Genomic DNA, 115,343 nt, shown 5'->3' on the forward strand with positions numbered 1-115,343 from the left:
TCGTCGTTGCTGCGCGCAATGGCGTCGACCAGAGCATGGGGTGCGCTGGTGGGCCACTCACTTTGGATTTGCTGCACGTCTTTGGGCAGGCAATAGCCGCCAAAGCCGAAAGATGGGTTGTTGTAGTGGCTGCCAATGCGCGGGTCCAGCCCCAGGCCCTCAATCAGCATACGGGCGTCCAGATGGCGGCTCCAGGCCAGGTTGTCCACCTCGTTGAAGAACGCCACCCGCATGGCCAGGTAGGTGTTGGACAGCAGTTTGACGGCTTCTGCCTCTTGCGCGCCCATCAGCAAGACGGGCACATCACGGGCCTGCGCTGCTTGCAACAGCAACTGCGCCAATGCCTGCGCGCCAGCACCCGCAGCGCCACCCACCACCACGCGCGAAGGGTGCAAACTGTCGTGCAGCGCCTGCCCCTCGCGCAGGAATTCAGGCACAAAGTACAAACGCGCAATACCGTGGCGCACGGCAGCAGATGCGGTAAAGCCCATCGGCACCGTGGAACGGATGGCAACAATCGCATCGGCATTCACCGCCCCAATGCGCGCCAGCACATCGTCCAGCCCCGAGGTGTCCAGCTGGCCTGTAGCGCTGTTCAGATTGGTGGGTACGGCGACAAAAACGTAAGCTGCACCTTGGAGCACCCACTCTGCATCGCCGCTGGCGCACAGGTTGAGTGGCGCTGTATCCAGACACGCTTGCAAATGGGCATCGGCAAATGGCGAGACGCGGGCATTCACCGCCGTGACGCGGGCCGCATCTGTGTCCAGAACCACCACCTCGTGGTGCCGTGCCAGCATGACCGCATTGGACAGCCCCACATACCCCGCCCCCACCACAGCGATCTTCAACGCAGCACCCGCCGAAAGTACGCAATCGTTTCCTTCAGCCCATCTTCCAGGCTGACCTGCGGCGTCCAGTCCAGTGCCGATTGGGCCTTGGCAATGTCGGGCCTGCGCTGGGTGGGGTCGTCGGCAGGCAAAGGCCGCCACGCCAACGCGCTGCGCGAGCCCGTTAACCGCAGCACCCATTCGGCCAGCTCGCGGATGGTGAACTCGCCCGGATTTCCCAAGTTCACCGGCCCCGCCTCGTGGTCTTGCCGCACCATTCGCACCATGCCTTCGATCAGATCGTCCACGTAGCAAAAAGAGCGTGTCTGCAAACCATCGCCATACAGCGTCAGGGGTTCGCCGCGCAAGGCTTGCACAATGAAGTTGCTGACCACCCGGCCATCGTCCGGGCGCATGCGGGGGCCATAGGTGTTGAAGATGCGCACCACCCGCACATCCACACCCCGGTGGCGCTGGTAGTCAAAAAACAGGGTTTCGGCGCAGCGTTTGCCCTCGTCGTAACAGGCCCTGGGGCCGATCGGGTTGACGTGGCCCCAATAGCCCTCGTGCTGCGGGTGAACCAAAGGGTTGCCATACACCTCGCTGGTGGACGCCTGCAACACCCGCGCGCCGTGGCGCTGGGCCAGTTCCAGCACATTCATCGCACCCAGCACCAGCGTTTGGGTGGTGTGGATGGGGTCGCGCTGGTACTGCGGCGGGCTGGCCGCGCAGGCCAGGTTAAAAATCTGGTGTACCGGAAATGCCACCGGCTGGGCCACATCCTGGCGCAGCAGTGCAAACCGTGGATGGGTGTGCATTGCCTCAATGTTGGCCTCTTGCCCCGTCAAAAAGCTGTCAAGGCACACCACTGCATGGCCATCGGCCAGCAAGCGGTCGCACAAATGGCTGCCCAAAAAACCGGCGCCGCCGGTGACCAGAATCGGGTTCATGGATGCACCCCTGCACCGGCCCGTACTGGCTGGGCCAGTCCAGCGCTGTTGTGCTGCCATTGGCGCCACATGGCCCAGAACATGGCCTCCATTTGCGCGGCGTAGCGCTGGGAGTCCATCAGCGGCGACGCCTCCAGCTGTGCCCGCAGGCTGTGGCGCAAGCGGTGCAGGTGCTCGCGGTTGTGTGCTTGCGCCACGGCAATGCGCACATAGTCGTCTGGCGTGTCGGCCACCCAATCGGGCAAACCGGCGCAGGTCAGCAAACTCACGCCCATGCGCGACATGAAGCGGTTGCCCCGCAGCGTCAGCACCGGCACACCCATCCACAGGGCCTCCAGCGTGGTGGTTCCCCCTGTGTACGGAAAAGGGTCTAGCGCTATATCCACCCGGTTGTAGGCGGCCAGAAACTCCGCCCGGCTTGCAGGCCCTTCCAGCGTGAGGCGATGGGCCTCTATGCCGTGGGCGGCAAAGCGCGCGCGGGTGCGCTCTGCGGCATGGGCATCCTGGAGCTGCGGGCACTTGAGCAGCAAGCGCGCCTGCGGCAGCGCGTGCAGCAGACGCGACCACAGCGCCACCACCGCATCCGTCATCTTGGCCAGGTTGTTGAAGCAGCCCAACGTGACCGGCCCACCTGCCAGCGCGCCGGCCAGCGCGCCGGCCAGCGGCGCACACGGCACTTCTCCCTCGGGGCGCGACAGGTGCATAAAGCCCCCGGGCATATGCCACACGCGCTCGGTCAACTCGGCCTGCGTGCCGGGTGGGGCCATCAGTGCATCGGTAATCAGCCAATCTATTTGTGGTACCCCCGTGGTGCCCAGATAACCCAGCCAGGTGGCCTGAACCGGGGCCGGTTTGTAGGCAAAAACGCCCAGCCGGTGCCCCTTGGTGTGGCCCGACAAATCCACCAGCACCTGCACGCCATCTTCATGGATGGACTGCGCTGCCTGGGCATCGTCCAGCCCAACCAACGGGCGCCATTGCGCAAAATGCGGCCGCATGCGCTGCGTGAGCGCATCTTGCTGGTGCAGCGTGGGGTAGGCCACTAACTCGATGCTGCTGCCCCGCAGCTGGGGCACCACGGCTTCCAGAAAATAACCCACCGGGTGGTTCCGAAAATCGCCCGACACCAGGCCCACGCGCAATCGCTTTGGCTGCTGGGGCACATGCCAGTTGGCATAAGGTGCATCGCCTCGTGCCGCTTGCCGTGCCTGCAATATCGCCCCGTAGCGGCGGGCCTGGGCCAGCAGCTCGGCTGCATCGGCCTCCTCGGCGTAATTGAGGCTGAACACCAAACTGCTCTGCACCGCCTCCAGGTGGGGGTCTGCCGCCAGCAACTCCCGCATCAGCCGCACTTGCTCGTCCACGCGGCCCAGGCTGCCCAGCACCATGGACAGCAGCAGGCGCAAGCGGTGGTTGTGCGGCTGGTGTGCCAACAACTGGCGCACCAGCGCCTCGGCTTCTGTCTGTTGCCCCTCAGCCTGCAACAGCGCAGCATGGGCCTGCAGTAACTCCATGCCCCGGTGGCCTTGCTGCAGCAAGGCCGTTACCACCACCCGCGCCTCGGCCATGCGGTCTTGCCCAATCAGGGCGCAGGCCAGGTTGGTTTGCACGTCTGCTGCGTTGGCATCCAGCGCCACACCCTGGCGCAGCCAATGCTCGGCTTCTACAAAGCGTTCTGCCTTGTTCCAGTTGGCACCGATGTTGGCCAACAAGGCCGGTACACGGGGGCCCCGGTGCAGCGCTTGCAGATAAGCCTGGTGTGCTTCAGCGTGGCGCAGCAAACGGCTCAGTGCCAGTGCGCGTTGGTTCCAGGCGTCCAGGTCATCGGGGTGCGCGGCGCATGCCTCCTCCAGCCAGGGCAATGCCTCGGCGTGGCGCCCCAGGCGCAGCAAAATCTCTCCCATGGGGCGCAGCAGCTCGGGAGCTTTGCCGCAGCGCCCCATTTCGGTTTGGGCAAAAAGCAAGGCGCCCGCCAAGTCCCCAGCACGCACCAGCGCCCGAAGTGCCGCCCGGTCTGGTGTGGTGTGTGGTTGGGAGTGCAGAGCATTGGGTGGTTGCATGAATTACTTTTATTTTGATAGCTGACTACCCCCGACCAGTAAGCGATAGAGGCTGAAAAGAGGCTTGGTTCCTCAGCTGCAGACCTTGGCAAAGTCGTGGCTCAGACCGTGCTCAAACGCAGGATGAAATCCTGATTGATCAGGCCATCCAGTGCGTGCCGTGCCGTGGGGTTGAGGAAAATGTACGCAGCCTTCAGTTCACCGTAGCTTGGGGCCCAATTTTCTTTGTAGCTGTGGGTGCCAGCCCCAAAACAAAACACCCCTTTGTCTGCAAACGTTTGCTGGATGAGACGGTGCAAGAGAATCTTGCCAGGCGAGCGCACGGCGTGCGCACGGTCGTAGTGGGTCAGGTAAAAATACCGGCGGCCCTTGTGCCAGAAGCTCAAGCCACTGGCGATGATGGCGCCGTTGAGCCGCAGCGTGGACACTTGTGCAACACCCTGGTCGAGTAGTGCATTGACCATCTCGCCCACCAGCTCCTTCCAGCGGGGTTTGTTGCGATAAACAAACTCTTCTCCAAACTGTTCCCCTGAGCCCGCACACAAGTCTGCCACGATGCCGCTGGCCAACGATGGTGGTTCGCTCAGTGTGAAACACACCTCACCGTCTTTCTGCAATCGCCTTTCGCGGTAACGCGCGTTGGCGAAGGTTGTCCCCCACTTGCCCCGACAGTAGCTTTCGTAGTCTTGGCTGCGCGTCTCAATTTCACGCAAGTTGCCTGGGTAGCGAAATATTTTTAATACCTCACTGCCGCGCAGATCTTCTACCAGGCTGCTGTACAGCCGCGACGTCTCATGCAAAGGCCACAGACACACCACGTCAATATGGATTTGCTGTGCCAGCACCGTATTGAGCAGCACCTGCAAGGCGGCCCGCAGCCGCATCGGTGACACCGTGAATTCCATATAAGGGACAAGGCTTGCACCCAGCGGCTGTACAGCACGGTAAGTGGCATCGCCTGCATTCAGCTGGATCAGCTCCCAAGGGAAAACTGCCAGCAGTTCCTTGCTCTCAGGGTCTCTGAGAGTCACCACAAACCATTTTTGCGGTTTGGTCGTATGGATGTAGGGCCATGCAAAATCCCAGCCGCCAAAAAAGCCAATGGATTGGGGTACCGATGCGCTTAGCACTTGCCATTCATTTTTGATAGCCAGAAGCGCTGGCTCACTCTGGATGACTTCGCTCAGCATTTGTCCGTTCATCACGAATCGAATTTCCTTTTACCTTGGTGGCTACCAAAAATATCTGTTGTCGCGTAGCCCGCCAAAGGTCAGAGGGCGACGGAGGGTTTCAGTACGCCTTGTAAGACTTTTCTTCTACCAGCGCGCTGCCCAGCAAGTCGTTGATTTGCCGCTTGATGGCCGCGCGCTGGTCATTGCCGAAATACACCTTGCGGGCCAGCTCTACAAACTCTGGGCCAAACGTTTGGCAGCGTTCACAGTGGCGCTTGCCGTCTTCCACGTCCCACAAAAGCGCGTTGATCTCCTTCAGCGCCTGAACCAGCACAGACAACTGGGCAGGAAAGCGGGCCATATCGCCGATCACTTTCTCTATCTCCTGGCGCTCTCTGGTCACGTTGGCCAGCTGGGCAACAGCTTGTAGCTTGTCGGCCTTGATTTGCAAGATGGTCAGCTTGTCGAATACCTCGCCCCAGGACACCGGCAATTGCGGCATCGCAGGCCAAGCAGCATCCCTATTTTTTGTATCCGTCACTCACGCTACCTCCACTTTGAAGAAACCGTCGATTTTGACCTGTCGCTCCTGGGGGACACCAAGCAGCAGCATGGTGTTCAAGTCGCCCCCTGGCGTGGCAGGCTCTGCCCAAAATACATAACCTGCATTCAGCGCCGCTTTGTGAATGGCGCCAGTCTCTTTGCGGCTGGCAGGAGATATGAGTACATAAGGTCGGCAACGCTTGAGCGTCTCTAGGGCCCCTGCGATCATTTTTGCGTAAGGCATGGGTGACTGGGCCAGCAAAAGATGGCACGTTTTCAGCGCCATGTCATCCACGCTGCGATGGGGCACTGCAACCACTTGATGGGTATTGCCCCATTCACTGGAGTAGCTTTCCGACCACGGATCCAACGCGCTGATTCTGGCTTGGTGGGGACCTGCCACTGCCATGGTTTGCTGCACCTGTGCGGCAAAGGCCCCTGCGCTGAACAGGCTGCTTTCCACGCTGCGCGCCAGCAAAGTGCGCGGCTCCAGAACAATCAATTCCCCGTGGGGGGCCACACGGTGGGCCAACGCCACCGACAGATTGGCGTCTGGCGCGCAGACCTGCACACAGACGCTGCCGGGCTTGAGCAGGTTCTGGGTCAGGTGGACAAAACGTGTGCTGGCATGGGTGTGTTCGGGGGGCAGCCGTTGCCGTACCAGGCGCGGTGTGGTCGAGGTAGTCTCCACGCAAGTAGATGCCTTTTTTGCGCCCACCAAAGTAAGCCCTTGGGGCTCGTTGGCTGCTGCCCGGCGCTGCGTCAGCTTTTCGCGCAACAAGGCCAGCACCTGGGCTGGTGCAATGTTTTCCCAGGCAGTGTGGTAGAGCGGGCTGATTTTTTCCCATTCCACTTGCCCGACTTTGGATTTTCTGAAGGCTGGCAACTGCTCATAGCCTGGTAGATTGATTGCCGCAGAAAAAGGGTAATAAGGGTAGTGGTTGGCCGGAATCGCTGAACACAAATGCACCGCTGGGGTAGAACACAGGTCTGCCGCATGGGAGGCAAAGCTGTTCACGGTAATCAGGCCATCGACCTGGGCGCACAGGGCCTTGAACTTTTCTGGCGTATTGATCTGGCTGGAAAAGTCAATCAAGCGCTCGTGTTGCAGCTCCATGGGTTGGTCTATCACCAACTTCATTTCGGGGGCCAGCTCCAGCAGGCGCTGGGCAAACTGGGCTGCCACCTGCGCTGGCATGGTACGCAGGGGCGTCGATGCTTTGGGGTTGAACAAAATCTTCTGGCCCGGCGTGTCTTTGAGCAGGCTGCGCACTGCATTCCAGGCGTCCCAGCGGATCTGGCCCCGGTTGCGCTTTTGCCCCGGTGGCACCGTTTGCGGGTCGAGGCCGCACCACCACAAATACCAGTCCACCGTTGGCAAGGTGTCGTATTTCGGCATTTTGATCAGACCAGAGAAATCAAAATAACCGTCGTATTGGGCCAATTCACATACCGTGGGTGCTTGGAACAGCACGCGTTCTATGGATGGTTCGCCTGCCACGGTATCTGCTATGGCCGCCCCTGCACCCGCGCCAAACAACATATCGCAGGAAACACTGGGCAGATGCCGTGCCAGGTATTTTTGTACCTGGCGAAACGCCGTGACCCCCATGGTGCCGTCGCCCAGGTTGCTGCCAAAACCGTTAATGAAAGCAATACGAAAATGTTGTTTGTCGGGTTTGCTGGTGCGCAAGGCCTGTAACTGTGCAGGGAGCACCTCGGCCTCTGTGTGGAGATGCAACTTCTCTCCGACCAGGTGCGAAGACACCCGGCCCAGCTGCCTTGGAAAGAATGGCCAAGACAGCAAGGAACTCTCGGTGGCAATTTGCAGGCCCAAATCACTGGGTTTGAGGTTTTTCTTGGCTGTCCCATCCATTCCCGGGTGAGCCTGGGCGTACTCGTCTTGTAACTTTTCAATGACCAGGCGCAGCTCTTGGCCGATGTCGAGATAAAGCCTGTCCACTTGGGCTGATTTCGGATTGGTGGCAGCCAGATAGCGGCGAAAAAACGCGCTGGTGTTGAGCGTGACCTCCTGGGCCACAGAAAAAATGCGCATGGAGAAATCCGGATGAATCAAAAAGCACAGCTGCTAGCGCACCTGGGGTGTTTGTGCAGCTTTCAGGCGATGTGCAAGGCTTTGAGGATGGGCAACTGTTTCTGGGCAAAGCGGTTGGCCTGCGCGGTGAGTTCGGCCAACTGTTCTTGGGCGGTATCGAGCGCCTTGCCTTCCTTGACCAAACGCTGGCCCTGCGTGGTCAGCAGTTTGTACACGAACTGTGCCCACTCAGCGGGTTGTTGGTGGTTCTGCGCCCGTGCCAGCAAAAAGAGCTGGTGAAAGCGCGGTACGGCGATGCCTCCACCCGTGACCGGGCTGGCCAGGTAGACCAGTTCACTGCTGCTGCGTGCCTTGTGCATCAGCAGCGCATTGAGGCGTTCGGTAGCCCGCTTGGTTGTGGCAATGTGGGCATCGCTTTGCACCGCCGCCAAAGCACCCGTACCACTCAGCACCACCACCGCCTGCTGTATCTGCGCGAAGGACACCTGTAGTGCCTGTTCCAGCTGCGCCAGCGACCTGGGTTGGTGGTCAGCAAATTGGTCAAGGATCCGTCCGTAGATTGCCTCCTGCAACGTCGCCTGGCCCAGGTTGCCCGCGACTTTGAGGCTGACTTCAGCGCGTGGCTGAATCAGGATGAAACGCTGCGAGCGCAGCGCCTCAGCCTGCTCCAGGGGCGACAGTTGGCGCGCACCCTTCACCCAATAATCCTTGCGGAACTGCTGGTTTACGCAGAAGTCGCGCACAGTCTGCCGGAACATGGGGTCAGGAATGCTGGTTAGCAGGGCCTGCTGCTCAGTGGTGAGGTGCAGCGTATCAATCGCCTCCAGGTAGTTGGCCGAGCAGGCCCACTGCAACTTGGCTGGTGCCAGCCATTGCGCCATCTTGGTAAAAGACATGGGCATCCAGTCGCGATTGAAATACTCGTGGGCCACATAGTTGCGGTTTTGCTCCGTGATCTTCTTGACGCGACTTGCCACCTGCGGGTTGGCTTTGGCGTACGAGGGGTTGGTGGCCAGCAGTTTTTCGGCAAAAGCCAGGGCTGCGTTAATGCGGGGCACGATGCCTTGGCCGGGTGCCCCCATGACGTCGCTGTGTTCGGTCAGCAAATCGCGCATGGGCACCATGGCGGCCCAGCCGGGCTGGGTGTTGTAGCTGATATAGAGCACCCCGCCCACCTTGAGCTTGCGCCGAATGAAATCAACGATCACGGTGCGGTTTTCATCGCTGATCCAGCTCCAGATGCCGTGCAGGCCGATGTAGTCAAAATCTGGCAGGTCAGGGCGGTGGGCAAATTCGGCGAATGCCTGGTCGTAGAGCCTGGCTTCGCTTCCTGATACAGCGGCCAGCTCCTGGGCAAAGCCAGCCTGGGCTGGGTTGAAGTCGGTGCCGCTCCATTGCGTCACCGACGCGGCAGCATGCAAGTTGGCCGACAAACCCTGGCCAAAGCCTAATTCACAGGCGTTTCCTACCTCGGGAAACGCCAGCGCCTGGTTCAAAAACGCGAGCTTGATGCGCAGTGGGTTCAGTTCGGTGTAGTAACCATAGGTGTAACCAATATCGGCCACGTAGCCGGCAGTCCAGTCAGTCATTGGTTGTTCTCTGTGCGTGAGGTGGGGGCGATCAGTCTGAGTGCAATCAGGATTGCTATGTTTTCAATAGCTAATAGCGCAATTCCAGAGCGCCTTACAGGCTGTTTTGATAAAAAACCCCGCCCTTCTTGCGAGGGGCGAGGTTACAAACGGTTTACTTTGCAGCATACCCTTGGTTATTGCAAGGGACAGGCCTGCAAAGATTATTCGGGCACGTGGTTCAACGAGGAAACCAGCAAGTCCAAGTCTATCGTGCCAGTCAGCTTGACCAGCAAATCGGAGTCATCGAGCTGGTTAACCGCGCCATTCAATAGGGATGGTTTGTCTCCGTAGATATAGGTATTGCCCTGGTACTGGAACACCGCCCAATCGGTGTCCGACTGGGCCACGGCTTGCAGCGCCAGGTTGAGGCTGTCCAAGCCCTCCAGCGACTGACCAGTGGTTGTGGTGGTCAGTGCGGCGAATGCTGGGGTGCCGCCAAAAATTGGTATTCCAACCATCACCACGTCAGAAGCGTCGAAGTCGAGCACCTTGGGCGTACCTTGCGCCGCCACCAGGTTCAGTCCCTCAATGGTGTCGGTGTTGAGCACCGTAGAGGCAAACAAGGTGGCATCCAACACTGCGGCCTTGAGCGCAGCCTCCAGCGCTGCCTGCTCTGCAAGAATCTCTGCAGGTGTCGCATCGGGGCCTGCCAGGGTTGTCAGCGTAAAGCCCGCGTCCAGCACGTCCTGGGCTGCCTGATCTTGCTTTGAGTTCTCCCAGGCCGTGACCAACTCTTGAAAATCCACTGCCGCATCAAAAGCAGCCACCACCTGGGGTACCCGTGCCTCGTCCACCGTGACCCCGAACAAGACCGCATCCAAGCCCGCGCCCAACCCTATGGTTTCCTGGACAGCATTGTTTTCGGTCATGTAGATCAGGCTGGGTGCTGGAACAAAACTGCCTGTCACCCCATCCCACTGCGCATTGGTCAGGCCCGAGGCATCCACCGTGGCCAGGGCGCCACCAGCGTGGTTCTCGATGTAAGCGAAGCCTGTGCCCGCCACCTGGATAGATTGCAAGTTGGCCAATACGCCATCGCCCTCATGGTTGATGTCGAAATAGACGGCAGCCTCGTGAAATTCACCCGCATCGGTGTCAGGCGTACTGCGCAGGGTTGCGTTGACGGCCTTCAAGTCACCAGCCACATACACCTCGCTATTGTGGGCGTTGGCCATTACCGCCATGTTCAGGGTGTTGCCGGTGGCTGTAATGTCAGTGCCCTCAACGGCCGTGTCATAAACGATCACATTCAGGTCTTGCGCGGGGTTGCCACCCGCATTGATGTTCAGCGTTCCGCTCCATTCGATGCCGATGACCTGGTCAGTCACCTGGGTCAGGTTGTAGGTGCCCGCGCCGATGAATGCGATCATTTCATAACCCGTCAGGCGAGAGGCGTCGATATTGAAGGTTTCCCCTTTTCCGTAATCTAAAAGGCCCAGGATTTCAAAGCCCTGCAGGTTTTCAGTCAGCGCCACGTAGTCGGCTGCTGCAAAGGTGCGGCCTGTACCAGCGCCCAAAACCACAGCATCCATGTCGCCTTGACTTTCACCAGCATCAATACTCCAAGTGGCTGGAAGTCCGGCAAAGTCAACGTTCTGCATATTCAGCTGATCGCTGCCCGCGCCCAGGTTGGCATGCAGGGTTTTTGTCTCGGTCAGCACGGCTGTGTCAATCCACAGCAGGTCACTGTCGGCCCCTGTGGTGATGCGGGTGTCCTGGGCGCCATGGCTCAGTTCAATGAGGTTGTAGCCGTCACCAGCGTCCACCGTAAGGGTTTCTGCACCCGTAAAGATGGCGTCCGAGTGGACCGTGATTTGGTCATCGCCATCGCCCGCCGTAACGCTGATGGCCTTGGCGCCATTGCGCAGCGAGATGCGGTTATCGCCATGGCCCGCATCCACGGTGACAGAGCCGCTGCCAATGTCCTTGACCTCGGGTTCCGCATCCACACGAATGGTGTCGCCGCCCTCGCCCGTGGTAATGGTGGTGTGGGCGGCAGAGGTGGCAGTAATCACCCAGTCATCGCCAGAGCCAGTGGTGATGCTGGTGAGCTGCGTTTTGCCGTCCACCGAGATTTCGCTGCTGGTGTCAGCAGCATTCAAGGTGTGGAGGGTGCTGTTGCCTTCAAACGTGACTTCCAAGTCAAAGTCTGTGGTCAGCGCCACTTCTGCCATGCTGTGGTCAATGTTCAGCTCTACATAAGTGGCATTGAGCGCCCCCGTGAGGTGTACGGCATTCAGTTCTGCGCCCCCAACGCCCAGATAGGCCGAGCTTTCTGAATACACCGGCACATCAAAAGCCGCGTTGATAGTGGCTACGCCTGCCGCAGCGGTCAGCCTGGAATGAATGGCCGCATCGCCCCGAAAACCTGCCGTGGTGTTGCTGGCCAGGTTGATGATGTTGGTGTTGCCATCAATTTGCCAGATTTGCTCAGCGCCGACAAACTTGGCGGCGTCGATGGCGGGGGGCTCAACCCCAAAGCCCTTCGCGTCAAGGGCAGGGCCGCCAAACACCCACCCGTTGCCTTCGCCGTTGTAGGCATTGATGATCTCAACGCCCTCAATGGTGCCGGTTTGAACCACGTTGTAGCCTTTGCTGTCCTTTATATCGAGGGCCTTGTTGTTGCCAACGTCCACCAGGCCCTTGGAGTAGGGGTCGCCCTTCACGTAAATGTTCAAAGTGTCCACACCCGCACCGCCCTTGATGGTATCGAAGGCCTGCAAGGTGGTGTACGTGCCACCCAGAGGGTTGGCATAGGGCACGTTGATGGTGTCATTGCCGGGTGTGCCGTCGATGGTGTCCAACTCCACCGTCAGCATGAAGGTTTCGCCACTGGTACGACCGATGATGGGGTCTGTGGCGTCAGCGATGCTGTCTTGCAGGGCGGTGGTCACGCCCGAGGGGCTGATGACGCTGGCAGGGTTGGCGGTAACGGTCTTGAGGATGTCACGCGCTGCTTGTGCATCGGTGTCACCTTGGTAGGTCACGTCAAAGCTGGAGCCGGTGCCAAAGTAGGGGTCGTTCAGGGGGCGGCCATCGACTTGCTGCGTGAACTCGTTGGCAACCTGTGCCTTGTTCTGGATGGCCACGGCGTCATCACCGGCGGCGCCGTCGAGCACGCTCAGGGCGATGGAGCCAGCAGTGAAGGTGCCAGCGATGAAGCCGTCCACGTAGAACTGCTTGCCTGCTGCATCGGGGGCGCGGTTGAACAGTGCCAGGTAGATGGCATCGATCACGTTGCCGATGGTGCTGGCGTCGATGGTGCCGTACAGGGCGACAGCTTCGGCGGACTCTGCAAATGCGGTTACCACGGCGCTGGCGTCGCCGCCTGCGGCGTCGATGCGGTCAGCCCAGTATTTCAGACCGGCCGGGTCTGCCGGGCGTTGGTAAAACGCGATGTAGATTTTTTGGACGGTGTCGAAATAGCTGGCTGCTGCCATGGGAGTGCCTCCGGTGGGTCAAATAGTGTCCGGAATGTAAGCACAAAAGTGCGTCAAACCCAGCACTATTTGGCAATGGTGCAGAACCGCCAGCCCTGTAAAAAACCCCGCCCTTCTTGTGAAAGGACAGGGCTTTGCCTGCAAAGGCTTTTGGGTGCTTATCCCTTCAGGGCAAAAGAATCTGCTTCAGCATAAAACAAAGGCGATATGTGGTTGGCGTCTACATGCCAACGGCGATTGCTGTAGCCTGCTGCATCAACAGTGGCCGCATAAACATCCAGAAAAGTCCAGTGGTGCTGAAGCGTTTCTTCTTTGAGAACCTGATTGACCAGTTTTAATAAAGCCAAGAACTCCGCTTCGTTGCCTGGCGCCTTGTAGCTCTCCAGATTGTATTGAGGGGCAGGTATTCCCTGAATAGAGATGCTTCTGGTGTTGGCGTGGGGAATGTTCTTTTCAATGAACCCGATGTATCCCTTCACCACCCCTCGTACCAGTGTGTCCATATTGACGGACTTGTCTTTTTGGGCCACACGCCAGAAACCTTCGTCTGGGCGGCAATCAATTTCACCGATGGTGAAAAGAACGGGGGTGTCGTCTTGCAATTCTTTTAAGTGGGCCGCCAGCAACGAGGCATGGTGGCTGGACTGTGGGTTGTACAGGTGGAACATCTTGATGCCCACAATGAACTTGTTGTCAGCTCTGACCATTTTTCCTTGCCAAGGGAAGACGGCATTGCATGCCGACAGGCTGTGCGATTCACCGATGACGACCAGTTTGCCCGAGGCTTTCTCTGCATCATAAAGGTGCGAATTTTCTTTTCTGGCCTTGAACAATTGCCAAAGAAAATTCAGATAAATCTGCATTCTGGCAATAGCGGCTTCGCGTGGAAGGGTGATGAGGTATGAGAACCTGCCCAGCAATACCTCCAGACCTTTCATGTCGCCTTCTTTCCAGGCGTTGAGGATCTGAAAAACCCCAGCGGCCCCCGCAATTTTTTTGCTGACCCTGATGCCCGATAGTGTCTGGAATGTTTCCTTGAATTTTGTAATGACTGCCGGATGGGATATTGCCAGCGTGAGGTATTGGAGCAAGTAAACGTCTGGAATCTTTCCGCTCTTTACTTTTTCAGCATAGAAATGGAGAGACTTTTCAAGATCGGGGTCGTGTATGCCATTGATTCCTCCCGTGGCCTGTCCATCCGGGAGGTCGAACGCCCAGGCCGGTACGTTGGCCTTGTCGGTCAGCATATGGTGCGCAGCCTGCGTGATCTTGCGCCATGCATGTTGTACATGGTCACCATCGGGCAGGTCTTGAACCCAGTTGCGCATGGCGGGGTTCAGCTCAAATACGACAAGCTTTTCTTTTTCCTGGGGATCGGTGGCGGGAGCAAAATCTACGCCTACATAATCCAGCCCCATTTCTTGCATTGCTTTTTCAAGGGCAAGCCATTGTGATTTGCCAATATGCCCCAGCGGATCATTGCAGTATGCCTTTTCCTGCTCCACAAGCCAGGGGTTGGCCTGAACGATGGGGTCTGAGTTTTTCTTGTGGACGTTGAAATCGGCTGCGGTAAACAAATGCACCGGGTACAAAACCCCGCCCACCATGAAAGCCCGGTATTTGGGGTACAGCCGTTGTTGGGGTACGCGCTCATCCGTGTAGCTCACATTGTGGTATTGGATGAGGTACAAAGTTTGAGCAGACTGCGCGGCTTGTTTGTCCAGTTCACTGAAATCATGGCTGGCCAGGTCTTCCACCAAGTGCATGAATTTGCCACCTTGGTATCCAGCCAGTCGCACAATTACCGGCAGCGTAAAACCGTGTTCAGCCATTGCCTGGGTAATCACAGGCAGGCAGGCGCTGTTTACATTCTCTATTTTTACGGCCTTGGGGAGAACCATGGTGGCATGGTCTTTGAAGTGCTGGTAGTTGCCCTCCCGGCTGGCCGCCAATACGGCGCTGGGGTGGTTGACTACAGGAGCCGATAGCGCATCACAAATACGCAGCGCTTGTTGGAGTGCCAGCTCGCCCCGCTCGGCATCGGTGATGTTGTTGTAGATAAGGTCTGCTTTGGGCAGTTTTTTCAGCAGCTTGCTTTTGTCGTCAAGTGCATCCACATACACCTTGACCAGGGTAATGTAGCGCCGGTCTATCAACCCCATCAGGTTGTTGTGTGACTCTGTAAAAGAAACGCCAAACGTATTGAGCGTGACTTTCATGTCGCCACCAATCGCGGTGCGCAAGACCATGATGGTGAGTTTGCTTTCGACGAGCGCTTTATCTATCTGGACAGGGGTGTGGTTAATCGATGCTTGGGCAATTTGCGCCCGTTGCTCTGATTTACCCAGGTTCCCGTACATAGCGGCCAACTTGAGTTTGATGTCTGCATTATTGGGTTGCAAGGTAACACAGCGCTTGAGTGCGCTGGCCGCGCCAATCAAATCGCCTTTCTTGGCCAGCCATTCGCTGAGTTTCAAAAACAAATCTGTGCGGTCGGGCAGTTGCAGTACCGCTGCTTGCAGCATCTTCAGGGGCAGATCGGGCTTGTTGCCATGCTTTTCCAAGAGCAGGGCCTGGGTGGCCAGGGCGTTGGCGTATGCCGGGTCTTGTTTGAGGATGCCAGTCAAGACCCGTATGGCTTGTATCGGTTTGCCTTCTTTGATGTGGCCCAGTGCTTGTTGGTAATCTTTTTCAAGGGGCGACAGCGCCTGCTGTGTGAGCAATGGATGCAATGGGGCAGATACTGGTTTCTTGTGGTTTCTCATTTTTTTCCTAGGGGGCTCGGCACACGAACAGGTTGGCTAGAGCCAGTCGAAAAAAAGCCCCCCGACTCTGGGCAGAGAGGGGGGGCAAGGTTTACACCTTCAGCACCCGCCCGAAGGCAGGTGCTTTATCTCCGAAGGAGATCAGCCGATGTCGCTGTTCAGCGAAGCGGCCAGCAGGTTCAGATCCACTGTACCCGTCAGCTTGACCAGCAGATCGGTGTCGTCCAGTTGGTTGAGCGTGCCGCCCACTGGCGATGCCTTGTCGCCGTAGATGTACGTGTTGCCTTGGTACTGGAACACCACCAGGTCTTGCGCCGACTGGGCCACAGCTTGCAGCGCCAGGTTCAGGGTGCCGAAGGTGTTGATGTCAGTAGCGCCCACCGTGGTAATGGCCACGAACTCAGCATCGCCAAAGACGATGTCGGTTTCCACCCGGATGGTGTCGGACGCGTCTGCAAGGGCGCTCAGGTTCAAGCCTGTGATCACGTCGGTGTGCAACACGGTGGAGCCGAAGCTGGTTGCTGTAGCCGCATCTGCCAGCGCAGCATCCAGAGCGGTATCCGCAGTGCCGTAAGCAGTCGCAGCATTGTCGAACGTGGTGTTCAGCGCAGCGAACGCATCTTCTACAGCATCAGCAGTCGTGTAAGCGGTGACATCAGTGCTAGCGTCAGTAAAGAGATTGTTGAACGCAGTCACTGAGGCATCGTAGCTAGCCACGGTGGTGCCATGTGCTGCAGCGACGGCGGCTGCACCAACAATCCCAGTGCTAGGCTGCAGAGCAATCGAATCAGCATCGCTTGCACCTGCCAATGCGTTGTATGCGTTCAGGAGCGCTGCGTCACCAGCATCAGTTGCCGCATCATAGTTGCTGTATGCCGTGTCATAGGCGGTCTTCAGATTATTGAACTGCCCCAATTCGAGCATCAAGGTGATGGATGCAGGAGTAGGAGGTGTCGAGTTGAACTGGGCAGCGATCGCAGCCGCGTCGGTGCTAGCAACAAACGATCCAGGGGCTGCAAAGTTGAAATAATCAACCAAGTCGCCATAGGCATCGATCAGGGCAGTTTCTGCGGTGTCGGTAGCTGCGACCAGAGTGGCCAGTGCGCTGTCAATTGCACCCGATTGGGCCAGTGCGTTGGCTGCGGTGGCGTCCGTCAGCGCAACCAGCGTGTTGTCGGCTGTGGAGTCCACCAACGCGGTGTAGGCAGCGAGCAATGCGGTTTCGGCAGTGTTCTCAGCATCTTGGGCAGCATCCAGTGCATCGGCCTGAGTAGGAGCAGTAAAGGAGTTGATGTCAACCCAGTCGAAGCCATTGCTCAGCGTCACGGCTTCGGCCACAGCGCTGTTGTCGGTTGCGTAGTCCAAGCTGCCGTCCAGACCCGAGGCATCCACCGTGGCCAGGGCGCCACCGGCGTGGTTGTTGATGTCAGCATCGCCCTCGCCCTTGATCGTGACCGAGGTCAAATTGATCAGGTTGCCGTCAGCGCCGCCGCTGCCGTTGGGGTGGTTGATGTCGATGTCGATCGTTGCTTCATCGCCGTCGTTGTAGTCGTCGCTGACCAGCGTCACGTTGACGGTCTTGAGGTTGCCGAACAATTCCACATCGTTGTCATCTTCATCAAAGGAAGTTACCGTCAGATCGAGGGTGTTGCCCACGGCGGTGATGTCGGTTTCGTCGGAATCGAAGGCTTCAATGGTCAGGTTTTGCGCGGTGTCTCCGCCTGCATTGATGTTCAGCTTGGACTCTTGGCCGCTGATGACGATGGTCTGGCTGGTCACCTTGGTCAGGTTGTATGCACCGTCGTCGCCGCTGAAACCAATTTCTTGGTAGCCGGTCAGGCGGGAAGCGTCCACGTTGAATGCGGTGGCATCGCCACTGTCTTGCGTGTCCAGCAGGGCCAGAGTTTCAAAGCCTTGCAGGTTTTCGGTCAGGGCCACGTAGTCGCCTGCCACAAAGGTGCGGCCAGCGCCAGCGTTCAGAATCACGGTGTCATCATCGCCGGAGCCAGCGTTGATGTTCCAGGTGGCGGGGATGTTGGCAAATTCGATGTCTTGCATTACCACCAGGTCGTCACCTGCACCCAGGTTGGCGGTCAGGGTGGTGGCTTCTGTCAGCACCGCAGCGGCGATGTCGAGGATATCGGTGCCAGCACCTGTGGTGATGTTGGTGATCTTGGCAGCGTGTTCCAGAAAGATGAGCTGAGCAGCATCACCATCGCCGCTGAATCCACTCAGGCCGGAGCCGCTGGTCAACATGTTGTCCAGATCGATGTCGGCACCGCCGTCGCCCAGAGCGATGGTCAGGGAGTCTGCGCCGCTGGCGTCTGCGCCGTCGTCAACCCCAACCCAGTCATTGCCATCACCGCCGGTGATGCTGATGCTCTTGGAGAGGTCGTTCAGCACAACCCAGCTGTTGCCTGCGCCAGTATCGATGGTGATGGAGCCAGTGCCAGCCGTACCTGAGCCTTCCACCGTAACCCTGTCAAAGCCTGCGTTGGTGGTGATGGTGGTGTCTTGGCCAGAGGCGGTAACGGACACGAGGTCATCACCGGAGCCGGTGGTGATGCTGGTCAGTTGTGCCAAGCCGTTCACTTCCACATCGCCATTCACTGCGGCAGCGTTCAGGGTTTTCAGGGTGGTGTTGCCAGCGAACGTCACTGTCGTGTCGAAGTCGCCCTTCAGTGCCACTTCGGCTGTGCTGGCGCCAATGTCCAGCGCCACGGTGGTGCCTGCTTCCAGAACGCCAGACAGGTTCACAGCGTTCAGGGCTGCACCGTTGGCACCCAGCACGACGGCAGAGCCGGAGAAGGTGGCGGCATCAAAGGCCACGTTGATCGATGCGGCGTCTGCGGTGGCAGTCAGGTCAGCGGCGATCTTGGTGTTGCCACGGAAACCTGCGGTGGTGGTGCTGGCCAGGTTGATGATGTTGGTGTTGCCATCAATTTGCCAGATTTGCTCAGCGCCGACAAACTTGGCCGCGTCGATGGCGGAGCCGCCAAACACGTCGCCACTGCTTTCTGCGTTGTAGGCGTTGATGATTTCAACGCTTTCAACGGTGCTGGCCTGGGTGGCGTTGATGCCGGAGGCGTTGACGTAGATGTTCATGGTATCCACGCCCTTGCCGCCCTTGATGGAGTCGTAGGCTTGCCAGGTGGTGTGGATGTCGCCCAGCGTGTTGACGTAGGGCACGTTGATGGTGTCGTTGCCTGCGGTGCCGTCAACGGTGTCCAGGTTCGTGGTGAGCAGGAAGGTTTCGCCGCCAGTGCGACCCATGATGGGGTCTGTGGCGTCAGCGATGCTGTCTTGCAGGGCGGTGGTCACGCTCGAGGGGCTGATGACGCTGGCAGGGTTGGCGGTAACGGTCTTGAGGATGTCACGCGCTGCTTGTGCATCGGTGTCACCTTGGTAGGTCACGTCAAAGCTGGAGCCGGTGCCAAAGTAGGGGTCGTTCAGGGGGCGGCCATCGACTTGCTGCGTGAACTCGTTGGCAACCTGTGCCTTGTTCTGGATGGCCACGGCGTCATCACCGGCGGCGCCGTCGAGCACGCTCAGGGCGATGGAGCCAGCAGTGAAGGTGCCAGCGATGAAGCCGTCCACGTAGAACTGCTTGCCTGCTGCATCGGGGGCGCGGTTGAACAGTGCCAGGTAGATGGCATCGATCACGTTGCCGATGGTGCTGGCGTCGATGGTGCCGTACAGGGCGACAGCTTCGGCGGACTCTGCAAATGCGGTTACCACGGCGCTGGCGTCGCCGCCTGCGGCGTCGATGCGGTCAGCCCAGTATTTCAGACCGGCCGGGTCTGCCGGGCGTTGGTAAAACGCGATGTAGATTTTTTGGACGGTGTCGAAATAAGCTGCTGCTGCCATGGATTTTCTCCGGTAAAAATAGAGTCTGCCCCCACAATCTGAGGAGTGCGGTGGGGAAGATACCATAAACAACACCTTTAGCAGCTTGTAAACGGGCTGCTTTGTGGGGAGTTCGCCACGGTCTGGTGGGCATTTTCTGCGCTTGCCCGATGGGGGCATTCGGTACACTTGCCCGCCCCTGGGCTGCGCCCTTTTTCTCACTCCTGTTTTCTCATGCACGAACACCCTGTCGATCTGGACACGCTGCTACAGCGTTTGCGTGCCGCTGCGGCCGAGCACAGCGATGCAGCGCTGGCCGCGCCGGTGCGTGCCCGCCCCTGGGCGCTGCCCAGTGCGTCGGACGCCACTGAGCACGCATTGCCTTGGGGGCTGGTGGCGCGTGCTGGTGGTCTGGCGCCTTATTTGCTGGTGGATGACGCCGCTTTTGCCACGCTGGCTTACCAGCGCCTGCTGGGGCGCGCGCCCGACGATGGCGGCGCCGCTTACCTGCTTGAGCGCTTGCGCCAGCATGTACCGCGCACCGAGTTGCTGGCGGGACTGGTGTTGTCAAACGAGGCCCGGCAATTGCACCCACAGGGCGCCGCCGTGCAGCGGGCGCTGGCTTTGGCGCTGCTGGGGGGGCTGCGCGTTGCGCGCGGCCTGCGCAGCGAGTGGGTGGCGCGCGGCGTGTTGCGCCGCACCGAGCGCTGGCTCACGCGGCGCGCGCAGCGCAGCGCGCTGGGGCTGGCTTGGTATCTGGGCAACCGCCACGATGCCGCAGTGCATGCCTTGCAGTGCCAGGTGGCCGCGTTGCAAGCACAGTTGCAGGCGCAGAGCGAATGTGCCGATGATCGGCACGATGCGCAGCAACATATCAACCACACCACGCAGGCCGCCCTGGCGCGGCAGGCGCTGGAGCAAGCGGGTGCGGGGGGCGCAGGCAGTGCGGCGGTCGATGATTTCCTGGCGGCGCTGGAGGTGTCGTTTCGCGGCCCGGTGGACGATTTGCAGGCACAGTTGGCACAAGACTATTTACCGCAGTTGCAGGCGCTGCGCACGCAGCTGGGCGATGGGCCGTGCCTTGACCTGGGCTGTGGGCGCGGTGTGTGGCTGGCGCTGTTGCAAGCCCATGGCTTTGCTGCGCGCGGCATTGACTTGAATGCAGCGGCGGTGGCGCAGGCGCAGGCGCAGGGCCTGGCGGCTGAGCTGGGCGATGCGCTGGGGTGGCTGCGCGCGCAGCCTGAAGGGTCGGCGCTGGCGATTACGGCGTTTCATTTGATGGAGCATTTGCCGTTTGCGCTGCGCCTGGCGCTGGTCACGGAGTGCGCGCGGGTGCTGCGCCCCGGCGGTTTGCTCATATTAGAGACGCCCAACCCCGAAAACATCTGGGTGGCTACGCACACCTTTCACCACGACCCCACGCACAGCCAGCCGCTCACGCCCGATAGCCTGGCGTTTTTGGTCAACTACTGCGGCCTGCAAACGCTGGCGGTGCCGCGCCTGCACCCTTACCCACCCGAGGCTGGTTTGCCGGGGGATGACCCGACCACCCAGCGCCTCAACCACATGACGTGCGGCGGGCAAGACTTTGCCGTGCTGGCACACAAGCCGTTGTAGGGCGATCCGATGCGAATTTTGCTCAGCGCCAGCCAGGCGCCTTTTTTGCGTGGCGGCGCCGAGTTGCACGCCGACAACCTGCATGCAGCGCTGGAGCGCGCGGGGCACGAGGTGGAGCGGCTGAAGTTGCCCTTCAAGTTTGCGCCCGAGGCCGATGTGGCCCGGCTGATGGCGTTTTGCGACGGCTACGACGTGGCGGCGCCCAACGGGCAGCGCGTAGATCGGCTCATCAGTTTGCAGTTTCCGGGCTATGGCATGGCGCACCCGCAGCATGTGGCCTGGGTGCTGCACCAGCACCGCGCCATGTACGAGCTGTTTGATGCCGCCAGCGCCACACCCGCGCAGGTGCAGTTGCGCGCGCAGGTGCTGGACTATGACGGGCGGGCGCTGCGCGCGGTACACCGCCTGTTTGCCAATTCGCGCCGCGTGGCCGAGCGCATGCAGCAGTTCAATGGTGTGGCGGCCACGCCGCTGTACCACCCGCCGCCGGGGGCCGAGCTGCTGCGCTGCGCGGCCGAGTGGGGGTATGTGTTTTTCCCGAGTCGGCTCGAATCGCTCAAGCGGCAGGACTTGCTGATCGAGGCGGCGCGGCATCTGCGCTGCCCGGTCAAGATTTTGCTGGGCGGTACGGGGGGGCAGCACGCGCGCTATGCGCAGTTGATTGAGCGCCATGGTCTGCAAGACCGTGTGCGGCTGATGGGCAACTTTACCGAGGCCGAGCGGGTGCAGTTGTATGCACATGCGTTGGGCGTGGTGTTTGTGCCCCGCGATGAAGACCTGGGCTACATCACCCTGGAGGCTATGTATGCGGCCAAGCCGGTGATTACGTGCACCGACTCGGGCGGGCCGCTGGAGTTTGTGCTGCCCGGCCAGACAGGCTGGGTGACAGAGCCGACGCCCGAGGCGCTGGCCGAGGCCATCGAGGCGCTGTGGGCTAACAAGGCGCGCAGCGCTGCCATGGGGCAGGCGGGGCGTGAGCGGGTGCAGTCGCTGGGGCTGTCGTGGGACAGGGTGGTGGAAACTTTATGCGCGTGAGCCATTTTTTGCCGGGCATCGTGCGCGATGTGCTGCGCTTCAGGGCGTTTATTGCGGGCAGCGTGCGGCGCGACATCGAGGCGCAGTTCAAGGGCTCGGTGCTGGGCGGGGCGTGGGTGCTGATCCAGCCGCTGGCCATGATTTCGATTTACACGCTGGTGTTTGCCAATGTGATGCGCAACCGCCTGGCGGGCGTGGAGTCGGTGTATGGCTACAGCATTTATTTGTGCGCGGGGCTGTTGGCCTGGACATTTTTTGCCGAGTCGCTCGGGCGGCTGCAGGCGGTGTTTGTGGCCAATGCCAATTTGTTGAAGAAGGCGACGTTTCCGCGCATCTGCCTGCCGCTGGTGGCGCTGGGCGTGACGTCGTTCAATTTTTGCGTCATCAGTGGGTTGTTCTTGCTGTTTTTGCTGGTCAGCGGCAACTGGCCGGGCTGGGTGATCGTTGGGGTGCTGCCAGCGCTGGCGGTGCAGGTGCTGTGGACGCTGGGGCTGGGCATGTTGGCGGCCACGGTGAATGTGTTTTTCAGGGATGTGGGGCAAATGGTGAATGTGGGCTTGCTGTTCTGGTTTTGGCTGACGCCCATTGTTTACCCGGCGGCGGTGTTGCCCGCTTGGGCGCAGGGCTGGGCGTGGCTGAACCCGTTTGCGGTGTTCGTTCACCACTATCAGCAGGTGTTTGTGTATGCGCGCCTGCCGGAGCAAAGTGCGTGGCTGGCGCTGGCATGTGTGGCGCTGGTGGGCTTGGCGTTGACGTGGTTTGGCTGGCGCGTGTACCAGCAGCGCGCCCCTGAAATGGCGGACGAGCTGTGAGCGGCGCGGCGGCGGTGCCCAGTGCGGGCGCGGGGGCTGCGTTGCCAGCGGCCATTGAACTGTTCAACCTGGGCAAGGCGTACAAGCGTTATCCATCACGCTGGGCGCGGTTGGCCGAGTGGCTGCGCCCCGGCGCCCCGGTGCGCCACGAACTGCTGTGGGTGCTGCGTGGCCTGGATTTGCGTGTGCCACAAGGGCAGGCGCTGGGCATCATCGGGCGCAACGGTGCGGGCAAAAGCACGTTGCTGAAGATGGTGACGGGCACCAGCACGCCCACCGAGGGCAGCGTGCAGATGCGCGGGCGTGTGGCGGCCTTGCTGGAGCTGGGCATGGGTTTTCACCCCGACTTCACGGGGCGGCAAAACGCCGTGATTGCCGCGCAGTTGCTGGGCTTGTCGGAAGGCGAAATCGCTGCTGCGCTGCCGGGCATCGAGGCGTTTGCCGAAATCGGCCACTACATCGACGAGCCCGTGCGCACGTATTCGAGCGGCATGCAGGTGCGACTGGCCTTCAGTGTGGCGACGGCGCTGCGCCCGGACGTGCTGATCGTGGACGAGGCGCTGGCGGTGGGCGATGTGTATTTTCAGCACAAGTGCTATGGGCGCATCCGCGAGTTCAGGGCGGCGGGCACGACGCTGCTGTTTGTCTCGCACGACCCCGGCGCCATCAAAAGTTTGTGCGACCGCGCGGTGCTGCTGGACGCGGGCCGCATCGTGGCCGACGACGTGCCAGACCAGGTGCTGGACTTGTACAACGCGCTGGTCGCAGAGCGCGAAAACAGCACCTTCGAAGCCGTGGCCGCGCCCGTGGGCGAGCGCGGCGTGGGCGTGCGCTCGGGCGATGGGCGCGCGCGGTTGCTGGAGGTGTCGGCACACAGCGCGCAGGGGCCTGCGCAGGTGTTTCGGGTGGGTGAGGCGCTGGAGCTGCGCATTCGTCTGCGCAAAGAAGAGCCGGTGGACGACCTGACGGTGGGCTTTTTGCTGCGCGACCGCCTGGGCAACGATGTGTTTGGCACCAACACCTGGCATGTGCCCACCGAGGGGCTGGCCGCCCTGGCGCCCGGGGTAGAGGCCACGCTGTGCTGGCGCATTCCGGCGCTGGAACTGGGGCAGGGCAGTTACACGGTATCGGTGGCGCTGCACGGCGATATGACGCATGTGGCCAACAGCTACGACTGGTGGGACAAGGCCGCACTGATCGAGGTGGTGCGCGGGCCAGAGCCTTTGTTTGAAGGCGTATGCCACCTGACAGGGGTGAGCGCGCAGCTGAAAAATTCAAGCCAAATCGGCTTCCAGCCCTTACCAGATAAGCGCGAGCAGCTATGAAAATTGCACTGATTGCACCCAGCGGGGTGCCCTTTGTGGTGGGTGGTGCCGAGAAGTTGTGGTGGGGCCTGAGCGGCCATGTCAACCGCCACAGTGAGCACGCCATGGAGCTGATCAAGCTGCCATCGGCAGAGCACGATTTTTGGTCGATTGCGGCCAGCTATGAGCGCTGGAGCATGCTCGATCTGAGCCACTTTGACGCCGTCATTTCCACCAAGTACCCGGCCTGGATGGTGCAGCACCCCAACCATGTGGTGTATTTGCAGCACACGCTGCGCGGTTTGTACGACACCTACCCCCAGGGCCTGCCCGACAAGCCCCAGCGCTTGCCGGGGGCGGCGCTGGCGCTGTGGCGGCTGCTGGAGGCCCCCGGTTGCGAGCGCGCGCGCCTGCCCGAGATTTTTGCGCGCGTGCGGGCATTGCAGCAAGACGCCAGCATTGAGCCCGAGGCGTTGCGTGCGCTTACCGCTTTGCCTGGCCCGCTGCTGCGCGCGCTGGTACACAAGCTTGATGCCGTGGCGCTACAGCCGGGGGCGATACGGGCGTATTTCGCTATCTCGGGGGTGGTGGCGCGGCGCAAGGATTACTTTCCGGCGGGAGTTGCGGTGCAGGTGCTGCCACACCCATCGAACCTGGAAGGCTTGCACGGCGGGCCGTCGGAGTTTGTTTTTACTGCCAGCCGGCTGGACGCACCCAAACGCATCGACCTGCTGGTGCGGGCCTATCGGCGCAGCCGCACCACCGTGCCGCTGTGCATTGCGGGCGATGGGCCGCAGGCTGCCGATTTGCGGGCTCTGGCCGAAGGGGATGCGCGCATCCGCTTTGTCGGGCGCCTGAATGACGATGAACTGGTAGAGCACTACAGCCGCGCGGCGCTGGTGCCGTTTGTGCCGTTTGATGAGGACATGGGGCTGATTACGCTCGAAGCCATGGCGGCGGCCAAGCCGGTGCTGACGGTGGCAGATGCGGGCGGGGTGACGGAGTTTGTGCAAGACGGCGTGAATGGCCGCATCGTGGCGCCGCAAGAAGCCGCGCTGGCCGATGCGCTGGACGATTTGCTGGCCGATCCGGAACGCCTGCGGGCCATGGGCGAAGCGGCACAGCGCACCGCGGCCAGCGTGACCTGGGAGCGCACCGCCAGTGCGCTGCTGGCAGCAGCGGAGCAGGGGTTGGTGCGCACCAGCCCTGCCAGTGCCGCCGCTGCGCCGGGCCGGGCACTTGTACCGCAGCGCGGCCCCAGCGCCCGGCCACGCTTGTTGGTAGTGAACACGTTTGGCGTGTACCCGCCCGACAACGGCGGCAAGAAGCGTTTGTTTTATTTGTACCGGGGTGTGGCGCAGTGGGCCGATGTGACGCTGCTCAATCTGGGCGAGTCGGGCAGCAGCGCACAGGAGCACCAGTTTGGGCCGCATTACCGCCAGGTGTGCGTGGCGCCCTCGCGCCGCTTTGAGCAGCGCGAGGCGCAACTGACGCAGACGTTGCAGCGCTCGGTTACCGACATCGCCGCACTGCTGTACCACGGCGAGCTGACCGAGTACCGCGAGGCGTTTGTGGCGCTGGCGGCACAGGCCGATGTGGTGGTGTCCGCACACATGTACCTGGCGCCCATGGTGCTGGCGCACTGGCAGGGGCCGGTGTGGTACGACGCCTTTAACGTCGAAGCCGACATGAAGGCCATGGTGCTGGGCACGCCACTGCCCACGCCGCAAGACGCCGATACGCCCGTGGCGCCCCTTGATTTGCGCACGCCAGGTGCAGCGCAGCGTGCCGTGCAACAGGTGGCCGCCGCCGAGGCACAGCTGGTACGGCGCGCGGCGCGTGTGTGGGCGGTGAGTGAACCTGATCGCGCGCGCATGGCGCAGCTGTATGGCCGTGCCACAGACCAGATTGAAATGGCCCCCAACGGCACGCAATTGCCCGCCGATGCCTGGCTGGAGAGCACACGCCGCGCGGCGCTGAAAGCCCAACTGGGCTTGGGCACACGGCCGCTGGCGGTGTTTGTGGCCAGCCTGCACGGCCCCAACCTGCCTGCCGCCGATGCCGTTGCGGCCCTGGCACAGGCGTGTCCGCAGTGGACGTTTGCGCTGGTGGGCAGCGTCTGCCGCCACCTGGACGGACAGCGCCTGCCCGCCAATCTGCTGAGCCTGGGCGTGGTGCCCGAGGGCGCTTTGACAGCCTTGCTGCGCGCTGCCGACGTGGGCCTGAACCCGATGGAGAGTGGCTCAGGCACCAATCTCAAGATGCTCGATTACGCGGGCCACGGGCTGTTGATTGTGAGTACGCCTGTGGGCGCTCGTGGCCTGGCTTTTGTGGCGGACACGCATTACATCGAGGTGCCGTTGCCCGGTTTTGCCACGGCGTTACAGGCGCTGGAGCCGCAAGTGCCCGCGCCGCACCCTGCGCTGCGCACGGCAGCCCGCAGCCTGGCAGAGCAGGTGTACGCCTGGGAGTCCATTGCGCGGGCGCTGGCGCCTGGCTTGCCACCGGAGTGCGCTGTTGCCAGCCACTGAGACTGCGCAGGCACTGTTGGTGTTGGGCGGAGAAAACCCGTTGCACCGGCCACGCAGCCGTACTGCCTTGCACTATTACCTGGCCTGTAGCGCACGCGGGCAGGTGCCGCCGTGCATTGTGCTCAGCGGTGCGGGCGGTTCTGGCACAGGGGTGCGCACTGGCACCATCGCCCCGACTGAGGCCGCTGCCATGGCCGACTATCTGGTGGCACGCGGGGTGGCCCCAGCGCATGTGCTGCAAGAGCCGCTGGCGCGTACCACGCTGGCCAATGTGGTGCTTGGTGGGGCGTTGGCAGCGCGCCACGGTTTGCAGCGCGTGTGGCTGGTGTCAGACGACTTTCACCTGTGGCGCGCCCTGCGTCTGTACGAGCGGGTGTGGGGGCGTGCGCCTGCGGCCTGGCTGGCCAGTGGCGAGCGCGGCAGCGTGTATCTGCGCCTGCGCGAAAAGGCGGTGTTTGCGTTGCAGACGGGTGCTTTGCACCTGGCCGGGGTGGCGCCGGGCAACTGGCGCGCACACCTGGCCTTTGTGAGTGCCGCTACACAACCAACCCAGCCTATGCCATGAAAAGCCACAACCTTGCCTACATCCCGGCCCTGGACCATTTGCGCCTGTTGGCGGCGCTGCTGGTGCTGGTGTTTCACACATTCCATTTGTATTTTGGGCTGTGGCAGCCTGCGCCTTACGCTGCGGCGTTGGGCCTGGTCACCGAGGGGCACACCGGGGTGGCCCTGTTTTTTGTGCTCTCTGGTTTTTTGTTCATGACCATTGCCTTGCAGAGTGAGCGCATCGACTATGGGGCTTTTATGCGCAACCGGTTTTTGCGCATTTTTCCGCTCTTCCTTTTCTTTTTCTTTATTGCCATTTCGGTGGGGCGCGATGCGTTTCGCGCGGGCGATGTGCTGTATGTGTTTTTCTCCAATCTGGGGCAGGCACCCACGTCGGGCAGCTTCATTACGGGTGCAGCGTGGACGATCTCGGTGGAGTTCACGTTTTATCTGGTGTTTCCGTTCCTGGCGCGCTTTGTACGGGCGGAGGGCGCCGCCTATCTGTTGCGCTTGATTGCCTTGATGGCGTTGGTCAAATTGGCAGCGTGGGGGGTGTCAGAACGGTCCACACACATGTTTTATTCGACCCTGGTGGGGCGTTTTGACCAGTTTCTGTGGGGCATGTTGGCGGCCCTGATGTGGCAGCGGCACGCCAGCGTTTTGCAGCGCCACGGGCGCTGGCTGTTGGTGCTGGCGCTGGCTGTGTTGTGGCTGGCCACCACAGTGCAGGCACGCTTTGCCAGCTACTTTCTGCCCGAGCCTCGCCAGGCATTTTGGGTGTTCTGGGGCACTGCTGAGGCGCTGGTGTGGGCTGGCGTGGTGCTGGCTTATCTGGGTGCGGGCATTGGCTGGCCCAAGCCGCTGGCGCGCCTGCTGGAGCACGGTGGTGCCTGGAGCTATTCGCTGTATTTGTGGCACGGGTTGGTGCTCTTTACGCTGCACCGTGCCGTGGGTAGCTGGATGCCTTTTGGCAGTGTGGCCGCCAATGCGTTGCTGCACTTTGCACTGGCGCTGCCGCTGTGCCTGGCGGTGGCGTGGCTGTCGTTCCTCACTATCGAGCAGCCATTTTTGCGGCTGCGTGGGCGTTACACAGCGCCAAAGGAGCGCTGAATATGCATTCTTATTTGCCTTACGTAGATGGCCTGCGCGCCCTGGCGGTGCTTGCGGTGCTGGTTTATCACCTTGAACCCACTTGGTTGGCAGGTGGTTTCGCCGGTGTTGACATCTTTTTTGTCATCTCCGGTTTCATCGTCAGCGTGTCGGTGGGTGCGCGCCCCGCTTCCGGATTGCTTCGCTTTGCAGGCTTTTTCTATGCACGCCGCATGGTGCGTATTCTTCCGGCCCTTGTTGTTTGCCTTCTGGTGACTACCCTGGCCACAGCGGTTCTGGTGCCGCCGGCCTGGTTGAGTGATGGCATTGCACGCACTGGACTGGCTGCTTTTTTCGGACTGAGCAATTGGGTGCTGGAGCAAAGTGGGCGTGACTATTTCTCACCAGCAGCCGAGTTCAATCCATTTACGCACACATGGTCGCTGGGTGTAGAAGAGCAGTTCTATTTCGTTTTTCCCCTGGTGTTTTTTCTCTGGTCTTTGGGAGGCACGCGCCGCTTGCGTTCGGCGTGGATGTTTGCTTTCTTGCTGTTGGCCTCGCTAGGGTACTCAGCATGGCTGGGCAGTGTGGACAGGTCTGGGGCGTTCTATCAGATGGCGAGCCGTTTCTGGCAGTTGGCGGCAGGCGTGGTGCTGTACCAGTGGATGGCTCTGCGCTCTCAGTCTGGGGTTGCACCATCAGCGCACGCAGTGCCCAAGGCGCTTGCTGCCTGGGCCAGTTTGGGTTTGGTGGTCTACGGGCTGCTGACATCGCAGCCGCAGAACTATGCTTTCCCGGGGGCGCTGCCTGCTGTGCTGGGCACTCTGGGGCTGCTGGGGTGCCTCTACGGGGCCAGCCCTTCGCAGCCTTTGGTGCGTTTGCTAACGTGGCGCCCCATAGTCTGGGTGGGGCGTATCTCGTATTCACTCTATCTGTGGCATTGGCCTGTGTACGTGCTGCTGCGCTGGACTGTGGGATTGGATGGGCCGGAAACACGCACGGCAGCGGTGGTGCTGTCCTTTGTGTTGGCAACGCTGTCATGGCGCTTTGTGGAGACACCGCTGCGCCAGTGGCACCTGCCACGCCAAGCGCCACGCAGGGCTGTGGTGGCGGCTGGTTTGGTCTGTGTGCTGTTGGGGGCGGGGCTGGCCAGTCTGATAGAGCAACAACAGCCTCGGCTGTCAATCAGCACGGTGGTACACAACGCCAGCGATTGGTATCCGCACGGCGCTGATACGGATGCACTGGCGCCAGGTTGTACCGTGCAAGCACGCCAGCAGGCCCTGGAGTACGGCTATTTTGTGGTTTATGAGCGGTTTGGCTGTGCCGCAGTAAAGGGTGGGGCGCCGCGCGTATTTGCGATCGGAGACTCGCATGCGATGGGCTATGCGCCCTTGTTCAAGGCCTATGTGTTGCGCACTGGTGCGCCGGTGTTCGTATACGCCAATGGCGGCTGCCCGTTTGTGGGGTTGCGCCCCCACCTGGAGTCTGCCCCGCATTGCTCGCAGAGCCAAACGGCGGCCCTGGCCGACCTTCGCACACGGTTGGCTCCGGGCGATGTGTTGCTGCTGGCATCGTTGCGCTTACCTCGGTTTTCAGACCAGTGGGTCCGGTTTGATGAACAGCAGGTGTATGAAGCCATGTTTTCTGCACAAGCAATGCGTGAGCGGATAGGTGCCCAAGAAGCTGCTGTGGCAGCGCTTGCCCCTTTGGCAGCGCGCGGCGCCCGGATAGTGTTGGAGGGTCCCAAGCCGCTGTTTCGTGCTCCCCCATATCGGTGTGCCGAGACCTATAACCAGCGCAATGCAATCTGCCAGCCTGGCATGTCGATGGAACGTGAGCTGCTTGAGCGCTATCGCATGCCTGTTTTGGAGGTGTTCAAGAACATCGCATCGCGTTTGCCCCAGGTCTCGGTATGGGATCCTTTCGCGGTACTTTGCCCAGTGGGCCAAGATCGCTGCGAGGCGTTTGTCAAAGGGCGTCCTTTGTTTTTTGATGCGGATCACTTGAGCAACCATGGCAATGCCTATTTGCTGCCGTCGTTTTTGCAAGCCATGACAACGCCCCGTAGCGTTCCTTGAGAGGGCGTTGCGGAGCCAGCAAGAGCTTCAGATGGTGCCCCATTGCCACAGTACGTTGCGCGCCACCCCATGACACTACGTCCCGTCAGAGCGTGGTAATCAAGTCGGAGAGTACGCCAGAGCGCCAGGTGGTGGCATGGTGTTTTTTGGAGGGTCAGGCGCTGCTCAGTTGAGCATATACCTGCATGGTGCTGTCAATGCAGCGTGTCCAGCTGAACTGGCATGCACGGGCCAGGCCCGCACGGTGGGCGTGGATTCGCCACGCCTCATCTTGTAATCCCTGCTCGAGTGCGTTGCGCAGGGCTTGGGTGTCCTGGGGGTCGATTTGGAGTGCTGCGCTGCCCACTACTTCAGGCAGTGAGGAGTTGTTGGAGGTGACTACCGGTATGCCCGAGGCCATGGCTTCAAGTACAGGTAAGCCAAAGCCTTCGTAGAGCGAGGGGTAGGCGAACAGCCGTGCCCCCGCATAGAGCGCGGGCAGGTCGGCCTGTGGGACGTAGCGCAAATAATGCAGCCAGCCAGCGGCAGCAGCGCGCGCCATGTGGGCGTGGGTGTGTTCAGAGTGCCAGCCGGTGCCACCCGCGAGCACCAGCGGGTAGCGCTGGCGCAGGGCGGGGGGCAGGCCCTCGTAGGCGCTCAGCAGGCGGTCAATGTTTTTGCGCGGCTCTATGGTGCCCACGAACAGGGTATAGCCGCCTGCCACCAGGGGGTAGCGTGCCAGCACGGACGCCAGCTCTAAAGCGCTGTGCGGTCTGAAGGCGGAGTCTGCACCCAAGGGGATGGCAGTGATCTGCTCTGCCGGATGGCCAAAGTGCGTGATCAGGTCTTGCCGGGCGGATTCAGATACGGTAATAACATGGCTGGCACGGCGCAGGCTGCCGGGCAGCATGCGCTGCATGTAGTCCACCCGCGTGGCGGGGTGAAACTGTGGGTAAACGTGGTGCGAGAGGTCGTGCACCGTGGTGACGGTGCGGCCCGCAAAGGGGGGCAAAAAAAAGTTGGGCGAGTGGTAGATGGCGCTGCCCTGGTTGCGCAAGCGCAGGCGTTGCAGCGGCGGCATCAGCAGCCTGAAGGCTTGCACGGCAGCACGGTTGCCTGCCAGCACGCTGCGCAGGGTGGGTGCCTGGGCTTGCTCGGACGTGACGGTATCGGCCTGCAAAAGCTGCGGCAGGTCGACCCAGCGCCCGAGCGAGAAGTAGCGCACGCGCGCCATCGCTGGGTGCTCGGGCAGGCCGCGCGCCAGCTCCAAGGCGTAGCGGCCTATGCCGGTGAGCGGGGCGCTGATGCTGTCAGCGCCCAGGATGATGTCCAGGCCCGGTGCGGTCACGGTGCTTCCAGCATCCAGCGCAGGGTGTCTGGCAGTGGCGGGTTGGCCCAGTCGGCGCCAATCAGGCTGTGCAGGCGTGCCGGGTTGCCCAGCAGGGTTTTGACTTCGTTGGTGCGCACAAAGGCGGGGTTGACCTGCACTTGCAGTGTGTGCCCGGTGATGTGCTCGGCCATGGCGATGACTTCTCGCAGGCTGTGGCTGTGGCCGGAGCACACGTTCACGGTGGCGCCCACGGCGGCGGGCACATCCAGCAGGCGGCTATAGGCGTCGGCCACGGCGCGCACGTCAGAAAAATCGCGCCACACGTCCAAGTTGCCCAGTTCGATGCGGTCGGCGCGGCGCCGGAAGTGCGCCACGATCTTGGGCAGTAAAAAGTCAGCCGATTGGCCCACTCCGGTGTAGTTGAAGGGGCGCACGATGGTGATGGGCAGGCGATGGGCCCACAGGCGTGCCATGTGTTCCATGGCCAGTTTGCTGACAGCGTAGTCGTTGGCGGGCTGGGGGGCAGTGGCCTCATCCAGCATGCCTTCGGTCTGGTTGCCGTAGACGTTGGCGCTGCTGGCCAGCAGTACGCGCGCCGGGGGATGGGGCAGGGCGGCCAGCGCGGCCAGCAGGTGGCGCGTACCCAGCAGGTTGACCCGGTAGAAGGCGTCGGCATCGCCATGGCCGACAAAGGCGATGGCTGCCAGGTGGATGACAGCCTGGGGGCTGGCCTGGGCTACGGCATGCGCCAGCGCGGCGCTATCCATCAGGTCGGCTTGCAGGTAGTGCTGCGGCGCAATGCCCAGATCGGCAGGGGCGGGCTGCGCACCCAGGCCCCAGACCTCCCAGCCGCGCTGCTCCAGCACGGTTTGCACGTAGCGCCCGGTAAAGCCGCCCAGCCCGGTGACGAGAACCCGGCGGGATGGCTGCTGTGCGTACGCCATGTCAGAACGAGAAGCCGGCTTGATTGCGGCGCAAATCGGCCTCGACCATCATTTGGCACAGCTGTTCTAGCGTGGTTTGAGGCTCCCAACCCAGCATGGCCTTGGCCTTGGCTGGGTTGCCAATGAGTAGTTCGACTTCGGCGGGGCGGTAAAACTTGGGGTTGATGCGCACCACGGTTTTGCCGGTGGCGACATCGACGGCGGTTTCGTTGTCGGCGGTGCCCCGGAAGTCCACGGCAATGCCTGCGCCCTGGAAGGCCATGCGGACAAAGTCGCGCACGGTTTCGGTGCGGTTGGTGGCCAGCACGAAGGTGTCGGGTTCGTCCGCTTGCAACATGCGCCACATGCCTTCGACGTATTCTTCGGCATAGCCCCAGTCGCGTTTGGCGTCGAGGTTGCCCAGCTCCAGCACATCGAGCTGGCCCAGCCGGATTTTGGCCACGCTGTCGGTAATTTTTCGGGTCACAAATTCGCGGCCACGCAGCGGGCTTTCGTGGTTGAACAGGATGCCACTGGCGCCAAAAATACCGTAACTCTCGCGGTAGTTGATCGTCATCCAGTGCGCATACAGCTTGGCCACACCGTAGGGACTGCGCGGGTAGAACGGGGTGGATTCTTCCTGCGGAATGGTTTGCACTTTGCCAAACATCTCAGACGTGCTGGCCTGGTAGAAGCGGATTTTGGGATTGACGAGACGCACTGCTTCCAGCAGGTGCAGAGCGCCGACGCCGGTAATGTGGGCGGTGGTGGCGGGCTGCTCAAAACTGACGCCGACAAAGCTTTGCGCCGCCAGGTTGTAGATTTCATCGGGCTGGATTTTTTGCACCAAGGCAATACTGGCCCCCTGATCGGTCAGGTCGTACTCAACCAGGTGCAGGTGCGGGTGCGACTCCAGCCCCAACTCGGCCAGGCGCCAGAAGTTGACCGAGCTGGTGCGCCGGTAGGCGCCATACACGGTGTAGCCTTTATCGAGCAGCAACTGGGTGAGGTAGGCACCGTCTTGCCCGGTGACGCCAGTGATGAGGGCAGTTTTTTGCATAACGTGTTCAATTCTCCGATGGAGGGCGTAGCGCTTGGCCAGCACCCGGCACACGCCCATAAGTGTCTTCAAACCGCACAATGTCGTCCTCGCCCAGGTAGCTGCCCGACTGCACTTCGATGATTTCCAGCGGCAGTTTTCCGGGGTTGGACAGGCGGTGGATGTGGCCCAGCGGGATGAAGGTGGATTCGTTCTCGCCCAGCAAAAAGGTGCGCTCGCCGTTGGTGACTTCGGCGGTGCCTTTGACCACCACCCAGTGCTCGGCGCGGTGGTGGTGCATTTGCAGGCTGAGGCTGGCGCCGGGGTTGACCACAATGCGCTTGACCTGGAAGCGCTCGCCGCCGTCGATGCTGTCGTACCAGCCCCAGGGGCGGTGGATTTTGCGGTGGGTGTTGGCCAGCGCGTGGCCCTGGGCTTTGAGCTGGGCCACGATGTGCTTGACACTTTGCGTCTGGCTTTTGTCGGCCACCAGCACGGCGTCAGGGGTTTCGATGACGACGATGTTGTGCAGGCCCACACCGGCCACCAAGCGGCTGTTGGCCATCAGCAAGGAGTCGGTGCAGTCGTGCAGCACGGCGTCACCCATGGTGGCGTTGTTGTTGGCGTCGCGCGCGCTCACGTCCCACAGGGCGTCCCAGGCACCCAGGTCAGACCAGCCCGCTTGCAGGGGCAGCACGCAGGCGGGGATGCCCAGGTCGGCGCGCACGGGCAGGCGCTCCATGACGGCGTAGTCGATTGAATCAGACGGGCAGGCGGCAAAGGAGGCAGCGTCGGGGCGGATGAAGTCCAGGTCGCGCACGGCTTGCTGCATGGCCTGCTGGCAGGCTTGCAGGATGTCGGGGCGGCAACTCGCCAGGGCCTTGAGCCAGACGCTGGCACGCACCATGAACAGGCCGCTGTTCCAGAGGTACTCGCCCGAGTCCAGGTAACGCTGGGCGGTGGTGGCGTCGGGTTTTTCTGCAAAGCTGGCGATGCGGTCGCTGCCGTGCAGGTGTGCATCGCCGCGCTGGATGTAGCCGTAGCCGGTCTCAGGCCGGTCGGCCACGATGCCGAAGGTGACCATGGCGCCCTGGCTGGCCACGGCGTGGGCCTGCACCACGGCGGCGTGCAGGGCAGGCCGGTCGGTGATGACGTGGTCGGCGGGCATGGCCAGCAGGATGGGGTCAGCGCCGCCTTCGCACGCTTGCAGGGCGGCCAGCGTCAGGGCGGGGGCCGTGTTGCGGCCAGCGGGTTCGAGCACGATGCGGGCGTGCGCAATGCCCACCCCCGCCAGTTGCCCGGCAGCCAGAAAGCGGTGTTCGGCGTTGCAGACGACGATGGGCGATGCGTCCAGCGCCACGCTATCGGGCAGGCCGTGCAGGCGCAGTGCCGTGTCTTGCAGCATGGTGTGTTCACCGGCCAGGGCCAGAAACTGCTTGGGATAGGTCTCGCGCGAGAGCGGCCACAGGCGTGTGCCGGAGCCGCCGCAGAGGATGACGGGAACGAGAGAAGAGGTGGTCATGCGTTGTCAGCCGGGTGGGCGGTTGCGGTAGTGCCTGCGCTGGCAGGGGCGCTGGCCTCGGTGCCTGGCGGCAGGGTGTGCCCGGCCAGGGCCAGATCGGCCTCCAGCAGGGCCAGGCGCTGGTTGAGGCGGCGCACATCGCGCTCGATGCGGGTGTTGTCCATGTCGGTGTGCAGTGCCTTGACCAGCAGCACCACGCAGGCCAGCAGCAGCAGCAGCGCGGGTGGGTAGCTGATGCCCACCACAGAGGCCAGCCGGTCAATCAGGCCGGGCCAGGCACCCAGCAAGGCGGCAGCCCCTGCCACGGCCACCCAGAACAGGCCGTGCAGCAAATACAGGTGGTCGCGGCGCACCAGCAGCAGGATGACAACGGCAAGCCCCAGTCCCAGCAAGGTGGTGGTGATTTGGAGTGTGGCCATGGGTGCAGAAGAACGGGGGTGACTGGTGGAGGACTGTGCCTGCTCGCATGGGCAGGTCGGTCAAAGGCGAATGGGGTGGTCTTGCCCGTGAACCAACGCCCCCGCAGCAGAACAGGCGGCATTGTAGAGGCTGCGTCTGCGCTGCCCAGCCAGTGCCCTGCGGTGTTGGCCTGGCCGCAGCGCTTTGCTGGGTGCAGGCTAAGATTTACAGCGCCTGACTTGCAACCTTCCTTTTTTTGAAAGTGTTTTGATCGCATGTTGACCACCCCATTGCTTCGTTCCCGCACCGCTGCTGCGGCCCTGGTGCTTGTCAGTGCTGCGGCGCTGGGCGGTTGTGCTGCCCACCGCCAGCATGCACACCATGCACACCATGCTCACCCCGCAGCCGCCAGCGCCAGCGCCGCGCTGGATGTGACCACGCTCAACGGCGAGCGGCCACCGGGGCGGTTGGCGCGGCTGGTCAATAGCACCACCATGCTCGACACCATCGATGTCAATGGCCAGCGCATCGTCGTTGAAAAAGGCACGCGCAAGGCGGGGACCCGGGTGGGTATCCATGTACACGAGTACGGCGGCCACACCTGCGTGCTGTCGGGCGAGATCACCGGCTTCATGGAAGGGCACGCGCCCAAGAAGTGGCCTGCGGGCACGTGCTATTACATGCCGCCCAACATGCTGATGGCCGCTGCCAACCTGGGCACTGAAGATGTGGAGCTGATCGACACCTTCATCCTGCCGCCGGGCAAGCCCACGATCACCATCCGCGAGCCCGGGTTTCCGGCGCAGTAAGGCTAGGTGGGCACGCTGGCCTCGCGCCACTGCCCGGGCGCCAGGTCGTCCAGCGCCCATGGGCCGATTTGTACGCGCACCAGGCGCAGCGTGGGCAGGCCCACGGCGGCGGTCATGCGCCGCACCTGGCGGTTGCGGCCTTCGCGGATCACCAGCTCCAGCCAGGCGGTCGGGATGCTTTGCCGAAACCGCACGGGCGGGTTGCGTGGCCACAGCGTGGGGGCGGGCTCCAGCAGCCGTGCCTGGGCGGGCAGGGTTGGCCCGTCATTGAGCAGTACGCCTGCGCGCAGTTGCGCCAGTTGCGCCTCGGTGGGCATGCCTTCCACCTGCACCCAGTAGGTTTTGGCCAGCTTGTGGCGCGGGTCGGCAATGCGCGCTTGCAGGGCGCCATCGTTGGTCAGCAGCAGCAGGCCTTCGCTGTCGCGGTCGAGGCGGCCTGCGGGATACACGCCGGGCACATCAACAAAGTCTTTCAATGTGGCGCGGCCCTCGCCGCCGCTGAACTGGGTCAGCACGTCAAACGGCTTGTTCAGCAGCAACAGGCGCGGCGCAGCGGGCGCGGCCTTGGCCACGCGGCGCACAGGTGCGCCGGGCGCTGGGCGTGCGCTTGCGCTGCGGCTGGCTGGGCTGCGGTTGCTGCTGGCGGGGCGGGCGCTGGCGCTGGCGCTGGTACGGCTGGCGCCCGTGTCAGCAGGCCGGTCGGGCCGCAGCACGGGGCGCGGGCGGCCTGGGCGATCAGGTTTCAAGGTTGTCGATCAGCCGCGTGCGCCCCAAGCGGGCGGCGCCCAGCACCACCAGGCTGCCTGCGCTGTCGCTGGCCTGCGGGGGCTGCAAATCGCTGCGGCGGCGCACGGTGAGGTAGTCGCACTGCCAGCCGCGCGCGGCCAGGGTCTGCTGGGCCTGCTGCTCCAGGGCGGGCAGGGATGCGGGCCACGCGGTGGGCAGGGCCTGCGCAGCGGCCAGGGCCTGATCGGCCAGGGTGCGCAGGGCTTGCGAGAGCTGCACGGCCTGGGCGCGCTCGGCCTCGCTGAGGTAGCCGTTGCGCGAGCTCAGCGCCAGGCCATCGGCGGCGCGCTGCGTGGCGCCGGCCACCACGGTGATGGGCAGCGCAAACTGCTGCACCATGCGGCGCAGCACCATCAGCTGCTGGTAATCCTTTTGCCCGAACAGGGCGGTGCCGTTGGCTTTGCCTGCAAATACGGCGCTCAGCAGCTTCATCACCACGGTACACACGCCGGTGAAGAAGCCGGGGCGAAATTGCCCTTCGAGGATGTCGGCCAGCAGCGGGTCGGGCTGGACCTTGAAGGTTTGCGGCTCGGGGTACAGATCGGGCTCGCGCGGGGCAAACAGCACCGTGCAACCGGCGGCGCGCAGCTGCGCGCAGTCGGCCTCCCAAGTGCGCGGGTAGCTGTCAAAGTCTTCGTGCGGCAGAAATTGCAGGCGGTTGACGAAGATGCTGGCCACCGTGGCGTCGCCCAGCGGCTGGACCTGGCGCACCAGGGCCAGGTGGCCTTCGTGCAGGTTGCCCATGGTGGGCACGAAGGCAGGGTGCTGGTAGGCGGCCAGGGCCGCGCGCAAATCGGGGATGGTGTGAACGATGTGCATAGCCGAAAGGTTGAATCAAAAACAATAGCTGCTCGCGCGCACTCTGTAAGGGCTGGAAGCCAAAAACATACCAAATTCCAGGCGTGGTGCGGTGCCTTGCCGTGTGGCTGGGTCAGCGCAGCGCCAGTGGCCGTGCCAGCGCGCCTTACCAGGCGTGCAGCGCGTTGTCCGGGAAGGTGCCCGCCTTGACGGCCTGCACATAGGCTTCCATGGCGCCGCGCACGCTGCCCGCGTCCTGCATGAAGTTGCGGACAAATTTGGCCATCTTGCCCAGGTTCATGCCCAGCATGTCGTGCAGCACCAGCACTTGCCCGGCGGTGCCGTTGCCCGCACCGATGCCGATGGTGTGGCAGTGCGCCAGCTCGTGCGTGAGCTCGTGCGACAGCTGCGCGGGCACCATCTCCAGCACCAGCATGGTGGCGCCGGCGTCTTGCAGCTCGCGCGCCTGGCGGCGCAGGGTTTGCGCGGCCTGGTCGGTTTTGCCCTGCACGCGGTAGCCACCCAGGGCGTGGACGGTTTGCGGCGTCAGGCCCAGGTGGGCGCACACGGGCACGCCGCGATCGACCAGAAACCGCACCGTCTCCGCTGTCCAGCCGCCGCCTTCGAGCTTGACCATGTGCGCACCCGCCTGCATCAATGCACAGGCGCTGCGCAGTGCTTGTTCTTTGGACTCGTGGTAGCTGCCAAAGGGCAGGTCGGCCACCACCCAGGCCGTGCCCTGCACCCGGTGCAGGCCGCGCGCCACGCTTTCGGTGTGATAAACCATGGTGTCGAGCGACACACCCACGGTGCTGGGCAGCCCCTGGCAGACCATGCCCAGCGAGTCGCCCACCAGCAGGCACTCCACCCCGGCGGCATCGGCCACGGCGGCAAAGGTGGCGTCGTAGGCGGTGAGCATGGTGATTTTTTCTCCGGCCTCGCGCATTTGTTGCAGGCGCGGCAGGCTCACCGGGCGGCGCTGGGGCAGGGGCGAGGCGGGCGGCAAGGTGCCGTAGGGCGTGGCGTGGGTGGCCGACAGGGCGGCAGGCGCAGCAGTGGGGTTCATGGCTGGGTCTCGGTAAGTCCTGGGGAGGGGCGAGTGTAGGGCCTGCCTGCCTGTGGCCCGGCCCAACCCGTGGGAGCGTTCGGGTTCCCTGGCAGACCGCCTGTGGCATGGGCGTCAAGCCGCTATGCTTGCCGCCCATGACATACCTCGACGATGAAACCCGCCAATCCCTGCACGCCCAGGTGCTCCTCGACGTGGCCCGCGCCTTGCAGGAAGACGTGGGCAGCGGCGACCTGACCGCTGGCCTGATTGACCCCGCGCGCCGCGCCCGGGGCCGCATCCTGGTGCGCGAAGCCGCCGTGCTGTGCGGCACCCCTTGGGCCGAGGCCGCCCTGCGCGCGCTTGACCCCACCGTGCAACTGACCTGGCATGTGGCCGAGGGCCAGCGTTGCGCTGCCGACACCGTCGTGCTGGAGTTCGAGGGCAACGCCCGCGCCCTGCTCAGCGCCGAGCGCACCGCGCTGAACTTCTTGCAGCTGCTCAGTGCCGTGGCCACCAAAACCGCCACTTACGTGCAGGCCGTGGCTGGTACCAAGGCGCATATCGTGGACACACGCAAAACCCTGCCTGGCCTGCGCCTGGCAGAAAAATACGCCGTGCGTGTGGGCGGCGGCACCAACCACCGCATCGGCCTGCACGACGCTGTGCTCATCAAGGAAAACCACATCGCCGCTGCCGGTGGCATCACGGCGGTGCTGCGCGCTGCCGAGAAGGTGGCCGCACGCGCCCAGTTCATCGAGATTGAAGTCGAGACGCTGGAGCAGTTGCAAGAGGCGCTGGATGCGGGCGCCAAGATGGTGCTGCTGGACAACATGCCGCTGACCACGCTGCGCGAGGCCGTGCGCACCAACGCGGCGCATGCGGGCGGCGGTGCGATTCTGGAAATCTCCGGCGGCGTCACGCTCGACGGCCTGCGCGCCCTTGCAGAAACCGGCGTGGACCGCATTTCCATCGGCACCTTGACCAAAGACGTCAAAGCCACCGATTTTTCGATGCGTTTGCAGGAGCTGCCATGACCACCACCATCACCCTCAAAGAAGTCGATTACGAGCAGCCCGCAGGCGGTGCCGTCTGCACCACCAAACACGCCTGGGCGCGCGTGCCCGCCGAGCCATCGCCTGCCGAGCGCGCGGCCTTGAAAGACAAAATCCGCCGCCTGCTCAAGGAAAAGAACGCGGTGATGGTGTCGCACTACTACGTCCACCCCGATTTGCAGGACCTGGCCGAAGAAACCGGCGGCATCGTCAGCGACTCGCTGGAGATGGCCCGCTTTGGCCGCGACCACGCCGCGCAAACGCTGGTGGTAAGCGGCGTGCGCTTCATGGGCGAGACGGCCAAAATCTTGTCGCCCGAAAAAACCGTGCTCATGCCCGACCTGGATGCGACCTGTTCGCTGGACTTGGGCTGCCCGATTGACGAGTTTTCAGCGTTTTGCGACGCGCACCCCGACCGCACCGTGGTGGTGTACGCCAACACCAGCGCCGCTGTGAAGGCGCGCGCCGACTGGCTGGTCACGTCCAGCTGCGCGCTGGACATCGTGCGCGCACTGAAAGACCAGGGCCACAAAATCCTGTGGGCGCCCGACCGCCACCTGGGCGACTACATCCGCCGCGAAACCGGCGCTGACATGGTGTTCTGGAACGGCGCCTGCATCGTCCATGACGAGTTCAAGGCCTTTGAGCTGGAGGCCCTGAAAAAAGAGCACCCCCACGCCAAGGTGCTGGTACACCCTGAGTCGCCCGCCGACGTGGTCGCGCTGGCCGACGCCGTGGGCTCCACCAGCGCCATCCTCAAGGCCGCGCAGACGCTGGACGCCACGGAATTCATCGTGGCCACCGACAACGGCATGATGCACAAGCTGCGCACGCTCAACCCCGGCAAAGTCTTTATTGAGGCCCCCACTGCGGGCAACAGCGCCACCTGCAAAAGCTGCGCCCACTGCCCCTGGATGGCCATGAACGGCCTGGCCGGTGTGGCCCAGGTGCTGGAAACCGGCGCCAACGCCATCGATGTGGACGCCGCCATCATCCCGCGCGCGCGCCTGCCCATTGACCGTATGCTGGCCTTCACCGCTGCCCTGAAAAATGGCCAACCCACCAGCGGCCTGGTGCCACACATCGGCGCAGCGTAGTTTTGCTATTGGGTTGATAGCTGCTTGCGCCCGTACAGCGGGCGTTTGCGCCTGTTTTTGCTTTCAAGAGGCAATGGTGTGCTGGCGCCCCGCACGGCGCCAGCGCCAGCGCCAGGGCGTGGACGGGTGCGCCACACGCCGCGCCCTGTGGATTTTGCTTTGTTTTTGATAGCTGTTTGCGCATGCCCCATCAGTGCTGGAGGCCGATTTGACCACTACCGCGCTCCTTGATTTCACCCAGCCGCAAGGCCCCGCTGCCACCCGCCTGCGCCACGCTTTTGGTGCGCCGCGCCAGGTGCTGGTGGCCCACGCCTTGCACGAGGTGCGAGCCGTGCTGGACGCGGTACACGCCAGCGCCCAGCGCGGCCAGTGGTGCGTAGGTTACGTGGCCTACGAGGCCGCCGCCGCCTTCGATGCCGCCCTGCACACCCACGCTGCCGATGGCCCGCTGGCCTGGTTTGCCGTCTATGACGCGCCCTTGCCCTGGCCCGATGGAGCACCGGCTGCCCTGGCCGCTGCGACCGCTGCGACCGCTGCGACCGCTGCGACATCTTCTGCCGATTTCGCTGCCCCTGTGTCGGGCGCTGCGCCCGCCGCCGAGCCTGCCGCCCAGGTGGACTGGACAGGCGCCCCCGAGCGCGCCGACTTTGACGCCGCCATCGCCCACATCCAGCAGGCCATTGGCGCGGGCGAGCTGTACCAGGTCAACTACACCGCGCCGCTCACCGGCCCGTTGCGCCAGGGCAGCGCGGCGGCGCTGTTTGCCGCCTTGCAGCGCGCCCAGCCCGGGGGCTATAGCGCCTGCATCGACACCGCCGCCGCGCAGCAGGCGCTGGCCGCCACGGACACGGGCGTTGGCGTTGGCGTTAGTGCGGCCACGGCTCCGGGGGGCAGTGCAGGCACGCCCGCTGCGCCCGCCATGCAGGTGCTGTCGGTGTCGCCCGAATTGTTTTTTGACTGGCAGGATGCGCCCGGCGGTGGCCACATCCTGGCGCGCCCCATGAAAGGCACCGCCCCGCGCGGCGCCACGCCCGAGGAGGATGCTGCCCAGGCCGCGCACCTGCGCACCTCCGCCAAAGAGCGCGCCGAGAACGTCATGATCGTGGACTTGCTGCGCAACGACCTCTCGCGCATCGCCCAGCCCCACAGCGTGCAGGTGCCCGTGCTGTTCCACACCCAGGCCCTGCCCACCGTGTGGCAAATGACCTCCGACGTGCAGGCGCGCACCCGGCCCGGCACCACCCTGACCGAGGTGTTTGCCGCGCTGTTTCCGTGTGGCTCGGTCACTGGTGCGCCCAAGGTGCGCGCCATGCAGATGATCCGGACGCTGGAGCCAGCGCCGCGCGGCGTGTACTGCGGCGCCATCGGCGTGGTGCGGCCTGCGGGCGTGGCCGGGGCCGATGGCCTGTGCCGCGTGGCGGCCACCTTCAACGTGCCCATTCGCACCGTGGTGCTGCGCGCCACGCCCGATGGCAGCACCACCGCCACCTGCGGCATTGGCAGCGGCATCACCTCGGGCGCCAGCGCCGCTGCCGAATGGCAGGAGTGGCGCCACAAGCGTGCCTTTGCCGAGCGCGCCAGTGCGCCGTTTGACCTGCTTGAAACCCTGGCGCTGGATGGCGGCCAGCTGCGCCACCAGGGCGAGCACCTGGTGCGCCTGCACGCGGCGGCGGTGCATTTTGGCTACCCCTGGTCGGCAGAGGCGGTGGCGCAATGCCTGCACGACCTGGCCCGTGCCCACCCGCAGGGCCTGTGGCGCGTGCGCCTGCTGCTGTCCGCCCAGGGCCAGCCCCGTGCCGAAGCCTTTGCCTTGCAGCCCACCCCGGTGCCCGTGCGCCTGCAACTGGCGCCACGCCCCTTCGAGGCCGCGCACAGCGAATTCGTGCGCTACAAAACCACGCGCCGCGCGCACTACGCCGCCTTTGCCCCGACCGCGCCGGGCGTGTTCGACACCGTGCTGTGGAACGAGGCGGGCGAGATCACCGAATGCACCTTTGGCAACATCGCCGCGCTCCTGGATGGCCGCTGGACCACGCCGCCGCTGGCCTGTGGCCTGCTGCCCGGTGTGGGCCGTGCCGTGGCACTGCGCCAGGGCCGCGTGACCGAGGCGGTGCTGCGCGTGGATGACGTGCCGCGCGTGCAGGCCTGGGCGTTCATCAACAGCCTGCGCGGTTGGCTGGATGCGCAATGGGTGGATTGATGGAGGTTGTTTTGTGCCGCCAAGGCCCGTGCAGTGGGCGCAAGCAGCTATCGTTTTGATGAATGGATGCGCGGGTGCTGGTGCGCCGCGCGCTGATTCAGAGGGCGCGCGCGCGGGCGCTGCGCAAGCGCCATTTACACCAAAATGTGACAATCAAAGGCAATTTGATACTTTTTTGCAGGTGCTCCCTGGGGCTGGCCTGCACGGCTTGCCGCACTGGCAGCGCCACGTACTGCCTTTGAACGCATGCCAAAAATCCCCTTCCCTTTGCCCCTGGTGGCCCGCCAGTACCAGTCAGGCTTGCTGGGTGGTTTGCTGGTGCTGTTGGTGTGTGCTATCTATTGGGTGCATTTGCTGGGCGACCACGCAGACCGGCTGACCGACGCAGAAAGCCAAGCCCGCCAGCGCGCTGTGCAGTTGTCGGCCCACATGACCACGCAGGTCAGTACGCTGGTGTCCGGGCTGGAGTACCTGGCCAAGAATCTCGCTGCCACCTACGACGATGACCCCGGTGGGGCTTTTTTGCTGGCCGAGCGCACGGCATGGAAAACGTTTCCCCAGAACAGCATCATCCAGGTGGGCGTGGCAGATGCTTCGGGGCGCCTGACCTACTCCAGCCAGCCCACCGGCGTTCGGTCGGTGTCGATTGCCGACCGGGAACATTTCCGCGTACATGCGCAGGGCGGGCAGCCCCGGCTGTTCATCAGCCGGCCGGTGCTGGGCCGGGTGTCGGGGCAGTGGAGCATCCAGTTCTCTTACCCCCTCGAACACGACGGGCGGTTTGCGGGCGTGGTGGTGGTGTCCATGTCGCCTGAATACATTGCCAGTGGGTTTCGTGAGCTGTTTGGCTCGGGCAGCAACGTGGCCCTGTTGGTGCGCGCCGATGGCACCTACCTGGCACGCTCGCATTTTTTGGACAAGGTGCTGGACAAGTCCGTGCCCAAAAACCGGGGTTTTTTGACCTCGCCGCAGGCGGTGCGCGGCGAATACCGCGTGATGGATCCCATTGAGGGTGTGGATCGCTATTACGCCTGGAGTCGGCTCAAGCAGTTCCCGCTGGTCGTCGCCGTGGGGCTGGATCGTGCCCGCGCCCTGGCCGCCACGCAAAGTGCCATCCAGGACAGTCTGTGGCGCAACGCCGTGGGCAGCTTTCTCATCGTGCTGGCGCTCTTGGGTATGGCGCTGCTGTTGAGGCGCGTGCAGCAAGACCGCGCGCTGCTCCAGGAAAACGAACAGCGCTACCAGCTGGCGCTGGAGGGCGGTGCCCTGGGCGTCTGGGACTGGAGCCTGCGCACCCAACGCCTGGGCGTGGACTCGCATCTGGCCTACTTGCTGGGCCTGTCTCCCGATGGCGTGCAGCAGGGCCTGGAGGGCCTGCTGCCGCTGGTGCATCCGGACGACCGACCCGGCATCGATGCCTTGGTCGAGCCGCTGCGCCGTGGCCAGATCGACCGCTTTGCGCGCGAGCTGCGCCTGCGCCACCACAGCGGCCAGTGGCGCTGGCTGGACGTGCGCGGCAAGGTGGGCCAGCGCGGCCAGGGCGGGCGGGCCGAGCGCATCTTTGGCACCTTCTCGGACGTCACGGCCCGGCGCGAGAGCGAGGCATTGCAGGCCGAGTTGCAAGCGCGCCTGGGCAAGCTGGTGGCGCAGGTGCCGGGCGCCGTGTACCAGTACCGCCTGAGTGCGGACGGCCACAGCAGCTTTCCTTACGCCAGCTCGGGCATCAGCGATGTGTATGGCCTGACGCCGCAGGAGGCCATGCGCGATGGCAGCCAGGTGTTTGGCCGCATCCACCCCGAAGACCGGCAGCGCGTCAGCGACAGCATCGTGGTGTCGGCGCGCCACCTCACGCCCTGGGTGTGCGAATACCGCACGCTGCTGGCCGACGGCCAGGTGCACTGGCTGGCCGGCCACGCCAACCCCGAGCGCGAGACCGACGGCGGCACGCTGTGGCACGGCTACATCCACGACATCACCGAGCAGCACGCCGCCCACGACGCCCTGCGCCGCAGCGAAGAACGCCTGCGCATGACCGCCGCTGCCGTGGGCGATGGCCTGTGGGAGTGGAACACCGCCAGCGGCCACATGGAGTTTGATGCGCGCTGCCAGGACATTCTGGGCTACGCCAGCCCCATCCGCCGCGTGGTTTTTGCAGACTGGTGCCAGTCCATCCACCCCAACGACGGCCACAAGGCGCTGGGCCTGTTGCAGCGCCAGGTGGGGCTGGGCGAGCCCTTTGCGCTGGAGCTGCGCCTGCGCTGCGCCTGCGCCTGCGGCACCTGGCGCTGGGTGGAACTGCGGGGCCAGGCCGCGCCCCTGGAAGGCAGCGATGGCGCACGCGTCATGGGCACCCTGACCGACATCGGCCAGCGCCGTGCCGATGCGCAGCTGCGCCGCGCCCTGCTCGACAACGCCGGGGCCTTGCTGATCGTGACCGGCGCAGACCGCACCGTGCGCCTGACCAACCAGCGCGCCATCGACATGTTCTCTGGCAACGGCCAGTCTCTGGCTGGCAGCGACATGCGCTTTTTTTACTGGAACCCCACCGACTTTGTGGAGGCGGGCAAGCACTACGCGCAGGTGCGCGCCACGGGCGAGTCCTGGATGGAATACCCCATGCGCTCGGCCCATGGTGAGCAGCGCTGGTTTGCCATCCGGGGCACGCTGCTGGACGCCGAACAGCCCGAGGGCGAAGTGATCTGGACGCTGGTCGATACTACCGAGCGCCGCCACGCAGAACAGGCGCTGGCCACGGCACGCGCCCACCTGCTGGAGGTGATAGAGCATGTGCCCGGCGGCGTGCTGGTGCAAAACACGGCAGGCAGCGTGGTGGTGGTCAACAACCAGGCCTGCCAGCTGCTGGGGCTGGGGGCACCCGCTGCCGACCTGGTGGGGCTATCGGCCCAGGCCTTGCAGCAGCGCATGGCGCCCGAGGTGCTGCGCCACTGGCAGGCGGCCCGGGCGGGTGCCACGGTGTTGGCGCTGCCCGACGGCCGCATGCTCCAGTGCGAGCAGATTCAGATGCGCACGGCGGGCCAGGACATAGGCCAGCTGTGGATCGTGCGCGACATCACCGAGCGGCGCCGGCGCGAGGAAACCTTGCAGCGCCTGGCCACCACCGATGCCCTGACGGGGCTGGCCAACCGGCGCGCCTTTGCGCAGCGGCTTGACGTTGCGCTGGAGCAGGTAGTGGCCCAGGGGGGCGCACCGGGCATGGTCATCATGTTTGACCTTGACCACTTCAAGCGCGTCAATGACACCTACGGCCATGCCGCTGGAGACAAGGTGCTGGTGCATCTGGCGCAGATTTTGCGCGGCCAGGCCCTGCGCGAGGATGACTTGCCCGCGCGCCTGGGCGGAGAAGAGTTTGCCGTGCTGCTGCCGCGCACCAGCGCCGATGATGCCGCTGCCGTGGCCGAGCGCCTGCGCCTGGCGCTGGAGCGCAGCCGCATCGACTCGGGTGATGGCCGCACCATCTGCGTCACCCTCAGTGCCGGGCTGGCCCCGCTGGCCGGTGACGCCGAGCACAGCCTGGCCCTGGCCGATGCCGCGCTGTACCAGGCCAAAAACAGTGGCCGCAACCGCGTGGTGGTGGCCGACGCCGCAGTGCCCGCGCAAACGCCACTTTTATTGCTATCAAATAAAGAGCTTATAGCGCCCACTGCGTGAGCGCTGGAGGCTGTTTTGGCTTGAAGTTTTACAGGCGCTCTTTGACGTAAGAGGGCCTGTCCATGTCCACGATCTCCACGCTCAGTTGCACCATCACGCCCGGGGGGCGGGGCGTGAGGCGGCGCAGCACGTCAGCGATGCGGCCTGACAGGTCTTGCTTGGCCTCGGGGGTGCGTCCGGCCAGCAGGCGCAGCTGGGCGTGGACGAAGGCGCGGCCCGCGCCCACGGTGCCCACCTGAAAGCTGTCGGCCAGCACAAAACGGCTTTTGAGGTCGGCCTCGTCGGCCAGTTCGGGGCTGCTGGTGACGGCCTGGTTCAGCTCCTCCAGCGCCCGTGCTTCGGGAAAGCCATCGAGGTTGCGGGAGTATTCAACGATGAGGTGGGGCATGGTCTGTGCTCTTGCGGGGTGGTAGGAAAAAAGCCTGCGTTACATCGCCTGGGTGGGCACGTGGTGGCGCAGTTCGGTCTGGCGGTTGGCGTCATCGACAAACACCAGCTGCGGCGCGTGGGCCTTGACCTGGTCTTCGTGGACTTGGGCAAAGCTGGCAATGATGAGCAAGTCGCCCACGCAGGCGCGGCGCGCTGCCGAGCCGTTGACCGAAATCATCCCGCTGCCGCGCTGGCCCTTGATGGCGTAGGTGACAAAGCGCTCGCCGTTGTCGATGTTCCAGATGTGGATTTGTTCGTTCTCACAGATGTTGGCGGCGTCCAGCAGGTCTTCGTCAATGGCGCAGGAGCCTTCGTAGTGCAGCTCGCAGTGGGTGGTTTTGACGCGGTGGATTTTGGATTTGAGCAGGGTGCGGAACATGGTTTTCTTCCGAAAAAAGGTCAATGTGAAAAAAAGGGCGGAGCAGGTTTACCACTCCAGCGTGCAGCTGTCGCCCAGCGCTTCGCGCCAGACACGCACCCGCCAGGGCGCGGGCTGCATGTCGGCCAGGGCGCGGGCAATGAACAGGCACAGGTTTTCCAGCGTGGGCGGGGCCAGGCCAGGCACCTCGTCGAGCAAGTGGTGATCGAGCTGCTCGCGCACCGATTGCAGGCGCAAGCGCAGGTAGCCCAGGTCAATCACCATGCCCGTGGCCGGGTCGAGGGGGCCGCGCAAGGTGACTTCAGCGTGGTAGGTGTGGCCGTGGATGCGGCGGCTGCCTTCGGCTTCAATCTGGCGTTGCAGGGTGTGCGCGGCGTCAAAGAAAAAGCGTTGGCTGACGCACATCACGGGGCTGGCAGGCACGGTCATGGCAAGGGTAGGGGTAGCAGTCATCAGCGGATGCCAGAGATTTTGTGCGTTTGCAGGCCCAGGCGCCAGCGCGGGTCTTGCAGGCAGGCAGCAATGCACAAGGCGGTGTTGTGTGCCTGTGCCGGGCCATCCATGGGTTGCAGAAAGCGGTGTTCGAATGTGCCCGCCTGTGCCAGCGTGGCCAAGTCCAGTCCGGGTTGGGGCCAGACGACCTTGAGTTCCTGGCCCTGGCGCTGTAGCCAGGGTGCGCCGGCCTTGGGGCTGACGCACAGCCAGTCAATCCCGGGTGGGGCGGCCAGGGTGCCGTTGGTTTCGACGGCGATGCGGAAATGCCGCGCATGCAGCGCCGCTATCAGGGGGACATCGACCTGCATCAGTGGCTCGCCGCCGGTCAGCACCACCAGGCGGTGGGTGCTGTCGCCCGCAGGCCACAGGGCCTCGATCTGCGCCGCCAGGGCGTCGGCCACCGGGTATTTGCCCCCCAGTGTGCCGTCGGTGCCGACAAAGTCGGTGTCGCAAAAACGGCAGATGGCAGCGGCGCGGTCGGCTTCGCGGCCACTCCAGAGGTTGCAGCCCGCAAAGCGGCAAAACACGGCGGGCAGACCGGCCTGGGCGCCCTCGCCTTGCAGGGTGTAGAAGATTTCTTTGACGCTGTAGGTCATGGTCGCCACGGCCCCACGGGTGGGGTGCTGGGCACCAGGATGGTGGGCGCGGCGGGCGCAGCGCGCTCGGGGTAGTCGCGGCTGTAGTGCAGGCCCCGGCTTTCGCGGCGCATTTGGGCGCTGCGCACGATCAGGTCGGCCACCAGCACCAGGTTGCGCAGCTCCAGCAGGTCGCGGGTGATGTGGAAGTGGGCGTAGAACTCCTGGATTTCCGCCTGCAACATGGCAATGCGGTGGGCGGCGCGCTCCAGGCGTTTGTTGGTGCGCACTATGCCCACGTAGTCCCACATGAAACGGCGCAGCTCGTCCCAGTTGTGCGAGATGACCACCGATTCATCGGCATCCTGCACGCGGCTGTCATCCCAGCGCGGCAGCGCCGGAATCTGCACGCGCGGCGCTTCGGCAATGGCGTGGGCGGCGGCGCGGGCAAAGACGATGCATTCGAGCAGCGAGTTGCTGGCCAGCCGGTTGGCGCCGTGCAGGCCGGTGTAGGCCACTTCGCCCACGGCAAACAGCCCGGGCAGGTCGGTGCGTCCGGCCAGATCGGTGAGCACGCCGCCGCAGGTGAAGTGCGCGGTGGGCACCACGGGAATGGGTTCCTTGGTGATGTCGATGCCCAAACTGGCGCAGTGGGCCAGGATGTTGGGAAAGTGCTCGTTCAGGAATTCCGGGCTTTGGTGCGAGATGTCGAGGTGCACACAATCGAGGCCGTGTTTTTTCATCTCGAAGTCGATGGCGCGTGCCACCACATCGCGCGGGGCCAGTTCGGCGCGCTCGTCGTGCTCGGGCATGAAGCGGGTGCCGTCGGGCAGCAGCAGTTTGCCGCCTTCGCCGCGCACCGCTTCGCTGATCAAAAACGACTTGGCGTGCGGGTGGTACAGCCCGGTGGGGTGGAACTGGATGAACTCCAGGTTGGCCACGCGGCAGCCCGCGCGCCAGGCGGCGGCAATGCCGTCGCCTGTGGCTGTATCGGGGTTGGTGGTGTAGAGGTAAACCTTGCCTGCGCCGCCTGTGGCCAGAATGGTTTGCGGCGCGCGGAACGTAATCACCTGGTCGGTGGCTTCGTCCAGGGCGTACAGGCCCAGGCAGCGCTGGCCCGCCAGGCCCAGCTTCTGGCTGGTGATCAGGTCGATCAGGGTGTGGTGCTCAAACAGCGTGATGCCGGGCGTGGCGCGCACCACGTCGATCAGCGTGCGCTGCACGGCGGCGCCCGTGGCGTCGGTGACGTGGGCGATGCGCCGGGCGCTGTGGCCGCCTTCGCGCGTGAGGTGCAGGTGTTCGCCCTCCAGCGTGAACGGCACGCCCAGCGCGCGCAGCCAGGCGATGGAGGCGGGGGCGTTTTCGACCACAAAGCGCGTGGTGGCCAGATCGCACAGGCCCGCGCCCGCCACCAGGGTGTCCTGGATGTGGGCCTCAAAGCTGTCGTCGTCGGCCAGCACGGCGGCAATACCGCCCTGGGCCCAGCTGCTGGAGCCGTCTTGCAGTTGGCGCTTGGTGATGACGGCCACGCGGTGCGTGGGTGCCAGGTGCAGGGCGGCAGACAGGCCGGCCAGGCCGCTGCCCACAATCAGAACGTCAAAGTCGTGTGAGGCCATGGGGTGAACAAGTGGGGTGCAGTGGGTGCAGCGGCAACCGGCCGTGTATCGGTGGCCCGCCAAGGCGGCAGGCGCAGCATGTTGCATCAAACCGGCGTATAGGCCAGCCTGACATAAATGGGCGCGAAGGCTTCGGCCTGGGTGATTTCGACCAGGGTTTCCTTGGCCAGCTCCAGCAGGGCAATGAAGGTCACGACCAGCACGGTGGCGCCTTTGCCGGGGTCGAACAGGTCTTCAAACTCGACAAAGCGCCGCCCTTGCAGGGCCTTGAGCACCTGGCCCATGTACTCGCGTACCGAGAGTTCTTCGCGCGTGATTTTGTGGTGCTGCACCAGCCGGGCACGTTTCAGAATGTCACGCCAGGCCGCTTGCAGGTCGGCAGCGCAGACTTCGGGCAGGCGCTGCTGCACGGCTTCGCCCACCACCACCTGCGCGCACCAGAAGTCGCGCCCGTGCAGGGGCAGCTCGGCCAGCTGGCGGGCGGCGCCTTTCATTTGCTCGTATTCGAGCAGGCGGCGCACCAGCTCGGCGCGCGGGTCTTCGGCCTCGTCGGCGCCCGCCTGCTTTTTGGGCGGCAGCAGCATGCGCGACTTGATCTCGATGAGCATGGCGGCCATCAGCAAATACTCGGCAGCCAGCTCCAGGTTGCGGTTGCGGATTTCATCGACATAGACCAGGTACTGGCGCGTGAGCGCGGCCATGGGAATGTCGAGGATGTTGAAGTTTTGTTTGCGGATCAGGTAGAGCAGCAAGTCCAGCGGACCCTCAAAGGCTTCGAGGATGACTTCGAGCGCATCGGGCGGGATATAGAGGTCGGTGGGCAGGGCAAACAGCGGCTCGCCGTACAGGCGCGCCAAAGCCACCGGATCGTGCGCGGTGGCGGCGGGGGCCAGGTGGGGGGGGGCTGGCAAGGCGGCTTGCGTGTCGGCGCTGCCCATGGCGGAATTCAAAATGATAGCTGCCAGCGCCCGGCTGGTGGGCGCCAGAGGCTGTTTTGATCACAAACCCGGGATGGGGTTGGTCTGGTACACGTAGGGTTTTTGCGCTACTTCGGCAGCGTCGAATTCTTTCCACAGGGCGTGGTCCACGGGCTTGTCCCACAGCAAGGCGCGGCCTGCCACTTGCTGGGCGTCCAGCTCGGGGCGCTGGGTTTTCAGCTGGTTGATGAACTGTGTCGCGTCGGACATGTAGTGGGGGCGGGCAAAAATGGACATGGACTGGGTTAACCTCTCTGCCTCGATTTTACCGGGGAGTGCCATGCCCTTTTTCAACCGCCTTGCCAGCAGCGCCGCCTTGGCGCTGGTTTTGCTGGCTGCCGCCGGTTGCGACCCGCAGCGCATCAGCGAGCTGGAGGAGGGCCTGTCCACCGAAGTGGACGTGCGCGACCGCTTTGGCCCGCCCGACCAGGTGTGGGACGAGGGCAACGGCAGCCGCACGCTGGAGTACAACCGCCAGCCCGCAGGCCAGCGCAATTACATGATCACCATCGGCCCCGACGGCAAGATGAGCGCCCTGCGCCAAGTGCTCACCCCCGAGAACTTTGCCCGCATCCAGGCGGGTATGGGCATGGATGAGGTGCGCCGGCGCCTGGGCAAGCCGGCCAAGGTCACGCCCTACGCGCTCAGCGGCGAAACGCATTACGACTGGCGCTTTCTGGAGCCGCCCAACACCGCCATGTTGTTCACCGTGGTCACCGACCGCAGCCTGCGCGTGCTGCGCACCCAAACCACCCCCGACATGGCCTCGCCCGACCACAACGGGCCGCGTTAACCTTTCACTTTTCAATGACCTGTGTCCATGCAAATCAGTGCTGAATCTGTTCTGGCCCTGGCACCCGATGCCGCCTCGGCCAAGGCCGCCAATGGATTGACCAAACCGGGGCAATGGCCGCTGCTGGGCGCCAACGAAGCGGCGGTGTGGGGCGAATGCCAGGGCAGCAGCCGCTACCAGACACAGGTGGACTTGTCGGGGCCGTCGTTTCGCTGCTCGTGCCCCAGCCGCAAGTTTCCGTGCAAACACGGCCTGGCTTTGCTGCTGCTGTGGGCCAAAAGCCCGGCGCTGTTCCAGACCGGCCCATCGCCCGCCTGGGTGAGCGAGTGGCTGGCCTCGCGCACCGAGCGCAGCCAGAAAAAAGAAGAAAAGCAGCGCGAGAAAGCCGCTGAAAAAGCCGCCGACCCCAACGCCGCAGAGGCTGCCCTGAAAACCGCGCAAAAACGCTGGGCGCGCATCGACAAGGGCGTGGCCGAATTGCAGCAATGGCTGCTCGACCAGGCTGCGCAGGGGCTGGGCCACCTCACCCCCGACAGCCAGGACGCCTGGGATGCCATGGCCGCGCGCCTGGTCGATGCCCAGGCCCCGGGCCTGGCGCAGCGCCTGCGCTACGCCGCGGCCGCGCTGTTCGATGGCCCGCACTGGCCAGAAAACGTGCTGCGCCGCCTGGGCCTGCTGCAACTGGCCTGCGACGCCGTGGCGCGGCGCACGGCCCTGGGCGAGGGCGCCATCGCCGACGTGCGCGCCCTGCTGGGCTGGCCCCTGGACAAAGACGCTGTACTGGCACAGGCCAGCCCCGTGCGCGACCAGTGGCAGGTGATGGGCGTGATCCAGGAAGAGCGCGAGGGCGGGCTGATGGAGCGGCGTGTGTGGCTGCACGGCCTGCACACCGGCCAGCGTGCCCTGGTGCTGGACCACGCGTTTGCAGGCCGTGCTTTTGAGCAGGCCTGGATGTGCCCGGCCACCGTGGATGCCGCACTGGCTTTCTATCCCAGTGCCGCGCCGCTGCGCGCGCTGGTGGCGGGTGCTGGCAGCGAGGCGGACGCGGCACCTGCCGCGCAGGGCGCTGGCACCAGCACCCCAGCGCAGGAGTGGCATGCCGTGGCCCGGCGCATGGCAGACAACCCGTGGGGCTTTTTGCACCCCTTGCGCTGCCATGACGCCACGATGGCCCACGACGCAGACCATTTCTACCTGCACTGGGGCACTGCGGTGCTGCCCTTGCAGCTGCGCCAGGCCGATGGCTGGACTTTGCTGGCACTGGGTGCCGGACACGCCCTGACCGTACAAGGCGAATGGGACGGCCAAGCCCTGCGCCCTTTGTCTGCACACAGCCCCGAAGGGGTCTGGATCTGGAGTCCCGCATGAGTCTGCACAGCCCTTCCCAGGCCACGTTGTGGCAAACCCTGTTGCCCGCTGCCATGGTGGGCACCGACAAAAAAACCGTGGCAGCCCCCCTGCTTGACGGGGCGGTGGGCGCTTTGCTGGCGCAGGTACAGGCCCAGGCGGCGCAGCCCGCCCTGGCGCTGTTGCAAATGGCGGGCGTGCTGGCCGTGTGCGAGCGTGCCGGATGGAAAGGCCAGGCCCCTGCTACGCCGGGTAGCGGCGCTGCCGCCTGCGCCATCGGCCCTGAAGAGTGGGTGCCGCTGGAGCCCGGCGATCTGCACTCCTGCCTGCATTGGTTGCTGACCGAGGCACCGCAGCGCCTGCAAATTGAGCTGTTCCAGCGCCTGCACGCGGCACGCCGGCGGCTGCCGGTGGGGGTGCTACCGCTGGCGCTGGATACGGGTTCGCGCAGCACGGCGCTGCGTCCATCGCTGGTGGCCGTGCTGGGCGAGCGCGGGCGCTGGCTGGCCCGCCACAGCAGCCACTGGCGCTATGCCATCGGCACGGCAGACAGCGCACCAGCGGCCACGCGCTGGCAAGAGGGCACGCTGGCGCAGCGGGTGCAACTGCTGCAAGAAGAGCGCGCCACCGATCCGGCCAGTGCCCGCCAGCGTTTGCAGGCGGCCTTGCCCGATTTGCCCGCCAAAGAACGCGCCGACCTGGTGGCGGTGTTGCACACCGGCCTGTCGGCGGACGACGAAGCGCTGCTGACCACCCTGGCCCAGCAAGACCGGGGCCGTGAAGTGCGCCAGAACGCGCGCGCCTTGCTGGTACAACTGCCCACCAGTGTGCCCACGCTGCGCGCCATCGCCCGCGTGCAAGTCTGCCTGGAGCAGGCTAGGCCCGGCGATTGGCGCCTGGAGCCACCCCAAGCCCCTGGCGAAGACTGGAAAGCCGAGGGCCTGGAGGCCGAGCGCCCCAAACACGAAAGCATGGGCGAGCGCGCCTGGTGGCTGTACCAACTGGCCCGGCAGGTGCCGCTGGCGTGGTGGCCGCAGCACACTGGCATGGCCCCAGATGCCCTGGTGCAGTGGGCCAGCCAGGGCGACTGGCACGAAGCCCTGGTGCGCGCCTGGCTGGACGTGCTCAAGATGGCGCCCGAAACCGCCTGGTGCCATGCCTTCCTGGAGCACTGGCCGGGCAAGCTGCTGCGCGAATCCCCCGCCACCGTGCTGGCCCTGTTGCCCGCCGCTGACCGGGAGCCCTATTGGTTGCGCACCCTGCAAGCCATGGGCAAAGCGCAGGTTGGCGGACTGGACGAGGTGTTGCAGCAAATTGTGGCTGCGTACCCGCCCGGCCAGCACCTGTCGCTGGCCCTGTCACAGCAGTTGCTGGAAAAACTGCCGCTGTACCTGCACCGCTACTACCACCTCCCGCTGGCAGAGCTGTGTTGCGTGCTGCACCCCGATACGCTGGCGCCATTGTTGGCCCAGGCGCAGCAGCAGCACAGCGAAGACCAAGCCCCCGGCCAGGCGCTGGCGCAGGCCCTGCGCCACAGCCTGCCGGTGTTGTTGGCACGGCGCGCCTTTGCGCAACTGCCCGCCGCCTGAGCGGGCGCAACCCATCCATCCCCTTTTTTTGTCCCTGGATTTGTCGCTTCCGAAAGACCGTCATGAGCACCACCGAAGCCCTGCGCCAACACGCTGAACACCAATTTGCCCACGAGCTGGAAGAGCTCCAGAAGGCAGACACCCACGCACGCCCCGCCAACTGGCAACTGTCGCCGTGGGCAGTGGTGTCGTACCTGATGGGTGGCAAGCTCGATAACGGCTTTGAGATCAGCGCCAAATACATCGGCAGCCGCCGCCTGATGGAGATTGCCGTGGCCACGCTGGCCACCGACCGGGCGCTGCTGCTGTACGGCGTGCCCGGCACGGCCAAATCGTGGGTGTCTGAGCACCTGGCGGCTGCCGTGAGTGGCAACTCCACCTTGCTCATCCAGGGCACCGCAGGCACCAGTGAAGAGCAGCTGCGCTACGGCTGGAACTACGCCCAGCTCCTGGCCAATGGCCCCTCGGAAAAAGCCCTGGTGCCCAGCCCGCTGATGAATGCCATGCGTGATGGCAAGATCGCCCGCGTCGAAGAGCTCACCCGCATCCCCGCCGATGTGCAGGACTCGCTCATCACCGTGTTGTCAGAAAAAACCCTGCCCATCCCGGAGCTGGGCTCGGAGGTGCAGGCCACGCGCGGCTTCAGCGTGATTGCCACCGCCAACAACCGCGACAAGGGTGTGAACGAGCTGTCGGCAGCGCTCAAGCGGCGCTTCAACACCGTGGTGCTGCCCGTGCCCGCATCGGAGGATGAAGAAGTCTCCATCGTCGTCAAGCGCGTGGGTGAGATGGGCCGGGCGCTGCAACTGCCCGCCGAACCGCCCGCCCTGAAGGAGGTGCGCCGCATCGTGCAAATCTTCCGCGAGTTGCGCAGTGGCCGCACGCTCGATGGTAAGACGCAGCTCAAGTCGCCCAGCTCTTCGCTGTCCACCGCCGAGGCCATCTCGGTCATCAACAACGGCATGGCGCTGGCCGGGCACTTTGGCGATGGCGTACTGCACCCGCACGATGTGGCCGCCGGCTTGATTGGCGCCGTGGTCAAAGACCCGGTGCAGGATGCCGTGGTGTGGAAAGAATATTTGGACATCGTGGTCAAGGAGCGCGAAGACTGGAAGAGCCTGTACCGCGCCTGCAAGGAACTCGAATAACAGGCCGCTGCCGTGAGCAAAGTCCCCGAAGCCCCCAAAGTCCACTACTTTGGCATTCGCCACCACGGGCCGGGCTGCGCGCGCAGCCTGGTGCGTGCCTTTGCCGGGTTGCAGCCCGACTGCGTGCTGGTCGAAGGCCCGCCCGAGGCCGAAGGCGTGCTGGCCGCCCTGTTGTCCGAGCAGATGCAGCCGCCCGTGGCGCTGCTGAGCTACTGCCCCGATGAGCCGGCGCGCGCGGTGTACCACCCGTTTGCAGTGTTCTCGCCCGAATGGCAGGCGCTGCGCTGGGCACTCATGCAGCAGGTGCCGGTGTCGTTCATTGATCTGCCCCTGGCGCACCAGATGGCGCTGGCCAAAGCGCAGGAAGCCGAGGTGGCTGCCCAGGAGGCTGAAGAGGCCAGCGAGTCCGGTGGGCCCGATGAGGCCAACGCACCCGCCGTCGCCCACGACAACGCCCCGGGTAGCGCAGTAGCGCCCGCTGCTGCTGATGGCGCGCAAGCCCCTGCTGCCGACCCCACCGCAGACCCCGAGCCCGGCTACCGCACCGACCCTTTGAACTGGCTGGCCCAGGCTGCAGGCCACGCCGATGGTGAAAGCTGGTGGAACCACACCGTGGAAGAGCGCGGCGATGGCGAAGAACTGTTTGCAGCCATCGCCGAGGCCATGACCACCCTGCGCGCCGATCTGGGGGTGCAGGCCGAAGAATCCTGCCCCTACCGCGCCCGCCGCGAGTTGCTGCGCGAGGCCCACATGCGCCAGCGCATCCGCGAGGCCGTCAAGAAAGGCCACGAGCGCATTGCCGTGGTCTGCGGTGCCTGGCACCTGGGCGGCTTGCAAGCCAGCGTCAAGGCCAGCGCCGATAGCGCCTTGCTCAAAGGCTTGCCCAAGCTCAAGGTGCAATCGACCTGGGTGCCCTGGACGTACCGCCACCTCACACGTGCCAGCGGTTACGGCGCTGGCATAGCGGCCCCCGGCTGGTACGAGCACCTGTGGTTCAGTGGTGTGGCCGCTGACGCCGCGCCCGGCAGCGCTGCGCCGCGCACCGTGGGCTGGCTGGCGCGGGTGGCGCGCCTGATGCGCGAACGCGACCTGGACTGCTCCAGCGCCCACCTGATCGAAGCCACGCGCCTGGCCGATACCCTGGCTGCCCTGCGCCAGCGCCCGCAGGCGGGGTTGGAAGAACTGCACGAAGCCACCCGCACCGTGCTGACCATGGGCGACGAGGCTGCGCTCGGCTTCATTGCCGACGCCCTGCTGGTGGGCCAGCGCATGGGCCAGGTGCCGCCCGACGTGCCCACCGTGCCGCTGCAAAAAGACGTGGAGCAGCAGCAAAAATCCCTGCGCCTCAAGCCCGAGGCGCTGGAGCGCACGCTCGACCTGGACTTGCGCCAGCCCAACGACCTGGCGCGCAGCCACCTGCTGCACCGCCTGCACCTGATCGACGTGCCCTGGGGCCGCGTCAGCCGCACTGGGCGCGCATCGCGCGGCGGCACCTTCCATGAAATCTGGCGCCTGCAATGGCAGCCCGAATTTGTGGTGCGCCTGATCGAAGCCAGCCAGTGGGGGCAAACGCTGGAGGCTGCCGCCACCGCCGCCAGCCTGGAGCAGGCGCAGCAGGCCGAGCACCTGCGCGACCTGTCCGAGCTGGTCAACCAGGTGCTGCTGGCCGACCTGGCGCCCGCCGTGCAGGCCGTGACGCGCATCCTGGAAAACCGCGCGGCGGTCAACGGTGACACGCTGCAACTGCTCGAAGCCCTGCCACCGCTGGCCAACGTGTTTCGCTACGGCAACGTGCGCCAGACCGATACCGGCATGGTTGCGCACATGCTCGACAGCCTCATCGTGCGCGCCGCCATCGGCCTGCCGCTGGCGTGCAGCGGCATCGACGACGACAGCGCCGACAGCCTGCGCACCACGCTGCTGGCTGCCCACAGTGCGGTTTCGTTGCGTGATGCGCCCGAGCAGACGCAGGCCTGGCAGCGTGCCCTGCGCCTGATGGCCGACAGCACCACGGCCCACGAGCTGCTACAAGGTTTGGCTGCCCGCCTGCTGCTGGACGAAGGCATCTGGCAGGCCAGCGACGCCGCGCAGGCGCTGTCGCTGCACTTGTCCAGTGGCGTCGAGCCGCTCCAGGCTGCTGCCTGGCTCGAAGGTTTTCTGAACCGCAATGCCATGGTGCTGCTGCACGACCAGCAGCTGTGGCAACTGGTCAACGACTGGCTGTGCGGTCTGGGCGAGGAGCATTTCGTCCACATCCTGCCGCTGGTGCGGCGCACCTTTGCCGCCTTCAGCGCCAGCGAGCGCCAAGACCTGGGCCAGCGTGCGCGCCAAGGGGGCCACAGCACGGTGGCTGCCGCTGCCCGCACCGCAGCGGTGCAGTGGGATGAGGCCCTGGCCGCCTTGCCCGTGCCACTGCTGCAAACCATCCTGGGAATCGCTCCATGAACACCGACACCGTATCCACCGTGGATGCCCCATCCCCCATCACCGAAGAAGAGCGCCTGCGCCGCTGGCGCCTGGTGCTGGGCGGGCAGGCCGAAGGCAGCTGCGGCAAGCTCTCGGGCCAGATGGCAGAAATCGACCAGGCACTGGCTGCGCTGTACGACGCCGACGACAAGGGCGGCCTGGGCAAATCCACTGAGCGCAAAGGCGGGCGCGGCAGCTCTGCGCCCAGCGTGGCGCGCTGGCTGGGCGACATCCGCAAATACTTCCCCACGCAGGTGGTGCAGGTCATGCAGCGCGATGCGCTGGAGCGCCTGGACTTGCGCAGCCTGCTGCTAGAGCCCGAAATGCTGGAGAGCACCCACGCCGATGTGCATCTGGTGGCCAACCTGATCGCGCTGTCGGGCGTGATTCCGGCCAGCACCAAAGAGACGGCCCGCATGGTGGTGCGCAAGGTGGTCAATGAGCTGCTGAAAAAGCTGGAAGAGCCCATGCGCTCGGCGGTGACCGGCGCGCTCGACCGCAGCCAGCGCAACCGCCGCCCGCGCCACAGCGAGATCGACTGGAACCGCACCATCCGCGCCAACCTGCGCCACTGGCAGGAGGAGTACCGCACCATCGTGCCCCAGCAGCTCATCGGCTATGGCCGCAAGGCACGCAGCCCGCAGCGCGAGGTGGTGTTGTGCATTGACCAAAGCGGCTCCATGGCCGCATCGGTGGTGTATTCGAGCATCTTCGGCGCGGTGATGGCCTCGCTGCCCGCCGTGGCGACCAAGATGGTGGTGTTCGACACCGCCATCGTGGATCTGACCGACCAGCTCGACGACCCGGTGGAGCTGCTGTTTGGCGTGCAACTGGGCGGCGGCACCGACATCAACGGCGCGGTGGGCTATTGCCAGTCCATCATCCGCGAGCCGCGCAACACCATTTTGGTGCTGATTTCTGACCTGTACGAAGGCGGCGTCGAGGCCAATTTGCTGCGCCGTGCGGCTGCGCTGGTGGAGTCGGGCGTGCAGTTCATCACCCTGCTGGCGCTGAGCGACGAAGGTGCGCCCTCGTACGACCGGGCGCTGGCGGCCAAGCTGGCGGCGCTGGGTGTGCCCTCGTTTGCCTGCACCCCCGATGCTTTTCCGGGCCTGATGGCTGCTGCCATCCGCAAGGAGGACATCAACGCCTGGGCCGCAGGCCAGGGGCTGGTGGCCACGGCCAAGGGGGGGTGTTGATTCAAAAATGATAGCTGCTCGCGCTTATCCAGAAAGCGCTGGAAGCCGATTTAACTGAATTTTTCTGGGGCTGAAAGCGTCCGGCGCTGGGGCATCACCCTGCCGTGGTGGCGCTCGTGGGCGCGGGCTGCGCGGCATTTTGCGCTTGCACGCGCGCACTGAAGCCCGAGCGCTCCATCAGCGAGCGCGGCTGCTCCTGCGGGTTGCTCACGCACAGCAGGCCGCCGCGCTGGCCCACGGCCTTGAGAATTTGCTCCAAGCCGTCCAGTCCGGTGGTGTCCAGCGCGAACAGGCCGCTGGCGTCCAGCTCCACCTGCACCCCGGCAGGGCCTGCTTCAATCGCCTGCACGATGGGGTCGATCTTGGCGGCTGCACCAAAAAACAGCGCGCCGTGCAGTTGCCAGGCCAGGCGCGGGCGGGCGCTGGCGCCCTCGGCGGCGGGCGCTGCGGGCGCTACCGGGTCGGCCCGGAACAGCGCGCTCATGCGGCGCACAAACAGCACGCAGGCCAGCACCAGACCCACCTCGACGGCCACGGTGAGGTCAAACACCACCGTCAGCAAGAAGGTGCCGACCATCAACAGCCGGTAGTGGTTGCTGAAGTGTTTGAGGCGCACAAACTCGTGCCATTCGCCCATGTTCCAAGCCACAAACAGCAAGATGCCCGCCAGCACTGCCAGCGGAATGTGCAGCGCCAGCGGCGCCGCCACCAGCACGATCAGCGCCAGCGCCAGCGCATGCACCATGCCTGCAATGGGCGTGGTGGCACCGGCGCGCAGGTTGGTCACGGTGCGGGCGATGGTGCCGGTCACGGGCATGCCGCCAAAAAACGGCACGACAAAGTTGGCCACGCCCTGGGCCATCAGCTCCTGGTTGGGGTCGTGCTTGCGGTAGTGCGGGTCGGTGGCCAGCTGGTCGGCCACGCGCGCGCACAGCAAGGATTCGATGGCGCCCAGCAGCGCGATGGTGAGGGTGGGCGTGACCAGCAGGCGCACCGTGTCCCACGAAAAATCGGGCAGGGCAAAGGCCGGTGGCTGCTGCGGAATGCCGCCAAACTGGCTGCCGATGGTGGCCACGGGCATGTCCAGCCACTGCGCCAGCGCTGTCAGCGTGACCAGCGCCACCACGGGGGCGGGCACGCGGGCAAACACACGCACGGTGTGCCCTTCGGCCACGCGCAGCACCGGCGAGCCCTTCAGAAACAGCCGGGGCCAGACAAACAGCACCGCCAGGCAGGCCACCCCCAGCCCCAGCGCATAGGGGTTGAGCGTGTGGATGTGCTGCACCAGCGTATGCACCTGCGAAAAGAAGTTGCCCGGCATCTTGGCAATGTCCAGCCCCAGCCAGTCCTTGAGCTGCGACAGCGCAATCAGCACGGCAATGCCGTTGGTAAAGCCGATGACGATGCTCACCGGCACAAAGCGCACCAGATTGCCCAGTTTGAACAGCCCCAGCAGAAACAGCAGCACGCCCGCGCAGGCGGTGGAAATGAGCAGGTTGGCCAGCCCGTAGCGCTCCACAATCCCATAGACGATGACGATGAACGCCCCGGCGGGCCCGCCAATCTGCACATTGGTGCCCCCCAGCAGCGACACCAGAAACCCCCCGATGATGGCCGTCCACAGCCCCGCTTCGGGCTTGAGTCCGCTGGCAATGGCAAACGCCATGGCCAACGGCAGTGCCACGATGCCCACGGTGGCGCCCGCGCCGATGTCGGTCAGTGCCCGGGTGCGGGTGTAGCCGCGCAGTGCGTCGAGGATGCGGGGGCGAAAGGCAAAAGACCAGGCCATGGGGGGAGTCCTCCAACAAGATGGGGGGCTCTGCCCCCGGGGGGAGAGAGAGTGCGTCAGCCTACGCGCATGCCGGGCGTGGCGCCGGGCCAGGGGCTCAGCACGTGGATGCCGGGGTGGGCTTTTTCATCGCCGTGGCTGGCGGCCAGCACCATGCCCTCGCTCACGCCAAACTTCATCTTGCGCGGTGCCAGGTTGGCCACCACCACGGTGAGCTTGCCAATCAGGTCTTCTGGCTGGTAGGCGCTGGCAATGCCGGAAAACACGTTGCGGTGGCGGCCTTCGCCCACATCCAGCGTCAGGCGCAAGAGCTTGGTCGAGCCTTCCACCGCCTCGCAGTTGACGATCTGGGCGATGCGCAGGTCGATCTTGGCAAAGTCGTCAATGGTGATGGTGGGGGCGATGGCTTCGCCGCCGGGTGCTATGGTTTCGATAGCTTCTGGCGCTTGCTGTGCTTGGGCTGGAGGCTCAAACAATGCTTCGAGCTGCTCGGGCGTGACGCGCTGCATCAGGTGCTGGTAGGCGCCAATCACATGGCCCTGGCCGAGCATGGTCTGGGCGTCGGCAAAGGTGAAGGGCGCCACCTTCAGGAAGGCTTCCACCTGCGCCGCCAGCGCAGGCAGCACGGGCTTGAGCAAGATGGTGAGCACGCGGAAGGCTTCGATGCAGGTGCTGCACACGTCTTGCAGGCGGCCTTCCATGCCGTCTTGCTTGGCCAGCTCCCAGGGCTTGTTCTGATCGACGTAGGCGTTCACGCGGTCGGCCAGCAGCATGGTTTCGCGCAGGGCCTTGCCATATTCACGCTCGGCCAGCAGCTCGATGATGGCGGGGGCGGCGCTGCGCAGGTGCTCCAGCAGCGCATCGCCATCGGCGGAGACCTCGCCCAGCACGCCGCCAAAGCGCTTGGCGATAAAGCCCGCCGCGCGGCTGGCGATGTTGATGTATTTGCCGATCAGGTCGCTGTTGACGCGGGCCATGAAGTCGTCGGCGTTGAAGTCGATGTCCTCGTTGCGGCTGCTGAGCTTGGTGGCCAGGTAGTAGCGCAGCCACTCGGCGTTCATCGACAGGCCCAGGTACTTGAGCGGGTCCAGGCCCGTGCCCCGGCTTTTGCTCATTTTCTCGCCGTTGTTGACCGTCAAAAAGCCGTGGACGAATACCGAGTCGGGCACCTTGCGGCCACTGAACTTGAGCGTGGCGGGCCAGAACAGCGTGTGGAAGGTGACGATGTCTTTGCCAATGAAGTGGTATTGCTCCAGCAGCGGGTCGGCCATGTAGGCGTCGTAGCTTTGGCCGCGCTTGTCCAGCAGGTTTTTCAACGAGGCCAGGTAGCCGATGGGCGCGTCCAGCCAGACGTAGAAGTATTTGCCCGGCGCGTCGGGGATTTCGATGCCGAAGTAGGGCGCATCGCGCGAGATGTCCCAGTCGCCCAGGCCCTCGCTGGTGGTGCCGTCGGGGTTGGTGCGCACGGTGAACCATTCGCGCACCTTGTTGGCCACTTCGGGCTGCAGGCGGCCGTTTTGCGTCCAGTCTTCCAGAAAGGCCACGCAGCGCGGGTCAGACAGCTTGAAGAAAAAGTGCTCGGAGCTTTTGAGCACCGGCGTGGCGCCCGACAGCGCCGAGAAGGGGTGGATCAGGTCGGTGGGCGCATAGACGGCGCCACAGACTTCGCAGTTATCGCCGTACTGGTCTTTGGCGTGGCACTTGGGGCATTCGCCTTTGATGAAGCGGTCGGGCAGGAACATGTTCTTCTCGGGGTCGAAGAACTGCTCGATGGTGCGCGTCTCGATCAGGCCATTGGCCTTCAGGGCGCGGTAAATGTCTTGCGCGAGCTGGTGGTTTTCCGGGGCGTCGGTGCTGTGCCAGTTGTCGAACTGGATGTGAAAGCCATCGAGGTACTGCTGGCGGCCAGCGGCGATGTCGGCCACAAACTGCTGGGGCGTTTTGCCGGCTTTTTCAGCGGCAATCATGATGGGCGCGCCGTGCGTGTCGTCGGCGCCGACGAAGTTGACCTCGTTGCCCAGCAGCCGCTGCGTGCGCACCCAGATGTCGGCCTGGATGTATTCCATGATGTGGCCGATGTGGAAGTTGCCATTGGCGTAGGGCAGGGCGGTGGTGACAAAAAGTTTGCGTGCAGACATGGTGTGGGGGAAGCGGGGGTTGGCGGCGCGGCGCGCGGTGCGGCGCGGAACTGGCGATTTTAGGACGATGGGGGCCGGGCGCTGCGGCCTTCAGGTGCGGCGCGGCGGGCAGGTTCTCAGCGCACGCTGCGCAGCAACTGCGCCAGCGCCGGGCCTTGCAGCAGCACCAGGCCGTGCGCGTTGGCAAATTCCACCGCAGCATCGGTGACGGTGCCCTGCGCCGCGATGTAGGCGCCCGAGGCCACGCCCTGCGCCTGCATGGCCGCGTGCAGCTGGCGCAGCGGCTCGATGCCGTGGGTGGCGGCTTTCCAGCGCCGGGCGCTGACCAGCGTGGTGCGCGCGCCCTGGGTCAGGCAAAAGTCGGCGTGCGGGTGGTTCAGGCGCTCTACGCTGGCGCCGCCCGCTTGCCAGGCGCGCTCCAGGGTGTCGGCAAACTCGCGCCAGGGCTGGGCCAGCGCCGTGGCCAGGGCCTGCTCCACTTGCGCGCTGTTGGGCGCGTTCCACTGGCGCCACGCGGCGATGCAGCCCACCACCGTGATCGGCACGGCCCCCAGGGCACCAAACACCACGTACTGCGCGGGCAGCAGCGTGCTTGCCACCAGCACGATCAGCCCGGCCACGGCAAAGCTGGCCCACCAGGGCGAGCGCAGCAAAATCGCAAACAGGGAGTTGGGGGCCATCTTGAATTTCACGGAGCGCCTTTGGTAGGGTGGTTTCGCGGGGGGGAAAGGGAAAAACGGGGAGAACAAAGCGTGCGCATTGTCCTTCAGCCACCGGGGGAACCTTGCTTGGATAGACTAGCCGCCCCCCACAGGAGTTAATTCAATGGCAGTCACAGAACAAGGCCTTTTGGCGGCGCTTTCCAGCGTGCTCGACCCGCATACCGGCAAAGATTTCGTCAGCACCCGCGCACTGCGCAACCTGCACATCAGCGGTGGCGATGTGGCGTTTGATGTCGAGCTGGGCTACCCCGCCAAGAGCCTGGTGCCCGAGTTGCGCCGCAGCCTGGTGGCCGCCGCCAAGGGCGTGGCCGGCGTGGACAACGTCTCGGTCAACATCACCACCAAGGTGGTGGCCCATGCCGTGCAGCGCGGCGTGCAGTTGCTGCCGCAGGTGAAGAACATCATTGCCGTGGCCTCGGGCAAGGGCGGCGTGGGCAAGAGCACCACGGCTGCCAACCTGGCGCTGGCGCTGGCCGCCGAGGGCGCCAGCGTGGGCGTGCTGGACGCCGACATCTACGGCCCCAGCCAGCCCATGATGCTGGGCATCAACCGCCGCCCCGAAAGCGAAGACGGCCAGACCATGGAGCCGCTGGAAAACTACGGCGTGCAGGTCATGTCCATTGGCTTCCTGGTAGACCAGGACGAGGCCATGATCTGGCGCGGCCCCATGGCCACGCAGGCGCTGGAGCAGCTGCTGCGCCAGACCAACTGGAAAGACCTCGATTACCTCATCATCGACATGCCCCCCGGCACGGGCGACATCCAGCTCACCCTGAGCCAGCGCGTGCCCATGACCGGCGCCGTCATCGTCACCACGCCGCAGGACATCGCGCTGCTGGACGCCAAAAAGGGCATCAAGATGTTTGAAAAGGTGGGCGTGCCCATCCTGGGCATCGTCGAGAACATGGCCGCCCACGTGTGCAGCAACTGCGGCCATGTGGAACACATTTTTGGCGCCGATGGCGGCAAGAAGATGGCGGCTGATTACGGTATGGATTACCTGGGCGCACTGCCGCTGGACATGAGCATCCGCCTGCAAGCCGACTCGGGCCGCCCCACCGTGGTGGCCGACCCCGATGGTGATGTGGCGCAAATCTACAAAAAAGTGGCACGCGACGTGGCCGTGAAGATTGCGCAGCAGGCCAAGGACTTTTCCAGCAAGTTCCCGACCATCGCGGTCAGCAAGAACACCTGAGATCGCTGCCACGCTGCGGGGGGCAGGCCCAGTGCGGCGCCCGGTGGGCCGGGCTGGGGTTTGGCGGTGGGCGCTGGCCGTGGTCTGACCGGGCGGTCAGCGCACGGGCGCTGGTGCCCGCACTGACTGCGCGCGCGCAGGGGCCTCGGTCTGGCCGTGCGGTAGGCGCACCGTAGGGATGGCCGCATTGACGCGCATCCGGGGCGCCGCCACACTGCCAGCGACTTTTTTTACGAGCTGCGCGGCCCCATGACCTCTCTGACCAACCCCACCGCCGAGTCTGGCGCCGACCCCGCTGCGGTGGCCGTGGCCACGCCAGATGATTTGCGCGCACTGATCCGCCGCAAAAGCCGCCTCAAGGGCCGCCAGCCTGAAGACACCGCCCTGGCCGAGGTGGCGGCCCTGCTGGGCGAGCGCCCGCCCGAGGGTTTCCGGCGCGACCTGCTGATCGAATACCTGCACCGCCTCAATGACCACTTCGGGGTGCTGCACCTGCGCCACCTGGTGGCGCTGGCCCGGCTGCTGAACCTGCCGCTGGCCGAGGTGCATGAGGTGGCCAGCTTCTACCACCACTTCGAGATCGTGCGCAGCGACAGTGCCCCCGCGCCGCGCCTGGTGCTGCGCGTGTGCGACAGCCTCAGTTGCAGCATGGCAGGCAGCGCTGATTTGCTGGTGCAGTTGCCCCAGCGGCTGCGCGCCGCAGGCCACGGCGATGTGCAGGTGCAGGCCGTGCCCTGCGTGGGCCGCTGCGCCCAGGCACCGGTGGCCGTGCTGCACCAGCACCCGTTGCCCCAGGCCACGGTGGCGGGCGTGCTGCACGCCGTGGATTTGATGCCAAATCGGTATCTAGCCCAGCACCCGTGCGCGCAAGCAGCTATGAATTTTGATGTGGCTGCCCACGCTCCGTGCAGCATCCCGCCCGCCGATGCCGCCGATGCCGCCGATGCCGCCGATGCCGCCGATGCCGCCGATGCCGCCGATGCCGCCGATGCCGCCGATGCCGTCGTTGGTGTTGATGCCGTAGCCCCCGCCGTCACCGATCTGGCCACCTACCGCGCCCACGGCGGCTATGCGCTGGCCACCGCCCTGGCCCATGGCGAAATGGATGCCGAGCAAGCGCTCACGGCCCTGGAAGACGCGGGCCTGCGCGGATTGGGCGGCGCGGGCTTTCCTGCCGGGCGCAAATGGCGCATCGTGCGCGAGCAACCCGCCCCGCGCCTGCTGGCCGTCAACATCGACGAGGGCGAGCCCGGCACCTTCAAAGACCGCACCTACCTGGAGCGCGACCCGCACCGCTTTCTCGAAGGCGTGCTCATTGCCGCCCAGGTGGCGGGCACCGAGGCCGTCTATATCTACCTGCGCGATGAATACCACGGCTGCCGCGCCGTCTTGCAGCAGGCCCTGGCCCAGTTGCAGGCCCAGCCGCCGTGCCCGCTGCCGCAGATCGAACTGCGCCGGGGCGCGGGCGCCTACATCTGCGGCGAAGAATCGGCCATGTTGGAGAGCATCGAAGGCCGACGCGGCCAGCCGCGCCTGCGCCCGCCCTACATCGCGCAGGTGGGGCTGTGGGGGCACCCCACGCTGGCGCACAACTTCGAGACGCTGTACTGGGTGCGCGACACCATGGAGCGCGGCCCGCAGTGGTTTGCCAGCTTTGGCCGGCGCGGGCGCCGGGGGCTGCGCAGCTTCAGCGTCAGTGGGCGGGTGCGCCAGCCGGGCGTCAAGCTGGCCCCGGCGGGCATCACCGTGCAGGAGCTGATCGACGAATACTGCGGCGGCATGCAGGCGGGCCACCAGCTGTATGCGTATTTGCCGGGCGGCGCCTCGGGCGGCATCCTGCCCGCGCGCCTGGCCGATGTGCCGCTGGACTTTGACACCTTGCAGCCCTACGGCTGCTTCATCGGCTCGGCGGCGGTGATTGTGCTCAGCCAGCACGATCGCGCGCGCGATGCCGCCCTCAACGTGATGCGCTTTCTGGCACACGAGAGCTGCGGCCAGTGCACGCCCTGCCGCGTGGGCACGGCCAAAGCGGCGGCGCTGATGCAGGCGCCGCACTGGGATGCCGACACGCTGGCCGACCTGGCGCAGGTGATGCAGGACGCCTCCATCTGCGGCCTGGGGCAGGCGGCGCCCAACCCCATCCGCTGCGTGCAAACGTATTTTGCGCACGAGGTGCAGCCATGAATCCCATCACCTTCGAGCTGGATGGCCAGAGCGTGCAGGCCGCGCCGGACGAAACCATCTGGCAGGCCGCCCAGCGCCATGGCGTGCATATCCCCCACCTGTGCCACACCGATGGCCTGCGCCCCGACGGCAACTGCCGCGCCTGCGTGGTCGAGATCGCGGGCGAGCGTACCCTGGCGCCCAGCTGCTGCCGCCAGCCCACGCCCGGCATGCAGGTGCAGGCCCAGAGTCCGCGTGCCCGCCACAGCCAGAACCTGGTGCTGGAGCTGCTGCTGTCCGATATGCCAGACACGGGTGAGCCCGGGCAGGAACCATCAAAAATCATAGCTGCTAGCGCCTATCCAGCGGGCGCTGGAGGCACATTTGACCCAAAATCGATAGCCACAGGCGCCTACGGTGAAATCAGCGCTTGGGCAGCGCGCCAGGGCGTCACGGTGCGCCCCGCGCTGGCGGCCCTGCGCCGCGCGCCAGTGGCGCCCGACCTGTCGCACCCGGCCATCGCCGTGCAGCTCGATGCCTGCATCCAGTGCAATCGCTGCGTGCGCGCCTGCCGCGAAGAGCAGGTCAACGGCGTGATCGGCGTGGCCGGGCGCGGCGCGCACAGCCGCATTGCCTTTGACCTGGCCGACCCGCTGGCCGACAGCACCTGCGTGGCCTGCGGCGAATGCGTGCAAGCCTGTCCCACCGGCGCCCTGAGCGCCAAAACCCTGCTGGCCGCGCCGCCGGTGGAGCGCACGGTGGATTCGGTGTGCCCGTTTTGCGGCGTCGGCTGCCAGATCACGTACCAGGTGGGCGGCGAACGCATCGTCGGGGTGCAGGGGCGCAACGGCCCGGCCAACCAGGCGCGCCTGTGCGTGAAAGGGCGCTTCGGGCTGGACTACATCCACCACCCCGACCGCCTCATGCTGCCGCTGATCCGCAAGCCCGGCGCGCCCAAGCAGGTGCCCCCCGCTGGCGCCGACTGGCGCGCGGTGTTCCGCGAAGCCACCTGGGACGAGGCGCTGGCGCTGGCCACCGGCCCGCTGCGTGCGCTGCGCGCTGCACACGGGCCCAAGGCGCTGGCCGGTTTTGGCTCGGCCAAGGGCAGCAACGAAGAAGCGTATTTGTTCCAGAAACTGGTGCGCACCGGCTTTGGCAGCAACAACGTCGATCACTGCACCCGCCTGTGCCATGCCTCCAGCGTGGCGGCGCTGCTGGAGGGGCTGGGCTCAGGGGCCGTCAGCAACCCCGTGCGCGACGTGGAGCACGCCGAGTTCATCCTCGTCATTGGCGCCAATCCCACGGCCAACCACCCCGTGGCCGCCACCTGGATGAAAAACGCGGTGCAGCGCGGCGCCCGGCTGGTGCTGGCCGACCCGCGCGCCACCGACATGCGCCAGCACGCCTGGCGCACCTTGCAGTTCAAGCCCGATGCCGATGTGGCGCTGCTCAACGCCTTGCTGCACACCGTGATCGAGGAGGGCCTGACCGACGCTGCCTTCATCCGCGACCGCACCCTCCAGTACGAAGCCCTGCGCCAGCATGTGCAGGCCTACAGCCCCGAGGCCATGGCCCCGCTGTGCGGCATTGCCGCCAGCACCTTGCGCGAAGTGGCGCGGGCCTATGCCACCAGCCCCGCCGCGATGATTTTCTGGGGCATGGGCGTGAGCCAGCATGTGCATGGCACCGACAACGTGCGCTGCCTGATTGCGCTGGCCACCATCACCGGCCAGATCGGCAAGCCCGGCAGCGGCCTGCACCCGCTGCGCGGCCAGAACAACGTGCAAGGCGCCAGCGATGCCGGGCTGATTCCGATGATGTTCCCCGACTACCAGCGGGTGGACAACCCGCAGGCACGCGCCTGGTTTGAGCAGTTCTGGGGCACGGCACTGGACGAGCGGCCCGGCTACACCGTGGTGGAAATCCTCAACCTGGCCCTGGCCGACGATGCCCACCCGCACAAGGTGCGCGGCATGTACATCATGGGCGAGAACCCGGCCATGAGCGACCCCGACCTGCACCACACGCGCCATGCCCTGGCCCACCTGGAGCACCTGGTGGTGCAGGACATTTTTCTGACCGAAACCGCCTGGCTGGCCGACGTGGTGCTGCCTGCCAGCGCCTGGCCCGAAAAAACCGGCACCGCCAGCAACACCGACCGCACCGTGCAAATGGGCCGCCGCGCCCTGGCACCGCCCGGTCAGGCCCGGCCCGATCTGTGGATCATCCAGCAGATGGCGGCGGGCATGGGGCTGCGCTGGCACTACCCCGGCGCCGAGGCGGGCGTGGCCGCTGTCTATGAAGAAATGCGCCAGGCCATGCACCGATCGATCGGCGGCATCACCTGGCAGCGGCTGGAGCGCGACTCCAGCGTCACCTACCCGTGCCTGTCGGCCGATGACCCGGGCCAGCCGGTGGTGTTTACCGAGCGCTTTCCCACCCCCACGGGGCGCGCCACGCTGGTGCCTGCGGGCATCGTCTGGGCGAACGAGCGGCCCGATGCCGACTACCCGCTGGTGCTCATCACCGGGCGCCAGCTGGAGCACTGGCACACCGGCAGCATGACGCGCCGCGCGGCGGTGCTGGACGCGCTGGAGCCCATCGCCACCGCGTGCATGAATGCCCGCGAGATGGCCCGCTGCGGCGTGCAGCCCGGTGCGCTGGTGCAGGTGCGTTCACGCCGTGGTGCGGTGCAGCTGCACCTGCGCCTGGACGAGGGCACACCCGATGGCGCCGTGTTCATGCCCTTTGCCTACGCCGAGGCCGCTGCCAACCTGCTGACCAACGCGGTACTTGACCCGTTTGGCAAGATACCGGAGTTCAAATACTGCGCCGTGGCCGTGCAGGCCCTACAGTAGCCGCCATGTCGTTACGTCCCCACACCGAAGTCGCCGTCATCCTGCGCTGTGAGCGCATTGACAACCGCTGGCAACCCTGGCGCTGGTCGCTGGCCGATGTCGTGCCCCACGAAGAAGCCTTTGGCACCGCACCCCGGTTGTTGCTCCAGGATGCGCTGGAGGAGCGCTGGCTGTTTCCGGATATGGCTGTAGAGCTGTTCCGTGACGATGCCGAGGGCTACTACCTGAACCTGGCCTCGCCCGCGCCGTGCTGGTTTGTGCTGTGGCGCCTGGACGAAGAAGCGCCCGAAGGCCAGCGCCCCCTGGCGCGCCCCGTGGCCGTGAGCCTGAGCTACCACGATGCAGGCCGCTGGCTGGATGCCCAGGAAACCGTGGAGCAGGTGCCCGCGCCCGCGCCGGTGCGCGAGTGGTTGCAGGCGTTTGTCGATCTGCACTACCAGCCCGAGCCGCGTCGGCGCAGGCGCCCACAGAGTTTTCAGCCGCTGCTGGACCGTTTTGGCAACCCGGCCTCGGTGTCCACCGACAAGCAGCGCGGAGGCGCACATGGCTGACGGATTTTTGGGCCGCTGGTCGCGCCGCAAACAGGAGGCGCTGGCAGGCAAGCCGTTGCCCGAGGAGCCGCCAGCGCCAGTCATAGTGCCCGCCGTGGCACCGGTGCCCGCTGCGCCGCTCACCGCTCGCCCGCCCGTGGTGGCCGGGGCAGCGGGTGCGCACGAGCCCGGACGCAGCGCGGTGGGTGTGGTGCCCGAACCGGTGATTGAGCCTGCACCGCCCACGTTGGCGCAGGCGCAAACCCTCACGCCGCAATCGGACTTCAAGCCCTTTGTTGCCCGGGGCGTAGCGCCTGAAGTGCGCAATGCGGCCATGAAAAAGCTGTTCGCTGACCCGCACTTCAACGTGATGGATGGCCTGGATATCTACATCGACGATTACTCCCGCCCCGACCCGCTGCCCTTGGCCATGCTGCGCCAGATGGCCAGTGCCCAGTTTCTTGGCATGGTGCAGGAGGAGCCAGCCCCGCAGCAGGCGGCTGGCAGTGTGCCTGCCGGTGCGGACAAAGACCCCGTAGCCGCCTGCGCTGCGCCTGCGCACAGCGTGCCACCGCCCGCAGACGTGGCACAGTCGCAGCCCTTAACTACTTCTGGCGCGCCTGTGCCCGCTGGCTTCTTGCCTGAGGGCGGGCCACTGGCCAGCGCTGCCCCCCACGACCATGCCCACGCTGATTTGCGACTGCAACCAGACCATGCCCCTCCAGCCCCAGGCGCTGGGGGCGCTGCTCCATGAAAACCTGACCCTGCACTCTGCCCTGTGTCGGCGCGAGGCTGGTGCTTTTCAGCAAGCCATCCAGTCGGGTGACGAGGTGGTGGTGGCCTGCACCCAGGAGCGGCGCCTGTTTGCCGAGCTGGGCCAGCAGACCGAAGGGGCGGTGTCCCCCATCCGCTTTGTCAACATCCGCGAGACGGGCGGCTGGAGCCGCGATGCGCGCCAGGCCACGCCCAAAATAGCGGCGCTGCTGGCGGCAGCGCGCTTGCCCGAGCCGGATCCGGTGTCCACCGTCACGTTCAAGAGTGCGGGGCGTGTGCTCATCATTGGCGCACTGGATGCTGCCGAGCGTGCCGCCGCCCTGGTGGCCGATGTGCTGGATGTGACCATCTTCACCACCGGCCCGGGCAACGCGGGCGGTGCCCAGGAGCGGCGCTACCCGGTGCTGGGCGGCACCCTCACGTCCCTGACCGGTTGGCTGGGGGCGTTTGAGCTGGCCTGGCAGGCCGACAACCCCATCGACCTGGACTTGTGTACCCGCTGCAATGCCTGCGTGCAGGCCTGCCCGGACAACGCCATCGGGCTGGATTACCAAGTGGACATGGCCGCTTGCGGCGCGCACCGCAGCTGCGTGAAGGTGTGCCAGATAGCGGGCGCGATTGATTTTCAGCGCCTGCCCGCGCGCCATGCAGACCGCTTTGACCTGGTGCTGGATTTGCGCGCTGGCACGGCCACGCCCACGTTCATGCAGCACGCGCTGCCGCAGGGCTATTTCCGCTGGGACGGTCAGGATATGGCCGCCTTGCTGCGTCTGCGCGAGCTGGTGGGCGAGTTTGACAAGCCCAAGTTCTTTGCCTACCAGCAAAAGCTGTGCGCCCACAGCCGCAACACCGCACTGGGCTGCAATGCCTGCGTGGACATTTGCTCCGCCGAGGCCATTCGCAGCGACAAGGGCCGCCAGCGGGTGGTGGTCAATCCGCATTTGTGCGTGGGCTGCGGTGCTTGCACCACGGTGTGTCCGACCGGTGCCATGACCTATGCCTACCCGCGCGCCAGCGACCAGGGGCTGAAAATCCGCACGCTGCTGTCCACCTACGCGACGGCGGGCGGCAAAGAGGCGGTCTTGCTGCTGCACAGCCAGGAGCACGGCGAGGCGCTGGTGCAGGAGCTGGGCCGTGCGGCCCGCCTGGGGCTGGCGCAGGGCGTGCCTGCACGGGTGTTGCCGATGGCCCTGTGGCACACCGCCAGTACCGGCCTGGAGCTGTGGCTCGCCAGCGTGGCCTATGGCGCCCACCAGGTGGTGGTGCTGGTCACTGGTGAAGAAGCGCCGCAGTACCTGGACGGTTTGCAGGCACAGATGGAGACGGCACAGGCCATCTTGCACGGGCTGGGTTACACCGGCACGCACCTGCAGCTCCTGCGGGCCCGCACCGCCATGGACCTGGATGCGCTGCTCCAGGGGCTGGGCCAGACGCGCCCATCGGTTCCTGCTGTGCCTGCGCGCTTTGCCGTATCCCCCGAAAAGCGCAGCACCCTGGAGATGGCGTTGAGCCATTTGCTGGAGCAGGCGCCCTTGCCCGTGGCAGCGCGCCCCGAGGCCATTGCCCTGCCGGCCAGCGGCGCCCTGCTGGGCAGCGTGACGGTGGACAAAGACCGTTGCACCTTGTGCCTGAGTTGCGTGGGGGCTTGCCCGTCCAGCGCCTTGCAAGACAACCCGCAGGCGCCCCAGCTGCGTTTCATTGAGCAAAACTGCGTCCAGTGCGGTTTGTGCGCCACTACCTGCCCCGAAGACGCGCTGGCACTGGTGCCTCGCTTATTGCTCACGCCGCAGCGCGGGCAAGCCCGGGTGCTGCACGACATGCAGCCGTATGCCTGCATCCGTTGCAGCAAGCCGTTTGGCACACTCAAAGCCATCGAGGCCATGCTGGGCAAGCTGGCAGGCCATGCCATGTTCCAGGGCGAAGCACTGGAGCGGCTCAAGATGTGCAGCGACTGCCGCGTGATTGACCTTTATTCCTCGCAGAACGAACAGAAAGTGACCCGCCTGTGAACGCCGCCATCCCTTTGCCCCTGCCCACCAGTTCCGCGCTGGACGAGGAAACCGCGCGCGCTGAGCTGTATGGCCTGCTGGCCCAGTTGTATTACGCCCCGCCACCTGCGCCGTTGCTGGAAGCCCTGCGCGTGGCCGTGACCGAAGCGCCCATGGCCGGCGGCTTTTTGCAAGAGCCCTGGCAGCAACTGGTAGCAGCGGCGCGCGCGCACAGCGATGCAGCCATCGCTGCTGAATACACGGCGTTGTTTGGCGGTGTGGGCAAGCCCGAGGTGTATTTGTATGGATCGCACTACCTCAGCGGTTTTTTGAACGAGAAACCGCTGGCGCGCCTGCGCAGTGACCTGGCGCAGTTCGGCTTGGCCCGCGACGAGGCCATGCCCGAGACGGAAGACCATGTGGCCTATCTTTGTGAAGTGATGCGCTACCTGATTGCGGGTGACGATATGTCGGTCTGCCACCTGACCAGCCAGCGGGATTTTTATGCCACCCATTTGCAGCCGTGGCTGGAGGCGCTGTGCGATGTTTTGCAGGCGCACCCACGGGCGCAGTTTTACGCTGCCCTGGCTGGGCTGACCCGCGCGTTTGCCGTGGTGGAGGCCCAGGCCTTCGACATGCTCGACAGTTGATCTGCTGAAACCGTTCGCAGGCCTGCCCTGACCGCTGCCAGGCGCTGGTGCGCGGCAGCGGTCAGGGCTATGTGGGCGTCAGGGCTTGGCAGTGGGCACAGCGTTGGCTGCGGCCAGCGCCGTCATGTTGACCACGCGGCGCACGGTGGACGAGGGCGTCAGCACGTGGGCCGAAGCGGCCGCGCCCAGCAGGATGGGGCCAATGGTGGTGCCGTGGCCGCTGGTGGTTTTGAGCACGTTGAACAGGATGTTGGCAGCATCCAGATTCGGACAGATCAGCACGTTGGCCGCCCCGCTCAAGGTGGTCTCGGGCAGCATGGTGCGGCGCATGGCATCCGACAGGGCCGCATCACCATGCAGTTCACCGTCGCACTCGATGTGCGGCGCCGACTGCACAAACAGGTCGCGCGCCTGGCGCATCTTGCGTGCCGATGCCCTGCTGGAAGACCCATAGTTGGAGTGCGACAAAAAGGCCACTTTGGGCGGCAGACCAAAGCGTTGCACCTCCTGGGCGGCCATCAAGGCGATGTCAGCCAGTTCTTCGGCGCTGGGGTCTTCGTTGATGTAGGTGTCGGCAATGAACAGGGTGTGCTGCTCCAGCATGAGGGCGTTCACGGTGGCCAGCTCGGGCGTACCGGCTTTCAGGCCGATCACGTCGCGGATATGGGCCAGATGGTTGTCAAACTTGCCCACCAGACCGCAGATCATGGCGTCAGCATCGCCCAGTCGCACCATCAGGGATGCAATCAGTGTGTTGGAGCGGCGCACGATGGCTTTGGCTGCTTCGGGGGTGACGCCGCGCCGACCCATCAGGCTGACGTAGGTCTCCCAGTAACGGCGAAAGCGCGGGTCGTCTTCCGGGTCGCAGACTTCTACGTCCTTGCCCGGCTGGATGCGCAGACCTGCCTTTTCGATGCGGGCGGCAATCACGGCGGGGCGGCCAATCAGGATGGGGCGTGCCAGGCCATCGTCTACGGCCACTTGTGCGGCGCGCAGTACGCGATCATCTTCGCCTTCGGCATAAGCGACGCGGCTGTTGGCCAGCTTCGCAGCGTGGAATACCGGGCGCATGAACATGCCGGTCTGATAAACAAAGCGCGTCAGGCTTTCGCGGTAGGCGTCAATGTCAGCAATCGGGCGGGTGGCCACGCCCGAGTCGGCAGCAGCCTGCGCCACGGCGGGGGCAATGCGCAGAATCAGGCGCGCATCAAACGGGGTGGGGATGAGGTAGTCGGGGCCGAAGTGCAAGTCTTTGCCCGCATAGGCGGCGGCGACTTCATCGCTGGGCTCGGCTTTGGCCAGATCGGCAATCTGGCGCACGCAGGCCAGCTTCATGGCGTCGGTGATCTTGGTGGCGCCGCAATCGAGTGCACCCCGGAAAATATACGGAAAGCACAGGACGTTGTTGACCTGGTTGGGGTAGTCAGAGCGGCCCGTGGCGATGATGCAATCGGGCCGAGCGGCCTTGGCCAGCTCGGGGCGGATTTCTGGCTCAGGGTTGGCCAGGGCCAGGATGATGGGCTTGGCGGCCATGGTCTTGACCATCTCGACCGTCAGCACACCAGGGGCCGAACAGCCCAGAAACACGTCGGCACCATCGACCGCATCAGCCAGCGTGCGGGCGTCAGTTTTTTGCGCATAACGGGCCTTGGATTCGTCGTAGCCACCGGGGCGGCCTTCGTAGATGACGCCCTTGGAGTCACACATGAAGACGTTTTCTACTTTGACGCCCAGGCCCACCATGACGTTCACGCAGGCGATGGCCGCAGCCCCAGCACCTGAGACCGCCACCTTGACATCACCAATCTGTTTATCGACCAGTTCCAGGCCATTCAGCAGGGCCGCGCTGGAAATGATGGCCGTGCCGTGCTGGTCGTCATGGAACACCGGAATGTTCATGCGCTTGGAGAGTTCGCGCTCGATGTAGAAGCACTCGGGGGCTTTGATGTCTTCGAGATTGATGCCGCCCAGCGTAGGCTCCAGCGCCGCAATGATGTCGATCAGCTTATCTGGGTCGTTCTCGGCGAGTTCGATGTCGAACACATCCACACCAGCGAACTTCTTGAACAAGCAACCCTTGCCTTCCATCACGGGTTTGCTGGCCAGTGGCCCGATGTTGCCCAGGCCCAGGACGGCAGTGCCGTTGGTGACCACGCCGACCAGGTTGCCGCGCGCCGTGTATTCATGGGCCAAGGCGGGGTCCGCCTCAATGTCCAGACAGGGATAAGCAACGCCAGGCGAATAGGCCAGGGACAAGTCACGCTGGTTGGACAATGGTTTGGTGGGCGTGACGGAAATCTTGCCCCTGCCTGGGTTACGGTGGTATTCGAGCGCGGCTTCGCGCAGAGCTTGTTCGGCGGTTGACAGGTTTTGGGTCATACAGAAAATTCCTCGCAGATTGCCAAATGAGCTTACCCGATGCTGGCAGCTGTTGCTGTGGCTGGTCGCGCAATTGCTGTACTTGTGGCTCATTGCTCCAGCAGTCGGTTTGCAAGACCGGCGGTTGAAGCAAGGATGAGGATTGGCGCAATTTTGAAAATATTCGATGCCCTGGCTTAAGTGCGTTAAGAAGTGATGTAGAATTCCAGCTGTGCTTGAGTTCTGAGGTTGTAAAAAATACAAAATCAGAAATTTCCAGAATTCAGACAAAGTCAAAATTCTGTGTTATAATTCAAAGCTTAGCGGCTGTAGCTCAGCTGGATAGAGTACTTGGCTACGAACCAAGGGGTCGTGGGTTCGATTCCTGCCAGCCGCACCAAAAAGTAAGCCCTGCAATCTCAAAAAGATTGCAGGGCTTTTTCTTTTGTGTTTTTGCTCTTGCGGTAATGAATTTTGCGTGCCGCTGTGGGCAGCGGCGTGCACGGGGTACATCGTCATGAGTAAGGTGTTTTCCAAGGAATCGGCGACGCAAGACGAAGAAGACGTCCAAATGCCTGCGTTGCCTGTGGGCGGCAAGAACTACATCACACCTTCTGGCTACGATCGACTGAAGGCAGAGTTGCTGGGTCTTATAGATATTGAGCGTCCCAAGGTGGTCGAGGTAGTTCACTGGGCTGCGAGCAACGGCGACCGGTCTGAGAATGGGGACTACCTCTACGGCAAGAAGCGCTTGCGAGAAATTGACAGGCGCATTCGGTTTTTGACGAAACGTCTTGAAATAGCCGAGGTCGTCGATCCAACCGTGCATGCCGGTAGCGACCAGATATTCTTTGGTGCAAAAGTCACTTACGTAGATGATCTAGGGCACCAACGCACGATCACCATTTTGGGTGTTGATGAGGCAGACAGTAGTCAGCACGAGGTGAGTTGGGTTTCGCCGGTGGCGCGTGTGTTGCTCAAAGCAAGGGAGGGCGATGAGGTGTTGCTTTCAACCCCTTGCGGAGTGCGCGCGCTGGAAATTCTTGCAGTGCACTACCCGTCCCCTCGTTCTGGTTGAGTCAGCGGGGAGCGGGTGAGTATCACTCGGAAGGCAATATCCGGGAGGCACGCAAGACAGATGGTGCTCGGCGCAGATTGCGCAATGCTGTCTCAAGATGGGCCTGGTCGCGCACTGCCACTACGAAGCGCAAATCAATGGTATCCATGGCAACTTCATCGTCCATGTCCACATGCGTGATATCGGCTTCTGCATTGGCCAGTTCTACAGCCACCTGGGCCAGCACGCCTTTGCCGTTGCTGACCGTGACCACTACGCCGGTTTCAAAAAGGCGTGTGGGTTCGTCAGCCCAGTCCACTGCAATAAATCGCTCGCTGTCCTTGTGCTGCAGGCGTTGTGCCACGACACAACGGGATACATGCACGACCAAGCCCTCGCCGCGCCCTAAGTAGCCGATGATGGCATCGCCAGGGATAGGGCGACAGCAATGGGCATATTGCACCGAAGCACTTTCGCTGCCATCCAGCGTCAGGCCACCTTGAGAGACTGTTTCGTGCGATGTGTAGCGTTCGCGGGTCATGAGCAGGGCATTGGGACGGTGACCGTGCTCGGCCATCAACACCATGAGCCGTTTGGCAACGATGCTTGCAATGCGCTTGCCCAAACCAATATCGGTCATCAGTTCGCTGCGTGTGCGGCTTCCTGTGAAGCGCAGCAGCTTGTCCCAGATGGGTTGGTTTTCATTGTTGGTGGGTGGGAGTTGTTCCAGGCCCTCGGCGCGCAACGCTTGTGCCAACAATTTTTCTCCCAGACCTTCTGACTCGCTGTGGGCCAGTGTTTTGAGATAGTTACGTATTTTTGAGCGCGCCCTGCCGGTGCGTACGAAACCGAGCCAGGCAGGATTGGGTGTCGCAGCAGGTGTTGTGATGATCTCAACGACATCACCATTTTTGAGTTCCGTACGCAGCGGTACTTGCTCATTGTTGATTTTTGCTGCGGCCGTACTGTTGCCAATATTGCTGTGGATGGCATAAGCGAAGTCCACGACCGTAGCGCCGCGTGGCAGCGCCATGATCTGGCTTTTCGGGGTGAATACGTAAACGGCATCTGGGAAGAGATCCACCTTGACGTGATCCCAAAATTCCGCAGCATCACGGGTCTCGTTCTGAATGTCCAGTAGCGACTGTAGCCACTTGGTGCCCAACCGTTCTGCCGCTTTGCCTTCGGTGTCTTGTGCCTTGTACAGCCAGTGTGCTGCCACACCTGCTTCCGCAATGATGTGCATCTCCTCTGTGCGCATCTGGAACTCAATGTTCACGCCCGATGGCCCCACCAAGGTGGTGTGCAAAGACTGATAGCCGTTGAGCTTGGCAATGGCAATATGGTCTTTGAACTTGCCAGGCACCGGTTTGTACATTTGGTGCAGGATGCCGAGCGCGGTGTAGCAATCGGTCACGGTGGGGACGATGACACGGAAACCATAAATGTCAGTCACCTGGGCAAAGCTCAGATGTTTTTGTTCCATCTTCTGGTAGATGGCGTAAAGCGTTTTCTCCCTGCCTGCAAGGCGCACTTTCATGCCCATTTTGGCAAAAACGTTGTCCACGTCCAGCTGCACTTTCTGCACCAGGTCACGCCGCCGATTGCGCGATTTCTGGATGGCTTTGCTCAATGTGGCATGGCGCCACGGATGCAGGTGGCGAAAAGATAGATCCTGCAATTCCCGGTAGGTCTGGTTGAGTCCCAGCCGGTGAGCGATGGGCGCGTAGATTTCCAGTGTTTCCGATGAGATGCGCCCCCATTTGCTGCGGGGCATGTCCGCAAGCGTGCGCATGTTATGGGTGCGATCCGCCAACTTGATAAGAATGACGCGCACATCGCGGGCCATGGCCAGCAACATTTTGCGAAACGACTCTGCCTGGTTTTCTTCCCGGGTGTCAAATTGCAGCTTGTCCAGCTTGGTCAGCCCATCCACCAGCTCTGCTACAGGCGAGCCGAACCGGTCAATCAGATCGGATTTGGTGACGCCGCAGTCCTCCATTGCATCATGTAAGAGCGCTGCCATGAGTGCCTGGGCGTCCAGCTTCCAGGTGGCGCACTGTGCTGCCACCGCGATGGGGTGGGTGATGTAGGGCTCGCCGCTGTTGCGCAGTTGCCCCAGGTGGGCAGCGTCAGCATAACGATAGGCCTGCCGCACCAGTTCGATGCTGGGTGCATCCAGATAGTCGAGGCTGTCTGTGAGTGCTGCAAAGCTGGCTGCGGCCGCATTGGCCGCAGCAGCTCCCGCGCTGCTTGGATGGGCGCTCGTACCTGGAGAGCCATGGGGAGGGGACTTTTTCAACACCGCGTTCATGCCTTAAATGTAGCGCTGCTGGCAAAGATAGTGGGAAACCATCAAAAAAGCACCGTCAGGCGGTGCTTTGTGTGGATTGGGTGGTGGCTTGGGATCAGCCTGGAACCTTTTTCAGCATTTCCAGACCGACTTTGCCTGCGGCAATTTCGCGCAGTGCAGTCACTGCGGGCTTGTTTTTGCTCTCGATGCGGGGGGCGTGGCCTTGGCTGAGCATGCGGGCGCGGTAAGTCGCTGCCAGCACGAGCTGAAAACGGTTGGGGATCTGCTCAAGGCAGTCTTCTACGGTGATGCGGGCCATGGTTTCTCCGGGGGATTCAGGGAATATTGAGCGACTCGAAGGTGGCGGCTCTGGTGCGGCGCTGGGCTGCATACCGCAAGCGCTGGGCGTGGACGATGGCTTTGAGATCGAAAACCGCCCGCTCAAATAACTCGTTGATTATAACGAAGTCGAATTTATGGGCCTGGGCCATTTCTTCGCTGGCGTTTTTCAGCCGCATTTCGATCACATCGGTGGGGTCTTCGCCACGGCGTTCCAGGCGCGAACGCAATTCTTCCCAGCTGGGCGGCAGAATGAAGATCAGCACTGCATTGGCAAACGCCTGGGTGATTTGCAATGCGCCTTGGTAGTCGATTTCCAGGATCACATCGGCGCCTTGGGCGATGCGGTCTTCAATGGCTTTTTTCGAGGTGCCGTAGCGCTGTCCGTGCACATGGGCCCACTCGACAAACGCATTGCCAGCGACCATGGCGTCGAACTCGGGCTGCGACGTGAAAAAGTAATCGCGCCCGTGTTTTTCCTGGCCGCGTGGTGCGCGCGTGGTGTGCGACACCGAGAGCTGTAACTGGGAGTCGATTTCCAGCAAGGCCTTGACCAGGCTGGACTTTCCTGCGCCACTGGGTGCGGCGACTACAAACAAATTTCCGGGGTAATCCATATAGGGTGTGCGCCAGGCGCTATGAAAATGAAAGCGTTATTCGATGTTCTGCACCTGCTCGCGCATCTGTTCGATCAACACTTTCATGTCCACGCTGATGCGCGTGAGCTCCAGCGCTGCCGACTTGGAGCCCAGCGTGTTGGCCTCGCGGTGCAGTTCCTGGATCAGAAAGTCCAGGCGTTTGCCGATTTCGCCGCCTTGCTGGAGCAGGCGCTCGATTTCATCGATATGCGATTGCAGGCGCGTGACTTCTTCGGCCACGTCGATGCGGATGGCAAACGCGGTGGCCTCTGACAGGGCGCGGTCTTGTGCAGCCTCTGGGGCGGCGCTGCCTTCGGCCAGTCCCATGGCCTCTTTCCAGCGCTCCATGAAGCGCTGGCGCTGTTGTTCTACCAGGCGCGGCACCAGTGGCACCGCTTGCAGCGTGAGGGCGCGCAACTGGCCGAGCCGGTCGTGCAGCATGGTCGCCAGGCGCTCGCCTTCTTGTGCGCGCGCCTGAAGCATGGATTCCAGTGCCTGCCGGGCCAGGGTCTGAGCCACTTCGCTCCAGTCTTCCTGGGTGGAATGGGTGTTGGCGCACAGCCGCACCACTTCTGCCACGCTCAAGGGCGCTGCATTGGGCAGCCAAGACTGCACCACATCTTGCAGCGATCCCAGGCGCTGCAACAGGCGCGGGGTCAGGTCGGGTAGGGTGCTGGCGTCGCCGCTGTCCAGGGCGGCCCGCACCTCGACCTTGCCACGTCGGATCTTTTGTGTGACCAAGGCACGCAGGGCGGGTTCCAGCGGGCGCAGCTCATCGGGCAGGCGAAAGCTCAGATCCAGAAAACGGCTGTTGACCGAGCGGATTTCGAGCCCCAAACGGCGGCTGGCCGGGTGTCCGGCTTCGGCCGACGTACTCCCTTGGGAGGTGCCCAGCTGCGCGCTGGCGTATCCGGTCATGCTGTAAACTGGCATTAGACTTTTGGTGGTTGCTTGCAATCTGCGGATTATCCGGGTTCTGCCGCACCTTCCAATTTTCCCTGAAAAATATGTCAAAAATCAAACCGGCACCGCTGCCGCCCGATACCGCCATTGGTGGATACCGTGTGATACGCCGTTTGGCGGCCGGTGGTTTCGGGGTGGTCTACCTCGCAGTGGATGGCGATGGCCAGAAGGTGGCCATCAAAGAATATCTGCCCTCCTCGCTGGCCACGCGCTCGCCCGGCGAGCTGGCACCCAAGGTGCCCCCCGAGAAGCTGTCTTTGTACCGGCTGGGCCTGAAAAGCTTTTTTGAAGAAGGCCGGGCGCTGGCGCAGATCTCGCACGCTTCGGTGGTCAGCGTGCTCAACTTCTTCCGCGAAAACGAAACCGTATACATGGTGATGAATTACCTGGAAGGCGCGTCCTTGCAGGATTTCATCGTCACCGCGCGCGACCTCAAGACGCAGAAGGTGTTTCGCGAGTCCACCATCCGCTCGTTGTTTGACGAGGTGCTGCGCGGCTTGCGCATTGTTCACCAGCACAAGATGCTGCACCTGGACATCAAACCGGCCAACATTTTCATCACCGATGACAACAAGGCGGTGCTGATTGATTTTGGCGCTGCGCGCGAGGTGCTCTCCAAAGAGGGCAACTTCATTCGCCCCATGTACACGCCCGGATTTGCAGCGCCCGAGATGTACCGGCGCGATTCTTCTATGGGGCCATGGACTGACATTTACGCCATTGGCGCCTGCATTTACGCCAGCATGCAGGGTTTTCCGCCCACCGAGGCGCCGCAGCGCCAGGAAAAAGACCGGCTCTCGCTGTCGCTGGCCAAGCTGCGCGGCGTGTATTCCGACAACCTGATCGAAGTGGTCGAGTGGTGCATGGCGCTGGACCCGCTGTCGCGCCCGCAGTCGGTGTTCGCGCTGCAAAAAGAGCTCTCGCGCGAGGGCGAGCGCCGCTATACCAAGCTGACGGTGGCCGAGAAAATGCGCATGCAGCTCGATTCGCTGGTGACCGATACCCGCAAAAATGTGCAGAAAATGGGCGAGGCGACCGGCATTGGGGCCAAACCATCATGAAGTTCTCGGTATTCCAGATCAGCCGGCGCGGTGGCCGCCAGAAAAACGAAGACCGCATGGGGTATTGCTATACCCGCGAGGCCGGGTTGTTCGTGCTGGCCGATGGCATGGGCGGACATCCCGAGGGCGAGGTGGCGGCGCAAATTGCGCTGCAAACCGTTTCGGCCATGTTCCAGCGCCAGGCCAAACCGGTGCTCAAGGATGTGCAGGAGTTCTTGTCGTCGGCGCTGCTGGCCGCGCACCACCAGATTTTGCGCTACGCCACCGACAAAGCCATGCTCGACTCGCCCCGCACCACCTTGGTCGTGGCGGTACTGCAAGGCGGCAGCGCCACCTGGATTCACTGTGGCGATTCGCGCCTGTATATGGTGCGTGGCACCGAGCTGCTCACGCGCACGCGCGACCACTCGTACCTGGAGCTGCGCAATGCGCCGCCGCCGGGGCTGGAGCGCATCAACCGCAACGTGCTCTTTACTTGCCTGGGCTCGCCCACCAAGCCCATCTACGACATGACCGGCCCGGTGCCGCTGGAGCAGGGCGACCGCATTTTGCTGTGCTCCGATGGCCTGTGGGGCTCGGTGGACGATGTGGAAATTGCCCGCCAGCTGGTGCGCTTGCCGGTGTCGGAATCGGTGCCCGAGCTGGTGGAAGACGCCTTGCGCAAGGCAGGCGCCAGCAGCGACAACGTGACCGTGGTGGCGCTGGAGTGGGAGACGCCCGATGCGTTCGAGTCCACCCAGGGCGTGTCCACCGACAGCCTGCACGACGACATATTTGCCTCCACCATCCAGGCCGGCCCCATCGACGGCCTGGTCGATGATCTGGACGACGAGGCCATCGAGCGCTCGATTGCCGAGATCAACGAAGCCATTCGCCGCTCGGCAGCGCGCAAGGCCTGAGTTCACTGCCTTTCGCGTCCAGCGGCCGTGGGCGGCCCGCCGCCACCCCAGGCGCCGCAGCCTTGCGGTTTGCCACCATTACTATCAAATAAATAGCTGTCAGCGCTTGCTGCGTAAGCGCTAGAAGGGATTTTGACCATGAAAATCGTATTGGCATCCAACAACCAGGGCAAGTTGGCCGAATTGCAGGCCCTGTTCGCGCCGCTGGGCGTGGAGCTGATCCGCCAGGGCGATTTGTTCCAGGGCGAGGCCGAGGAGCCACACTGCACGTTTGTTGAAAACGCCCTGGCCAAAGCCCGTTTTGCCGCTGCGCGCACCGGCCTGCCCGCGCTGGCCGACGACGCTGGCATCTGCGTGGACGCCTTTGGCGGCCTGCCCGGCGTGGACACCGCCCACTACTGCACCCAGTTCGGTTACGACAAAAGCGACGCCAACAACGTGCGCGCCCTGCTCGAACAAATGCAGGGCACCGACAACCGCCGCGCCGCCATGGTCAGCACGCTGGTGGCGGTGCGCAGCCCGCAAGACCCCGAGCCCTTGATTGCCGTGGGCCGCGTGGCGGGCGAGATTTTGCGCACCCCGCGCGGCGACGGCGGCTTTGGTTTTGACCCGGTGATGTTCCTGCCCGAATTCGGAAAAACCTTTGCCGAGCTGCCCACCGAAGTGAAGAACGCGCACAGCCACCGTGGACGCTCATCGCAGCACATGCTGGCCTTGCTGCGCGAGCGCTGGCTGTAAGGTGCATCAAAAAAGTGAGCTGCTGGCGCTTACCAGTGGCTCGTTTGAGATGGTTTTCATGCTGAAAGCGTTTGCAGATAAGCGCTAGCAGCTATCATTTTTGATATTGTCATGCACATCCCCATCACACCCGCCGCGCCGCAGGGCGCTCCCGTGCGCGACATCCAGCATTACATGCGCGCGGGCCTGCTGCAACTGACCAGCCTGCCGCCGCTGTCGCTGTACGTGCATCTGCCCTGGTGCCTGAAAAAATGCCCGTACTGCGATTTCAATTCGCACGAATGGCAGGGCGAGGGCGGCGTGCCCGAGCAGCGCTACCTCGACGCGCTGATGGCCGACCTGGAAGCGGCGCTGCCCCTGGTGTGGGGGCGGGCGGTGCAAAGCATCTTCATCGGTGGCGGCACGCCCAGCCTGTTCTCACCGCAGGCCATAGACCGGCTGCTGGGCGACATCCGTGCGCGCCTGCCGCTGGCGCCGGGCTGCGAGATCACGCTGGAGGCCAACCCCGGCACCTTCGAGAAAGACCGTTTCCGTGCCTTCCGCGCGGCGGGCGTCACGCGGCTGTCGGTGGGCGTGCAAAGCTTCAACGACCGGCACCTGCGCGCGCTGGGCCGCGTCCACGACCGCGCCCAGGCGCTGGCGGCGGTCGAAGAGGCGGCGCAGGCCTTCGACACCTTCAACCTCGACCTCATGTACGCCCTGCCGGGCCAGACCATGGCCGAGCTGGACGAAGACCTGGCCACCGCGCTGGCACTGGCGCCGCCGCACATCTCGATTTACCACCTGACCATCGAGCCCAACACGTACTTTGCCAAGTACCCGCCCGCCATCCCGCCGGACGATGATGCCTACGCCATGCTCGACCGCATCACCGAATTGACAGGCCAATCGGGCATGCAGCGCTACGAAATATCGGCCTACGCGCGCCCTGGCCACCACTGCCTGCACAACACCAACTACTGGCAGTTTGGCGATTATTTGGGCATTGGCGCGGGCGCGCACAGCAAGCTCAGTTTTGCCCACCGCGTGGTGCGCCAGACGCGCTTTCGCGACCCGCGCCTGTACATGGAGCACGCCCTGGCGGGCCACGCCATGGCCCAGGACGAGGACGTGCGCCGTGCCGATCTGCCGTTTGAATACATGCTCAACGCGCTGCGCCTGCGCGAGGGTTTTGCGCTGCAAGACTTTACCGAGCGCACCGGCCTGCCCCTGACGGCGATTGCCAAAGCGCTGGCCGAGGCCGAGCGCAAGGGGCTGATCGAGCGCGATCTGGCCCATGTGCGCCCCACCGAGCGCGGCTTTGACTTCTTGAGCGACTTGCAGGCGCTGTTTCTGGCCGATTGAGCGCCGAGGGGCAAGAGGTCTTGCGGCGGCGACCGCCCTCAGCCGCAGTGCAGGGCCGTGATGCGGCCATTGCCGTCCACCAGCAGGTTCAGCCGCTCGTTGTTGAACTCCCGTGTCGTGGCCTGCTTCGGGTGCAGCACACGTGCCATCGCAGCGCCCGAGGCCACGCGCGCCTGCTCTATCACGGACGCCGTGGCCGATTGGCCCTGAAAGCTTTGTGCGGGCGCTGCGTTGCACACGCCACCACGCGGGCCTGGGCTGGGCAGTGCCGAAGGCCCTGTGCCGGGCGCGCTGGTGCAGGCCGCCAGCAAGGCGGCGCTGGCGCAGGCCAGCAGGGTGGGGATTCGGTTCTTTGTCATCGGGGTTTCTCCTGTATCGAGGGTGTCTTTACGCATTCTTGATACCCCACAGCGTAATCTCTACAGGGGGTTGATGCCTGCGCTCCTAAGCTCTTTCCATCGGAAATCCGCAATGGGGAGCAATGCAATGGATGCAATTTTTGGGGGGCTGGGCGCTGTGCTTTTTGCCCTGGCAGTGGGGCTGGTGGCAGCCTGCCACGCGCTGGAAGGTCGCCAATGACCGCGCTGTACTGGTGCAGTGGGCTGGCGGCTGCCGGTCTGTTCATTTACCTGGTCGTTGCGCTGGTGCGCGCCGAGGAGTTCTGACATGACTTCTCTGGCATGGACCAATTTGGCCTTGTTTTTGGGCTTGTTGCTGGTGCTGGCGTGGCCGCTGTCGCGCTGGCTCGCCGCCGTGGCGCAAGGGCGCTTGCCGCGCTGGATGGCAGCAGTGGAAGGGGTTTTTTATCGGGCCGCAGGCGTCAAACCCGCCGAGGACATGTCCTGGAAGCGCTATGCGCTGGCGCTGCTGCTGTTCAACTTCATCGGCCTGCTGGTGGCCTATGGCTTGCAGCGCACGCAGCAGTGGTTGCCGCTGAACCCGCAGGGAATGGGGGCGGTGTCGCCTGACTCGGCGTTCAACACCGCCGTGAGCTTTGTCACCAACACCAATTGGCAGGGTTATGGCGGCGAGACGACGATGAGCTACCTCACCCAAATGCTGGTGATGACGGTGCAGAACTTTGTCTCCGGCGCCACCGGCATTGCCGTGGCTTTTGCGCTGGTGCGTGGTTTCACCAGTCGGCTGGCCAGCGGCATTGGCAACTTCTGGGCAGACATCACGCGCATCACCCTGTGGGTGCTGCTGCCGCTGTCGTTCGTGTTCGCGCTGTTCCTGGTGGGGCAAGGCGTGATCCAGAACCTGAGCGGCTACCAGGAAGTGTCCACGCTGGAGGCCACGCACTACCAGCAGGCCAGGCTGGATGCGCAGGGCCAGCCGCTGCAAGATGCCGCTGGCCAGCCGCTGATGGAGGCTGTCACCACGCCAACGCAGACCTTGGCCATGGGGCCGGTGGCGTCGCAGGAGGCCATCAAGCTGCTGGGCACCAATGGGGGCGGTTTCTTCAATGCGAACTCGGCCCATCCCTATGAAAACCCGACGCCACTGTCCAACCTGGGGCAGATGCTGGCCATTTTTCTGATTCCGGCAGCGCTGTGTTTTGTCTTTGGCCAGATGGTGGGGGATTCGCGCCAGGGCGTGGCCATTTTGGCGGCCATGGCCATTTTGTTTGCCGTGGCGGTGGTCGCTGCCACCTCCGCCGAGCAGGCGGGCAACCCGCAGCTGGCGGCGCTGGGTGTGGACCAGAGCGTTCATGCCTTGCAGGGCGGCGGCAACATGGAGGGCAAAGAGGCGCGCTTTGGCGTGGTTTCCAGCGCGCTGTTCGCGGCGGTCACCACGGCGGCGTCGTGCGGTGCCGTCAACGCCATGCACGACTCGTTCACGCCGCTGGGCGGCATGGTGCCGCTGGTGCTGATGCAATTGGGCGAGGTGGTGTTCGGCGGTGTGGGCACAGGCCTGTATGGCATGTTGGCCTTTGCCATCCTGGCGGTGTTCATTGCCGGGCTGATGATCGGTCGCACCCCCGAATACCTGGGCAAGAAGATTGCCAGCCACGAGATGAAGATGGTGTCCATCGCGCTGCTCATCACGCCGCTGGTGGTTTTGGTGGGCGTGGCCGTGGCGGTGCTGTCCGACAGCGGGCGCCTGGGCGTGGCCAACCCTGGCGCGCATGGTTTTACGGAAATCCTTTACGCCCTGACGTCGGCGGCCAACAACAACGGCAGCGCTTTTGCGGGTCTGTCGGCCAATACGCCGTTCTACAACACCCTGCTGGGCATTGCCATGTGGTTGGGGCGCTTTGGTGTGATCGTCCCCGTGCTGGCCCTGGCTGGCAGCCTGGCCGCCAAGAACCGCATTCCCACCGGCAGTGGCACTTTGCCTACGCACGGGCCGCTGTTTGTGGGGCTGTTGATCGGGGTGGTGCTGCTGGTCGGGCTGCTCAATCACATTCCCAATCTGGCCCTGGGGCCCATCGTCGAGCATCTGATGCTCTGGAAGGCTTGAGGGAGTCCACTCCATGAATACGCAAAGCACACTTTCTTTTCTCGATCCGGCCTTGCTGCGGCCCTCGCTGGTGCAGGCCTTCGCCAAACTGGATCCGCGCGTGCAGTGGCGCAACCCGGTCATGTTCGTTGTCTATGCGGGCAGCATTCTCACCAGCGTGCTGTGGTTGCTGAGCCTGGGCAGTGCCGCCGTGGCCGGTAGTGAGGGCTCGGGCTTCATCCTGGCGATGGCGCTGTGGCTGTGGTTCACGGTGCTGTTTGCCAACTTTGCCGAGGCGCTGGCCGAGGGCCGCTCCAAAGCCCAGGCGGCTGCGCTGCGCGGGCTCAAGTCTGAGACCTGGGCGCGCAAACTGCACGAGCCACGCCATGGCGCCCAATGGCATCCGGTGCAGTCGGGCGAGCTGCGCAAGGGCGATGTGGTGCTGGTTGAAGCCGGAGATATGGGCACCATCCCGCTCGACGGCGAAGTCATCGAAGGCGTGGCGTCGGTGGACGAAAGCGCCATCACAGGCGAGTCGGCACCGGTGATCCGTGAGTCGGGGGGGGATTTTTCATCGGTCACGGGCGGCACGCGCGTGCTGTCGGACTGGCTGGTGGTGCGCATCACCGTGAACCCGGGCGAGTCGTTCCTGGACCGCATGATCTCGATGGTGGAAGGCGCCAAGCGCCAGAAAACACCGAATGAAATCGCCCTGACGATCTTGCTGGTGGCGCTGACCCTGGTGTTTCTGGTCGTCACGGTCACGCTGCTGCCCTATTCGATGTTCAGCGTGCAGGCGGCGGGTGCGGGCACGGTGGTGTCGGTCACGGCGCTGGTAGCCCTCTTGGTGTGCCTGATCCCGACCACCATTGGCGGCCTGCTGTCGGCCATCGGCGTGGCAGGTATGAGCCGCATGATGCGGGCCAACGTGATTGCCACCTCGGGCCGCGCCGTCGAAGCGGCGGGTGACGTGGACGTGCTTTTGCTCGACAAGACCGGCACCATCACCCTGGGCAACCGGCAGGCCAGCGTGTTCATGCCTGCGCCGGGCGTCACCGAGGAGCAACTGGCCGACGCGGCGCAATTGGCATCGCTGGCCGACGAAACGCCCGAGGGCCGCAGCATCGTGGTGCTGGCCAAGACGCGCTTTGGCCTGCGCGAACGTGAGCTGGCGGGCCTGCAAGCGCACTTTGTGCCTTTCACCGCGCAGACGCGCATGAGCGGCGTCGATTTTGGCGACCCCGCCGCGCCGCGCCGCAGCATTCGCAAGGGTGCGGCTGATGCCGTGCGCAGCCACATCGAAGCGCGTGGTGGGCTATTTCCCGCCGAGGTGCAAGGCGCGGTGGAAGCCGTGGCACGCCGGGGCAGCACGCCGCTGGTGGTGGCCGATGAAACCCGTGTGATGGGCGTGGTGGAGCTGAAGGACATCGTCAAGGGCGGCATCAAGGAGCGCTTTGCCGAGCTGCGCCGCATGGGCATCAAAACGGTGATGGTCACGGGCGATAACCGCCTGACGGCTGCCGCCATTGCTGCCGAGGCCGGGGTGGACGATTTCCTGGCCGAGGCGACGCCCGAGGCCAAGCTGCGCCTGATCCGCGACTACCAGGCCGAAGGCCGCCTGGTGGCCATGACGGGTGATGGCACCAACGACGCACCCGCGCTGGCCCAGGCCGATGTGGCCGTGGCCATGAACAGCGGTACCCAGGCGGCCAAGGAGGCCGGCAACATGGTGGACCTCGACTCCAACCCCACCAAGCTGCTGGAGATCGTCGAGACCGGCAAACAACTGCTGATGACGCGCGGCTCGCTGACCACGTTCTCGATTGCCAACGATGTGGCCAAGTACTTCGCCATCATCCCGGCCATGTTTGTCGGCGTGTATCCGCAGCTTGCGGCGCTGAACGTGATGGGCTTGCACAGCCCTTCGTCGGCCATCTTGTCGGCGGTCATTTTCAATGCCTTGATCATCGTGGCGCTGATTCCGCTGGCCCTCAAGGGCGTGCCTTACCGCGCCGTGGGGGCCGCCGTGCTGCTGCGCCGCAATTTGGCGGTTTACGGTGTGGGCGGGCTCATCGTGCCTTTCATCGGCATCAAGCTGATCGATATGTTTCTGGTGGCCACCCACCTGATTTGAGGCCCTCTGGCCCAAGGAGTCTTCATGAAAAACTTGCTACGCCCCGCGCTGGTGACCTTCGCGCTGCTCAGTGCCGTCACCGGACTGGTCTATCCCTTGGCGGTCACTGGCGTGGGCCAGGCGATGTTTCCGCACCAGGCTGCAGGCAGTCTGATTGAGCGCAACGGCACAGTCGTTGGCTCGGATCTGATTGGCCAGCACTTCACCGCACCGCGCTATTTCTGGGGCCGGCCCTCGGCCACGGCGCCCATGCCCAACAACGCCGCTGGCTCGGGCGGCTCCAACCAGGGGCCGCTGAACCCGGCGCTGGCCGAGGCGGTCAAGGAGCGCATCGCCGCGCTGCGTGCCGCTGACCCGGGCAACCAGCAGGCGGTGCCAGCGGATTTGGTGACGGCGTCGGCCAGCGGGCTGGACCCGCACATCAGCGTGGCGGCGGCACAGTTCCAGGCCGCGCGCGTGGCGCGCGAGCGCCAATGGCCGCTGGCACAGGTGCAAGACCTGATCCAGCGCCACACCCAGGCGCGGGACCTGGGGGTGCTGGGCGAGCCGCGTGTCAATGTGCTTCAGCTCAATCTGGCGCTGGACGCACAGCGCTGAATCGTCCAACGCCGTTCCCTTTTGTGCTTTGCCCTGGCGGGTTTTCCTGGTCGCCAGTGGGCCGGTCAGAGCTACTTTTATCAATTACCCCATGTTTACCTTGAAAACACGCACCATCTGTGCGCTCGCCTTCGCTGCCGCCCAGGCTCTTTTGTGCGGTGGTGCGCAGGCCCAAGCGCCTGCCCCTGCTACCGATCAATCCGCCAGCGCCGTTCCTGCGGCGCCGGAACATGCCATCACCGGCAATGTGGGGTTGGTCAGCGATTACCGCTTTCGCGGCATCAGCCAGACCTGGCGCCTGCCTGCCGTGCAGGGCGGTCTGGACTATGTACACCGCAGCGGGTTGTACCTGGGCACTTGGGCGTCCAATGTGTCTGGCAACAGTTACAACAACGGTTCGGCCCTGGAGTGGGACCTGTATGGCGGCGTGAAACTGGAGGTGGCGTCTGGCGTGGTGCTGGACCTCGGTGCCCTGGCCTATATCTACCCTGGTGCGCGCATGAACCGTGCGCTAGGAGTGGTCAGCACACAAAAGTACGACAACGTGGACTTGTATGTGGGCGTTAGCCATGGCCCGTTCTCGGCCAAACTGTCGTATGCCGTCACCGATTACTTTGGCCTGAACGGCGGTTCCGCAGGGTACGCCTACTTCAGCAGCCTGGCACCCCATGGCGGTTCCCGGGGCAGTTTGTACTTGGATCTGAACTACAACGTGGATCTGGGCCAGGGCGTCACTGTGGGGTTGCACGCCGGTCACGTCGCGGTGCGCAACTATGCCGACCTGTCCTACAGCGATGCCAAAGTGTCGGTGTCCAAGGAGGTGTTTGGTGTCAACCTGTCCGTCGCCATCGTCGGCACCAACGCCAGGAGCGCGTATTACCAGGCGGGCAATGCCGCTGGTGCGGATGCCAAACGCCTGGGCAAGGCAGCCCTGGTGCTGGGGTTGAGCAAGGGTTTTTGAATAAGCGCTGACAGTGAAATACTCCTGATCCATGGATGCACCCCACGACCGCCGCCCCAGCCCTGACGCGCTGCTGGCACAGATGCGCGATGCCGAAGCCGCTGCTGCGCGCGGCAAGCTGCGCATCTACTTTGGCTCGTCTGCCGGTGTGGGAAAGACCTACGCCATGCTGCAAGCCGCGCGCAAGCTGCACGGCGAGGGTGTGGACGTGCTTGCGGGTGTGGTGGAGACGCACCGCCGTGCCGACACCCAGGCGCTGCTGAGCGGGCTGCCCGAACTGCCTGCCCGGGCCGTGTCCTATCGCGGCAAAGAGTTGCCGGAGTTCGATCTCGATGCCGCTTTGGCGCGCCGCCCCGCACTCATCCTGGTCGATGAGCTGGCGCATTCCAATGTGCCTGGCTCGCGCCACCCCAAGCGCTGGCAGGACGTGGAGGAACTGCTGGCCAACGGCATCAGCGTTTACACCACGCTCAACGTGCAGCACCTGGAAAGCCTGAATGACGTGGTGAGCGGTATCACTGGCATCCGTGTACAGGAAACCTTGCCAGACACCTTCTTTGATCGTGCCGACGAGGTGGTGATGGTGGACACGCCCGCCGAGGAGTTGATCGCGCGCCTCAAAGCTGGCAAGGTGTACTTGGGTGCCCAGGCCGAGCGTGCGGCCCGCAACTTCTTTCGCAAGGGCAACCTCATGGCCTTGCGCGAGCTGGCCCTGCGCCGCACGGCCGATCGCGTCGAGGACGATGTGCAAGCCTGGCGCAGCACCCAGCGCATCGGCCAGGTTTGGAAGACCGATGGTGCCATCCTCTGCGCCATCAGTGACTCGCCTGGCGCAGGCAGTGTGGTGCGCAGCGCCGCGCAACTGGCCCAGCAGCTCAGTGTGCCTTGGCATGCGGTCCATGTGGAAACCATGGTGCTGCGGCGCCTGCCTGCTGTGCAGCGCGAGCGCATCTTGCGCGTGGTGCGGCTGGCTGCCGACCTGGGTGCCACCACGGCGGTGCTGGCGGCACAGGACGTGGCCTCCACGCTGATCGCCTACGCGCGCGAGCACAACCTGGCCAAGCTGGTGCTCGGACGCGAGGCGCCGTTGGTGTGGTGGCAGCGCTGGCTGGGCGGCAAGTCCCTGGCCCGCAGGCTGGCCGATGGTGGTGCCGATTTGGATCTGATCTCCGTGGCCACCCCCCGCTTGCCGCAACCGGCCCCGCCGCTGGGAGCGCCCGGCGCCCAGGCACAGGAGCGCGAGCGCCGTTGGGCGAATGGCGTGCGGCGCTATGGCTTGGCCGCAGCTGCATGCGTGGCGGCCACCGCACTGAGCTGGCCGCTGCAATGGCACTTCGATACCGCCAACATCGTCATGCTGTACCTGCTGTGTGTGGTCGGCGTGGCGCTGCGGCTGGGGCGCGGTCCGGCGGTGCTGGCCAGCTTTTTGAGCGTGGGGCTGCTGGACTTTTTCTTTGTCCTGCCGCGCATGAGCTTTGCCGTGTCCGACGTGCAGTACCTCATGACTTTTGGCGTGATGCTGGCGGTGGGCCTGGTCATCGGCCAACTCACGGCGGGCCTGCGCTACCAGGCCCAGGTGGCGGGCGAGCGCGAGCGCCGCGCGCGCCGCCTGTTCGAACTCACACGCGAGCTGGCCAGCGCCTTGCAGGCCGAGCAGGTGCTGCAACTGGCCGAGCAAAGTCTGTCCCACGAGGTGCAGGGCTTGGTGCTGGTGTACGCACTGGACGATCAGGATCGGCTGCAGCCTTCGCCGCGCCAGGCTGCCCTGGCAAGCGCCGACCAACCCGATATGGGTACTGCGCGCTGGGCGCTGGACCACGGTCAGGCCGCTGGCATGTTCACCGACACATTGCCCGGCAGCGCCTGGCTCTACCTGCCGCTGAAGGCATCCATGCGCACGCGCGGCGTTTTGGCGCTGCGCCCCGGTTCCACACGCAGTGTGATGCTGCCCGAGCTGCGTGAGCAGCTTGAAACCTACGCGCGCATCGTCGGCCAGTCGCTGGAGCGCGTGCACTATGTCGCAGTGGCCCAGGAGGCGGTGGTGAACATCGAGTCCGAGCGCCTGCGCAGCTCGCTGCTGTCGGCCCTCTCGCACGACCTGCGCACGCCGCTGGCTGTGGTCTATGGTCTGGCAGATACGCTGGCGGCCATGCCCGCGCTGCCTCCGCAGGGGCGCGACATGGCCGCCGCGCTGCGCCAGGAGGCGCAGCGCATCAACGCCATGGTGAACAACCTGCTTGATATGGCGCGCCTGCAAAGCGGCGCCGTGCAGTTGCGCCGACAGTGGCAGCCTGTGGAAGAGGTGGTGGGTAGCGCGCTACAGGCGATGCAGAGTGCGCTTTCGGGCCACAGCGTGCGCACCGATGTGCCTGCCGGCCTGCCCATGGTGCATCTGGATGCGGTGCTCATTGAGCGCGTGCTGTGCAACCTGCTGGAAAACGCCATCAAGTACACGCCTCCAGGCAGCGTGATCACCCTCAGTGCCAGCATGCGAGCCCCCGATCTGGTGCTGTGCGTGAGCGACAACGGCCCCGGCTTGCCGCCGGGCAGCGCCGAAGTGCTGTTCGAGAAGTTCACGCGCGGCGAGCGCGAGTCCAGCATCCCCGGCGTGGGCCTGGGTCTTGCAATCTGCCGTGCCATCATGACTGCGCACCAGGGCCGCATCTGGGCTGAGCGCGGTACCCAGAGCGGTGCCTCTTTCTGCCTGAGCCTGCCGCTGGGAACGCCGCCCAGCCTGCCAGCACCAGAGACCGAAGACGAGCCCGAGCCTACGACAGCCGCACCCACCCATGACCACTGAACCATCCCCCGTCGCCTTGATCGTTGAGGACGAAGCCTCCATCCGCCGCTTTGTGCGCGTTGCGCTGCAGGCCGAAGGCTGGCAGGTACACGAAGCAGGCACTGTGCGCCAGGGCCTCATCGATGCCGGTACGCGCCGCCCCGATCTGGTCATTCTCGACCTGGGCCTGCCCGACGATGACGGTGTCCACTACCTCAAGGACTTGCGTACCTGGTCGGGTGTGCCGGTGATCGTGCTCTCGGCGCGATCGGATGAGGCCGACAAGATCGCTGCGCTCGATGCAGGCGCCGACGACTACCTCACCAAGCCCTTCGGTGTGGGTGAACTGATGGCCAGGGTGCGCGTGGCACTGCGCAGAAGCCAAGCGCATGCCGCACGCAACGGCGCCGAGCCTGTCCCGTTCCGCTTCGGACAGGTGGAGGTGGATTTGGTGCAGCGGCGTGTTCTGCGCCAGGGCCTGCCGGTGCACCTCACGCCCATCGAATACCGCCTGCTCACCCACCTGATCGCCAATGCCGGCAAGGTGCTGACCCACTACCAGCTGCTCAAGGCCGTGTGGGGCCCATCGCACATCGAAGACAACCATTACCTGCGCGTGTACATGGGCAACCTGCGCCAGAAGCTCGAAGAGCTTCCTGCCCAGCCGCGCCATTTGCTCACCGAGACAGCCGTGGGTTACCGGCTCATGCCCTGACGTGCGGGGCGCTGCTCAACCACCGTTCGGGTGTAGTCTGCTTGGACGATGGTGCGAACAAAAGGCGTCCCTAAGCTGTGGTGCTCTAACCCTATAGGAGCACACATGAGACTCACAGACAAGGTAGCCCTGGTGACGGGCGCAGGCCAAGGCATGGGGCGCGCCATTGCACGCTGCTTTGCCCAAGAGGGAGCCACCGTGGTGGCGCTGGACTTGAACCTGGAAGCAGCGCAGCAGTCGCTCGACGGCCTGGGCGGGCGCAGCATGGCGCGCAGCCTGAACGTGGGCGACAGCGCCGCCGTGGCGGCGCTGGTCGATGAGGTGGTGGCTACTTTTGGCCGTGTCGATGTGCTGGTCAACAACGCTGGCATTGGTTCGGTCGATGCGTTTGCCGACATTCCCGACGAGACCTGGGCGCGCGTCATCAACGTGAACCTCAATGGTGCCTTCTACTGCGCCCGCCAGGCGGTGCGCGCCATGCAAAAGGCTGGCACGCGCGGCGTGGTGATCAATGTGGCCAGCACGGCAGCAGCGTCGGGCGACGGGCCAGCGCATTACTGCGCCTCGAAAGCGGCGCTGATGGGCTTGACCCGCAGCATGGCCAAGGAGCTGGCAGCGCAGGGCATTCGCGTCAACACACTGGTGCCGGGGCCGACCAACACGCCCATGATGCAAAGCATTCCGCAGGAGTGGACGGACGCCATCATCAAGGGCGTTCCCATGGGCCGCATGGCCGAGCCCGAGGACATTGCGCGGGTGGCATTGTTCCTGGCCAGCGATGACAGCGGTTTTGTCACCGGCCAGAACCTGGCGGTCAACGGCGGCAGCGCCTTCCTGTGAGGAGTGAGAACATGAGCAAGCGACTGCAAGGCAAGGTGGCATTCGTCTCCGGCGGCGGCAGCGGCATCGGTGCCGCCACCGCCCAGCGTCTGGCCGATGAAGGCGCGACCGTGGTGATCTGCGGCCGCCGCCAGGAACCGCTGGACGCCGTGGTGGCCCAGATCCGGGCCACCGGCGGCCAGGCCGAGGCCGTGGTGGCCGACGTTGGCAACGAGGCCCAGTATGTGGGCGCGATCGAAGGCGCGGCCCAGCGTCATGGCCGCCTGGACGTGCTGGTGAACAACGCCATGGCCTACACCTGGGGCGCACTGGACGCCATGTCCACCGACGACTGGCATGCCAACTTCACGACCACCGTGGACGGCACCTTCTGGGGCACGCGCACCGCGCTGAAGCTGATGAAGGCCGACGGCAAGGGCGGCTCCATCGTCAACGTTTCCTCCATCTGCGGCCAGCTCGGCACCCCCTGGATGGCCGGCTACTCGGCCGCCAAGGCGGCGGTGGACAACCTCTCGCGCGCTGCCGCAGCCGAGGGCGCTCCCGCGGGCGTGCGGGTGAACGTGGTGATTCCAGCCGTGGTCGAGACCCCGGCCACCGCCGGCATGCTGTCCGACGAGGCCAGCCGCAAGAACACCGAGAAGCTGATCCCGATGGGCCGCGTCGGCCAACCGGTGGAACTGGCCAACGCCATCCTGTTCCTGGCCAGCGACGAAGCCAGCTACATCACTGGCGCAGCCTTGCCGGTGGACGGTGGCCGCTCCGCTGTGTTGGTCACGGCGCTGTGATGGCGGGCGGCAACATGGCGTGGCCCGCATCGCTGGAAGAACGGGTAGATCGGCTGGAATCCCTGGATGCCATCCGCCAGCTGGCGGGCCGGTACTCGCTGTCGCTGGACATGCGCGACATGGACGCGCACGTCAACCTGTTTGCACCCGACATCCGTGTCGGCAAAGACAAGGTGGGCCGTGCGCACTTCAAGGCCTGGCAGACGGACACCCTGCGCGAGCAGTTCACCGGCACCTCGCACCACCTGGGCCAGCACCTCATCGAGTTCGCGGATGCCGACCACGCCACCGGCGTTGTCTACTCCAAGAACGAGCATGAATGCGGCGCCGAGTGGGTGATCATGCAGATGCTGTATTGGGACGACTACGAGCGCATTGACGGTCAGTGGTACTTCCGCCGCCGCTTGCCGTGCTACTGGTACGCCACCGACCTGAACAAGCCACCCATTGGCGACATGAAAATGCGCTGGCCGGGTCGGCAACCCTACAGCGGCACCTTCCATGAACTGTTTCCCAGCTGGAAAGAGTTCTGGGCGCAGCGCCCCGACAAGGACACCTTGCCCGAAGTGGCGCCGCCCGCGCCGCTGGAGCAGTTCCTGGTCACCATGCGCCGTGGCACCCCCGCACCCAAGATGCGGGTGCGCTGAGCGCGCCGCCGCACACCCGCGAATCTGCAAGAGAGACAAGCCCCATGAACACATTGTTTGAACCGTTGCAGCTGGGCGATTTGCGCCTGGCCAACCGGGTCGTGATGGCGCCCATGACGCGCAACCGCGCCGATGCCGACGGCGTGCCCAACGCGCTGATGGCCGAGTACTACGGCCAGCGCGGCGACGCCGGGCTGATCGTGGCCGAGGGCGCCTGGCCCAGCGCGGCGGGCCAGTCGTACTGCCGCCAGCCGGGCATTGCCACGCCCGCGCACATCGCCGGCTGGCGCCGCGTGACGGACGCCGTGCATGCGCGCGGTGGCCTGATCGTGCTGCAAATCATGCATGGCGGCCGCATTGGCAGCCACCATATCAAGCCCGCAGGGGTGGAGACGGTGGCACCCTCGGCGTTGCAGGCTGCGGGCGAAGTGGTCACCGACAGCGCCGGGATGCAGCCCTACGACATGCCCCGCGCCTTGAGCACCGCCGAGGTGCGGGCCGTGGTGCAGGAATACGCCCAGGCAGCCCGCAATGCGCGCGAAGCCGGTTTTGACGGGGTCGAGCTGCACGGCACCAGTGGGTATCTGCCGATGCAGTTCCTCAGTTCGGGCACCAATGTGCGCACCGACGAGTACGGCGGCAACGCCGCTGGCCGGGCGCGTTTTGCGTTCGAATGCCTGCGCGAGATGGCCGCTGCCATCGGTGCCGGGCGCGTCGGCCTGCGGCTGAACCCGGGCAACACCTACAACGACACCAGCGACGAGGACTCCGCCGCCACGCATGCCGAGCTGATGCGCCAGGCTGCCACGCTGGACTTGGCCTACCTGCACGTGATGCGCGCGCCCACGCCGCAGCTGGACGCCTTTGCGCTGGCGCGCCAGCATTTTGGCCCGCGCCTGATCCTGAACGACGGCTTTGAGCCAGACAACGCCGAGGCCGCTTTGCAGGACTACGCGGGCGCGGCGCTGTCGTTTGCGCGACATTTCATCGGCAACCCCGATCTGGTGAACCGCCTGCGCGCAGGCCAGCCGCTGTCGCGCTTTGACCGCAAGACGCTCTACACGCCGGGCGCTGCGGGCTACACCAGCTACGCCCGCTACAGCGCCGCACCTGCCACCGCCACCGCCTGATGGTTCCGCATGCACCGGGCGTTGTGGCGTCCGTTGCCTTGGGCCTGCCCACCCGCTGCCTTCACGGCAGCGGGTTTTTTGCTATTAAAAGGGAAGCTGCTAGCGCTTGCCACGTAAGCGCCAGAGCCTGATTTGACCAAAAATCAGGTGCATCTTCCCATTGCCAAGAATTGGCACGCATGCGCCGCACCGGAGTGGTTGCCATGTCTGCCAGTGGCATAGACGATGGCCGGGCAATGCAGCTGCCTGGGCGCGCAACAAAGACCGACGTGATGGATATCCGTTAGCTCTCAGTACAACCGATGGTCGCTCGTTATTGCCGGTCTAGTTCGGGAATATCCATGGCCACCAGCTTCCAGGACAGCAGCCCATCACGGCGGAAAATGAAGCCGCCTTTTTGGTTTTCAGGATGGACATACACCTTTGACCATCCGTTGTAGCGCACCTTGAAGCGGGGCCGCTTCTGGTCGCCACCTGCATCTTCAGGGCCACCGATTTGGGGCTTCATGCTGGGTTGGCCTTTTTCCAGCATCAGCATGACGCCCGCCGGGGAGACGAACACCTCCACCATCTGGTTGACCATGCCTGCGGCCAGCATCTGGCCCACACCGGCGAAGGGGTTGTTGGCCATCTCGGGCTGGTTCAGCGGGCCCTGCATCCTGAGCAGCAGTTTGCCCTTGAGGTCTTCGCGCAGCGCGGGGAAGTCCACATGCTCGGCCACGGCAGCCGCATCTTTGTTTTCAACGGCTTTGGCGATGGAGTGCAGGGTCCAGTAGGGCGAGGCATACAGCCCCGCTGCGGCCACCACTACGGTGACGGCCAAGGCAATGCCGGTTTGTTTTTTCATTGGTTTCTTTCGGTCGAAATGGTGATTGGATGATGTGCCAGGTTGTCCGGTGTTGACATGACAAGGTTGAGCCGAAGGAGGAAATTGCTATTAAAAAAAGAGCTGCTGGCGATTTCTGGTAAAGGGCTAGAGCCTGATTTGGCCAAAAAACATGCGTGCCACTGAAGTCACCCGCGCCAGCGCCAATGCGAGGCGTGGGCGCGGGCGCTGCATCCACCACGGGCAGGGGCGATGGCCGGTGGACTCCCCCTGCCACGGCATGTGGCAACGCACAGGGCGGATGGCGCTTTTCGTTAGTCTCAACGGACGATGCCGCAGGGGGGGGCGCTGACCAGAATCGACCGCATCGGCTTTATTCGTGCAAAGCCAGGAGAAGCGTAAATGATGAATATCAGCGGTCTGGCCTACGTCGTGGCAGAAACCACCGACGTGGCGCAGTGGAAGCAGTACGCCGAAGGCGTGCTGGGCATGATGACGGCGCCATCCCCCGACGGCGGCTTGTATGTGCGCATGGACGAGCGGCAGTTCCGGTTTGCGGTGCAGCCGGGCTCGCGCAATGCCTACGTGGTTTCGGGCTGGGAAGTCACCACCCGCGCCGACTTTGATGCCGCGCTGCGCGTGCTGAACGACGCGGCCGTGGACGTGGTGATGGGCGACGCCGCCCATTGCCGCCTGCGCTGCGTGCAGCAGGTGGCCACGTTCAAAGACCCCTCGGGCAATCGCCATGAACTGGTGTGGGGTTTTCGCTCGGACTTTGCGCACTTTGCCTCGCCTGCCGGCGTGTCGCGCTTTGTCACCGGCAACATTGGCATGGGCCACACCGTGTTGCCCGCACCCGATTTTGACAAGACGGCGGCATTTTTCACCCAGGTGATGGGTTTCGGGCTGTCGGATTTGCTCAATTTCCAGCCCGCCGGCCCGGATGGCCCAACGCTGCCCATCCACTTTTTCCACTGCAACAACGGCCGCCACCACAGCCTGGCGCTGGCCGGGTTCCCGGTCGAGAGCGGCTGCGTGCATGTGATGGTTGAAGTGGAAAACATGCCCGAAGTGGGCCGTGCCATGGACCGCATGCAGGCGCACCAGGTGCAGCAGACCGCCACGCTGGGCCAGCACACCAACGACCGGATGACGTCCTTCTACATGCGTTCCCCTTCAGGCTTTGACATCGAGTACGGCTACGGCGGTGCAGTGATCGATTGGCAGGAGCACGTCGTGCATGAATTTACCCGTGTGAGCCTGTGGGGCCACGATTTCAGCATCGGGCAGCCCAGCGCTGCTGCTTGACCCGGAGACCCGTGATGGCCAATAAACAAATGAGCGCCGCAGCGGCGGTGGCGCAAATTAAGGACGGTATGACCGTGGGCATTGGCGGCTGGGGTCCCCGGCGCAAGCCGATGGCGCTGATCCGCGAGATTTTGCGCAGCCCGGTGAAAGACTTGACCGTGGTGGCTTACGGCGGCGCCGATGTCGGCATGTTGTGTGCCGCTGGCAAGGTCAAGAAGCTGATTTTTGCCTTCGTGACGCTGGACTTCATTCCGCTGGAGCCGTACTTTCGCCAGGCGCGCCAGAGCGGCAGCCTGGAGGTGATGGAAATCGACGAGGGAATGATGCTGCTGGGCCTGAAGGCTGCCGCGATGCGCGTGCCTTTCGTTCCCACCCGCATTGGTCTGGGCACCGATGTGCTGCCGCGCAATCCTGGCATCCGGTTGATCGATTCCCCCTACGACGAGCGTCAATGGGTGGCCATGCCCGCCTTGCCGCTGGATGTGGCGCTGTTGCACGTGGACCGTGCCGATGCCCGTGGCGTCTGCCAGATCAAGGGCCCCGACATCTACATGGACGAGCTGTTTGCGCGCGCCGCCAAGGACACTGTGGTCAGCTGTGACGAGCTGGTGGACAGCAGCTTTTTTGACAGCAACGAAGAGTCGCGCTCGGTGTTCTGGGAGCGTGCCCACACCACCGCCGTGGTGCACTTGCCTGTGGGGGCGCACCCGAGTTCGTGTGCGCCGCTGTATGGCTTTGACGTCAAGCACTTCAAGGAATACGTGGCCAGTGCCAAGGAAGAGGGCGGGTGGCAGAAATATGCCGAGCGCTATGTCCATTGCACCGACGCCGAGTATCTGGAGCGCGTGGGTGGTATCGATGCGGTGCGCAAGCTGGCGCTGCCAGTGTTTTGACGGGGGCTGTGATGAGTGAATTTTCTTTGGTAGACCGCATCATCTGCGCCGCATCCGAGGCGTGGAAAGACGATGGCGAGGTGTTGGCGACCGGCATCGGCATCGTGCCCCGGCTGGCGGCATCGCTGAGCATGTTGTCGAACAACCCCGATCTGATGATGACCGACTCGGAGGCCTGGCTGGTGCGCGAACCGGTGCCGATCGGGCCGCGCAATGGCTACGAGCCCCGGCGCGAGGGTTGGATGGGCTTTACCCGTATTTTTGACAACGTGTGGAGCGGCAAGCGCCACGCCATGGTGGGGCCGACGCAAGTGGATCGCTTTGGTCAGGCCAACATCTCCATGATTGGCAGCGACTACCACAAGCCCAAATCCATGATGCTGGGCGTGCGCGGTTTTCCGGGCAACTCGATCAGCCACGCCAACTCGTTTTTCGTGCCCAACCACAGCACCAAGGTGTTTGTGGCGGGCGAGGTCGATATGGTGGCCTCGGTGGGCTACAACCCGGCGCGGCTGGCCCGCGGCTGGAGCCTGGACGACATCGACGTGCGCCTGATCTTCACCAACCTGGCGGTGCTCGACTTTGGTGGCCCGGATCGCCAAGTGCGGCTGCGCGCGGTGCATCCCGGCGTGACCCCTGCCCAGGTGCAGGAAGCCACCGGCTTTGCACTGCACATCCCGGCAGACGTGCCCGAGACCGCCGCCCCCACCGAGAGCCAACTGGCCCTGCTGGCCCGGCTCGACCCCCACAACCTGCGCGCCTCGGTCTTGAGCTGAGTTTTTGCCATGAACCACACTGACCCCGGTGACGCCTTTGTGCAGCGCCAAGACAACGCGGTCTATGAGACCGATGCGCCCGTGCTGTACCAGGCCGCAGAGGGCGTTGCCACGCTGACGATGAATCGGCCTGACTTCAACAACGCGCAAAACTCGCAGATGACCTATGCGCTGGATGCAGGCTTTCGGCGCGCGGTCGATGACGACAGCGTCAAGGTGATCGTGCTGCGCGGTGCGGGCAAGCACTTCAGCGCCGGGCACGACATCGGCACCCCTGGGCGCGACATCAACAAACCGTTTGAGCGCGAGAGCTTGTGGTGGGACCACACCAACAAGCCCGGCGCCGAGCAGCTGTTTGCGCGCGAGCAGGAGGTGTACCTGGGCATGTGCCGGCGCTGGCACGACATTCCCAAGCCGACCATTGCCATGGTGCAGGGCGCCTGCGTGGCCGGGGGCTTGATGCTGGCCTGGGTGTGCGACCTGATTGTGGCCAGCGAGGATGCGTTTTTCCAGGATCCGGTGGTGCGCATGGGCATTCCGGGCGTTGAATACTTCGCCCATGTCCATGAGCTGAACCCGCGCATCGCCAAGGAGTTCTTGTTCCTGGGCGAGCGCATGAAGGCCGACCGCGCCTACATGATGGGCATGGTCAACCGCGTGGTGCCACGCGATGAACTCGAAGCCCAGACCTACGACATCGCTGCCCGCATCGCCAAGCAGCCACGCCTGGGCCTGGCGCTGACCAAGACCGTGGTCAACCGCGTCGAGGAATTGCAGGGCCTGCGCAGCACCATGGACATGGCCTTTGGCTACCACCACTTTGCCCATGCCCACAGCCAGGTGCTGGGCGCTGGGCAGCTGGGTGGCCACGATGCCAAATCGATGGTGCAGGCCAACAAGAAGGATGGCAGCGCATGAGCCAGCCCCATGACCTGCGCACGCCCTTGTGCGATCTGCTGGGCTGCCGCTACCCCATCGTGCAGACGGCCATGGGCTGGGTGGCCGGATCGTCGCTGGTGGTGGCCACCACCAAGGCCGGTGGCTTTGGCTTTTTGGCGGGCGCCACCATTGCCGCCGACCAGATCGAGAATGAAATCATCCGCATCCGCCAGCTGACGGACGACCGGCCCTTTGGCCTGAACTTTCACATGTTCCAGCCCAACGCGCAGCAGTTGCTGGATTTGGCGGTCAAGCACAAGCTGCGCGCCGTCAGCTATGGCCGGGGGCCGGACAAGAAGGTGATTGGCCGCCTGCGCGATGCGGGCATCGTCTGCATGCCCACCGTTGGTGCGCTCAAGCATGCGCAAAAAGCCATCGAGATGGGCGCCAACGCCATCACCATCCAGGGCGGCGAGGGCGGTGGCCACACCGGCTCGGTGCCCACCACGGTGCTGTTGCCGCAGGTGGTCGATGCCGTGCAGGTGCCGGTGGTGGCAGCAGGCGGTTTTTACGACGGGCGCGGCCTGCTGGCGGCGCTGGCTTTTGGCGCGCAGGGCATTGCCATGGGCACGCGTTTTTTGATGACCAGCGATTCGGGCGTGCCCGACGTGACCTTGCAGCGCTACTTGGCCACGCGCGACGCGGAAAAGATCCAGGTCTCGCACCTGGTCGATGGCATGCCCCAGCGCATGATCCCGAACGAGTACCTGACCATGCTGGAAAAGGCATCGCCCTTCACACGCTTGCGCATGGCTGTCAGCCTGGCCCTGCAGTGGAAAGCGCAGACCGGCATGACGATGCAGCACGCGCTGGGCGTGCTGTGGCAGGGGTTGCGCGACGACCCCGGCAGCGCGGCGCAAACCGTGATGGCCGCCAACGCGCCCATGCTGTTGCAGCGCTCCATGGTGGAGGGCAAGCCCGCCGAGGGCGTGATGTCGGCAGGGCAGGTGGCGGCGCTGATCGGACGGCTCGACTCCTGCGAGGAAGTGATCGCGGGCATCGTGGCCCAGGCCTGCCAGCGGCGGGCTGCACTGAACGCCATGGCCGCAGCCGCCTGAGAACAAGACAAGGACCCATCCCCATGACACAACAATTTTCTTCCCAAGTACACGACAACGGCGTGGCCGAAGTGGTGCTGAACCGCCCGCCCGTCAATGCACTCAACGCGGCGGGCTGGCGCGGCCTGGCAGCCGAGATCGAGGCGCTGGGCCTGCGCCCCGAAGTGCGCGTGATCGTCGTGCGCGCCGAGGGCCGGGGCTTTTGCGCTGGCGTGGATATCAAGGAGCTGGCCAGCAACGACAAGCTCATCGTGGACGTGAACGCCGGCAACTACGCCACCTTCAAGGCCGTGCACCTGAACAAGGTGCCGGTGATTGCCGCTGTGCAGGGCTTTGTGCTGGGCGGTGGCATCGGCATCTGCGGCGCCGCCGATATCGTGATTGCGGCGGATGACGCCACCTTTGGCTTGCCCGAGGTGGATCGCGGCGCCATGGGCGGTGCGGCACACCTGCAACGCATGTTTGGCGTGCAAAAAACGCGCTACCTGTTTTTCACGGGCGAGATGATCGGCGCGCCCGAGGCACTGCGCCTGGGCGCTATCGAGCGCGTGGTGCCACGCGAGCAGCTGCGCGATACCGCGCTGGAGATCGCCGCCAAGATTGCCGCCAAGAGCCCGGCCATGGTCCGCATCGCCAAAGAGGCGCTCACGGGCATCGAGGACGGCAACCTGGAAGATAAATACCGCTGGGAGCAAGGCTTCACGTTGCAGGCCTACATGAGCCCGGATTCGAGCGAAACCCGGGCGGCTTTCGTTGAAAAGCGCGACGCCAAGTTCTGAACCAGAGGACGCCACCATGAACCTGAACTACACCCCTGCGCAACAGGCCTTCCGGGCCGAGGTGCGCGACTGGCTGCGCGCCCATGTGCCCGCTGAGGCGTTTGCCAGCTACGACACGCGCGAAGGCTTCGAGCAGCACCGCCGCTGGGAGGCCACCCTGGCCGAAGGCGGCTGGAGCAGCGTGACCTGGCCCCAGGAGCTGGGCGGGCGCGGCTGCGACCTGATCGATTGGCTGATTTTTGAAGAGGAATACGCCGCCGCCGATGCGCCCATGCGCGTCAACCAGAACGGCATCTTGCTGCTGGGGCCAACGCTGATGGAGTTTGGCACCCCCGAGCAAAAGGCCCGCTTTCTGCCGCGCATGGCGCGCTGCGACGACATGTGGGCCCAGGGCTGGAGCGAGCCCAATGCGGGCTCGGACATGGCGGCCATCAGCAGCCGCGCCCTGCGCGACGGCGACCACTATGTGCTCAATGGCCAGAAAACCTGGTCCACCCGGGCGATATTTGCCAATTGGGTGTTTTGCCTGTTCCGCAGCGACCCCCATTCCAGCCGCCACCACGGCCTGAGCTACCTGCTGGTGCCGTTGGATGCACCGGGCATCACCATCCGCCCGATCCAGGCCCTCAACGGCAAGGAGGCGTTTGCCGAGATCTTTTTTGACGACGTGCGCGTGCCGGTGGAAAACCGCCTGGGCGACGAAGGCCAGGGCTGGAACGTGGCCATGGCCACCGCGGGTTTTGAACGCGGCCTGCTGCTGCGCTCGCCAGCGCGCTACCAGCGCACGGCACAAAAGCTGATGGACTTGTACCGCAAGCACCAGGCCAGCGCCGACCGCGATCCGTCGATCCGCGAGGCCGTGCTGCGCGCCTGGATGGGCGCCGAGGCCTACAACCTGGCGTCCTACCACACGGTGGGCCGGGTGCAGCGCGGCGCACGCATCGGCGCCGAGGCCAGCACCAACAAGATTTTCTGGTCGGAGCTGGACCTGGACATGCACGAAACCGCGATGCGCATCCTGGGCCCGCGCGCCGAACTGTGCGATGACCCTGAAGTGCATGAATGGCTGGAAGGCTTCCTGTTTGCGCAGGCGGGCTCCATCTACGCTGGCAGCAACGAGATCCAGCGCAACATCATTGCCGAGCGCCTGCTCGGTTTGCCCAAGAACTGAACGAGGCCCACCATGGATTTCACCTTTAATGAAGACCAGCAGGCCCTGCGCGATTCGGTCAGCCGCTTTTTGATGGTCGAGGCCGCGCCCGAGAAGCTGCGCGACATCTGGCAGACCGATGCGGGCCGTTCGTCCGAGCTGCGCGCCAAGCTGGCCGAGCAGGGGCTGACCGCGCTGTCGGTGCCCGAGGCGCACGGCGGCCTGGGGATGGGCGATGTGGACTGGGCGTTGATGAACCAGGAGCTGGGTTATTTCGGCATTCCCGACTCGCTGGCCGACACGGCCTATCTGGCCACGGGCTTGCTGACCGCGCTGCCCGAGGCGCACCCGGTGCGCGCCGCCTGGCTGCCGCGCATTGCCGATGGCAGTGCGCGCATTGCGCTGGGCCATCCGGTCAACCCTTGGGTGGCCGATGCCCATCTGGCCGACTTGCTGCTGCTGGCGCACCCCACCGAGGGCGGCACCGAATGGCACGCCCTGGCGCCAGCGCTGGTGCAGGTCACGCCCTGCGCCAGCATCGACGCCTCGCGCCGCCTGGCCACCGTAGCCTGGGCCGCGTCGGACGCCACCCGCATCGCCGATGCCGCCCACGGGCAGGTGCTGGCCGATGCGCTGCTGAACCGGGGCGCGCTGAATGTTTCCAGCCAATTGCTGGGCCTGGCCCAGCGCATGCTGGACTTGACCGTGGACTACGCGGCGCAGCGCAAGCAGTTTGGCAAGCCGATTGGTGCCTTCCAGGCGGTCAAGCACCACCTGGCCGATGTGGTCACCAAAATTGAATTTGCCAAACCGGTGCTCTACCACGCCGCCAGTGCGCTGGCCCGCAATGCGCCCGACAGCGCGGTGCGCGCCTCCCACGCCAAGCTGGTCTGCGCCGAGGCGGGCTGGTTTTCGGCACGCAAGGGCATTCAGGTACATGGCGCCATGGGCTACACCTGGGAAGTCGATTTGCAGATGTTCATGAAGCGTGCCTGGGTGCTGGACGCTGCCTGGGGCGACCGCGCCTTTCACAAGCAGCGCCTGTCCGATGCGCTGCTGAACAACGGGGCGTTGCTGGGCCCCGGCGCCACTTTCAACACCCTTTCCTGAACCGGAGTTCTCTCAATGGCAGAAGCTTTTATCGTTGACGCCCTGCGCTCGCCCACCGGCAAGCGCAAGGGTTCGCTGGCGGCGGTGCATGGCGCCGACCTGGGCGCGCATGCCATCCAGGCGCTGGTCGAGCGCAACGGCATTCCGGCAGCGGAGTACGACGACGTCATTTTTGGCTGCGTGGACACGATTGGCGCGCTGGCGGGCGACATTGCCCGCACCGCATGGCTGGCCGCCGGTTTGCCCCTGAACGTGCCCGGTACCACGGTGGATAGGCAATGCGGCTCGTCGCAGCAGGCCATCCATTTCGCCGCCCAGGCGGTCATGAGCGGCACCCAAGACGTGGTGCTGGCGGGCGGCGTGCAGACCATGAGTGCCATCCCGATCAGTTCGGCCATGCTGGCGGGACAGCCGCTGGGGTTCACCACGCCCTTTGCCGAAAGCAAAGGCTGGCAGGCGCGCTTTGGCGATGCGCCGGTCAACCAGTTCTATGCCGCGCAGCGCATTGCCGATCACTGGGGGCTGTCGCGCGAAGCCATGGAAGTGTTTGCCAAAGAGAGCCACGACCGCGCCCTGCGCGCCATGGCCGAAGGGCGTTTTGACCGCGAGATCGTCCCTTTGGGTGACTTTCGCATGGATGAAACAGCGCGCGCCAGCACGCTCGAAAAACTCGCCACGCTGCAGCCGGTCGATCCCACCTACCCCAAGATCACCGCCGCCGTGTCCAGCTCGACCTGCGATGCCGCCGCCGCGGTGCTGGTGGTGTCCGAGGCAGCGCTCAAGCGTTACAACCTCACGCCGCGCGCCCGCATCCACCACCTGAGCGTGCGCGCCGACTGCCCCATCTGGCACCTGACGGCGCCCATTGCCGCCACGCAGCACGCGCTGAAAAAAGCCGGTATGAAGATCGAGGACATCGACCTGGTCGAGATCAACGAAGCCTTTGCCTCGGTGGTCATGGCCTGGCTGAAAGAAACCGGCTACCCGCACGAGCGCACCAACGTCAACGGCGGCGCACTCGCATTGGGCCACCCGCTGGGCGCCTCGGGCGCCAAGCTGATGACCACGCTCTTGCACGAGCTCGAGCGCACCGGCGGGCGCTACGGCCTGCAAACCATGTGCGAAGGCGGCGGTCAGGCCAACGTCACCATCATTGAAAGACTCTGAAACCATGCCTATCTGCAACAACCGTACCGTCATCATCACCGGCGCCGGTGGCGGCCTGGGCCGCGCCTATGCACTGGCCTTTGCGGCCGAGGGCGCCAACGTCGTCGTCAACGACATCCGGCTGGAAGCCGCCCAGGCGGTGGTGGCAGAAGTGGCTGCCGCTGGCGGCCAGGCCATCGCCAACCACGGCGACATCACCACCATGGCCGGTGCGCAGTCCATCGTCGATGCGGCGCTGGCCGCCTTTGGCGAAGTGCATGTGCTGGTCAACAACGCAGGCATCTTGCGCGACCGTATGTTTGTCAGCCTCAGCGAAGACGACTGGGACCAGGTCATGCGCGTGCATTTGAAGGGCCATTTTTGCCTCGCCAACATCCTGGGCCGCCGCTGGCGCGACCAGGCCAAGGCAGGCAACAAGATCGATGCCCGCATCATCAACACCAGCTCGGGCGCTGGCTTGCAAGGCTCCATTGGCCAGTCCAATTACTCGGCGGCCAAAGGCGGCATTGCCGCGCTGACCCTGGTGCAAGCCGCTGAAATGGCGCGCTACGGCGTGAGCGTCAACGCGCTGGCGCCAGCAGCACGCACCTCCATGACCGAAAGCGCCATGCCCGACGTGGTCAAGCCGCCGCAGGATGGCAGCTTTGATGCCTGGGCGGCTGAAAACGTCGCGCCGCTGGTGGTTTGGCTGGGCAGCCCCCAGTCGGCCCACGTAACCGGTAAGGTGTTTGAGAGCCAGGGCGGGCGCATCTCAGTGGGCGACGGCTGGCGCACCGATTCCACCCGCGACAAGGGTGCACGCTGGGAGCCCGCAGAGCTGGGCCCGGTGATTGCACAGCTGCTGGCCGAAGCGGTGCCCGCGCAAAAAATCTGGGGGAGCTGATATGGACGCGAAACAAACCAATGGCGGGCGCCGCCACTTCCTCAAGACCGGCGCAGCAGCGGGACTTGCTTTGAAGGTGGGCGTGACAGCCGCCGAGCCCCGAGCCAGCACCCCTGCGCTGCCCATGCCCGAGTACGAAAAGCTGGATGCGCTAGCACTCGCGTCGGCCATCCGGGAAGGCCGCCTGACAGCGCTGGAGGCACTGGAAGCTGCCATTGCCCGCGCCGAGGCGCGCAGCCAGATCAATGCGGTGGCCCTGCGCCACTTCGATCTGGCCCGCGAAAACGCACAGCGGCTGTCGCGCATGGGCCGGGCCGAGCGTGCGGCCTGGGCCCAAACGGCACCCCTGGCCGGTGTGCCCTTTGCGCTGAAGGATTTGGGCGTTGCCATGAAGGGCACCGTCACCACACAGGGCTGTGCTTTCTTCAAGGACGCGGTGGCCGACCACGATTCGACCCTGGTGCAGCGCTACCGGGCTGCCGGGTTGAACATCTTTGCCAAGACGACCACGCCCGAGTTTGGCCAGACGGCCACCACCGAGTCGCGCCTGTTCGGTCTGACGCGCAATCCGTGGAATCTGGCCTACAGCGCGGGCGGCTCGTCAGGTGGCGCGGCGGCGGCGGTGGCGGCAGGCATCGTGCCAGCGGCGCACGCCAGCGATGGCGGCGGTTCGATCCGCATTCCGTCGTCGCACTGCGGCCTGTTTGGTCTCAAGCCCAGCCGGGGCCTGGTGCCCATGGGCCCGAAGATGCTGGAAGGCTGGCTGGGCCTGTCGGCGCAAAACGTGATCAGCCGCAGCGTGCGCGACAGCGCCTTGCTGTTGCAGCTCACGCAAGGCCCCGAAGCGGGCAGCCGCACTGGCCCGCAGCCCGGTGCGTTGATCGATGCCATTACCCGCCCGCCGCGCCGACTGCGCATTGCACTGATGGAGCAAAACCCCTTTGGCGCGCCAGTCCACCCCGAGTGCCTGGACGCCGTGCGCGCAGCGGCACGCCTGTGCGAATCGCTGGGGCATGTTGTGGAGATGGCCGCGCCCAAGCTGGCCATTGGCGAGATGTTTGGCAGCATGGGCATAGCCACCGCTGCGGGCATGCTGGCCAGCGTGCGCATGCGCGAAAAAGAAACCGGCCGAACAGCCCGCGAGGACGAGTTCGAGCCCCTGAACTGGCGCAGCCTGCAGCTGGCGCGCGGCTACAGCGCCGAGCAGGCCTTTACCGCCCGCACCGTGTTCGACCAGGCGGCCCGCACGGTGGATCTTTTTCTGGGCGAATACGACCTGATTTTGTCGCCGGTGACGGCGGCGCCAGCGCCCTTGCTGGGCGCCATGTCGCTAGACCAGCCTTACGAGAGTTTCGTGAAGGTGGCGATGACTGCGTCGCCCTTTACCGCCATTTTCAACATGACCGGGCACCCGGCCATGTCGGTTCCGCTGCACTGGAATGGGGCCGGTATGCCCATTGGCGCGCAGTTTGCCGCGCCCTTTGGCGCCGAAGCCACCTTGTTGGCGCTGGCCGCGCAGCTGGAGCAGGCCGCGCCCTGGAAAGACCGACGGCCTGTGCTGTAGCGCAGTGCTGCCCCAGCGCAGCAGGCCCTGAATCCCCTTTCTTTTCTTGATGGACGCCTTGTATGGATCTTTCCCTCAGCGACGAGCAGCAACAAATTGCCGACAGTGCTGCCACTTTTCTGGCCGAAGCCAGTGCCATGCCCGCTGTGCGCACCACCAGCCAGAGTGCCAGTGGCCTGGATGCCGGGCTGTGGCGTGGCATGGCCGAACTGGGCTGGTGCGGCGTACACCTGCCCGAGGAGGCTGGTGGCCTGGGGCTGGGCTTGGTCGAGTTGGTGCTGCTGCAAGAGCAGCTGGGTCGGCGCCTGGCCTGCGTGCCTTTTTTCGATAGCGTGGCGCTGGCCGCCACCGTGCTGCGGCAGTTGCCCGCCAGCCCGCTGGCGCAAGACTGGCTGCATCTGCTGGCCACCGGCGAAGCCATCGCTGCCCTGGCGCTGCCCGTGCCCCCTGGCGCTGGCGCAGCGGCCCGGGCCGAGCGCACCGATACCGGCTGGACGCTGAGTGGCCACTGGCCGCAGGTGGGCTCTGCCGCCCTGGCCGATGTTTTGCTGCTGCCCGCGCACACGGCCAGTGGCCAAACCGTTCTGTTTGCCGTGCCCGCCGATGCGCCGGGTGTGCAGCGCCAGCCACTGGCCACGCTGGACGCCACGCGCCGCATGGCGGTGGTGAATTGCCAAGATGTGGCGCTGCCTGCCACGCACTGCCTGGCCCAAGGCGCCGCGCTGGAGGCCGCATTGGCGCGCACACTGCAATGGGGCGCTATCGCACTGGCCGCCGAACAGGTGGGCGTGGCGCAGCAATGCCTGGACTTGACGCTGACCTATGCCGCGCAGCGCAGCCAGTTTGACCGCCCCATCGCCAGTTTTCAGGCCGTTAAACACCGGTGTGCGCAGATGCTGGTGGCCGTGGAGGGTGCCCGCTCGGCTGTTTATGGCGCAGCCTGCATGGCCGATGCCGCCCCCGACGACGCAGCCACCTTGCTGCTGTACGCAGCCCAGGCCCGTGTGACTGCCACCGAAGCGGCGCAGTTTTGTGCCCGCGAATCCCTGCAACTGCACGGCGGTGTCGGTTTTACCTGGGAGTTCGACCCACATCTGTACCTGCGCCGCGCGCAGGCCTCCAGCCAGCGGCTGGGGCCGCTGTCGTGGTGGCTGGAGCAAGTCGCTGAACAGTTACTGACCACGCCAGAGGAGGCTGTGTGAATCTGCAAGAAACTGATACCGAGCGCGCTTTTCGCGCCAGCGTGCGCGACTGGATGCACGCCCACCTGTGCGGTGAGTTTGCCCCCCTGCGCCATGCCAGCGGGCTGGGCTCGCCCGGCTACGAGCCTGCATTGGCCAAGCGCTGGGAACAGCAGCTGGCCGCCGGCGGCTGGACGGGGCTGGGCTGGCCGCGCCAGCACGGCGGGCGCGAGTTGCCGCTGGCGCAGCAGGTGATTTTTCACGAGGAATATGTGCGCTGCGGCGGCCCCGGCCGCCTGGGCCACATTGGCGAGACGCTGCTGGCGCCGACGCTGATGGCCCACGGCACGCCCGAGTTGCAGGCGCGCTTCTTGCCCGGCATTCTGGCCGGTCAGACCTACTGGGCGCAGGGCTATTCCGAGCCCGGTGCAGGCTCGGATCTGGCGGCGGTGCGCACGCGCGCGCGCATCGACCCGGACAGCGGCGAATGGGTCATTGACGGCCAAAAGGTGTGGACATCGTGGGCGCACGAATCCGACTGGATTTTTGTGCTGGCGCGCTGCGAGCCAGGCTCTCAGCGCCACAAGGGTCTGGTGTTGCTGCTGGTGCCGCTGCACCAGAACGGCGTCACCTTGCGCCCCATCCGCCAGATCACGGGCGAGGCCGAGTTCAACGAGGTGTTCTTTGACGGCGCCCGCACCGAGGGCGCGTTGCACCTGGGGGCGCCGGGGCAGGGCTGGGCGGTGGCCATGTACCTGCTGGGCTGCGAGCGCGGCGCCTCGACACTGGGGCAGCAGGCCCACTTCCAGAGCGAGCTGGAGCAGGTGATGGAAGTGGCCCGGCGCAACGGCGCAGCCCGCGACCCGCTGCTGCGCCAGCGCATCGCCCACGCCGCGTTGGGCTTGCAGACGCTGCGCAGCCACGCGCTGCGCACCTCGGGCGATGACGCACCGGCGCGCGCGTCCAGCATCGGCAAATACGCCTGGTCGAACTGGCGCCGCACCTTGGGCGAGCTGGCCATGGACGTGCTGGGCGCAGACGGCGACATCGCCAGCAATGACCCACTGCACCAGGCGCTGCAGCGGCTCTGGCTGGTCAGCCGTGCCGACACCATCTACGCGGGCAGCAATGAAATACAGCTCAACCTGATGGCCGAGCGCGCGCTGCAAATGCCGCGCTGACCGGCTCGCCTGGACGGTGTTCGGGAGCACCGCCAGTGCGCTGGGTGCAGGGCTGGCACCCTCTATCGTCCAAGCAGACGATGTGCGCTGTGGGGGCTGAAAGCACCATGGCATCCATCAACTGCGATGGATGTTTGACCCATGAAGCCTGCTCCCGAATATGTTCCCGCCCACGGCCTGCTGCGTGGCAAATCCGTGCTGGTGACTGCTGCTGCCGGTGCCGGCATCGGCTTTGCCGCCGCCAAGCGCGCCGCTGAAGAAGGCTGCCGCGCCCTCCTGATTTCCGATGTGCACGAGCGCCGCCTGAGCGAAGCCGTCGAGGCCATCCGCCAGGAGACTGGTTTGCAGGAGGTCTATGGCCACCTGTGCGACGTCAGCCAGGAGAGCCAGGTGCAGTCGCTCATCCATGCGGCCCAGGAACAACTGGGCGGCATCGACGTACTGATCAACAACGCCGGGCTGGGCACCAGCCGCCGCGTGGTGGACATGGAGGATGCCGAGTGGCACAAGGTCATTGACGTGACGCTGACCGGCACCTTCCGTGTCATGCGTGCGGCCCTCAAGGTGATGCAGCCGCGCGGCCAGGGCGTCATCATCAACAACGCCTCGGTGCTGGGCTGGCGTGCCCAGGTCGAGCAGGCGCACTACGCCGCCGCCAAGGCCGGTGTGATGGCGCTGACGCGCTGCGCCGCCATGGAGGCCGCCGAGTTCGGCATCCGCATCAATGCCGTGGCACCCTCGATTGCCATCCACGCCTTTTTGAAGAAATCGGCCTCCGAAGAGCTGCTCAACGAGCTGTCTGCCAAGGAAGCCTTTGGCCGGGGCGCCGAACCCTGGGAAGTCGCCAACGTGATGATTTTCCTGGCCAGCGATTACTCGTCTTACATGACCGGCGAAGTGGTGTCGGTCAGCTCCCAGCGGGCTTGAGCATGGCCGAGCAACTCTGTCTGGACTCGACCGCTGCCGTGCTGGCGTCCGTGGGGCAGGCCCTGGGGCCTACCGAATGGATCACCGTCACGCAAGAGCGCA

The 115,343-nt window shown here is 64.5% G+C and carries 92 protein-coding genes and 1 tRNA gene (2 of these 93 only partly in view); 58 read left to right on the plus strand and 35 right to left on the minus strand.

The window, feature by feature from the left end; genetic code table 11:
* From EV674_RS02465 to EV674_RS02510, 10 genes are all read right to left on the minus strand, one after another.
* Positions 1-851, minus strand: partial view of a nucleotide sugar dehydrogenase gene (locus tag EV674_RS02465; RefSeq protein ID WP_119013923.1) — the 5' portion only. 322 nt of this gene lie to the left of the window's left edge; the window shows 851 of its 1,173 coding nt (coding positions 1-851); the start codon lies at positions 849-851; its stop codon lies beyond the left edge, outside the window.
* Positions 848-1,780 carry a UDP-glucuronic acid decarboxylase family protein gene (locus tag EV674_RS02470; RefSeq protein WP_193552704.1) on the minus strand — a complete coding sequence of 311 codons (933 nt, stop codon included), beginning with the start codon at positions 1,778-1,780 and terminating at the stop codon, positions 848-850. The genes EV674_RS02465 and EV674_RS02470 overlap by 4 nt, the downstream gene beginning before the upstream one ends.
* On the minus strand, positions 1,777-3,744 hold the full coding sequence (locus EV674_RS02475; RefSeq protein ID WP_165887064.1) for an O-linked N-acetylglucosamine transferase, SPINDLY family protein: 1,968 nt from the start codon (positions 3,742-3,744) through the stop codon (positions 1,777-1,779). The genes EV674_RS02470 and EV674_RS02475 overlap by 4 nt, the downstream gene beginning before the upstream one ends.
* Before the next feature lie 197 nt (positions 3,745-3,941).
* Positions 3,942-5,042, minus strand: a complete 1,101-nt coding sequence (locus tag EV674_RS02480) for a GNAT family N-acetyltransferase (RefSeq protein ID WP_119013926.1) — start codon at positions 5,040-5,042, stop codon at positions 3,942-3,944.
* An 88-nt stretch (positions 5,043-5,130) separates the two neighbouring features.
* On the minus strand, positions 5,131-5,514 hold the full coding sequence (locus EV674_RS02485) for a hypothetical protein (RefSeq protein WP_119013927.1): 384 nt from the start codon (positions 5,512-5,514) through the stop codon (positions 5,131-5,133).
* Between the two features lie 39 nt (positions 5,515-5,553).
* On the minus strand, positions 5,554-7,611 hold the full coding sequence (locus tag EV674_RS02490; RefSeq protein ID WP_119013928.1) for a hypothetical protein: 2,058 nt from the start codon (positions 7,609-7,611) through the stop codon (positions 5,554-5,556).
* Between the two features lie 62 nt (positions 7,612-7,673).
* The gene (locus tag EV674_RS02495; protein ID WP_119013929.1) at positions 7,674-9,200 is read right to left on the minus strand and encodes a class I SAM-dependent methyltransferase; all 1,527 of its coding nucleotides are present in this window, start codon (positions 9,198-9,200) and stop codon (positions 7,674-7,676) included.
* 203 nt (positions 9,201-9,403) lie between these two features.
* Complete coding sequence (locus EV674_RS02500) at positions 9,404-12,682, minus strand: DUF4214 domain-containing protein (protein ID WP_132750346.1); 3,279 nt, start codon at positions 12,680-12,682, stop codon at positions 9,404-9,406.
* A 158-nt stretch (positions 12,683-12,840) separates the two neighbouring features.
* Entirely contained in the window at positions 12,841-15,447 is a 2,607-nt protein-coding gene (locus tag EV674_RS02505) for a hypothetical protein (RefSeq protein ID WP_157983736.1), read from the minus strand.
* Positions 15,448-15,588: 141 nt separating this feature from the next.
* Positions 15,589-19,314 (minus strand): DUF4214 domain-containing protein, encoded by a 3,726-nt coding sequence (locus EV674_RS02510; protein WP_165887065.1) that lies wholly within the window; start codon positions 19,312-19,314, stop codon positions 15,589-15,591.
* 213 nt (positions 19,315-19,527) lie between these two features.
* Here EV674_RS02510 and EV674_RS02515 point away from each other — a divergent pair, with 213 nt between their 5' ends.
* Genes EV674_RS02515 through EV674_RS02550 form a run of 8 tightly spaced genes read left to right on the plus strand, consistent with a single transcriptional unit; the run spans position 19,528 to position 30,308 of the window.
* Complete coding sequence (locus tag EV674_RS02515; RefSeq protein ID WP_119012919.1) at positions 19,528-20,910, plus strand: methyltransferase domain-containing protein; 1,383 nt, start codon at positions 19,528-19,530, stop codon at positions 20,908-20,910.
* 9 nt (positions 20,911-20,919) lie between these two features.
* Positions 20,920-21,945: a glycosyltransferase family 4 protein gene (locus tag EV674_RS02520; protein ID WP_119012918.1), complete on the plus strand. Its 1,026-nt coding sequence runs from the start codon at positions 20,920-20,922 to the stop codon at positions 21,943-21,945.
* On the plus strand, positions 21,942-22,757 hold the full coding sequence (locus EV674_RS02525; RefSeq protein ID WP_206613238.1) for an ABC transporter permease: 816 nt from the start codon (positions 21,942-21,944) through the stop codon (positions 22,755-22,757). Before EV674_RS02520 ends, EV674_RS02525 begins: the two co-directional genes overlap by 4 nt.
* On the plus strand, positions 22,754-24,082 hold the full coding sequence (locus tag EV674_RS02530) for an ABC transporter ATP-binding protein (protein ID WP_241524911.1): 1,329 nt from the start codon (positions 22,754-22,756) through the stop codon (positions 24,080-24,082). Before EV674_RS02525 ends, EV674_RS02530 begins: the two co-directional genes overlap by 4 nt.
* Complete coding sequence (locus EV674_RS02535; protein ID WP_119012917.1) at positions 24,079-26,592, plus strand: glycosyltransferase family 4 protein; 2,514 nt, start codon at positions 24,079-24,081, stop codon at positions 26,590-26,592. Before EV674_RS02530 ends, EV674_RS02535 begins: the two co-directional genes overlap by 4 nt.
* Entirely contained in the window at positions 26,579-27,157 is a 579-nt protein-coding gene (locus tag EV674_RS02540; RefSeq protein ID WP_157983674.1) for a YdcF family protein, read from the plus strand. Before EV674_RS02535 ends, EV674_RS02540 begins: the two co-directional genes overlap by 14 nt.
* Positions 27,154-28,248 (plus strand): acyltransferase family protein, encoded by a 1,095-nt coding sequence (locus tag EV674_RS02545; RefSeq protein ID WP_119012915.1) that lies wholly within the window; start codon positions 27,154-27,156, stop codon positions 28,246-28,248. The genes EV674_RS02540 and EV674_RS02545 overlap by 4 nt, the downstream gene beginning before the upstream one ends.
* A 2-nt stretch (positions 28,249-28,250) precedes the next feature.
* Positions 28,251-30,308 (plus strand): acyltransferase family protein, encoded by a 2,058-nt coding sequence (locus EV674_RS02550; protein WP_119012914.1) that lies wholly within the window; start codon positions 28,251-28,253, stop codon positions 30,306-30,308.
* Positions 30,309-30,462: 154 nt separating this feature from the next.
* On the opposite strand, the gene EV674_RS02555 is transcribed toward EV674_RS02550, so the two are convergent.
* Genes EV674_RS02555 through EV674_RS02575 form a run of 5 tightly spaced genes read right to left on the minus strand, consistent with a single transcriptional unit; the run spans position 30,463 to position 35,520 of the window.
* A complete protein-coding gene (locus tag EV674_RS02555) occupies positions 30,463-31,635 on the minus strand; it encodes a glycosyltransferase family 4 protein (RefSeq protein WP_206613237.1) in 1,173 nt (390 codons plus the stop codon).
* Positions 31,632-32,561 (minus strand): NAD-dependent epimerase/dehydratase family protein, encoded by a 930-nt coding sequence (locus tag EV674_RS02560; RefSeq protein WP_119012913.1) that lies wholly within the window; start codon positions 32,559-32,561, stop codon positions 31,632-31,634. The genes EV674_RS02555 and EV674_RS02560 overlap by 4 nt, the downstream gene beginning before the upstream one ends.
* A 1-nt stretch (position 32,562) precedes the next feature.
* Positions 32,563-33,600, minus strand: coding sequence for a GDP-mannose 4,6-dehydratase (gmd, locus tag EV674_RS02565; RefSeq protein WP_119012912.1), 1,038 nt, complete (start codon positions 33,598-33,600; stop codon positions 32,563-32,565).
* A gap of 7 nt (positions 33,601-33,607) precedes the next feature.
* Positions 33,608-35,101, minus strand: a complete 1,494-nt coding sequence (locus EV674_RS02570; RefSeq protein WP_119012911.1) for a mannose-1-phosphate guanylyltransferase/mannose-6-phosphate isomerase — start codon at positions 35,099-35,101, stop codon at positions 33,608-33,610.
* Positions 35,098-35,520 (minus strand): DUF2304 domain-containing protein, encoded by a 423-nt coding sequence (locus EV674_RS02575; RefSeq protein ID WP_119012910.1) that lies wholly within the window; start codon positions 35,518-35,520, stop codon positions 35,098-35,100. Before EV674_RS02575 ends, EV674_RS02570 begins: the two co-directional genes overlap by 4 nt.
* Before the next feature lie 255 nt (positions 35,521-35,775).
* On the opposite strand from EV674_RS02575, the gene EV674_RS02580 reads away from it, so the two are divergent.
* Positions 35,776-36,309, plus strand: a complete 534-nt coding sequence (locus EV674_RS02580; RefSeq protein ID WP_119012909.1) for a cupin domain-containing protein — start codon at positions 35,776-35,778, stop codon at positions 36,307-36,309.
* Between the two features lie 2 nt (positions 36,310-36,311).
* On the opposite strand, the gene EV674_RS02585 is transcribed toward EV674_RS02580, so the two are convergent.
* The 3 genes from EV674_RS02585 to panB all read right to left on the minus strand — a co-directional run bounded on the left by EV674_RS02585 (position 36,312) and on the right by panB (position 38,959).
* Positions 36,312-36,890 (minus strand): pseudouridine synthase, encoded by a 579-nt coding sequence (locus tag EV674_RS02585; RefSeq protein ID WP_206613239.1) that lies wholly within the window; start codon positions 36,888-36,890, stop codon positions 36,312-36,314.
* Positions 36,891-37,044: 154 nt separating this feature from the next.
* Positions 37,045-37,914 (minus strand): pantoate--beta-alanine ligase, encoded by an 870-nt coding sequence (gene panC / locus EV674_RS02590; RefSeq protein ID WP_119012908.1) that lies wholly within the window; start codon positions 37,912-37,914, stop codon positions 37,045-37,047.
* Positions 37,915-38,059: 145 nt separating this feature from the next.
* Positions 38,060-38,959, minus strand: a complete 900-nt coding sequence (gene panB / locus EV674_RS02595; protein WP_119012907.1) for a 3-methyl-2-oxobutanoate hydroxymethyltransferase — start codon at positions 38,957-38,959, stop codon at positions 38,060-38,062.
* A 137-nt stretch (positions 38,960-39,096) separates the two neighbouring features.
* Between panB and nadC the strand changes: the two genes are divergently transcribed.
* The 4 genes from nadC (at position 39,097) to EV674_RS02615 (ending at position 46,959) form a co-directional block, all read left to right on the plus strand.
* Positions 39,097-39,975 (plus strand): carboxylating nicotinate-nucleotide diphosphorylase, encoded by an 879-nt coding sequence (gene nadC / locus EV674_RS02600; RefSeq protein ID WP_119012906.1) that lies wholly within the window; start codon positions 39,097-39,099, stop codon positions 39,973-39,975.
* Entirely contained in the window at positions 39,972-41,090 is a 1,119-nt protein-coding gene (gene nadA / locus EV674_RS02605) for a quinolinate synthase NadA (RefSeq protein WP_119012905.1), read from the plus strand. Before nadC ends, nadA begins: the two co-directional genes overlap by 4 nt.
* A 208-nt stretch (positions 41,091-41,298) precedes the next feature.
* Positions 41,299-43,290 carry a chorismate-binding protein gene (locus tag EV674_RS02610; RefSeq protein WP_119012927.1) on the plus strand — a complete coding sequence of 664 codons (1,992 nt, stop codon included), beginning with the start codon at positions 41,299-41,301 and terminating at the stop codon, positions 43,288-43,290.
* Between the two features lie 246 nt (positions 43,291-43,536).
* Complete coding sequence (locus EV674_RS02615) at positions 43,537-46,959, plus strand: diguanylate cyclase (protein WP_119012904.1); 3,423 nt, start codon at positions 43,537-43,539, stop codon at positions 46,957-46,959.
* Positions 46,960-46,987: 28 nt separating this feature from the next.
* On the opposite strand, the gene EV674_RS02620 is transcribed toward EV674_RS02615, so the two are convergent.
* From EV674_RS02620 to EV674_RS02650, 7 genes are all read right to left on the minus strand, one after another.
* The gene (locus EV674_RS02620) at positions 46,988-47,347 is read right to left on the minus strand and encodes a 5-carboxymethyl-2-hydroxymuconate Delta-isomerase (RefSeq protein WP_119012903.1); all 360 of its coding nucleotides are present in this window, start codon (positions 47,345-47,347) and stop codon (positions 46,988-46,990) included.
* Positions 47,348-47,386: 39 nt separating this feature from the next.
* A complete protein-coding gene (panD, locus tag EV674_RS02625) occupies positions 47,387-47,767 on the minus strand; it encodes an aspartate 1-decarboxylase (RefSeq protein ID WP_119012926.1) in 381 nt (126 codons plus the stop codon).
* A 48-nt stretch (positions 47,768-47,815) separates the two neighbouring features.
* Entirely contained in the window at positions 47,816-48,220 is a 405-nt protein-coding gene (locus EV674_RS02630) for a 6-pyruvoyl trahydropterin synthase family protein (protein WP_241524910.1), read from the minus strand.
* Complete coding sequence (gene queE / locus EV674_RS02635; RefSeq protein WP_119012902.1) at positions 48,220-48,858, minus strand: 7-carboxy-7-deazaguanine synthase; 639 nt, start codon at positions 48,856-48,858, stop codon at positions 48,220-48,222. The genes EV674_RS02630 and queE overlap by 1 nt, the downstream gene beginning before the upstream one ends.
* The gene (gene nadB / locus EV674_RS02640; protein ID WP_119012901.1) at positions 48,855-50,453 is read right to left on the minus strand and encodes an L-aspartate oxidase; all 1,599 of its coding nucleotides are present in this window, start codon (positions 50,451-50,453) and stop codon (positions 48,855-48,857) included. The genes queE and nadB overlap by 4 nt, the downstream gene beginning before the upstream one ends.
* 86 nt (positions 50,454-50,539) lie before the next feature.
* The gene (locus EV674_RS02645) at positions 50,540-51,391 is read right to left on the minus strand and encodes a segregation and condensation protein A (RefSeq protein WP_132750348.1); all 852 of its coding nucleotides are present in this window, start codon (positions 51,389-51,391) and stop codon (positions 50,540-50,542) included.
* 60 nt (positions 51,392-51,451) lie between these two features.
* Positions 51,452-51,667 (minus strand): DUF3460 family protein, encoded by a 216-nt coding sequence (locus EV674_RS02650; RefSeq protein ID WP_119012899.1) that lies wholly within the window; start codon positions 51,665-51,667, stop codon positions 51,452-51,454.
* Positions 51,668-51,710: 43 nt separating this feature from the next.
* On the opposite strand from EV674_RS02650, the gene EV674_RS02655 reads away from it, so the two are divergent.
* From EV674_RS02655 to EV674_RS02680, 6 genes are all read left to right on the plus strand, one after another.
* A complete protein-coding gene (locus tag EV674_RS02655) occupies positions 51,711-52,223 on the plus strand; it encodes an outer membrane protein assembly factor BamE (RefSeq protein WP_119012898.1) in 513 nt (170 codons plus the stop codon).
* Positions 52,224-52,250: 27 nt separating this feature from the next.
* Entirely contained in the window at positions 52,251-53,591 is a 1,341-nt protein-coding gene (locus tag EV674_RS02660) for an SWIM zinc finger family protein (protein WP_119012897.1), read from the plus strand.
* Positions 53,588-55,159 carry a DUF5691 domain-containing protein gene (locus EV674_RS02665; RefSeq protein WP_119012896.1) on the plus strand — a complete coding sequence of 524 codons (1,572 nt, stop codon included), beginning with the start codon at positions 53,588-53,590 and terminating at the stop codon, positions 55,157-55,159. The genes EV674_RS02660 and EV674_RS02665 overlap by 4 nt, the downstream gene beginning before the upstream one ends.
* A 62-nt stretch (positions 55,160-55,221) precedes the next feature.
* Complete coding sequence (locus EV674_RS02670; protein ID WP_119012895.1) at positions 55,222-56,307, plus strand: ATP-binding protein; 1,086 nt, start codon at positions 55,222-55,224, stop codon at positions 56,305-56,307.
* Between the two features lie 12 nt (positions 56,308-56,319).
* The gene (locus EV674_RS02675) at positions 56,320-58,752 is read left to right on the plus strand and encodes a DUF5682 family protein (protein WP_119012894.1); all 2,433 of its coding nucleotides are present in this window, start codon (positions 56,320-56,322) and stop codon (positions 58,750-58,752) included.
* Entirely contained in the window at positions 58,749-59,972 is a 1,224-nt protein-coding gene (locus tag EV674_RS02680) for a VWA domain-containing protein (RefSeq protein ID WP_119012893.1), read from the plus strand. Before EV674_RS02675 ends, EV674_RS02680 begins: the two co-directional genes overlap by 4 nt.
* A 94-nt stretch (positions 59,973-60,066) precedes the next feature.
* On the opposite strand, the gene EV674_RS02685 is transcribed toward EV674_RS02680, so the two are convergent.
* The 3 genes from EV674_RS02685 to EV674_RS02695 all read right to left on the minus strand — a co-directional run bounded on the left by EV674_RS02685 (position 60,067) and on the right by EV674_RS02695 (position 64,579).
* The gene (locus tag EV674_RS02685; protein WP_119012892.1) at positions 60,067-61,761 is read right to left on the minus strand and encodes a SulP family inorganic anion transporter; all 1,695 of its coding nucleotides are present in this window, start codon (positions 61,759-61,761) and stop codon (positions 60,067-60,069) included.
* 56 nt (positions 61,762-61,817) lie between these two features.
* Entirely contained in the window at positions 61,818-63,899 is a 2,082-nt protein-coding gene (gene metG / locus EV674_RS02690; RefSeq protein WP_119012891.1) for a methionine--tRNA ligase, read from the minus strand.
* A 116-nt stretch (positions 63,900-64,015) separates the two neighbouring features.
* Complete coding sequence (locus EV674_RS02695; protein WP_119012924.1) at positions 64,016-64,579, minus strand: restriction endonuclease; 564 nt, start codon at positions 64,577-64,579, stop codon at positions 64,016-64,018.
* Positions 64,580-64,724: 145 nt separating this feature from the next.
* Between EV674_RS02695 and apbC the strand changes: the two genes are divergently transcribed.
* From apbC to EV674_RS02730, 7 genes are all read left to right on the plus strand, one after another.
* Positions 64,725-65,816 carry an iron-sulfur cluster carrier protein ApbC gene (apbC, locus tag EV674_RS02700; RefSeq protein ID WP_119012890.1) on the plus strand — a complete coding sequence of 364 codons (1,092 nt, stop codon included), beginning with the start codon at positions 64,725-64,727 and terminating at the stop codon, positions 65,814-65,816.
* A 249-nt stretch (positions 65,817-66,065) separates the two neighbouring features.
* A complete protein-coding gene (locus tag EV674_RS02705; RefSeq protein WP_132750349.1) occupies positions 66,066-68,000 on the plus strand; it encodes an NADH-ubiquinone oxidoreductase-F iron-sulfur binding region domain-containing protein in 1,935 nt (644 codons plus the stop codon).
* Complete coding sequence (fdhF, locus tag EV674_RS02710; RefSeq protein ID WP_119012889.1) at positions 67,997-70,837, plus strand: formate dehydrogenase subunit alpha; 2,841 nt, start codon at positions 67,997-67,999, stop codon at positions 70,835-70,837. The genes EV674_RS02705 and fdhF overlap by 4 nt, the downstream gene beginning before the upstream one ends.
* A 5-nt stretch (positions 70,838-70,842) precedes the next feature.
* The gene (locus EV674_RS02715; RefSeq protein ID WP_119012888.1) at positions 70,843-71,388 is read left to right on the plus strand and encodes a DUF3305 domain-containing protein; all 546 of its coding nucleotides are present in this window, start codon (positions 70,843-70,845) and stop codon (positions 71,386-71,388) included.
* Positions 71,381-72,121: a DUF3306 domain-containing protein gene (locus tag EV674_RS02720; protein ID WP_119012887.1), complete on the plus strand. Its 741-nt coding sequence runs from the start codon at positions 71,381-71,383 to the stop codon at positions 72,119-72,121. Before EV674_RS02715 ends, EV674_RS02720 begins: the two co-directional genes overlap by 8 nt.
* On the plus strand, positions 72,081-74,150 hold the full coding sequence (locus tag EV674_RS02725) for a 4Fe-4S binding protein (protein ID WP_119012886.1): 2,070 nt from the start codon (positions 72,081-72,083) through the stop codon (positions 74,148-74,150). Before EV674_RS02720 ends, EV674_RS02725 begins: the two co-directional genes overlap by 41 nt.
* Positions 74,147-74,779 (plus strand): TorD/DmsD family molecular chaperone, encoded by a 633-nt coding sequence (locus EV674_RS02730; RefSeq protein ID WP_119012885.1) that lies wholly within the window; start codon positions 74,147-74,149, stop codon positions 74,777-74,779. The genes EV674_RS02725 and EV674_RS02730 overlap by 4 nt, the downstream gene beginning before the upstream one ends.
* Positions 74,780-74,857: 78 nt before the next feature.
* On the opposite strand, the gene EV674_RS02735 is transcribed toward EV674_RS02730, so the two are convergent.
* On the minus strand, positions 74,858-77,158 hold the full coding sequence (locus EV674_RS02735) for an NADP-dependent malic enzyme (protein WP_119012884.1): 2,301 nt from the start codon (positions 77,156-77,158) through the stop codon (positions 74,858-74,860).
* Between the two features lie 302 nt (positions 77,159-77,460).
* Between EV674_RS02735 and EV674_RS02740 the strand changes: the two genes are divergently transcribed.
* Positions 77,461-77,537 (plus strand) — tRNA-Arg (locus EV674_RS02740).
* Positions 77,538-77,654: 117 nt separating this feature from the next.
* Positions 77,655-78,215 (plus strand): transcription elongation factor GreB, encoded by a 561-nt coding sequence (gene greB, locus EV674_RS02745; protein WP_119012923.1) that lies wholly within the window; start codon positions 77,655-77,657, stop codon positions 78,213-78,215.
* Positions 78,216-78,237: 22 nt separating this feature from the next.
* Here greB and EV674_RS02750 read toward each other — a convergent pair whose 3' ends face one another.
* From EV674_RS02750 to EV674_RS02765, 4 genes are all read right to left on the minus strand, one after another.
* Positions 78,238-80,508, minus strand: a complete 2,271-nt coding sequence (locus tag EV674_RS02750; RefSeq protein ID WP_119012883.1) for a RelA/SpoT family protein — start codon at positions 80,506-80,508, stop codon at positions 78,238-78,240.
* A 94-nt stretch (positions 80,509-80,602) separates the two neighbouring features.
* On the minus strand, positions 80,603-80,806 hold the full coding sequence (gene rpoZ, locus EV674_RS02755) for a DNA-directed RNA polymerase subunit omega (RefSeq protein WP_119012882.1): 204 nt from the start codon (positions 80,804-80,806) through the stop codon (positions 80,603-80,605).
* A gap of 16 nt (positions 80,807-80,822) precedes the next feature.
* A complete protein-coding gene (gmk, locus tag EV674_RS02760) occupies positions 80,823-81,443 on the minus strand; it encodes a guanylate kinase (protein WP_119012881.1) in 621 nt (206 codons plus the stop codon).
* A gap of 36 nt (positions 81,444-81,479) precedes the next feature.
* A complete protein-coding gene (locus tag EV674_RS02765; protein WP_119012880.1) occupies positions 81,480-82,382 on the minus strand; it encodes a YicC/YloC family endoribonuclease in 903 nt (300 codons plus the stop codon).
* Positions 82,383-82,471: 89 nt separating this feature from the next.
* On the opposite strand from EV674_RS02765, the gene EV674_RS02770 reads away from it, so the two are divergent.
* From EV674_RS02770 to hemW, 4 genes are all read left to right on the plus strand, one after another.
* The gene (locus tag EV674_RS02770) at positions 82,472-83,488 is read left to right on the plus strand and encodes a serine/threonine protein kinase (protein ID WP_119012879.1); all 1,017 of its coding nucleotides are present in this window, start codon (positions 82,472-82,474) and stop codon (positions 83,486-83,488) included.
* Positions 83,485-84,387 (plus strand): PP2C family protein-serine/threonine phosphatase, encoded by a 903-nt coding sequence (locus EV674_RS02775; protein ID WP_119012878.1) that lies wholly within the window; start codon positions 83,485-83,487, stop codon positions 84,385-84,387. The genes EV674_RS02770 and EV674_RS02775 overlap by 4 nt, the downstream gene beginning before the upstream one ends.
* Positions 84,388-84,525: 138 nt before the next feature.
* Entirely contained in the window at positions 84,526-85,125 is a 600-nt protein-coding gene (rdgB, locus tag EV674_RS02780; protein WP_119012877.1) for an RdgB/HAM1 family non-canonical purine NTP pyrophosphatase, read from the plus strand.
* A 111-nt stretch (positions 85,126-85,236) separates the two neighbouring features.
* The gene (hemW, locus tag EV674_RS02785; RefSeq protein ID WP_119012876.1) at positions 85,237-86,469 is read left to right on the plus strand and encodes a radical SAM family heme chaperone HemW; all 1,233 of its coding nucleotides are present in this window, start codon (positions 85,237-85,239) and stop codon (positions 86,467-86,469) included.
* A 38-nt stretch (positions 86,470-86,507) separates the two neighbouring features.
* Here hemW and EV674_RS02790 read toward each other — a convergent pair whose 3' ends face one another.
* On the minus strand, positions 86,508-86,828 hold the full coding sequence (locus tag EV674_RS02790) for an I78 family peptidase inhibitor (RefSeq protein ID WP_119012875.1): 321 nt from the start codon (positions 86,826-86,828) through the stop codon (positions 86,508-86,510).
* A 216-nt stretch (positions 86,829-87,044) separates the two neighbouring features.
* On the opposite strand from EV674_RS02790, the gene kdpF reads away from it, so the two are divergent.
* The 11 genes from kdpF (at position 87,045) to EV674_RS02845 (ending at position 99,499) form a co-directional block, all read left to right on the plus strand.
* Entirely contained in the window at positions 87,045-87,134 is a 90-nt protein-coding gene (gene kdpF, locus EV674_RS02795; RefSeq protein ID WP_119012874.1) for a K(+)-transporting ATPase subunit F, read from the plus strand.
* Between the two features lies 1 nt (position 87,135).
* Positions 87,136-88,932 (plus strand): potassium-transporting ATPase subunit KdpA, encoded by a 1,797-nt coding sequence (gene kdpA, locus EV674_RS02800; RefSeq protein ID WP_119012873.1) that lies wholly within the window; start codon positions 87,136-87,138, stop codon positions 88,930-88,932.
* Positions 88,933-88,945: 13 nt separating this feature from the next.
* Positions 88,946-91,045: a potassium-transporting ATPase subunit KdpB gene (gene kdpB / locus EV674_RS02805; protein ID WP_119012872.1), complete on the plus strand. Its 2,100-nt coding sequence runs from the start codon at positions 88,946-88,948 to the stop codon at positions 91,043-91,045.
* 24 nt (positions 91,046-91,069) lie between these two features.
* A complete protein-coding gene (kdpC, locus tag EV674_RS02810; RefSeq protein WP_119012871.1) occupies positions 91,070-91,642 on the plus strand; it encodes a potassium-transporting ATPase subunit KdpC in 573 nt (190 codons plus the stop codon).
* Between the two features lie 91 nt (positions 91,643-91,733).
* A complete protein-coding gene (locus EV674_RS02815) occupies positions 91,734-92,603 on the plus strand; it encodes a TorF family putative porin (RefSeq protein WP_157983673.1) in 870 nt (289 codons plus the stop codon).
* Between the two features lie 31 nt (positions 92,604-92,634).
* Positions 92,635-95,403 (plus strand): DUF4118 domain-containing protein, encoded by a 2,769-nt coding sequence (locus EV674_RS02820; protein WP_119012869.1) that lies wholly within the window; start codon positions 92,635-92,637, stop codon positions 95,401-95,403.
* Positions 95,393-96,097, plus strand: a complete 705-nt coding sequence (gene kdpE / locus EV674_RS02825) for a two-component system response regulator KdpE (RefSeq protein WP_119012868.1) — start codon at positions 95,393-95,395, stop codon at positions 96,095-96,097. Before EV674_RS02820 ends, kdpE begins: the two co-directional genes overlap by 11 nt.
* A 105-nt stretch (positions 96,098-96,202) precedes the next feature.
* Positions 96,203-96,937 carry an SDR family NAD(P)-dependent oxidoreductase gene (locus EV674_RS02830; RefSeq protein WP_119012867.1) on the plus strand — a complete coding sequence of 245 codons (735 nt, stop codon included), beginning with the start codon at positions 96,203-96,205 and terminating at the stop codon, positions 96,935-96,937.
* 11 nt (positions 96,938-96,948) lie between these two features.
* Positions 96,949-97,722 carry an SDR family NAD(P)-dependent oxidoreductase gene (locus EV674_RS02835; RefSeq protein ID WP_119012866.1) on the plus strand — a complete coding sequence of 258 codons (774 nt, stop codon included), beginning with the start codon at positions 96,949-96,951 and terminating at the stop codon, positions 97,720-97,722.
* Positions 97,723-97,736: 14 nt separating this feature from the next.
* Positions 97,737-98,369 carry a nuclear transport factor 2 family protein gene (locus EV674_RS02840; RefSeq protein WP_119012922.1) on the plus strand — a complete coding sequence of 211 codons (633 nt, stop codon included), beginning with the start codon at positions 97,737-97,739 and terminating at the stop codon, positions 98,367-98,369.
* A 44-nt stretch (positions 98,370-98,413) separates the two neighbouring features.
* A complete protein-coding gene (locus tag EV674_RS02845) occupies positions 98,414-99,499 on the plus strand; it encodes an alkene reductase (RefSeq protein ID WP_119012865.1) in 1,086 nt (361 codons plus the stop codon).
* Between the two features lie 313 nt (positions 99,500-99,812).
* Here EV674_RS02845 and EV674_RS02850 read toward each other — a convergent pair whose 3' ends face one another.
* On the minus strand, positions 99,813-100,346 hold the full coding sequence (locus tag EV674_RS02850) for a DUF2939 domain-containing protein (protein WP_119012864.1): 534 nt from the start codon (positions 100,344-100,346) through the stop codon (positions 99,813-99,815).
* A 381-nt stretch (positions 100,347-100,727) separates the two neighbouring features.
* Here EV674_RS02850 and EV674_RS02855 point away from each other — a divergent pair, with 381 nt between their 5' ends.
* The 15 genes from EV674_RS02855 to EV674_RS02925 form a co-directional block, all read left to right on the plus strand.
* Positions 100,728-101,633: a VOC family protein gene (locus EV674_RS02855; RefSeq protein ID WP_119012863.1), complete on the plus strand. Its 906-nt coding sequence runs from the start codon at positions 100,728-100,730 to the stop codon at positions 101,631-101,633.
* A 14-nt stretch (positions 101,634-101,647) separates the two neighbouring features.
* The gene (locus tag EV674_RS02860; protein WP_119012862.1) at positions 101,648-102,526 is read left to right on the plus strand and encodes a CoA transferase subunit A; all 879 of its coding nucleotides are present in this window, start codon (positions 101,648-101,650) and stop codon (positions 102,524-102,526) included.
* Positions 102,527-102,537: 11 nt separating this feature from the next.
* Positions 102,538-103,302: a CoA-transferase subunit beta gene (locus EV674_RS02865; protein ID WP_119012861.1), complete on the plus strand. Its 765-nt coding sequence runs from the start codon at positions 102,538-102,540 to the stop codon at positions 103,300-103,302.
* A gap of 9 nt (positions 103,303-103,311) precedes the next feature.
* Positions 103,312-104,220, plus strand: coding sequence for an enoyl-CoA hydratase (locus tag EV674_RS02870; protein WP_119012860.1), 909 nt, complete (start codon positions 103,312-103,314; stop codon positions 104,218-104,220).
* Positions 104,217-105,299: an NAD(P)H-dependent flavin oxidoreductase gene (locus tag EV674_RS02875; protein WP_119012859.1), complete on the plus strand. Its 1,083-nt coding sequence runs from the start codon at positions 104,217-104,219 to the stop codon at positions 105,297-105,299. The genes EV674_RS02870 and EV674_RS02875 overlap by 4 nt, the downstream gene beginning before the upstream one ends.
* Positions 105,300-105,322: 23 nt before the next feature.
* Positions 105,323-106,078: an enoyl-CoA hydratase family protein gene (locus EV674_RS02880; protein ID WP_119012858.1), complete on the plus strand. Its 756-nt coding sequence runs from the start codon at positions 105,323-105,325 to the stop codon at positions 106,076-106,078.
* Between the two features lie 16 nt (positions 106,079-106,094).
* Positions 106,095-107,249: an acyl-CoA dehydrogenase family protein gene (locus tag EV674_RS02885; RefSeq protein ID WP_119012857.1), complete on the plus strand. Its 1,155-nt coding sequence runs from the start codon at positions 106,095-106,097 to the stop codon at positions 107,247-107,249.
* Positions 107,250-107,261: 12 nt separating this feature from the next.
* On the plus strand, positions 107,262-108,338 hold the full coding sequence (locus EV674_RS02890) for an acyl-CoA dehydrogenase family protein (protein WP_119012856.1): 1,077 nt from the start codon (positions 107,262-107,264) through the stop codon (positions 108,336-108,338).
* A gap of 15 nt (positions 108,339-108,353) precedes the next feature.
* Positions 108,354-109,505 (plus strand): acetyl-CoA C-acetyltransferase, encoded by a 1,152-nt coding sequence (locus EV674_RS02895; protein WP_119012855.1) that lies wholly within the window; start codon positions 108,354-108,356, stop codon positions 109,503-109,505.
* Between the two features lie 4 nt (positions 109,506-109,509).
* On the plus strand, positions 109,510-110,388 hold the full coding sequence (locus tag EV674_RS02900) for an SDR family oxidoreductase (protein ID WP_119012921.1): 879 nt from the start codon (positions 109,510-109,512) through the stop codon (positions 110,386-110,388).
* A gap of 1 nt (position 110,389) precedes the next feature.
* Positions 110,390-111,952 carry an amidase gene (locus tag EV674_RS02905; protein WP_119012854.1) on the plus strand — a complete coding sequence of 521 codons (1,563 nt, stop codon included), beginning with the start codon at positions 110,390-110,392 and terminating at the stop codon, positions 111,950-111,952.
* Positions 111,953-112,014: 62 nt separating this feature from the next.
* Positions 112,015-113,154 carry an acyl-CoA dehydrogenase family protein gene (locus EV674_RS02910; RefSeq protein WP_119012853.1) on the plus strand — a complete coding sequence of 380 codons (1,140 nt, stop codon included), beginning with the start codon at positions 112,015-112,017 and terminating at the stop codon, positions 113,152-113,154.
* Positions 113,151-114,314 (plus strand): acyl-CoA dehydrogenase family protein, encoded by a 1,164-nt coding sequence (locus EV674_RS02915; RefSeq protein WP_119012852.1) that lies wholly within the window; start codon positions 113,151-113,153, stop codon positions 114,312-114,314. The genes EV674_RS02910 and EV674_RS02915 overlap by 4 nt, the downstream gene beginning before the upstream one ends.
* A gap of 141 nt (positions 114,315-114,455) precedes the next feature.
* Positions 114,456-115,241, plus strand: a complete 786-nt coding sequence (locus EV674_RS02920) for an SDR family oxidoreductase (protein WP_119012851.1) — start codon at positions 114,456-114,458, stop codon at positions 115,239-115,241.
* A 2-nt stretch (positions 115,242-115,243) separates the two neighbouring features.
* Positions 115,244-115,343: the start of a MaoC family dehydratase gene (locus EV674_RS02925; protein ID WP_119012850.1), read on the plus strand. The gene runs 368 nt beyond the window's last position; only the first 100 of its 468 coding nucleotides appear in the window; its start codon is at positions 115,244-115,246; its stop codon lies off the right edge, out of view.

The sequence above is a fragment of the Simplicispira metamorpha genome (genome assembly GCF_004341365.1).
GTDB lineage: Bacteria > Pseudomonadota > Gammaproteobacteria > Burkholderiales > Burkholderiaceae_C > Simplicispira > Simplicispira metamorpha.

Bases quoted from the DNA above. Each gene is read 5' to 3' on its own strand.
- EV674_RS02470 (WP_193552704.1), bottom strand. From the start codon at position 1,780: ATGAACCCGATTCTGGTCACCGGCGGCGCCGGTTTTTTGGGCAGCCAT.
- EV674_RS02480 (WP_119013926.1), bottom strand. From the start codon at position 5,042: ATGAACGGACAAATGCTGAGCGAAGTCATCCAGAGTGAGCCAGCGCTT.
- EV674_RS02485 (WP_119013927.1), bottom strand. From the start codon at position 5,514: ATGCCGCAATTGCCGGTGTCCTGGGGCGAGGTATTCGACAAGCTGACC.
- EV674_RS02490 (WP_119013928.1), bottom strand. From the start codon at position 7,611: ATGCGCATTTTTTCTGTGGCCCAGGAGGTCACGCTCAACACCAGCGCG.
- EV674_RS02495 (WP_119013929.1), bottom strand. From the start codon at position 9,200: ATGACTGACTGGACTGCCGGCTACGTGGCCGATATTGGTTACACCTAT.
- EV674_RS02500 (WP_132750346.1), bottom strand. From the start codon at position 12,682: ATGGCAGCAGCCAGCTATTTCGACACCGTCCAAAAAATCTACATCGCG.
- EV674_RS02505 (WP_157983736.1), bottom strand. From the start codon at position 15,447: ATGAGAAACCACAAGAAACCAGTATCTGCCCCATTGCATCCATTGCTC.
- EV674_RS02510 (WP_165887065.1), bottom strand. From the start codon at position 19,314: ATGGCAGCAGCAGCTTATTTCGACACCGTCCAAAAAATCTACATCGCG.
- EV674_RS02515 (WP_119012919.1), top strand. From the start codon at position 19,528: ATGCACGAACACCCTGTCGATCTGGACACGCTGCTACAGCGTTTGCGT.
- EV674_RS02520 (WP_119012918.1), top strand. From the start codon at position 20,920: ATGCGAATTTTGCTCAGCGCCAGCCAGGCGCCTTTTTTGCGTGGCGGC.
- EV674_RS02535 (WP_119012917.1), top strand. From the start codon at position 24,079: ATGAAAATTGCACTGATTGCACCCAGCGGGGTGCCCTTTGTGGTGGGT.
- EV674_RS02545 (WP_119012915.1), top strand. From the start codon at position 27,154: ATGAAAAGCCACAACCTTGCCTACATCCCGGCCCTGGACCATTTGCGC.
- EV674_RS02550 (WP_119012914.1), top strand. From the start codon at position 28,251: ATGCATTCTTATTTGCCTTACGTAGATGGCCTGCGCGCCCTGGCGGTG.
- EV674_RS02560 (WP_119012913.1), bottom strand. From the start codon at position 32,561: ATGGCGTACGCACAGCAGCCATCCCGCCGGGTTCTCGTCACCGGGCTG.
- gmd (WP_119012912.1), bottom strand. From the start codon at position 33,600: ATGCAAAAAACTGCCCTCATCACTGGCGTCACCGGGCAAGACGGTGCC.
- EV674_RS02570 (WP_119012911.1), bottom strand. From the start codon at position 35,101: ATGACCACCTCTTCTCTCGTTCCCGTCATCCTCTGCGGCGGCTCCGGC.
- EV674_RS02575 (WP_119012910.1), bottom strand. From the start codon at position 35,520: ATGGCCACACTCCAAATCACCACCACCTTGCTGGGACTGGGGCTTGCC.
- EV674_RS02580 (WP_119012909.1), top strand. From the start codon at position 35,776: ATGTTGACCACCCCATTGCTTCGTTCCCGCACCGCTGCTGCGGCCCTG.
- panC (WP_119012908.1), bottom strand. From the start codon at position 37,914: ATGCACATCGTTCACACCATCCCCGATTTGCGCGCGGCCCTGGCCGCC.
- panB (WP_119012907.1), bottom strand. From the start codon at position 38,959: ATGAACCCCACTGCTGCGCCTGCCGCCCTGTCGGCCACCCACGCCACG.
- nadC (WP_119012906.1), top strand. From the start codon at position 39,097: ATGACATACCTCGACGATGAAACCCGCCAATCCCTGCACGCCCAGGTG.
- nadA (WP_119012905.1), top strand. From the start codon at position 39,972: ATGACCACCACCATCACCCTCAAAGAAGTCGATTACGAGCAGCCCGCA.
- EV674_RS02615 (WP_119012904.1), top strand. From the start codon at position 43,537: ATGCCAAAAATCCCCTTCCCTTTGCCCCTGGTGGCCCGCCAGTACCAG.
- EV674_RS02620 (WP_119012903.1), bottom strand. From the start codon at position 47,347: ATGCCCCACCTCATCGTTGAATACTCCCGCAACCTCGATGGCTTTCCC.
- panD (WP_119012926.1), bottom strand. From the start codon at position 47,767: ATGTTCCGCACCCTGCTCAAATCCAAAATCCACCGCGTCAAAACCACC.
- EV674_RS02630 (WP_241524910.1), bottom strand. From the start codon at position 48,220: ATGACTGCTACCCCTACCCTTGCCATGACCGTGCCTGCCAGCCCCGTG.
- queE (WP_119012902.1), bottom strand. From the start codon at position 48,858: ATGACCTACAGCGTCAAAGAAATCTTCTACACCCTGCAAGGCGAGGGC.
- nadB (WP_119012901.1), bottom strand. From the start codon at position 50,453: ATGGCCTCACACGACTTTGACGTTCTGATTGTGGGCAGCGGCCTGGCC.
- EV674_RS02645 (WP_132750348.1), bottom strand. From the start codon at position 51,391: ATGGGCAGCGCCGACACGCAAGCCGCCTTGCCAGCCCCCCCCCACCTG.
- EV674_RS02650 (WP_119012899.1), bottom strand. From the start codon at position 51,667: ATGTCCATTTTTGCCCGCCCCCACTACATGTCCGACGCGACACAGTTC.
- EV674_RS02655 (WP_119012898.1), top strand. From the start codon at position 51,711: ATGCCCTTTTTCAACCGCCTTGCCAGCAGCGCCGCCTTGGCGCTGGTT.
- EV674_RS02660 (WP_119012897.1), top strand. From the start codon at position 52,251: ATGCAAATCAGTGCTGAATCTGTTCTGGCCCTGGCACCCGATGCCGCC.
- EV674_RS02665 (WP_119012896.1), top strand. From the start codon at position 53,588: ATGAGTCTGCACAGCCCTTCCCAGGCCACGTTGTGGCAAACCCTGTTG.
- EV674_RS02670 (WP_119012895.1), top strand. From the start codon at position 55,222: ATGAGCACCACCGAAGCCCTGCGCCAACACGCTGAACACCAATTTGCC.
- EV674_RS02680 (WP_119012893.1), top strand. From the start codon at position 58,749: ATGAACACCGACACCGTATCCACCGTGGATGCCCCATCCCCCATCACC.
- EV674_RS02685 (WP_119012892.1), bottom strand. From the start codon at position 61,761: ATGGCCTGGTCTTTTGCCTTTCGCCCCCGCATCCTCGACGCACTGCGC.
- metG (WP_119012891.1), bottom strand. From the start codon at position 63,899: ATGTCTGCACGCAAACTTTTTGTCACCACCGCCCTGCCCTACGCCAAT.
- EV674_RS02695 (WP_119012924.1), bottom strand. From the start codon at position 64,579: ATGGCCCCCAACTCCCTGTTTGCGATTTTGCTGCGCTCGCCCTGGTGG.
- apbC (WP_119012890.1), top strand. From the start codon at position 64,725: ATGGCAGTCACAGAACAAGGCCTTTTGGCGGCGCTTTCCAGCGTGCTC.
- EV674_RS02705 (WP_132750349.1), top strand. From the start codon at position 66,066: ATGACCTCTCTGACCAACCCCACCGCCGAGTCTGGCGCCGACCCCGCT.
- fdhF (WP_119012889.1), top strand. From the start codon at position 67,997: ATGAATCCCATCACCTTCGAGCTGGATGGCCAGAGCGTGCAGGCCGCG.
- EV674_RS02715 (WP_119012888.1), top strand. From the start codon at position 70,843: ATGTCGTTACGTCCCCACACCGAAGTCGCCGTCATCCTGCGCTGTGAG.
- EV674_RS02720 (WP_119012887.1), top strand. From the start codon at position 71,381: ATGGCTGACGGATTTTTGGGCCGCTGGTCGCGCCGCAAACAGGAGGCG.
- EV674_RS02725 (WP_119012886.1), top strand. From the start codon at position 72,081: ATGCCCCTCCAGCCCCAGGCGCTGGGGGCGCTGCTCCATGAAAACCTG.
- EV674_RS02735 (WP_119012884.1), bottom strand. From the start codon at position 77,158: ATGACCCAAAACCTGTCAACCGCCGAACAAGCTCTGCGCGAAGCCGCG.
- greB (WP_119012923.1), top strand. From the start codon at position 77,655: ATGAGTAAGGTGTTTTCCAAGGAATCGGCGACGCAAGACGAAGAAGAC.
- EV674_RS02750 (WP_119012883.1), bottom strand. From the start codon at position 80,508: ATGAACGCGGTGTTGAAAAAGTCCCCTCCCCATGGCTCTCCAGGTACG.
- rpoZ (WP_119012882.1), bottom strand. From the start codon at position 80,806: ATGGCCCGCATCACCGTAGAAGACTGCCTTGAGCAGATCCCCAACCGT.
- gmk (WP_119012881.1), bottom strand. From the start codon at position 81,443: ATGGATTACCCCGGAAATTTGTTTGTAGTCGCCGCACCCAGTGGCGCA.
- EV674_RS02765 (WP_119012880.1), bottom strand. From the start codon at position 82,382: ATGACCGGATACGCCAGCGCGCAGCTGGGCACCTCCCAAGGGAGTACG.
- EV674_RS02770 (WP_119012879.1), top strand. From the start codon at position 82,472: ATGTCAAAAATCAAACCGGCACCGCTGCCGCCCGATACCGCCATTGGT.
- EV674_RS02775 (WP_119012878.1), top strand. From the start codon at position 83,485: ATGAAGTTCTCGGTATTCCAGATCAGCCGGCGCGGTGGCCGCCAGAAA.
- rdgB (WP_119012877.1), top strand. From the start codon at position 84,526: ATGAAAATCGTATTGGCATCCAACAACCAGGGCAAGTTGGCCGAATTG.
- hemW (WP_119012876.1), top strand. From the start codon at position 85,237: ATGCACATCCCCATCACACCCGCCGCGCCGCAGGGCGCTCCCGTGCGC.
- EV674_RS02790 (WP_119012875.1), bottom strand. From the start codon at position 86,828: ATGACAAAGAACCGAATCCCCACCCTGCTGGCCTGCGCCAGCGCCGCC.
- kdpF (WP_119012874.1), top strand. From the start codon at position 87,045: ATGACCGCGCTGTACTGGTGCAGTGGGCTGGCGGCTGCCGGTCTGTTC.
- kdpA (WP_119012873.1), top strand. From the start codon at position 87,136: ATGACTTCTCTGGCATGGACCAATTTGGCCTTGTTTTTGGGCTTGTTG.
- kdpB (WP_119012872.1), top strand. From the start codon at position 88,946: ATGAATACGCAAAGCACACTTTCTTTTCTCGATCCGGCCTTGCTGCGG.
- kdpC (WP_119012871.1), top strand. From the start codon at position 91,070: ATGAAAAACTTGCTACGCCCCGCGCTGGTGACCTTCGCGCTGCTCAGT.
- EV674_RS02815 (WP_157983673.1), top strand. From the start codon at position 91,734: ATGTTTACCTTGAAAACACGCACCATCTGTGCGCTCGCCTTCGCTGCC.
- EV674_RS02820 (WP_119012869.1), top strand. From the start codon at position 92,635: ATGGATGCACCCCACGACCGCCGCCCCAGCCCTGACGCGCTGCTGGCA.
- kdpE (WP_119012868.1), top strand. From the start codon at position 95,393: ATGACCACTGAACCATCCCCCGTCGCCTTGATCGTTGAGGACGAAGCC.
- EV674_RS02830 (WP_119012867.1), top strand. From the start codon at position 96,203: ATGAGACTCACAGACAAGGTAGCCCTGGTGACGGGCGCAGGCCAAGGC.
- EV674_RS02835 (WP_119012866.1), top strand. From the start codon at position 96,949: ATGAGCAAGCGACTGCAAGGCAAGGTGGCATTCGTCTCCGGCGGCGGC.
- EV674_RS02840 (WP_119012922.1), top strand. From the start codon at position 97,737: ATGGCGTGGCCCGCATCGCTGGAAGAACGGGTAGATCGGCTGGAATCC.
- EV674_RS02845 (WP_119012865.1), top strand. From the start codon at position 98,414: ATGAACACATTGTTTGAACCGTTGCAGCTGGGCGATTTGCGCCTGGCC.
- EV674_RS02850 (WP_119012864.1), bottom strand. From the start codon at position 100,346: ATGAAAAAACAAACCGGCATTGCCTTGGCCGTCACCGTAGTGGTGGCC.
- EV674_RS02855 (WP_119012863.1), top strand. From the start codon at position 100,728: ATGATGAATATCAGCGGTCTGGCCTACGTCGTGGCAGAAACCACCGAC.
- EV674_RS02860 (WP_119012862.1), top strand. From the start codon at position 101,648: ATGGCCAATAAACAAATGAGCGCCGCAGCGGCGGTGGCGCAAATTAAG.
- EV674_RS02865 (WP_119012861.1), top strand. From the start codon at position 102,538: ATGAGTGAATTTTCTTTGGTAGACCGCATCATCTGCGCCGCATCCGAG.
- EV674_RS02870 (WP_119012860.1), top strand. From the start codon at position 103,312: ATGAACCACACTGACCCCGGTGACGCCTTTGTGCAGCGCCAAGACAAC.
- EV674_RS02875 (WP_119012859.1), top strand. From the start codon at position 104,217: ATGAGCCAGCCCCATGACCTGCGCACGCCCTTGTGCGATCTGCTGGGC.
- EV674_RS02880 (WP_119012858.1), top strand. From the start codon at position 105,323: ATGACACAACAATTTTCTTCCCAAGTACACGACAACGGCGTGGCCGAA.
- EV674_RS02885 (WP_119012857.1), top strand. From the start codon at position 106,095: ATGAACCTGAACTACACCCCTGCGCAACAGGCCTTCCGGGCCGAGGTG.
- EV674_RS02890 (WP_119012856.1), top strand. From the start codon at position 107,262: ATGGATTTCACCTTTAATGAAGACCAGCAGGCCCTGCGCGATTCGGTC.
- EV674_RS02895 (WP_119012855.1), top strand. From the start codon at position 108,354: ATGGCAGAAGCTTTTATCGTTGACGCCCTGCGCTCGCCCACCGGCAAG.
- EV674_RS02900 (WP_119012921.1), top strand. From the start codon at position 109,510: ATGCCTATCTGCAACAACCGTACCGTCATCATCACCGGCGCCGGTGGC.
- EV674_RS02905 (WP_119012854.1), top strand. From the start codon at position 110,390: ATGGACGCGAAACAAACCAATGGCGGGCGCCGCCACTTCCTCAAGACC.
- EV674_RS02910 (WP_119012853.1), top strand. From the start codon at position 112,015: ATGGATCTTTCCCTCAGCGACGAGCAGCAACAAATTGCCGACAGTGCT.
- EV674_RS02920 (WP_119012851.1), top strand. From the start codon at position 114,456: ATGAAGCCTGCTCCCGAATATGTTCCCGCCCACGGCCTGCTGCGTGGC.